The organism is Balneola vulgaris DSM 17893 (assembly GCF_000375465.1).
GTDB lineage: Bacteria > Bacteroidota > Rhodothermia > Balneolales > Balneolaceae > Balneola > Balneola vulgaris.
In genome coordinates this window covers 1,384,114-1,499,456 of the sequence record NZ_AQXH01000001.1, presented here as the reverse complement: position 1 = coordinate 1,499,456, position 115,343 = coordinate 1,384,114, and the positions used below count along the sequence as shown (strand labels likewise).

General features: G+C 39.6%; 104 protein-coding genes, 2 tRNA genes and 1 other RNA gene (2 of these 107 only partly in view). 54 read left to right on the top strand and 53 right to left on the bottom strand.

What is annotated here, in order from left to right:
• The 7 genes from sucB to B155_RS0106405 all read left to right on the top strand — a co-directional run.
• Positions 1 to 525 carry the final stretch of a 2-oxoglutarate dehydrogenase, E2 component, dihydrolipoamide succinyltransferase gene (sucB, locus tag B155_RS0106435; RefSeq protein ID WP_018127431.1) on the top strand. 1,236 nt of this gene lie to the left of the window's left edge, so the window shows 525 of its 1,761 coding nt (coding positions 1,237-1,761); its start codon lies beyond the left edge, outside the window; the stop codon is at positions 523 to 525.
• Positions 526 to 609: 84 nt separating this feature from the next.
• Positions 610 to 1,461: a pantoate--beta-alanine ligase gene (panC, locus tag B155_RS0106430; RefSeq protein WP_018127430.1), complete on the top strand. Its 852-nt coding sequence runs from the start codon at positions 610 to 612 to the stop codon at positions 1,459 to 1,461.
• A gap of 11 nt (positions 1,462 to 1,472) precedes the next feature.
• Entirely contained in the window at positions 1,473 to 1,895 is a 423-nt protein-coding gene (gene panD / locus B155_RS13055) for an aspartate 1-decarboxylase (protein WP_051069963.1), read from the top strand.
• 86 nt (positions 1,896 to 1,981) lie between these two features.
• On the top strand, positions 1,982 to 4,222 hold the full coding sequence (locus B155_RS0106420; RefSeq protein WP_018127428.1) for an APC family permease: 2,241 nt from the start codon (positions 1,982 to 1,984) through the stop codon (positions 4,220 to 4,222).
• Positions 4,223 to 4,329: 107 nt separating this feature from the next.
• The gene (locus tag B155_RS0106415; RefSeq protein WP_018127427.1) at positions 4,330 to 5,592 is read left to right on the top strand and encodes an efflux RND transporter periplasmic adaptor subunit; all 1,263 of its coding nucleotides are present in this window, start codon (positions 4,330 to 4,332) and stop codon (positions 5,590 to 5,592) included.
• Between the two features lie 10 nt (positions 5,593 to 5,602).
• Complete coding sequence (locus tag B155_RS0106410; protein WP_018127426.1) at positions 5,603 to 6,967, top strand: ABC transporter permease; 1,365 nt, start codon at positions 5,603 to 5,605, stop codon at positions 6,965 to 6,967.
• Positions 6,960 to 8,429: a TolC family protein gene (locus B155_RS0106405; protein ID WP_018127425.1), complete on the top strand. Its 1,470-nt coding sequence runs from the start codon at positions 6,960 to 6,962 to the stop codon at positions 8,427 to 8,429. Before B155_RS0106410 ends, B155_RS0106405 begins: the two co-directional genes overlap by 8 nt.
• Positions 8,430 to 8,514: 85 nt before the next feature.
• Here the strand turns inward: B155_RS0106405 and B155_RS0106400 are convergent, their stop codons facing one another.
• The 6 genes from B155_RS0106400 to B155_RS0106375 are packed head-to-tail and all read right to left on the bottom strand — an operon-like array spanning position 8,515 to position 14,309.
• Complete coding sequence (locus B155_RS0106400) at positions 8,515 to 9,882, bottom strand: dipeptidase (RefSeq protein ID WP_018127424.1); 1,368 nt, start codon at positions 9,880 to 9,882, stop codon at positions 8,515 to 8,517.
• A 12-nt stretch (positions 9,883 to 9,894) separates the two neighbouring features.
• Positions 9,895 to 10,656 (bottom strand): SH3-like domain-containing protein, encoded by a 762-nt coding sequence (locus tag B155_RS0106395; RefSeq protein WP_018127423.1) that lies wholly within the window; start codon positions 10,654 to 10,656, stop codon positions 9,895 to 9,897.
• On the bottom strand, positions 10,653 to 12,404 hold the full coding sequence (locus B155_RS0106390) for a BatD family protein (RefSeq protein ID WP_018127422.1): 1,752 nt from the start codon (positions 12,402 to 12,404) through the stop codon (positions 10,653 to 10,655). The genes B155_RS0106395 and B155_RS0106390 overlap by 4 nt, the downstream gene beginning before the upstream one ends.
• Entirely contained in the window at positions 12,388 to 12,906 is a 519-nt protein-coding gene (locus tag B155_RS13875; RefSeq protein ID WP_018127421.1) for a hypothetical protein, read from the bottom strand. The genes B155_RS0106390 and B155_RS13875 overlap by 17 nt, the downstream gene beginning before the upstream one ends.
• A gap of 3 nt (positions 12,907 to 12,909) precedes the next feature.
• Positions 12,910 to 13,551 carry a tetratricopeptide repeat protein gene (locus tag B155_RS0106380; protein ID WP_018127420.1) on the bottom strand — a complete coding sequence of 214 codons (642 nt, stop codon included), beginning with the start codon at positions 13,549 to 13,551 and terminating at the stop codon, positions 12,910 to 12,912.
• 2 nt (positions 13,552 to 13,553) lie between these two features.
• Entirely contained in the window at positions 13,554 to 14,309 is a 756-nt protein-coding gene (locus tag B155_RS0106375) for a YebC/PmpR family DNA-binding transcriptional regulator (protein ID WP_018127419.1), read from the bottom strand.
• A 167-nt stretch (positions 14,310 to 14,476) separates the two neighbouring features.
• On the opposite strand from B155_RS0106375, the gene bshA reads away from it, so the two are divergent.
• Positions 14,477 to 15,634: an N-acetyl-alpha-D-glucosaminyl L-malate synthase BshA gene (bshA, locus tag B155_RS0106370; RefSeq protein ID WP_018127418.1), complete on the top strand. Its 1,158-nt coding sequence runs from the start codon at positions 14,477 to 14,479 to the stop codon at positions 15,632 to 15,634.
• Here bshA and B155_RS0106365 read toward each other — a convergent pair.
• Together B155_RS0106365 and sucC are read right to left on the bottom strand one after the other, a co-directional pair.
• Positions 15,631 to 16,002, bottom strand: coding sequence for a hypothetical protein (locus tag B155_RS0106365; protein WP_018127417.1), 372 nt, complete (start codon positions 16,000 to 16,002; stop codon positions 15,631 to 15,633). The genes bshA and B155_RS0106365 overlap by 4 nt on opposite strands.
• Positions 16,003 to 16,153: 151 nt before the next feature.
• Positions 16,154 to 17,359: an ADP-forming succinate--CoA ligase subunit beta gene (gene sucC / locus B155_RS0106360; RefSeq protein ID WP_018127416.1), complete on the bottom strand. Its 1,206-nt coding sequence runs from the start codon at positions 17,357 to 17,359 to the stop codon at positions 16,154 to 16,156.
• A 360-nt stretch (positions 17,360 to 17,719) separates the two neighbouring features.
• Between sucC and B155_RS13050 the strand changes: the two genes are divergently transcribed.
• From B155_RS13050 to B155_RS0106330, 6 genes are all read left to right on the top strand, one after another.
• Positions 17,720 to 18,316: a class I SAM-dependent methyltransferase gene (locus tag B155_RS13050; RefSeq protein ID WP_018127415.1), complete on the top strand. Its 597-nt coding sequence runs from the start codon at positions 17,720 to 17,722 to the stop codon at positions 18,314 to 18,316.
• Positions 18,317 to 18,367: 51 nt separating this feature from the next.
• Positions 18,368 to 18,916, top strand: coding sequence for a bifunctional pyr operon transcriptional regulator/uracil phosphoribosyltransferase PyrR (pyrR, locus tag B155_RS0106350; RefSeq protein WP_026167235.1), 549 nt, complete (start codon positions 18,368 to 18,370; stop codon positions 18,914 to 18,916).
• Entirely contained in the window at positions 18,913 to 19,863 is a 951-nt protein-coding gene (locus tag B155_RS0106345; protein WP_018127413.1) for an aspartate carbamoyltransferase catalytic subunit, read from the top strand. The genes pyrR and B155_RS0106345 overlap by 4 nt, the downstream gene beginning before the upstream one ends.
• A 109-nt stretch (positions 19,864 to 19,972) precedes the next feature.
• Positions 19,973 to 21,067, top strand: coding sequence for a glycosyltransferase (locus tag B155_RS0106340; RefSeq protein WP_169331279.1), 1,095 nt, complete (start codon positions 19,973 to 19,975; stop codon positions 21,065 to 21,067).
• Between the two features lie 48 nt (positions 21,068 to 21,115).
• Positions 21,116 to 22,612, top strand: a complete 1,497-nt coding sequence (locus B155_RS0106335; RefSeq protein ID WP_018127411.1) for a flippase — start codon at positions 21,116 to 21,118, stop codon at positions 22,610 to 22,612.
• Positions 22,609 to 23,370, top strand: a complete 762-nt coding sequence (locus B155_RS0106330) for a hypothetical protein (protein ID WP_018127410.1) — start codon at positions 22,609 to 22,611, stop codon at positions 23,368 to 23,370. Before B155_RS0106335 ends, B155_RS0106330 begins: the two co-directional genes overlap by 4 nt.
• On the opposite strand, the gene B155_RS0106325 is transcribed toward B155_RS0106330, so the two are convergent.
• From B155_RS0106325 to B155_RS0106300, 6 genes are read right to left on the bottom strand one after another with little or no spacing between them, the layout of a single operon-like run.
• Complete coding sequence (locus tag B155_RS0106325) at positions 23,367 to 24,572, bottom strand: glycosyltransferase family 4 protein (RefSeq protein ID WP_018127409.1); 1,206 nt, start codon at positions 24,570 to 24,572, stop codon at positions 23,367 to 23,369. The genes B155_RS0106330 and B155_RS0106325 overlap by 4 nt on opposite strands.
• Positions 24,565 to 25,458, bottom strand: coding sequence for a glycosyltransferase family 2 protein (locus tag B155_RS0106320; protein ID WP_018127408.1), 894 nt, complete (start codon positions 25,456 to 25,458; stop codon positions 24,565 to 24,567). Before B155_RS0106320 ends, B155_RS0106325 begins: the two co-directional genes overlap by 8 nt.
• A complete protein-coding gene (locus tag B155_RS0106315; RefSeq protein ID WP_018127407.1) occupies positions 25,455 to 26,834 on the bottom strand; it encodes an O-antigen ligase family protein in 1,380 nt (459 codons plus the stop codon). The genes B155_RS0106320 and B155_RS0106315 overlap by 4 nt, the downstream gene beginning before the upstream one ends.
• Positions 26,835 to 27,980 carry a GumC family protein gene (locus tag B155_RS0106310; RefSeq protein WP_018127406.1) on the bottom strand — a complete coding sequence of 382 codons (1,146 nt, stop codon included), beginning with the start codon at positions 27,978 to 27,980 and terminating at the stop codon, positions 26,835 to 26,837. It abuts the gene before it with no gap.
• A complete protein-coding gene (locus B155_RS0106305; RefSeq protein ID WP_018127405.1) occupies positions 27,980 to 29,701 on the bottom strand; it encodes a polysaccharide biosynthesis/export family protein in 1,722 nt (573 codons plus the stop codon). The genes B155_RS0106310 and B155_RS0106305 overlap by 1 nt, the downstream gene beginning before the upstream one ends.
• 17 nt (positions 29,702 to 29,718) lie before the next feature.
• Complete coding sequence (locus B155_RS0106300) at positions 29,719 to 30,603, bottom strand: DMT family transporter (RefSeq protein ID WP_018127404.1); 885 nt, start codon at positions 30,601 to 30,603, stop codon at positions 29,719 to 29,721.
• Positions 30,604 to 30,752: 149 nt separating this feature from the next.
• On the opposite strand from B155_RS0106300, the gene B155_RS0106295 reads away from it, so the two are divergent.
• The 7 genes from B155_RS0106295 to B155_RS0106265 all read left to right on the top strand — a co-directional run bounded on the left by B155_RS0106295 (position 30,753) and on the right by B155_RS0106265 (position 40,736).
• On the top strand, positions 30,753 to 31,460 hold the full coding sequence (locus tag B155_RS0106295) for a TetR/AcrR family transcriptional regulator (protein WP_018127403.1): 708 nt from the start codon (positions 30,753 to 30,755) through the stop codon (positions 31,458 to 31,460).
• A gap of 36 nt (positions 31,461 to 31,496) precedes the next feature.
• Positions 31,497 to 32,942: a TolC family protein gene (locus B155_RS0106290; RefSeq protein ID WP_018127402.1), complete on the top strand. Its 1,446-nt coding sequence runs from the start codon at positions 31,497 to 31,499 to the stop codon at positions 32,940 to 32,942.
• 33 nt (positions 32,943 to 32,975) lie between these two features.
• Complete coding sequence (locus B155_RS0106285; protein WP_018127401.1) at positions 32,976 to 34,064, top strand: efflux RND transporter periplasmic adaptor subunit; 1,089 nt, start codon at positions 32,976 to 32,978, stop codon at positions 34,062 to 34,064.
• Positions 34,065 to 34,085: 21 nt separating this feature from the next.
• On the top strand, positions 34,086 to 37,580 hold the full coding sequence (locus B155_RS13045; RefSeq protein WP_018127400.1) for an efflux RND transporter permease subunit: 3,495 nt from the start codon (positions 34,086 to 34,088) through the stop codon (positions 37,578 to 37,580).
• Between the two features lie 132 nt (positions 37,581 to 37,712).
• Positions 37,713 to 38,120, top strand: coding sequence for a DUF4293 domain-containing protein (locus B155_RS0106275; RefSeq protein ID WP_018127399.1), 408 nt, complete (start codon positions 37,713 to 37,715; stop codon positions 38,118 to 38,120).
• Positions 38,117 to 39,040 (top strand): DMT family transporter, encoded by a 924-nt coding sequence (locus B155_RS0106270; RefSeq protein WP_018127398.1) that lies wholly within the window; start codon positions 38,117 to 38,119, stop codon positions 39,038 to 39,040. Before B155_RS0106275 ends, B155_RS0106270 begins: the two co-directional genes overlap by 4 nt.
• A gap of 187 nt (positions 39,041 to 39,227) precedes the next feature.
• Positions 39,228 to 40,736, top strand: coding sequence for an MltF family protein (locus B155_RS0106265; protein ID WP_018127397.1), 1,509 nt, complete (start codon positions 39,228 to 39,230; stop codon positions 40,734 to 40,736).
• 12 nt (positions 40,737 to 40,748) lie between these two features.
• On the opposite strand, the gene B155_RS0106260 is transcribed toward B155_RS0106265, so the two are convergent.
• The 4 genes from B155_RS0106260 to B155_RS0106245 all read right to left on the bottom strand — a co-directional run bounded on the left by B155_RS0106260 (position 40,749) and on the right by B155_RS0106245 (position 43,986).
• Positions 40,749 to 42,470 (bottom strand): SpoIIE family protein phosphatase, encoded by a 1,722-nt coding sequence (locus tag B155_RS0106260; RefSeq protein ID WP_240386256.1) that lies wholly within the window; start codon positions 42,468 to 42,470, stop codon positions 40,749 to 40,751.
• A gap of 2 nt (positions 42,471 to 42,472) precedes the next feature.
• The gene (locus tag B155_RS0106255; protein WP_018127395.1) at positions 42,473 to 42,895 is read right to left on the bottom strand and encodes an ATP-binding protein; all 423 of its coding nucleotides are present in this window, start codon (positions 42,893 to 42,895) and stop codon (positions 42,473 to 42,475) included.
• On the bottom strand, positions 42,892 to 43,242 hold the full coding sequence (locus tag B155_RS0106250; RefSeq protein ID WP_018127394.1) for an STAS domain-containing protein: 351 nt from the start codon (positions 43,240 to 43,242) through the stop codon (positions 42,892 to 42,894). The genes B155_RS0106255 and B155_RS0106250 overlap by 4 nt, the downstream gene beginning before the upstream one ends.
• Positions 43,243 to 43,482: 240 nt before the next feature.
• Positions 43,483 to 43,986: an SPOR domain-containing protein gene (locus B155_RS0106245; protein ID WP_018127393.1), complete on the bottom strand. Its 504-nt coding sequence runs from the start codon at positions 43,984 to 43,986 to the stop codon at positions 43,483 to 43,485.
• 161 nt (positions 43,987 to 44,147) lie between these two features.
• Between B155_RS0106245 and B155_RS0106240 the strand changes: the two genes are divergently transcribed.
• The 3 genes from B155_RS0106240 to B155_RS0106230 all read left to right on the top strand — a co-directional run bounded on the left by B155_RS0106240 (position 44,148) and on the right by B155_RS0106230 (position 48,042).
• The gene (locus B155_RS0106240; RefSeq protein WP_018127392.1) at positions 44,148 to 45,197 is read left to right on the top strand and encodes an ABC transporter ATP-binding protein; all 1,050 of its coding nucleotides are present in this window, start codon (positions 44,148 to 44,150) and stop codon (positions 45,195 to 45,197) included.
• Positions 45,198 to 45,201: 4 nt separating this feature from the next.
• Positions 45,202 to 45,489, top strand: a complete 288-nt coding sequence (locus tag B155_RS0106235; RefSeq protein ID WP_018127391.1) for a hypothetical protein — start codon at positions 45,202 to 45,204, stop codon at positions 45,487 to 45,489.
• 105 nt (positions 45,490 to 45,594) lie between these two features.
• Positions 45,595 to 48,042, top strand: a complete 2,448-nt coding sequence (locus B155_RS0106230) for a DUF5686 and carboxypeptidase-like regulatory domain-containing protein (RefSeq protein WP_157464791.1) — start codon at positions 45,595 to 45,597, stop codon at positions 48,040 to 48,042.
• A gap of 60 nt (positions 48,043 to 48,102) precedes the next feature.
• Here the strand turns inward: B155_RS0106230 and B155_RS0106225 are convergent, their stop codons facing one another.
• A complete protein-coding gene (locus B155_RS0106225) occupies positions 48,103 to 49,008 on the bottom strand; it encodes an OmpA family protein (protein WP_018127389.1) in 906 nt (301 codons plus the stop codon).
• Positions 49,009 to 49,152: 144 nt separating this feature from the next.
• Between B155_RS0106225 and B155_RS0106220 the strand changes: the two genes are divergently transcribed.
• The 6 genes from B155_RS0106220 (at position 49,153) to ffs (ending at position 56,427) form a co-directional block, all read left to right on the top strand.
• Positions 49,153 to 49,226 (top strand) — tRNA-Ala (locus tag B155_RS0106220).
• Between the two features lie 125 nt (positions 49,227 to 49,351).
• The gene (locus tag B155_RS0106215; RefSeq protein WP_157464746.1) at positions 49,352 to 50,539 is read left to right on the top strand and encodes a hypothetical protein; all 1,188 of its coding nucleotides are present in this window, start codon (positions 49,352 to 49,354) and stop codon (positions 50,537 to 50,539) included.
• Between the two features lies 1 nt (position 50,540).
• Positions 50,541 to 51,275, top strand: coding sequence for a FecR family protein (locus tag B155_RS0106210; RefSeq protein ID WP_157464745.1), 735 nt, complete (start codon positions 50,541 to 50,543; stop codon positions 51,273 to 51,275).
• Positions 51,276 to 51,304: 29 nt separating this feature from the next.
• Positions 51,305 to 54,043, top strand: coding sequence for a hypothetical protein (locus B155_RS0106205; protein ID WP_157464744.1), 2,739 nt, complete (start codon positions 51,305 to 51,307; stop codon positions 54,041 to 54,043).
• Positions 54,044 to 54,049: 6 nt separating this feature from the next.
• Positions 54,050 to 56,242 (top strand): CHASE2 domain-containing protein, encoded by a 2,193-nt coding sequence (locus B155_RS0106200; protein WP_018127385.1) that lies wholly within the window; start codon positions 54,050 to 54,052, stop codon positions 56,240 to 56,242.
• An 84-nt stretch (positions 56,243 to 56,326) separates the two neighbouring features.
• Positions 56,327 to 56,427: signal recognition particle sRNA small type (ffs, locus tag B155_RS13730), an RNA gene on the top strand.
• A gap of 48 nt (positions 56,428 to 56,475) precedes the next feature.
• Here the strand turns inward: ffs and B155_RS0106195 are convergent.
• Together B155_RS0106195 and B155_RS0106190 are read right to left on the bottom strand one after the other, a co-directional pair.
• Positions 56,476 to 57,429, bottom strand: coding sequence for a YpdA family putative bacillithiol disulfide reductase (locus B155_RS0106195; protein WP_018127384.1), 954 nt, complete (start codon positions 57,427 to 57,429; stop codon positions 56,476 to 56,478).
• Between the two features lie 90 nt (positions 57,430 to 57,519).
• Complete coding sequence (locus tag B155_RS0106190; protein ID WP_018127383.1) at positions 57,520 to 58,467, bottom strand: YheT family hydrolase; 948 nt, start codon at positions 58,465 to 58,467, stop codon at positions 57,520 to 57,522.
• 65 nt (positions 58,468 to 58,532) lie between these two features.
• Between B155_RS0106190 and B155_RS0106185 the strand changes: the two genes are divergently transcribed.
• Positions 58,533 to 60,122: a Ppx/GppA phosphatase family protein gene (locus tag B155_RS0106185; RefSeq protein ID WP_018127382.1), complete on the top strand. Its 1,590-nt coding sequence runs from the start codon at positions 58,533 to 58,535 to the stop codon at positions 60,120 to 60,122.
• A gap of 56 nt (positions 60,123 to 60,178) precedes the next feature.
• On the opposite strand, the gene B155_RS0106180 is transcribed toward B155_RS0106185, so the two are convergent.
• The 9 genes from B155_RS0106180 to B155_RS0106140 form a co-directional block, all read right to left on the bottom strand.
• A complete protein-coding gene (locus B155_RS0106180; protein WP_018127381.1) occupies positions 60,179 to 61,552 on the bottom strand; it encodes a M28 family metallopeptidase in 1,374 nt (457 codons plus the stop codon).
• Positions 61,553 to 61,561: 9 nt separating this feature from the next.
• Positions 61,562 to 62,029, bottom strand: coding sequence for a hypothetical protein (locus B155_RS0106175; protein ID WP_018127380.1), 468 nt, complete (start codon positions 62,027 to 62,029; stop codon positions 61,562 to 61,564).
• Between the two features lie 52 nt (positions 62,030 to 62,081).
• Positions 62,082 to 63,401 carry a murein hydrolase activator EnvC family protein gene (locus tag B155_RS0106170; protein WP_018127379.1) on the bottom strand — a complete coding sequence of 440 codons (1,320 nt, stop codon included), beginning with the start codon at positions 63,399 to 63,401 and terminating at the stop codon, positions 62,082 to 62,084.
• A complete protein-coding gene (locus tag B155_RS0106165; RefSeq protein WP_240386254.1) occupies positions 63,398 to 64,030 on the bottom strand; it encodes a DUF4292 domain-containing protein in 633 nt (210 codons plus the stop codon). The genes B155_RS0106170 and B155_RS0106165 overlap by 4 nt, the downstream gene beginning before the upstream one ends.
• A 129-nt stretch (positions 64,031 to 64,159) precedes the next feature.
• Positions 64,160 to 65,839: a tetratricopeptide repeat protein gene (locus B155_RS0106160; RefSeq protein WP_018127377.1), complete on the bottom strand. Its 1,680-nt coding sequence runs from the start codon at positions 65,837 to 65,839 to the stop codon at positions 64,160 to 64,162.
• 81 nt (positions 65,840 to 65,920) lie between these two features.
• Positions 65,921 to 66,295 carry a DUF1801 domain-containing protein gene (locus B155_RS0106155; RefSeq protein WP_018127376.1) on the bottom strand — a complete coding sequence of 125 codons (375 nt, stop codon included), beginning with the start codon at positions 66,293 to 66,295 and terminating at the stop codon, positions 65,921 to 65,923.
• 145 nt (positions 66,296 to 66,440) lie between these two features.
• On the bottom strand, positions 66,441 to 67,190 hold the full coding sequence (locus B155_RS0106150) for a helical backbone metal receptor (protein WP_018127375.1): 750 nt from the start codon (positions 67,188 to 67,190) through the stop codon (positions 66,441 to 66,443).
• Positions 67,180 to 68,034, bottom strand: a complete 855-nt coding sequence (locus B155_RS0106145) for a fructosamine kinase family protein (protein WP_018127374.1) — start codon at positions 68,032 to 68,034, stop codon at positions 67,180 to 67,182. Before B155_RS0106145 ends, B155_RS0106150 begins: the two co-directional genes overlap by 11 nt.
• Positions 68,027 to 68,542, bottom strand: coding sequence for a low molecular weight protein-tyrosine-phosphatase (locus B155_RS0106140; RefSeq protein WP_018127373.1), 516 nt, complete (start codon positions 68,540 to 68,542; stop codon positions 68,027 to 68,029). Before B155_RS0106140 ends, B155_RS0106145 begins: the two co-directional genes overlap by 8 nt.
• 181 nt (positions 68,543 to 68,723) lie before the next feature.
• On the opposite strand from B155_RS0106140, the gene ileS reads away from it, so the two are divergent.
• The 3 genes from ileS to B155_RS0106125 are packed head-to-tail and all read left to right on the top strand — an operon-like array spanning position 68,724 to position 72,881.
• Entirely contained in the window at positions 68,724 to 71,885 is a 3,162-nt protein-coding gene (gene ileS, locus B155_RS0106135) for an isoleucine--tRNA ligase (protein ID WP_018127372.1), read from the top strand.
• A 9-nt stretch (positions 71,886 to 71,894) separates the two neighbouring features.
• Positions 71,895 to 72,293 carry a TraR/DksA family transcriptional regulator gene (locus B155_RS0106130; RefSeq protein WP_018127371.1) on the top strand — a complete coding sequence of 133 codons (399 nt, stop codon included), beginning with the start codon at positions 71,895 to 71,897 and terminating at the stop codon, positions 72,291 to 72,293.
• A 9-nt stretch (positions 72,294 to 72,302) separates the two neighbouring features.
• Positions 72,303 to 72,881, top strand: coding sequence for a signal peptidase II (locus tag B155_RS0106125; RefSeq protein ID WP_157464743.1), 579 nt, complete (start codon positions 72,303 to 72,305; stop codon positions 72,879 to 72,881).
• A gap of 104 nt (positions 72,882 to 72,985) precedes the next feature.
• On the opposite strand, the gene B155_RS0106120 is transcribed toward B155_RS0106125, so the two are convergent.
• The 6 genes from B155_RS0106120 to B155_RS0106095 all read right to left on the bottom strand — a co-directional run bounded on the left by B155_RS0106120 (position 72,986) and on the right by B155_RS0106095 (position 80,217).
• Positions 72,986 to 74,023, bottom strand: a complete 1,038-nt coding sequence (locus B155_RS0106120) for an NHL repeat-containing protein (protein ID WP_018127369.1) — start codon at positions 74,021 to 74,023, stop codon at positions 72,986 to 72,988.
• A gap of 212 nt (positions 74,024 to 74,235) precedes the next feature.
• The gene (gene ribB / locus B155_RS0106115; protein WP_018127368.1) at positions 74,236 to 75,417 is read right to left on the bottom strand and encodes a 3,4-dihydroxy-2-butanone-4-phosphate synthase; all 1,182 of its coding nucleotides are present in this window, start codon (positions 75,415 to 75,417) and stop codon (positions 74,236 to 74,238) included.
• A 12-nt stretch (positions 75,418 to 75,429) separates the two neighbouring features.
• The gene (gene yajC / locus B155_RS0106110) at positions 75,430 to 75,762 is read right to left on the bottom strand and encodes a preprotein translocase subunit YajC (RefSeq protein WP_018127367.1); all 333 of its coding nucleotides are present in this window, start codon (positions 75,760 to 75,762) and stop codon (positions 75,430 to 75,432) included.
• Positions 75,763 to 75,932: 170 nt separating this feature from the next.
• Complete coding sequence (locus B155_RS13870) at positions 75,933 to 76,739, bottom strand: phosphatase PAP2-related protein (RefSeq protein WP_018127366.1); 807 nt, start codon at positions 76,737 to 76,739, stop codon at positions 75,933 to 75,935.
• A 74-nt stretch (positions 76,740 to 76,813) separates the two neighbouring features.
• Positions 76,814 to 78,925, bottom strand: coding sequence for a fatty acid oxidation complex subunit alpha FadJ (gene fadJ, locus B155_RS0106100; protein WP_018127365.1), 2,112 nt, complete (start codon positions 78,923 to 78,925; stop codon positions 76,814 to 76,816).
• Positions 78,922 to 80,217 (bottom strand): acetyl-CoA C-acyltransferase, encoded by a 1,296-nt coding sequence (locus B155_RS0106095; RefSeq protein WP_018127364.1) that lies wholly within the window; start codon positions 80,215 to 80,217, stop codon positions 78,922 to 78,924. Before B155_RS0106095 ends, fadJ begins: the two co-directional genes overlap by 4 nt.
• Before the next feature lie 117 nt (positions 80,218 to 80,334).
• On the opposite strand from B155_RS0106095, the gene B155_RS0106090 reads away from it, so the two are divergent.
• Positions 80,335 to 80,409: transfer RNA gene (locus tag B155_RS0106090), tRNA-Val, on the top strand.
• A gap of 153 nt (positions 80,410 to 80,562) precedes the next feature.
• On the opposite strand, the gene B155_RS0106085 is transcribed toward B155_RS0106090, so the two are convergent.
• The gene (locus B155_RS0106085) at positions 80,563 to 81,192 is read right to left on the bottom strand and encodes a hypothetical protein (protein WP_157464742.1); all 630 of its coding nucleotides are present in this window, start codon (positions 81,190 to 81,192) and stop codon (positions 80,563 to 80,565) included.
• Positions 81,193 to 81,493: 301 nt separating this feature from the next.
• Here B155_RS0106085 and B155_RS0106080 point away from each other — a divergent pair, with 301 nt between their 5' ends.
• The 3 genes from B155_RS0106080 to egtD all read left to right on the top strand — a co-directional run bounded on the left by B155_RS0106080 (position 81,494) and on the right by egtD (position 84,041).
• Positions 81,494 to 81,745: a hypothetical protein gene (locus B155_RS0106080; RefSeq protein WP_018127362.1), complete on the top strand. Its 252-nt coding sequence runs from the start codon at positions 81,494 to 81,496 to the stop codon at positions 81,743 to 81,745.
• A gap of 67 nt (positions 81,746 to 81,812) precedes the next feature.
• On the top strand, positions 81,813 to 83,096 hold the full coding sequence (gene egtB, locus B155_RS0106075) for an ergothioneine biosynthesis protein EgtB (protein WP_018127361.1): 1,284 nt from the start codon (positions 81,813 to 81,815) through the stop codon (positions 83,094 to 83,096).
• A 36-nt stretch (positions 83,097 to 83,132) separates the two neighbouring features.
• Complete coding sequence (egtD, locus tag B155_RS0106070; RefSeq protein ID WP_018127360.1) at positions 83,133 to 84,041, top strand: L-histidine N(alpha)-methyltransferase; 909 nt, start codon at positions 83,133 to 83,135, stop codon at positions 84,039 to 84,041.
• Positions 84,042 to 84,062: 21 nt separating this feature from the next.
• Here the strand turns inward: egtD and B155_RS0106065 are convergent, their stop codons facing one another.
• From B155_RS0106065 to B155_RS0106015, 11 genes are all read right to left on the bottom strand, one after another.
• Entirely contained in the window at positions 84,063 to 85,121 is a 1,059-nt protein-coding gene (locus B155_RS0106065; RefSeq protein WP_018127359.1) for a 6-bladed beta-propeller, read from the bottom strand.
• Between the two features lie 83 nt (positions 85,122 to 85,204).
• The gene (locus B155_RS0106060) at positions 85,205 to 85,951 is read right to left on the bottom strand and encodes a lysophospholipid acyltransferase family protein (RefSeq protein WP_018127358.1); all 747 of its coding nucleotides are present in this window, start codon (positions 85,949 to 85,951) and stop codon (positions 85,205 to 85,207) included.
• A gap of 8 nt (positions 85,952 to 85,959) precedes the next feature.
• On the bottom strand, positions 85,960 to 86,325 hold the full coding sequence (locus tag B155_RS0106055) for a YraN family protein (protein WP_018127357.1): 366 nt from the start codon (positions 86,323 to 86,325) through the stop codon (positions 85,960 to 85,962).
• Entirely contained in the window at positions 86,318 to 86,887 is a 570-nt protein-coding gene (locus B155_RS13040) for a GbsR/MarR family transcriptional regulator (RefSeq protein ID WP_018127356.1), read from the bottom strand. The genes B155_RS0106055 and B155_RS13040 overlap by 8 nt, the downstream gene beginning before the upstream one ends.
• Before the next feature lie 80 nt (positions 86,888 to 86,967).
• Complete coding sequence (locus B155_RS0106045) at positions 86,968 to 87,720, bottom strand: DUF1835 domain-containing protein (protein WP_018127355.1); 753 nt, start codon at positions 87,718 to 87,720, stop codon at positions 86,968 to 86,970.
• 2 nt (positions 87,721 to 87,722) lie between these two features.
• The gene (locus tag B155_RS0106040; protein ID WP_018127354.1) at positions 87,723 to 88,082 is read right to left on the bottom strand and encodes a DUF1304 domain-containing protein; all 360 of its coding nucleotides are present in this window, start codon (positions 88,080 to 88,082) and stop codon (positions 87,723 to 87,725) included.
• 77 nt (positions 88,083 to 88,159) lie between these two features.
• Positions 88,160 to 89,359 (bottom strand): pyridoxal phosphate-dependent aminotransferase, encoded by a 1,200-nt coding sequence (locus B155_RS0106035; protein ID WP_018127353.1) that lies wholly within the window; start codon positions 89,357 to 89,359, stop codon positions 88,160 to 88,162.
• A 90-nt stretch (positions 89,360 to 89,449) separates the two neighbouring features.
• A complete protein-coding gene (gene coaD, locus B155_RS0106030) occupies positions 89,450 to 89,968 on the bottom strand; it encodes a pantetheine-phosphate adenylyltransferase (protein ID WP_018127352.1) in 519 nt (172 codons plus the stop codon).
• The gene (rsmD, locus tag B155_RS0106025; protein WP_018127351.1) at positions 89,965 to 90,519 is read right to left on the bottom strand and encodes a 16S rRNA (guanine(966)-N(2))-methyltransferase RsmD; all 555 of its coding nucleotides are present in this window, start codon (positions 90,517 to 90,519) and stop codon (positions 89,965 to 89,967) included. The genes coaD and rsmD overlap by 4 nt, the downstream gene beginning before the upstream one ends.
• A 110-nt stretch (positions 90,520 to 90,629) precedes the next feature.
• Entirely contained in the window at positions 90,630 to 91,490 is an 861-nt protein-coding gene (locus tag B155_RS0106020; RefSeq protein WP_018127350.1) for a hypothetical protein, read from the bottom strand.
• Positions 91,490 to 91,948, bottom strand: coding sequence for a hypothetical protein (locus tag B155_RS0106015; RefSeq protein WP_018127349.1), 459 nt, complete (start codon positions 91,946 to 91,948; stop codon positions 91,490 to 91,492). Before B155_RS0106015 ends, B155_RS0106020 begins: the two co-directional genes overlap by 1 nt.
• Before the next feature lie 173 nt (positions 91,949 to 92,121).
• Here B155_RS0106015 and B155_RS0106010 point away from each other — a divergent pair, with 173 nt between their 5' ends.
• From B155_RS0106010 to B155_RS0105980, 7 genes are all read left to right on the top strand, one after another.
• Positions 92,122 to 93,435 carry an MATE family efflux transporter gene (locus tag B155_RS0106010; protein WP_018127348.1) on the top strand — a complete coding sequence of 438 codons (1,314 nt, stop codon included), beginning with the start codon at positions 92,122 to 92,124 and terminating at the stop codon, positions 93,433 to 93,435.
• Position 93,436: 1 nt separating this feature from the next.
• The gene (locus B155_RS0106005; RefSeq protein ID WP_018127347.1) at positions 93,437 to 93,952 is read left to right on the top strand and encodes a SixA phosphatase family protein; all 516 of its coding nucleotides are present in this window, start codon (positions 93,437 to 93,439) and stop codon (positions 93,950 to 93,952) included.
• A gap of 80 nt (positions 93,953 to 94,032) precedes the next feature.
• Complete coding sequence (locus B155_RS0106000; RefSeq protein ID WP_018127346.1) at positions 94,033 to 94,383, top strand: hypothetical protein; 351 nt, start codon at positions 94,033 to 94,035, stop codon at positions 94,381 to 94,383.
• Between the two features lie 83 nt (positions 94,384 to 94,466).
• The gene (locus B155_RS0105995; protein WP_018127345.1) at positions 94,467 to 94,652 is read left to right on the top strand and encodes a CsbD family protein; all 186 of its coding nucleotides are present in this window, start codon (positions 94,467 to 94,469) and stop codon (positions 94,650 to 94,652) included.
• Positions 94,653 to 94,787: 135 nt separating this feature from the next.
• Positions 94,788 to 95,609, top strand: coding sequence for a mechanosensitive ion channel family protein (locus B155_RS0105990; protein ID WP_018127344.1), 822 nt, complete (start codon positions 94,788 to 94,790; stop codon positions 95,607 to 95,609).
• Positions 95,610 to 95,776: 167 nt separating this feature from the next.
• On the top strand, positions 95,777 to 97,648 hold the full coding sequence (locus B155_RS0105985) for a DUF349 domain-containing protein (protein WP_157464741.1): 1,872 nt from the start codon (positions 95,777 to 95,779) through the stop codon (positions 97,646 to 97,648).
• A gap of 142 nt (positions 97,649 to 97,790) precedes the next feature.
• Positions 97,791 to 98,579 (top strand): MBL fold metallo-hydrolase, encoded by a 789-nt coding sequence (locus B155_RS0105980; RefSeq protein ID WP_018127342.1) that lies wholly within the window; start codon positions 97,791 to 97,793, stop codon positions 98,577 to 98,579.
• Between the two features lie 21 nt (positions 98,580 to 98,600).
• On the opposite strand, the gene B155_RS0105975 is transcribed toward B155_RS0105980, so the two are convergent.
• On the bottom strand, positions 98,601 to 98,999 hold the full coding sequence (locus B155_RS0105975; RefSeq protein WP_018127341.1) for a hypothetical protein: 399 nt from the start codon (positions 98,997 to 98,999) through the stop codon (positions 98,601 to 98,603).
• A 157-nt stretch (positions 99,000 to 99,156) separates the two neighbouring features.
• Between B155_RS0105975 and B155_RS0105970 the strand changes: the two genes are divergently transcribed.
• From B155_RS0105970 to cdaA, 7 genes are all read left to right on the top strand, one after another.
• On the top strand, positions 99,157 to 99,759 hold the full coding sequence (locus B155_RS0105970; protein WP_026167227.1) for a TIGR04282 family arsenosugar biosynthesis glycosyltransferase: 603 nt from the start codon (positions 99,157 to 99,159) through the stop codon (positions 99,757 to 99,759).
• Entirely contained in the window at positions 99,752 to 100,441 is a 690-nt protein-coding gene (locus B155_RS0105965; RefSeq protein ID WP_018127339.1) for a TIGR04283 family arsenosugar biosynthesis glycosyltransferase, read from the top strand. The genes B155_RS0105970 and B155_RS0105965 overlap by 8 nt, the downstream gene beginning before the upstream one ends.
• Before the next feature lie 220 nt (positions 100,442 to 100,661).
• Entirely contained in the window at positions 100,662 to 103,907 is a 3,246-nt protein-coding gene (locus B155_RS0105960; RefSeq protein WP_018127338.1) for a TonB-dependent receptor, read from the top strand.
• A 74-nt stretch (positions 103,908 to 103,981) separates the two neighbouring features.
• Positions 103,982 to 105,205, top strand: a complete 1,224-nt coding sequence (locus tag B155_RS0105955) for an alkaline phosphatase family protein (RefSeq protein WP_018127337.1) — start codon at positions 103,982 to 103,984, stop codon at positions 105,203 to 105,205.
• A 71-nt stretch (positions 105,206 to 105,276) separates the two neighbouring features.
• Complete coding sequence (fdxA, locus tag B155_RS0105950; RefSeq protein WP_018127336.1) at positions 105,277 to 105,612, top strand: ferredoxin FdxA; 336 nt, start codon at positions 105,277 to 105,279, stop codon at positions 105,610 to 105,612.
• Positions 105,613 to 105,664: 52 nt separating this feature from the next.
• On the top strand, positions 105,665 to 106,504 hold the full coding sequence (gene folP, locus B155_RS0105945; RefSeq protein ID WP_018127335.1) for a dihydropteroate synthase: 840 nt from the start codon (positions 105,665 to 105,667) through the stop codon (positions 106,502 to 106,504).
• Positions 106,505 to 106,516: 12 nt separating this feature from the next.
• Positions 106,517 to 107,332 carry a diadenylate cyclase CdaA gene (gene cdaA, locus B155_RS0105940; protein ID WP_018127334.1) on the top strand — a complete coding sequence of 272 codons (816 nt, stop codon included), beginning with the start codon at positions 106,517 to 106,519 and terminating at the stop codon, positions 107,330 to 107,332.
• Positions 107,333 to 107,338: 6 nt separating this feature from the next.
• Here the strand turns inward: cdaA and meaB are convergent, their stop codons facing one another.
• The 3 genes from meaB to B155_RS0105925 are packed head-to-tail and all read right to left on the bottom strand — an operon-like array spanning position 107,339 to position 111,900.
• Entirely contained in the window at positions 107,339 to 108,325 is a 987-nt protein-coding gene (gene meaB, locus B155_RS0105935; RefSeq protein ID WP_018127333.1) for a methylmalonyl Co-A mutase-associated GTPase MeaB, read from the bottom strand.
• A gap of 9 nt (positions 108,326 to 108,334) precedes the next feature.
• Positions 108,335 to 110,464: a methylmalonyl-CoA mutase gene (scpA, locus tag B155_RS0105930; protein WP_018127332.1), complete on the bottom strand. Its 2,130-nt coding sequence runs from the start codon at positions 110,462 to 110,464 to the stop codon at positions 108,335 to 108,337.
• Positions 110,464 to 111,900: a methylmalonyl-CoA mutase family protein gene (locus B155_RS0105925; protein WP_018127331.1), complete on the bottom strand. Its 1,437-nt coding sequence runs from the start codon at positions 111,898 to 111,900 to the stop codon at positions 110,464 to 110,466. Before B155_RS0105925 ends, scpA begins: the two co-directional genes overlap by 1 nt.
• 171 nt (positions 111,901 to 112,071) lie before the next feature.
• Between B155_RS0105925 and B155_RS0105920 the strand changes: the two genes are divergently transcribed.
• Positions 112,072 to 113,235: an acyl-CoA dehydrogenase gene (locus B155_RS0105920; RefSeq protein WP_018127330.1), complete on the top strand. Its 1,164-nt coding sequence runs from the start codon at positions 112,072 to 112,074 to the stop codon at positions 113,233 to 113,235.
• Between the two features lie 66 nt (positions 113,236 to 113,301).
• Here B155_RS0105920 and B155_RS0105915 read toward each other — a convergent pair whose 3' ends face one another.
• The gene (locus tag B155_RS0105915; protein ID WP_157464740.1) at positions 113,302 to 114,039 is read right to left on the bottom strand and encodes a formylglycine-generating enzyme family protein; all 738 of its coding nucleotides are present in this window, start codon (positions 114,037 to 114,039) and stop codon (positions 113,302 to 113,304) included.
• 131 nt (positions 114,040 to 114,170) lie between these two features.
• Between B155_RS0105915 and B155_RS0105910 the strand changes: the two genes are divergently transcribed.
• Positions 114,171 to 115,343 carry the 5' portion of a PAS domain-containing protein gene (locus tag B155_RS0105910; RefSeq protein ID WP_018127328.1) on the top strand. The gene runs 84 nt beyond the window's last position, so 1,173 of the gene's 1,257 nt are visible here — the first part of the coding sequence; the start codon lies at positions 114,171 to 114,173; its stop codon lies off the right edge, out of view.

The window sequence follows — 115,343 nt, the reverse complement described above, 5'->3', positions numbered from 1 at the left end:
GTTGAAGCGATTATCAAAGCGATGTTAGAGTTCCCATTAATCAATAGTTCTATTGATGGCGACAACATCTTAGTGAAGAAAGACATCAACTTTGGACTAGCCGTAGCACTTGGAACAGGTGGCGAAGGTGGACTTATCGTACCAGTTATCAAGAAAGCACAGCAAATGAATTTAGTTGGTCTTGCTGATCAAGTGAATGAAGTTGCTACCAAAGCTAGAAACAAAAAATTAAGCCCAGACGATTTAGTAGGTGGTACTATCACCTTAACGAACTACGGTAGTGTGGGTAACATCATGGGAACACCGATTATCAACCAGCCTCAAGTGGCTATTATTGGTACCGGTGCAATCGAGAAAAAACCAGTGGTATTGGAAACAGAAGCTGGTGATGTGATTGCGATTCGTCAAATGATGTACTTATCAATGAGTTATGACCACAGAATCATTGATGGTGCTCATGGTGGCGCGTTCCTAAACAGAATTAAAGAAATCCTTCAAGATTTCGATACTTCTAGATCAGTTTAAGCTAGGAGCTAATTAGCAATCATTATGATTGCCTGAAATTACCATTTATATATAGAGGCGCTTTTAGCGTCTCTTTTTTTGAACATGGAAATAGCAAAATCAATACAAGAAATACGTGCGCAAGTAGCTGCTTTAAAAGCTGAAGGTAAGCGTGTTGCCTTTGTTCCCACTATGGGCGCACTACATGAAGGGCATTTGTCGCTCATAAAGATGGCGCATAAGCATGCCGATGCCATCGTGGTTTCGATCTATGTGAACCCAGAGCAATTTGGGCCAAACGAAGACTTCAGTACCTATCCACGAACTACTGAATCAGATTTAGCTTTATGCGAAAAAGAAGATGTAGCCGTAGTATTTCTTCCCGATACTGAAACCATGTATGGCTCAGGTAAAAAGTTCTTCAGCATAGAAATTGAAGAGCTTAATACCTACTTAGATGGAGGAAGCCGCCCTGGTTATTTCCAAGGAATCGCTCTTGTAGTAAATAAGCTGTTTAACATTGTACAGCCTGATGTGGCGGTATTCGGCCAAAAAGATTACCAACAGTTCAGAATTATTGAACAGATGGTAATAGAGTTCAACCATGACATTGAGTTACTCATGGCTCCAATCGGAAGGGCAGAAGACGGATTGGCACTTAGTAGTAGGAATGTATACTTATCTGAGCAGGAGCGCGTTGTTGCTCCGAGTCTATATAGAGCGCTGAGTTATGTAGAGCAACAAATTAAGAATGGAGTGTTTCAGCCCCATTTATTGTTAAAACACCAACAAGATGAGCTAGAGGCAAAAGGCTTCAAAAATGATTATCTTTCCGTGTATTCGTTGGATACTTTGGCTCCGGTTCAAGAGTTAGAAAAAGGACAGCGCTATGTATTAGCTGGAGCAGCCTATTTAGGTAAAACAAGATTGATTGATAACTTAATATTTGAAATTTGAGGTTATAAGCAATGCAAATAACCATGTTTAAATCCAAACTCCACCAAATGGTGGTTACCGAAGCCAACTTAATGTATGAAGGCAGCATCACAATCGACCAAGATTTATTGGATGCAGCAGACCTACTACCATACGAAAAAGTGCAAGTGGTGAATATCACTAACGGTTCACGTTTGGAGACATACACTATTCCTGGAGAGAGAGGAAGTCGTATTTGTTGCCTAAACGGCGCAGCGGCTAGGCTTACCCAAGTGGGCGATCGCGTAATTATTATTAGTTATGCCGAGATGACCCCAGAAGAAGCAAAAAACCACAAACCTACTGTTGTAGTTGTGGATGAAAATAACGACCCTAAGCAGATTGTTGACGAGACTAAATACGCCACTGAGTATGACCTCAAAAGTGGCCTTTTAGAAAACGACTCGAATAACTAAAGCAACTGCTTGCTCTATTATCTTTACATACAGATGGCGTTAACGGATTCCTTCTTGCAAGGGGAAAACATCAATTTATCTAGTTGATGAGAATCCCTTTTACAAAAAAGGTGCCCGATGAAGCACACGTAATATCCTCTTCTGAGCATGGACTCGGTACCTTCGGAGGCGTGTTTACTCCATCCATACTTACCATTCTTGGGGTAATTATGTACCTGCGTTTTGGGTGGGTTGTAGGAAATGTAGGGCTTATTGGTACGCTATTAATTGTAACGCTGTCTACGGCGATTACATTTTTAACAGCCTTATCCATTGCTTCCATTGCCACCGATCAACGGGTTAGAACAGGCGGCGCTTATTATATGATTAGCCGTTCGTTAGGGATAGAATCTGGCGGCGCTATTGGTATACCACTTTATTTAGCTCAGGCCTTATCCGTTGCCTTATACACCGTTGGTTTTGCAGAAAGTGTAGTTGAGGTATTCCCTAGTTTGAACTTTAAAGTAGTAGGTCTCACTACTACCATTGCAGTTGCTGTACTTGCCATAGTATCCGCAAAAGCAGCTATACGTGCTCAATACTTTATCATGTTTGGGATAGTACTATCCCTACTTTCTTTGGTATTTGGTAAACCTATAGAACCTACTGAAATTGAAATGTGGGGAGCGGCAGAAAGAAACTCAGAACCATTTTGGACCGTGTTTGCGGTATTCTTTCCGGCTGTTACAGGTATCATGGCTGGGGTGAATATGAGTGGTGACCTGAAAGATCCCGGAAAGTCCATTCCTGTGGGTACTTTTGCGGCCGTGGGTGTGGGTTATCTAATTTATATGGGATTGCCTGTACTGCTTGCTATGCGTGCTGATTCATCAACCCTTATCGCTGATCCACTTGTGATGAGAAAGATGTCGTTGTGGGGTGATGCTATTTTAATTGGTGTTTGGGGCGCTACTTTATCGAGTGCTGTTGGAAGCATATTAGGAGCGCCACGAGTGCTACAAGCCCTTGCACGAGATCATGTATTGCCAAAATGGATGAGCATAGTTGGGCAGGGGTCAGGAGATGACGACTCTCCACGAATAGGAACGGTAGTTACCTTATTGGTGGCATTAGCTGCTGTTTATTTCGGAAATCTAAATATCATTGCTCCCGTTCTTACCATGTTTTTCTTAACAACCTATGGGATGTTAAATATTACGGCGGGAATTGAGCGACTTTTAGGTAGCCCGTCTTTCAGGCCCAAGTTTAAAGTGCATTGGGTGTTCTCGATTTTAGGAGCATTAGGGTGCTTAAGTGTGATGTTTTTGATCAACACCATTGCAACCATCGTCGCATTCTTATTTGTGTTGGCTATCTACTTCTGGTTAGAACGACGAGAAATGCAGTCGGCTTGGGGTGATGTACGCAGAGGTATCTGGATGGCCATTACGCGAGCTGGTTTACTACGGATTGATTCCGATCAAGTAGAAGCTAAAACATGGAGACCCAATCCTTTAGTGTTGTCGGGCGCCCCAACAAAGCGTTGGCATTTGATTGATCTCGCCTCATCGCTTACCCATAACAAAGGTTTGTTAACGGTATCAACCGTGTTAAAAAGCGATAAGCTCACGATGGAACATCAAGGTAAGATGGAGGAAAATATTCGTGAGTTTTTAGCTAAGCGAGGAATCCAGGGACTTCCAAGAGTTACTACTGCTGAAGACCCATTCGAAGGAGCGGAGCGACTGGTGGCTAATTATGGTCTTGGTGCGCTAGTACCAAACACGATAATCTTAGGGGATAGTGAAAACGAAGAAATTCGCGAAGACTATTGTAGAATGATTAACACCTTCCACACCCTAAAAAGAAATGTACTAGTTGTACACGACGACCGTGAAAAGGGGTTTGGCAATAAAAAGAGAATAGATATCTGGTGGGGTGGCCTTAAAGGGAATGGAGGCTTAATGATGATCTTGGGTTATCTACTTCAAAGTAGCCAAACTTGGTTCAATGCTGAGGTGTATTTAAAGATGGTTGTAGACTCGGAAAAGGGTGCCGAAGATGCACAAAAGAACATCTCAGAAATTAGTACAAGACTAAGAACTGGGGCTAAAACAGAGGTAATTGTGTCGAATGGTCGTTCATTTGAAGAAATTCTGCATGAATCCTCAGAGGGTACAGATTTGATTTTTATGGGGATGGCGGAGCCAAATAACGATTTCCTAAATTACTACACAAGTATTCAAAACCGCCTTAAAGGCCTGCCTACCACCATTTTGGTGCTTGCCGCTGAAGATATTTCTTTCGGAGAAGTGTTACTTCAGCAAGATGCTTTTCAAGAAGATTGATTTGTAAGAAGTTTTAAAAAAGAACTTTTTACTAAAACTATTTTTGGGTTGACTACGTCTTAAGCTAAATTATGACGTATTGAGGGTAATACAACAAAATTAAGTTCATGCAAAGAAAATATATCTTACCAATTGGGTTGGTTCTATCTGTAGTTATACTATGGTTTGCTTTTGGAGGCGACAAAGATGAAACCACTGAGTTATTCACCACACCACGAAAAGGGGAATTCATCGTTGAAGTAACTAGTACCGGTGAACTTCGCGCTAAAAACTCTACTGAAATTAAAGGTCCGCAAGGGGCACGAGAATTCAGGATTAACAACATAAAAATTCAGCGGATGATCCCAGAAGGAACTCTGGTTAAAGAGGGTGACTTTGTTGCTGAATTGGATCGTTCTCAGGTATTAGCAAAAATGCAGGATGCCCAACTTGAAGTAGATCAAGCCCAATCGCAGGTTACGCAAGCCCAATTAGATAGTACTCTAACACTATCACAAGCGAGAGATAACCTAATCAATTTAGAGTATGCCCTAGAAGAGCGTCAAATTGCAGTTGACCAATCGAGATATGAATCACCCGCTGTTCAAAGGCAAGCAGAAATAGAACTTGATAAGGCAAAACGAACGCTTAGCCAAGAAAAGAAGAATTACATCACCAAGGTAAAACAAGCTGAAGCTAAAATAAGTGAGATTGAAGCTGAGTTGACCAAAAAGAAAAATGAGCTCAATAAAATCCGTGCTTTAATGGGTGAGTTTACGGTATATGCCCCCGATCAAGGAATGTTGATTTACAAGCGGAACTGGAATGGCTCAAAAGTAACCGTTGGGGAAGAAATTAGTGCATGGAACCCAATTGTGGCTGAGCTACCAGATTTTACCGTAATGGAATCGCTTACCTATGTGAATGAAATTGATATTCAAAAGCTGAAAGAAGGCCAAGATGTAATCATCGGTTTAGATGCTGTTCAAGGTAAGATATTAGACGGTACAGTAACCAGCGTTGCCAATATTGGAGAACAACGTCCAAATTCTGATTCAAAAGTATATGAAGTAATCATTGAAGTAGCAGGAACCGATAGTTTATTACGTCCTGCAATGACCACCAGCAATCGTATTCAGGTTAGCAAACTCAATGATGTGCTTTCAGTACCACTCGAAACCATTCATGCAGTAGATTCACTGAGTTTCGTTTTTGTGAAAGATGGTTTAAGTGCAAAAATGCAGCAAGTTGAATTGGGTTTAATCAACGAAAATGAAGCCGTTATTCATCGTGGTATCACCATCGATGACAGACTTTATCTCTCAATGCCCGCCGACACCTCCGGCATTCAAAGGAGTTATTTGATAGAAGAGCTCAGCTCAAGTAACTAGAGGGTTAGCTGTGCTTCAAAAAATACTATACAATTTTGATATAGCTATCGAAGCTATTCGTAGGAACAAGCTACGAGCAATGTTGACTTCTCTTGGTATCATCTTCGGCGTAGCTTCGGTAATTGCCATGTTAGCCATTGGTACAGGCGCCCAGCAAGAGGTTCTGAAGCAAATGGAGTTATTGGGTACGAATAACGTGATTATTCAACCTGTGATTGAGCAAGAAGAAGGCAGCGTTGATGACGAACAAAATGTTGAAGATTCAAAGCGGTTTTCACCAGGTTTAACCCTTGAAGATCTTGCAAGTATTAAGGACGTAATCCCGGAAATCGAATATGTAAGTCCTGAAATTATATATGAGACGAATTTCATTCGAAATGCCAGAATGAGAACAGGAAAGTTAGTAGGTACAAACGACGACTACTTCGGAATTAATAACTTTGAGTTTGCAGCAGGAAGTAACTTTTCTGAAACACAGATTTCGAATTCAGCTCCAGTAGCTATTATCGGTTACGATGTTCGTTCTAAGTTTTTTGCAGGTGAAGATCCCATTGGTAAAAAAATTAAAGTGGGCCATTTATGGCTCACCGTGGTTGGCGTTTTAAAAAAGCGTGAACTTAGTACCGAGAGCATAGAAAACCTTGGAATACGTAATTACAACTTAGACATCTATGCACCTGCAACTACGGTTCTATTGCGTTTTAAAAACAGAGCACTATTAACCAAACAAGACGTTAGCGGTGGCGGCGGTAGTGTTCGCGTTTTTGGTGGAGGAATGATGATAAGTAGTAGCAGTTCTTCAAGCGGAGGTGGGGATGCTAATTACAATCAACTCGATAAACTGATTATTAGAGTAAGTGATACGAAATACAGTGTGATTGTAGCCGAAGTACTTTCCCGTATGCTAAAACGACGTCATAACGATGTGGTCGATTTCGAAATCATAGTTCCAGAGCAACTACTTCAGCAAGAACAACGAACCAAGAGAATATTCAATATTGTACTTTCCTCGATTGCGTCCATTTCACTGATTGTGGGAGGTATTGGTATCATGAATATTATGCTAGCCTCTGTTGTGGAACGTTATCGCGAAATTGGAGTCCGCATGGCGGTAGGGGCACAAAAGAAAGACATTGAACTACAGTTTTTAACCGAAGCACTTACCATAAGTATTTCTGGGGGCGTGGTTGGAATAATATTGGGGATGCTTTTTAGCTTCGCCATCGAAAGCACGGCTGACATCGCAACTATCGTAACTCCAATATCAATTTTTATATCATTTGGTGTAGCACTTTTAATCGGGGTCGTTTTCGGATTTTTCCCGGCTAAGCGCGCTGCTCAACAAGATCCAGTACACGCATTACGTCATGAATAAATTCATATTATCATTCGCCATACTGAGCCTAATATTAGGGAGTAGCTCAGCAGAGGCACAGCAGACTCAATCGTTAACACTCGACCAGAGTATCGAAATTGCTAAAAATAATAGCCCGCTTTCGAGAGCTGCTACTTACGCTTTGATTTCTTCAAAGTGGAGATATAAATCGTTTAAAGCAGATAAACTTCCTTCACTAGTAGCCAATGGGGATGTTCCGAACTACTTGTTAGGGAGTGAACCCATTTCAACAGAAAATGGAATTATATATAGAGATTTTAACCAGTCGGATGCGAGTTTAGACCTCTCTATCAACCAGAATATTTTTCCAACAGGGGGTACGGTATCCGTTTCTTCTGGGCTAGGAAGGCTGGGGATTTTTAAAGGCGAGGAGCGATATCAATGGCAAAGTACGCCGTTATTAATGACCCTGCGTCAACCACTCTTTCAGTTTAATGCTTTAAAATGGAGAGGACGCTTAGAACCCCTGCGTTATCGTATAGCTGAGAAGCAGTTCGTTGAAGACATGGAAGATTTGGCTTTCACCGTTACTCAGAATTTCTTTGATCTGTTGTTAGCCAAAATCAATATGGAAGTGTCAGAGTTTAACGTAACAGTAAACGACTCGATCTTTAATATTGCGAAAGGGCGATTTGAAGTAGGTAACTTAGCTGAAAACGAATTACTTGAAAGTGAATTGGCCTATAGAAATGCTGAAGCATCTCTAACAACGGCGCAATTGAACTATAAGCGAGCTGAAGAAGGCTTTAAAGCATTATTGGGTATCGATAATGATGTGGTTTTAGAGATTATCGCCCCTAATGATGTGCCAGATGTTAAAGTAGATGTAGATGAAGCGCTAGCTTATGCCATTGAAAATAACAGCCGTTCACTCCAATATGAGCTGAATGAACTGCAAGCCGATCAAGCATACGAGCAAGCCAAAAAGAGTAGTGGATTTTCAGCCACTATTCAGGCTACTTATGGTTTAAATAATACAGCTCAAGATTTTGATGAGTTGTACGACAATCCCGGCAACAGACAATTCTTTACCGTTGGTTTTCAAGTGCCCATCTTTAATTGGGGTAAGCAAGTAGCAGAAATTAAAGCTGCTAGAAACCAACAACAGGCCACAGCAAATAGCATTGCTTACCAAAGACTTCAATTCGAGCTCGACGTTCGAAGTACAGTTCGAGAGTTTGAATTGCTGAAAGATCAGTTAGAGTTGGCGGAAATCTCGGATGATATTGCGGAACGCCGATATGATGTTTCAAAAAACCGGTACCTGATTGGTAAGATTGATGTAACCAATTTATTTATTGCTCAACGCGAAAAGGATAGCGCTCGAAGAAGTTATGTGCAGGCACTTCGCACTTATTGGACAGGGTACTATAACCTTCGAAGGTTAACCTTATTCGATTTCGAAAAAGACGAACCAATTTATCATGAAGTTGAGCTATAACACGGAGCCAACAAAAATTCGTTAGTACAAAAAAAGCCTCTTCATAAGAGGCTTTTTTTATTTAATAACATTGGGAATGAGTGAATTAGCTCTCAGCAAGGAGTTCCATAAATCGAGCAGAAGTCTTGATGCCTCTGTGGAAATCTTTTAATGAAAACTTTTCATTAGGAGAATGAATAGCATCGCTGGTTAAACCAAAGCCCATTAGTATCGACTCAGCACCTAAAACGCGCTTGAAGTCGGCTACAATTGGAATAGAGCCACCTTCGCGTGCAAATAGTGGTTCTACCTCATAAACCTCTTCGAAGGCTTGAGCGGCCGCTTTTAAGCCGTAAAAGCTCAAGTCGGTTACGGATGGGTGTCCACCATGGTGTTCTGTTACTTTAACTTTCACAGTATCTGGTGCTAACGATTCGAAATACTCTTTAAATAATTGAGCGATTTCTTTGGGATGCTGACCTGGGACTAGTCTCATACTAATTTTAGCATTCGCTTTGGAAGGCAGTACCGTTTTAGCCCCTTCGCCTGTATAACCACCCCAAATACCATTTACATCTAAAGTAGGGCGAGCAGATGCTCGTTCTAAAGTGGTATATCCTTTTTCGCCATGAACGGCCTCAATACCGAGTGAAGCTTTATAAGCTTCTTCATCAAATGGAAGAGCTGCTGACGCCTCACGATCGGCTTTTGTAAGTGGAATTACTTTATCATAAAAACCAGGAACCTGAATTACACCGTCTTCGTCTTTAAGCTTGGCGATCATCTCGCAAAGTACGTTCAATGGATTTTCAACCGCACCGCCATATACTCCTGAGTGTAAATCACGGTTAGGACCAACTACTTCCACTTCCATGTATGCGAGTCCACGAAGACCATAAGTAATGGAAGGCATGTCTTTGCCAAACATAGAGGTATCGGATACCAGCACCATATCACAGCTAAGCATATCTTTGTGCTCTTCAAGGAAAGGAACCAAATTTGGAGACCCAATCTCTTCTTCACCTTCAAGAATAAACTTGATGTTAACAGGGATTTCCTGTCCTGTTTTCTTAAAAGACTCTAGGGCTTTAACATGCGTATAAGACTGCCCCTTATCATCGCTAGCTCCACGAGCATATACGTTTCCATCTTTAATTACGGGCTCAAAGGGTGGGGAAGTCCAAAGTTCATCAGGATCTGATGGTTGAACATCGTAATGTCCATACACTAATACCGTTGGTTTATCCTTGTGTGGGGTATGCTCGGCATAAACAATAGGGTTTCCTGGAGTCTCATATAACTTTACGGTGTCCAGATTCATCGACTGAAACTGCTTTAATAAAAAATTAGCAGCTTCATGTATAGCATCCTTTTTAGAGGAATCTGTACTTACAGAAGGGATGCGTAACAAATCAAATAGTTCTTCTATAAATTGATCTTTATTGTTGTCAATATATTCTTGTGATGCGCTCATAAAAGAGGTCTTTTATAATTTTAAAATTCCGGATTTTTTGATCCATCCATATTGGCCATTCCCTAATCGAACATAATACCAATCGCTATGGCCTTCGCTTACACTTTGATCGATGGTAAGTGGGTATCCCTCATAAGCCATACTTACTAAGGTTGACGTACTATCAGGTTTTTGAGTAACCGATGACTGCTCCGTAATTAATATAGCTTCGTCGTATCGTTGATCTACGTAATCAACATAAAATGCGAGTATTAAAACAACCATTCCAACTCCCGCAATCGACATTATTAAGGTCGGAAGTTTTTTAAAGGAAATAAAATTGAACCATTTGGCTAATAATAACAGAACAGCGATACATAAAATGATGTATCCAATCATGAAAACGCCAAATGTTCCGGGGCTTACCTTCAGAATATCTACGAGTTTATCCCAAGGTAATTTAGGAAGCGTTGCCGATTGCCGACTAAACTGAGAGTTTACAAAATCTAAAGCAGTGTTCGCTTCTTGCTCGGCTGTATCAAAGGCTAGTGCGCGAGTGAAGTAGTATTTAGCCAATCCTAAAGAGTCTAACTGAACCGCAGCTATACCCATATTGAGATAAAGTGCTCCAGATTCTTCACCATCAGCAATGATAATGCGATACTGTTGCAAGGCATTTTTATAGTCACCATTCTCTAGTTTAGTATTTGCTTCATCAAACTCATATTGAGATGAATTTTGAGCAAATAGAAAAGTGGGTGCCAACCACATCAAAATTAAGAGTGCTAATCTCATAATAACTTCCCTAATTCTTTTACTAAACTGCGTGCTTTTTCAATATCTGTTTTGAGTCCTTCTGGAGATACATTGGGTGCAAAAGCAATGGTTTCGCACTTGTCAAATAACTGACGAAGTGACTTGGCAGGAACTTCAGAGTTCTTTGCAAAAGCCTCATCAATCAGGCGCTTACTTGAAAGTCCTGCTTCTGGAAGGTTTAATTTATCGGCAATAAATATTGATAATGCCTTCTGAATTAAGTGATAGCCTGTTTTAATATCATCCGCTTTTTCGGCTTCATCTAAAGTGGAGAGTGCTTGCGTTTTAGCCTTTTGTGAGCGTGCAAAGCCCGTATCAGTTTGAAGGCGATCGGTATATTTTTTAGCACCATAAGCTCCTCCAACTATTAATAGCGGGATAAAAAGGAGCCCCCAAACTAATGTATTCGAACTAAGAGGGTCGTTTTTGATAGGGTGCCAGCTAACCAAGCCTATAACAGGGCTTACATCAAGGCGCATATCTTCAAGCGAAGCCACCGTTGCATTGGGGTCATTTACAGCGTTTAAAGTCAATGCTGGCAGTGTGGTGTACTCAAATCGCTTAGCTTCAGGGTTATAACTAGCTATTCTTTTTTCGGGAATAGTGAATACGCCTTCACCTCTAGCAATTACAATATCAGTAAATGTTTTTGAGCCGGCTATAAGTCGATTTGACCGTGATAAGTTCGAAGTCTCTTGAGGGTTATACTCTTCTAGAGCTTCTGGAAACTCGTATTCAGGTTTATTAAGTAAAGGCACATTGCCTGAACCTGAAATTCGAGTAACAATTTCTACACTTTCGCCAACAAAAGCATTGGTTGGATTAATGCTTCTCTCAATATTGAAATCACCAACAGCGCCTATGAATTCAGCATTAGATGGTTCGGGTAATCGCTCTACATTTACGGTAACAGGTAGAGTTTTTAATTCTTTTGTTTCTTGCCCGATACCAAAGTTAAATGGATCTCTGATACCTCGATTATTTTGGCGAACTCGAACAGTTATTGTAAATGGACTGAGTGTAAGTTCACCAGCTTTGGTTGGGAAAAGGGCATACTGCAATAACCTTGCTCTTTTATAGCGAACCCCACCAATAATGGTTGAAGTAGAACGTGCTTGTGATGGGTTGTCTAATTCTTCTTTCCAAAAGCCTTCTGCTTTCCAACCTGGTATAGCATTGTAGGAGGAGACATCAACCCCATCTTTGAAATAAAGAATGATGTCTGCAATAACTTGTTGCCCCACAACAGGATTGGTGACTGATGGTTCAAGCCTTAAATAAATATCAGGTGATCGAGCTGCTTGGCCATTATCTATCGTTTTGGGGTCGAGAACCTTAAATGATATGGGTTTAGTTTGGTAGGTATTCCCATTAACCGACACACTAATTGCGGGGAAAGTATACTGCCCATTGCTTTGAGCAATAAAGGTGTACCCAAATGTTTGGGTTACTTGTGGCTGCCCACCTGTGTAGGTATAGTTACTAGCTGTTGACGTGCGATTTGGTAGATATCGCAATCCATTCACGGACGGCATTTGTGGCCGATCTAATGAATTGATAGCAGTTCCAGATATACTTAATTGAAACTGAACCGATTCCCCTTCAAATATATTGGTTTCGGAGAGTGTAGCTTCTACCGTAACATCTTGTGCCGATGCTAGATGAGTAATACTTAAAAATAGGAGGAATAAAAGGGCAGAACTTAGCGATTTACCAGTCTTTGTCATGCTTAGCACTGTCTTTAGATTTCTTTTTCTTGAAGTCTTTTAGGAGTTCTTTCTCTTTTTGAGCTAAAGCTTTTAAGATCTTTTCAGCGTCTTCTTTGCTTATTTCTTTAGATTCGAGCTCTTCAGCATCTTGAGGTTGAGGCTCTTGCTGCTTTTTCTCTTCATTTTGTTGCTCTTGCTCCTGAGGTTCTTGCTGGTCTTGTTCCTCGTTTTGCTGCTCCTGCTGTTCTTGGTCCTGATCTTGTTCTTCTTGCTGCTGCTCTTGTTGTTGCTGCTGTTGCTGCTGCTGTTTCTCTTTTTCTTCTTCTAGCTTTCGTTTGAGTTCGTTGAGTTTCGCATCATTGGGATAACGACTTAAACCCTCATCTACAGTTTCAAGAGCTTGCTGTATTTGTGAGTTGATGTAAGAATTAGCAGACTGATGAAAGTATGTATCCGCATTTTGTGCTTGTACAACTACTGTAGCAAAGAGTGAAAGTAGTATGGTTCCTAGTAGTTTCATTTATCAGTTATCAATTTGGTTAACTGTATTAATGCGCTCAATAAAATCATTGAAGTTCTGTACGGTTTCATCAACGGATAGAGCTTGTTGCATAAGATCATATGCTTGTTGGTATCGCTGTTCGGCTACAAGTTGTTCTGCGCGTTTTTTCATGGCTTTAGCATACTCAGAAGGCTCTTTTTGCTCTTGGTCTTGCTGCTGTTGTTGATCCTGTTGTTGTTCCTCTTCTTCCTCTTGTGCTTTTAGGGAAGCAAGTTCAAAATTATGACGTGCTTCAGCATCCATTGGGTTCAACTTTAAAGACTCTTTAAAGTGATGAACAGCTGGTTTCCATTTATCGGTTTCAGCAAGTATAGCTCCGATATTGTATTGAGCTAAAGCCTGATCTTCAGGAGTATCGGCTAATTCCTGATATTGTAAATAAGACTCGATGGCCTCTTCAACCTTTCCTTGTTTGGCCAAAGCATTGCCTAAATTGAAATATATTTTGGCATTGTCTGGCTCAAGTTCAATTGCTGATCTATATAGCTGTTCTGCAGTTTCGAACTCACCTTTGTTAAAGGCTTCGTTGCCTTTTCGAGCTTCTTCAGAGGTAAAGCCTAATGCAAAAATGAACAGGAGTATGTAAATCAGGTTTAATTTCATGGTTAAAGTTGTTCAGCTACAGTCATGGTTTCATCGTCCATTAGCATATTAGTAAATACATTGGATACGTCATCATTTTCTTCAAATTTTTCCATCATTTTGAAGTTCGATAGTGCTGTATCTGCATCTACTTTTGTTTCGGTCATGGCCTCACGTATTAATTCCGCCGACTCGATTTCATGTCCAGCTTCTTCAAGTGCACTTCGTACTGCAAATAAATCCTCTCGAGCGGTGTATACAACGAAGAAATCACCTTCTGATTGTACATCTTCTGCACCAGCATCTATAGCTTCGAGCATAAACTCTTCTTCGTCCTTATCTGCATTAGGTACTTGAATCATGCCCTTTTGTTCAAATAAAAATGATACAGACCCGCTGGTACCCATATTACCACCATGCTTACTAAAAATGTGTCGCACTTCGGCTACAGTTCGGGTGTTGTTATCGGTAGTTGCTTCTACAAAATAAGCGATTCCACCAGGGCCATATCCCTCAAAAGTTACTTCTTCATAGGTAGCAGCATCGTCACCTTCACCAGTACCACGCTTAATAGCGCGTTCAATATTGTCTTTGGGAAGGTTTGCCGATTTGGCATTTTCTATCGCAAGGGCAAGACGTGGATTACCCGTTGGATCACCACCGCCTTCACGGGCTGCAATGGTTAACTCTTTGATGATTTTAGTAAATACTTTAGAACGCTTAGCGTCTTCTTTAGCTTTCTTGTGGCGAATGTTCGCCCATTTCGAATGTCCCGCCATATGGTAACGTATTTTTCAAATGTTGGCTTAGTATAAACCTTGAATATACAGAATACACATAACGATTGTAATAATTTGCGAAACCAATCTGTTAAACCTTGTGTTAGCTATTCTCATCACATCTAAAGAATGGCTACCTTTAGCTAAGAAATAAAAAAATTCTAGGTATGAATATTGGAATCGTTTGTTATCCTACCTTTGGTGGTAGTGGAGTAGTTGCTACAGAACTAGCAAAAGTGCTGGCTGCAAAAGGGCATAAAATACATGTGCTTAGTTACGCTAAACCCGCACGTTTAGAAACTCTAGATTCTAATATCTTTTACCACGAGGTTGCCATTAATGCATACCCTCTGTTTGAATACCCACCATATGCATTAGCGCTCGCAACGCAGATGGTGAACTTAATTGAGTATGAACAACTAGATCTTCTGCATGTTCATTACGCACTACCTCATGCTACAAGCGCCTATTTAGCCAAGCAAATAATGGCAGACAAAGGCATTAATGTGCCCGTTGTTACAACTCTACATGGAACAGATATCACATTAGTAGGTAGCGACCCTAGTTATAAGCACGTGGTAGAGTTTTCCATCAATAAAAGTGATGGGGTTACGGCTGTTTCAGAATATTTAAAACAAGAGACATTTGATCGGTTTGATATTAGCAGTGATATCAAAGTGATTCCAAACTTCATCGACTTAGACCGTTTTCAAAAATCGAACAAGAGTCATTTTAAAAAAGCTATTTGCCCTGAAGACGAAAAAGTGATTGTTCACGTATCCAACTTCAGAAAAGTAAAACGTGTACCTGAAGTGGTTTCTATCTTTAATCGCGTACTGAAACAGGGTATCAAGGCGAAGCTATTACTTGTGGGTGATGGACCAGATCGACAGAAAGCAGAGCAACAATGTCGCGATTTGGGAATCTGTGAACACGTTCGTTTCCTAGGTAAGTTAGAGCAAGTGGAAGAAGTGCTATCGATTGCAGATTTATTTCTGATACCATCAGGGTCAGAAACATTTGGGCTAGCAGCACTAGAAGCGATGAGTTGTTCGGTGCCAGTAATTAGTTCAGATATTGGTGGCCTACCGGAAGTGAACATTCAAGGCGAAACCGGTTTCCTCTGTGCTTTAGATGATATCGACTGTATGGCGAAGCATGCTGTTGAAATTCTAAGCAATGAAAAACTCCATGCTACCATGTCGAAAAATGCACGGGCACAAGCCGAGCGGTTTAACCAAGACGTGGTTGTAAATGAGTATGAGCAGTATTACAAAGAGGTGAGCGAGCAGCTACAAGAAAAAACGGCGGTAAGTAAAGCTTAAAAAATTCCCCACTTTTTAAGCGCTGTTGCATCTCCTATGGCTACATACTTAAGCTTTTTAAGGCTTAATAGATTGTCGTTAATGATACTGTCATCAATCACATAAGCTATGGCAATCTTCAGATCTTTCATGCCATTATCGATTTTCTGGCCTTTAAATTTCGAGCAAATCACCATATAGGAGATTTCGAGATTTATACCACGGGCTTTATCTACCCAAAGCACAGGGCTTTCTAGCTTAGCTAAAAAGTAATCTGGCCGGTCTTTTCCTGGAAGTTGTTTTACTACTTCAGCCTGTATAGGCAACTGAAGCATTAACTCCTTAGGACCCTTCTCTACGTTGGATATTTCGATATTAAAAGATTTCATGGCGTGATAATAAGTAAACCCGGTTCAATAGACGCTTAAAATAACGTAATAATTGTGAATTTAGATCAATAGCAGCTGCTATTATAATAAAAAAAGCCCAATTCATAGAATTGGGCTTTAAATCAGTTTAAACTGAAGACTGATTAAAGTATTAAGCTAATACTTTAGATACCTCTTCAGCTGCTTCTTTAAGAAGTACAGCAGAAATTACATTTAGACCTGAGTTGTCAATAATTTCTTTTGCTTCAGCAGCATTAGTTCCTTGTAAACGCACAATGATAGGTACGTTCTGAACTTTTTCAGCAATTTCTGGATCTTTAACAGCTTCGATTACACCATTTGCAACACGGTCGCAACGTACAATTCCACCAAAGATGTTAATTAAGATCGCTTTTACGTTAGGGTCATCAAGGATGATACGGAAACCATTTTTTACCGTCTCAACGTTAGCTCCACCACCAACATCTAAGAAGTTAGCAGGCTCACCACCTGATAGCTTAATGATATCCATAGTTGCCATCGCAAGTCCTGCACCGTTTACCATACAACCAACGTTACCGTCTAGTTTGATATAGTTTAGGTCGTACTTAGAAGCTTCAAGTTCAAATGGATCTTCTTCAGCTTCATCTTTTAATTCAGCGATATCGGCGTGACGATATAGTGCGTTGCCGTCAAAAGTTACTTTCGCATCAAGAGCAAAGATTTCGTCATCTGGAGTCACAATCAATGGATTGATTTCAAACATGTCAGAATCAGTTTCTTCGTATGCTTTGTAAAGCGCCATGATGAACTTGATGCACTTTTTCAAAGCAGCGCCTTCAAGACCTAAAGAGAATGCAATACGGCGAGCTTGGTTCACTTGAAGCGTCATGCCCGGCTCAACCCATTCCTTAATAATTTTCTCAGGAGTTTCTTCAGCAACCTTCTCAATCTCAACTCCACCTTCAGTAGATGCCATGATTACGTTCTTGCTAACAGCACGGTCTAACAAGATGCCTAAGTAGAATTCCTGCTTGATGTCAACACCATCAGTTACATACAATCTCTGAACTAGCTGTCCTTCTTCGCCAGTCTGGATGGTTACAAGTACATCGCCAAGTAGTGATTCTGCAGCTTCGCGTACTTCTTCAATAGTTTTGCAAAGAATAACACCTTTAGCATTGTTCTTTTTGGTGCGACCCTTACCACGGCCCCCTGCATGAATCTGAGCTTTTACAACAAAAAGAGTAGCTCCTTCTTCTTTCATTTTCTTAGCCGCATCAACAGCTTCTTCAACAGAAGTAGCTGCGATACCCGCTGGTACTGCTACTCCATATTGTTTTAAAATTTCTTTGGCTTGATACTCGTGGATTTTCATGGATCGATGATCTTTTAAATGTTCGTAAAAAAGCGAATTTTTCGGGTTGCAATAATACTGAGATTACACGCTAAAGGAAAGGCAACAGCGCATACCAATACTTGTTTTCACAAAACAATGTGTTTTTAACGCATCTATTGATAGTTTGAGAAGCCTAGATATATTCAAAAGAGGCTTAGAATTCACATTTTTTAAATAAAACGGGGAGCCAATCAGGATTTAAATGGAAGAGTTGAAACAAGAACGGTTAGAAAGAGAGAAAGAATTTCACAATAATGTGTTTATATCTGGTGCGCGCGCAGTTACCGATAAATACTATAAGTCGGTAACAGAAAGCAAAGAGTTCTATCATAAAAAATATTGGAGAATGTTAGCAATAAGACGGTTCTTGAATACGGTTGTGGTCCCGGAAGTTTAGCATTCACTCTTGCGGAGCAAGGCGTAAAGGTATACGGAATTGACATCTCTGATGTAGCCATTAATCTTGGTATGAAAGAAGCCGATGAGCGAGGTCTTGCAATTAACTTTAGTGTGATGAATGCTGAAAGCCTAGACTTCGAAGACAATACACTTGATGTGATATGTGGAACAGGAATCTTGCATCATTTAGATTTAGAAAAAGCATATAGTGAATTAAAAAGAGTATTAAAGCCAGGCGCAAGAGCAATATTTTTTGAACCTTTAGGCCATAATATTTTTATAAACGTGTATAGAGATATGACACCTAGTATGCGCACTGAAGATGAACATCCATTATTGATGAAGGATATAGAGTGCGCTCATGCATTTTTTAAAAAAACCGAGGTTAATTATTTCAATTTAACTTCAACATTGAGTTCATTTATACCCACATTGGATAATGTTTTAACGAAAGTAGACAAGGTCATATTCACATGGATGCCCTTTCTGAGAAAATACTCATGGATTGTAGTCATAGAGTTTTCGGATCCTAAATGAAGTTTTCATCTAAAAGCGTATATTTGAACAATTTTGAAAAAAGGAAAGCTATTGAATAGAACGCAGATAATGACCGAGGAAGAATTAAATCGCACGTACCTGCGATTTGCTCACCAATTCCTCGAGGCGTACGAAGACCCCACTAGAGTTGCTATTATTGGAATGCAGACTCGTGGCGTACACATTGGCAAAAGAATTGTAGCTGAAATTAAAGCTCAGCTGGGTTACGATATCGATTTCGGGGTATTAGATGTTACCTTCTACCGAGATGATTTTAGAAGTAAGCTTAAAATGCCGGAGGTTCAAGTAACTGAGATTCCTTTCGATTTATACGATCGTGATGTGGTACTTGTAGATGACGTGCTGTACACAGGCCGAACAGTTCGCTCTGCCATGGATGCTTTAATGGCTTATGGGCGCCCAAGAAAAATTCAGTTTTGCTGTATGGTTGATCGAGGACATAGAGAACTCCCAATATCAGCTGACTACACAGGGCTATACGTTCCTACTCATGAACAAGAAGAAATTAGGGTTAAAGTGAAAGATTTAGATGGTGAAGACGCAGTGTATCTTGTAAATATGGAGGGTGAAAAAGAATGAGTATAGACTTAGAGTCATACGATTTTAAACAAAAACACTTGCTTGGTTTAGCAGATTACTCACCAGAAGATATTTTGTATGTACTGGAACAGGCGAAATACTTTCGTGAAATCTTAGATCGCCCCGTTCCCAAAGTTCCTACACTGCGCGATAAAACTATTGTGAATCTCTTTTACGAGAATAGTACTAGGACTCGACTATCATTTGAGCTTGCACAAAAAAGAATGGGGGCAGATGTAGTTAACTTTTCAGCAAGTAACTCATCCACCAAAAAAGGGGAATCTCTCAAAGACACCATTCAGAACATCAGCTCGATGAAAATTGATATGGTAGTAGTTCGGCATGAAAGCCCTGGAGTGCCTCACTTCTTAACACAATGTGTGGATGCAGCTATACTAAATGCTGGCGATGGTGCTCATGAGCATCCAACCCAAGCGTTATTGGATATGTTCACCATGCAACAGCTCCACCCTGATTTGAAAGGGAAGAAAGTAGCCATTATCGGTGATATTGCTCACAGCCGTGTTGTTCGTTCAAACATCATTGGCTTAACAAAGCTAGGAGCTGAAGTTGTAATTTGTGGGCCTAAAACACTGATGCCTGTATTTGTTACAGATCTTGGGGTAACGGTTTCTCATAATTTGGAAGAGACCCTAGCTTGGTGTGATGTGGCTATGGCATTAAGGATTCAACTTGAGCGCCAAGGAAGGTCCACCGAGTTATTCCCATCACTGCGAGAATATCACGATCGTTTTGGGATTAAAATGGAACACCTAGAAAAGTACCCTGACTTCCACATTATGCACCCTGGCCCGATTAACCGAGGGGTTGAAATGGAAAGTGAAGTTGCAGATAGCGACCGCGCTGTTATCCTGAATCAGGTAACAAACGGGGTAGCAGTAAGAATGGCTGTTTTATACTTACTTAGTGGTGGAAATAGAGTTTAGGAACTATTCCTAAAGCATTATGAAACCCCAAATCCTTTTTATTTCTCCAAGATTTCCATTCCCTACTCTCAAAGGGGATCAGCTGGTGATATACCACCGGCTAAAATCGTTGAGTAAAAAGTATGATATCACGCTCTTAACATTTTACAGGCACCCAAAGCAGCTCGATGATCTTGAGGAATTAGGCAAATATTGTCATTCAATTCATCCCATTAAGTTGAGCAATGGCTTAATCTTAAAAAACTTATTTAAGGCACTGTTTGGGAGAAAGCCCTATCAAGTTCAATTTTTCCAGTCTAAATCTTTTGCAGGTACATTATCTGCATTGATCAAAGAGCATTCATTTCAGTTGATACATTGCTTCACACTTCGTTTGTATCCATATACTCAGAAGCATGAACTTCCAGTGGTGCTCGAGTTGATCGATTCCATGGTTCTAAATCTCAAAAGTTTAGTTAAAATCGTTTCGCCACTTCGGAGCTTCGTATTTAAGCAAGAGCTGAATCGCATGATGAGTTATGAACCGATGATTGCTAAAGAATCAGAGGCAGTAATTGTTGTCTCAGAATTCGACAAAAAAGAAATTGGTGAAGCGAATATCAAAGTGATTCCAAATGGAGTGGACACTAAGAAGTTTTATACATTAAATAAGTCGCCTGAAACGAAAGCACCTACAATTATCTTTACGGGAAATATGAAATATGCTCCCAATGTGGAAGCAGTTAAATGGTTCGCCAATAAGTGTTTCCCGAGTATATTAAGTGAAATCCCTGAAGCAAAATTTAGAATTGTAGGAGTTAATCCAGCTCCTGAAGTGCTCGCTTTAGAAAAAATAGAGCATGTTGAAGTAGTTGGTTTTGTAGAGGATTTAGCCTTAGAAATCAATGAGGCGAAAGTAGCTGTTGCCCCAATGCAAAGCGGTTCTGGAATTCAGAATAAAATCTTAGAAGCCATGGCTTGTAAAACACCTGTGGTGACCACCAAGAAGGGGTGCGAAGGCTTAATGGCAAAGTCGGGTGAAGCCATAGTGGTAGCTAATAAGGCAAACGAATTTGCTAAAGATGTAATTAGTTTATTAACGGATACAAAGCTAAACGAAGAAATTGGCGAGGGTGGTCATCAATATGTGCAGGAGCATCATAGTTGGGATAACGGGGCAAAGGAAGTTGATAAATTATATCAAGAGTTAAGTAATAGAGCTTAGCAAGCAGATGAATTAATGTGCTAACACTGCATTCAGAATGATTTAAAAGTGAGCAATACTGATAACTATATAAAGAATGATGACCTAGCTAAAAACACAGGATTTAGCCTAGCTTCAAGAGTGCTACCTATTTTAGTAGCAATCATTTCTATTCCGGTTATCATAAAATATATCGGAGCGGAAGGCTTCGGAATTTTAACCATCTGCTGGTTAGTGATAGGATACTTTTCATTATTTGATTTGGGTCTTTCGCGCGCAATAGTAAATCAACTATCTATAGATTTAAGAGAAAATGACGGGGCTAATAATCCTAAGATCTTAGCTACATTATCGCTATTGCTCTTTCTGTTGGGAGTTTTACTAGGGATAATTCTTTGGTTCAGTTCACCCCACCTCGTGCATCTTTTACTTGAAGAAGCACCAGAGCTCTCTGGCGATACCTTATTTGCATTTAAGATCGTAGCAATAGGTTTACCTGTTACTTTGTTCTCAAGTGGATTGAGAGGAGGATTTGAAGCAGCTCAAGATTTTAAGCGCATAGCATTTGCTGACACCTTGAGCGGAGTAGGTATTTATGGTGGGATGGCTGTATTAGCATATTTCGGTCAACCTATTCCAATGTTAATCGGCTATCTAGTTTTCGTTCGATTCGGTATAGCACTCTATTTCTATGCCTATAGTAAAGTCCAATTTGTTGGTGCGGATATCTCCATAGTTGAAAGTATTCGATACATATCGAAAGCTATAAATTTTGGGAAGTGGATTGCCGTTTCAAATATTATAAATCCTTTAATGGGTCAGATTGACCGCTATTTTATTGGGGTGTTGATTTCGATGTCGGCCGTTGCCTATTACTCGGCTCCTTTAGATATGATGGTGAAAATAAACCTCATTCCCGCTTCTTTTACAGCGGTGCTTTTCCCAACCTTTTCCTACTTCAATAAAAGAAGCGAACAATCCGATTCTATTTTTAAAGGATCATCCGAGTTAATCTCATTACTAAGCCTTTCTATAGTACTAACAATCATTCTGTTTGGGGGGCAAATTCTATCTATATGGATTAACCCTGAGTTCGCTCAAGAAAGTATATTGCCCCTACAAATATTAGCAGTTGCCGCCTTTTTTACTAGCATTTCACAAATACCAAGTACCTATCTACAAAGTATAGGTCGGCCAGATATTACCGCGAAACTGCACCTACTTGAGTTCACTTTGTATTTACCACTGCTCATTGTTTTAACCATACAATTCGGAATTGTTGGAGCTGCAGGGAGTAGACTAATTCGAATTTTAGCCGATTATATCTTCCTGACTAAATACTCAAATCGATACCACGGAATAGAACAGAATTACTCTCAATTGATTGTAAGTGCAACAATGCTTGTGTTCATTTTTATGTTGAGTAACTTCGACATAGACGTGATTCTTAAATCGCTGATAGGAGGCTTTTCTATATTGGTGGTAAGTGTTTACGGAATCAAATATTGGATCGACCCTCGAATCATCCAATTCATTCGAGATAAACTGACTAAAGTAAAGTTATGAGACTCCATGTAATTTATAGGTTAGCTCCAGGTGATGGGAAAAAAGCCTATAGACCTCCATACTTTAGCAAAGAAAATTGCCTGAAATCATTTCAGGTTGCCTATACCCAGTTAGATGACTCTTTTAAAGGAGATCTAGTCTACCTATTAGATGGGGAATTACCAGATCATTTTGCCACAATGTTTAAAAAGAATGATCATAAAATAGTGCAGTTGGGAGGGAAAGGGAATAGTGAGTCTTTAAGCTATGCTCATAAATTAGCATTGGAGAATTCTTGGAGTGAAACAGATGTCATTTATTTTGCCGAAGATGACTATCTGTATATGCCCGAATCATTTACAGAGTTGGTAGCAGCATTTGGTGCATTCGAAAGCGATTATATCACCCTTTACGATCACCCCGATCGGTATACCAGAGTGGATGATGACCCTATACCAAATCGTTTAGATGGGTATAATGAAAATAGATTTTGGCGGTCGGTTGAAAGTACATGCCAAACATTTGGCGTTCGGAAGTCGGTACTTAAAAAAGATAAATGGATTCACAAACTAGCACGAGTAGGTAATTATCCTAAAGGCCGTGAGATGTTTAGAGCTATTCAAGGGATAGGAAAGTATTCCCTTAAATACCCCAAGCGAAGCTTAATTGGACCTGTACCCACATTGTGTACACACATGGAAATGCAGTTTCTTGCCTATGGGGTAGATTGGGCTAAGGTATCGGAAGAAACCGAATCGGCGTGGCTTGAATTGACTTAATTTGCTTTTAGCGATTTTGTAAGCTCTACCAGTTTCTCCATTTGATGCTCCCAACGATGGTGTTGTTCAATGAATGCACGGCCATTGGTTGCCAACTGAACTCTGGTATGCTCGTCATTCACAATTTTAGAGATCGCTTGTAAGATTTCCTCAGGAGTGTTGGCTAGTACATATTCCTTACCATCAGTGATACTAATGCCTTCGGCGCCATACTTAGTTGTTATAACTGGGAGCCCACTGGCTAAGCATTCTAATACTTTAATCTTCATGCCTGAACCAGAAATTAGCGGGATAACTGTAAGCAGACTTTGTTGTCTGAATTGTTCAATATCCTCTACAAAGCCATGATAACGTACCTGTTCAGTTGACATGTTATCTAATATGGAGGTATCTAATTCCCCACCAACGATGTCTAATTTTAAGTCTGGAAATTGTTGATGAATCAATGGGTATACCTGATCGAAAAACCATTTTAATCCATCTTGGTTCGGGGCCCAACTCCACGTCCCAGATAATAGAATGTTGAAATGTTTTTCAGGCATTTGAGACAATGGGGGTAAGCTAGCTCCGGCTTCAACTACCGTATAGGTGATGTTAGGATGTAATTGACGAAAATGCTCACCGTCTTTAGCTGAAATCACTGAAACTGCATCAGCTTTTGTAAGTGCTGACTGCTCAAAGTTTTTCATCAAACTCGCTTGCCAAGTATAAATAGCTTTTTTCAGCGGATTAGAAATCAACTTAGCATTCCGCTCAAGTAACAGGTGCTCCACATTTACCTGCCGAAGAATTAAAGGGGTGTTCTTGAATTTGGAACGAAGTAATTCTTCAAAATGAAAACACTGTAGTCCTTCGATCAAAATGGCATCAAATGATTGATCAGGGATAGTATTTAGTATCTCTTCCATAATAGGAATATTCATTCTATCAGAAATTGGAATAGGGAGCTGTTCCTTCAATGAATGAACTAGTGAACGAAATCCATACGGCTTAAAATGCCCTGGTGCAGAGTATACTTTGGTAAATTCACTGAGCATAGTCTCATCTTGTTGATGCATCTCAGACTCAAAACAGGCTATAGATACAGTATGACCTAGATCAGCTAATGTTTTGGCCGATTGGTACATATAAATAGCTCCGCCATCATTTGGAGGGGCAGGAAGCCGAGAACAAATCATCAAAAAATTAAGTGCATCACTCATATTCAAATAGATACCATTTTAATAAGGTTGAATACTGAGCACACTTTAGTTCTTCTTTTTTAAACTTCTTGATAAACCACCGCCATGCATAAGAGATGATGCCACTAACTCGGTTCAGAAATACGAATTCTGCGTAATACCTTTTTATGAATGTTAACTGCGAGCGATGTTTATGCAATTCCATTTCTAAAAAATAAGGACTGGTAGAAGTGCCTTGTTTGTGAATAATCGAACATTCTTTTAAAAAGTAAAATGGGATGCCTGATTTCCGGGCTTTTTCAGCTAAATCGTTTTCTTCCCAATACATAAAAAAGTCATCACTCATACCACCAAGTTGTTGATAGATCGCTTTTCTGCAAAAAATGGCCGAACCGTTTAACACATCTACTTTTTGAGATGCATCGGGTGAATAAGGGATGAATTTTGGTGGACTAAAAAACCGATCGAAAAATGGAATTACCCAGCTTAAAAAGAAGCCAAGACTAAAGTGAGATTTTACAGTTGGCGATACATTCGAATCTTCATCAAGTGTTAAGGGCCCAACAACGCTATTGGGGTGTGTTTCAGTAAAAGCATGAAGTTTCCGGAGTGCATCTTCATTAAATCTAGTATCAGGATTCAATAAAAACACATGTGATCCTTTAGCAAACTCAACACCGTCATTACAAGCTTTAGCGAATCCAACATTATCGCTTTGTTGAACGCATTTACTATCAGAATGAATATCTAACAGTTGTGCTTCAAAAGAAGGGTCCAGAGGCGAATTAGAAACTACTATATACTCGAAGTTGGTATCTGTAGTATGAACCACAATAGACTGTAGTGAAGCTAAAATTTCAGCTTCAGAAAAATAATTGACCGTTATGATACTGATTAAATCTTTCAAGAGGGCTTCTGAGTATTCTTGAATGTAATAGAATATGCAGCAGCAATTGTGGTAATCAACACCCCATCAAAAGAAAGCGTTTGAGGACTGGTGATATTTACTAAAACCATTCCGCATAGGGCAGCAATGAAGGTGATTGGAATAATTGCGTTAGTAGTCTGAATCGCTTTAGCTTTTAATCCTTGTACATAATTACGAATTGTAAGAGCCCAAGTGGAAATGAAAAATAGGAGACCTAATAATCCAAGTTTATACCACACGGCTAAATACCCATTGTGAACATAGCTGTAGGAAGTAGTAAAACCTTCCATCAAAAAACGCCGGGGATAAGTGACTCCAAAGCCATAGCCCACTATCGGATTTGCACTTATGAGCTCCCAAACTTTCTTGGTTTCTAATACCCTCTCTCGTAGTGAAATATCTAATTGGGTGGACGTGATGGAGCTGAAGCGTTCAATAAGTGAATTGACGACAATCTCTAACAAATCGCTAAAAAAGAGATTCAGAAGTAAAACTCCAGTAATTAGTGAGGTGCCGCCAATAAGTAAAATCTGACGCTTTTGTGATTTATTCACTAAAAGGAAAATGATGCCCAAACCAAAGAGTGTGGCAATCCAATAGCCTCGGCTTTGAGTTAAAATTAAACCCATCAAAGAAATACAAAAGGCTAAAAAGGAAAGAGCCTTCATCGAAAGTTTTGAGTAAGAAATTGTTGAGGTGAAAAATAGTAACACACCAATCATGATGATGAGCTCATTCAACGCAACACGGGCATTTTCGGCCTGCCAAGGCATAAAAGCCTGAATGATTATTTGGCGATAATCAATGAAATTTCGAATCAATACAAACCCGATGGTAAGAAGCAGTAAGCCAGCCATTAACTTTTGAAAAGAGGCTTTGTTCAATAATTCTCTAAGGGGGAAATAAATAAGAACTCCTGAATAAAAAGTAATTTCACCAACGGCTGTATAGGTGTTAGCTCCATTTATCATTCCTAATATGATTGCAAAAGGTAAAAGCAAATGGAGCACTAAAAAGAGAGTGTCTTGGAAGGTATGAAGTGGAAGATTTCCAGTAATGAATTTAAAAGCTACGAATGCCGCTAAAAGGCTACTTAATACGAGAAATGGAATTTCAATAGGCTCGATTCCGGCGCTATTTTCTAGGAATAGTATGCAGCTAAGTAAATAGGCAAGCACGAACATCTGTTTCTTGGAAGCAGAAAGCCCAAAAACCATTATGGCTGTTGAAATAGCTAGGATTATTAGCCAACTAATCACTCCAAAATAAATCAGGCTCACCCCTAGTAAGCCACTGATTAAAATAGCAGCAGTTACGAGGTTTGATCGTTGAATATGTGGTTGGATAGCAAGCATCTACTTAAAGATGGTGTCGAAATAGGCCTCATTTTTTGTGTAGGTATATCGAGTGATGTAATACAGGCATAGTAGTATAAATGCAGAGATAGCACCCAAAACGACGATGATAGATCGACGTGGTTCGGCTTTTCTCTTGGGCACCTGTGGGGCATCAATAACCGTTACAATGGGCAATGCTTTTGCTTCTTCCATCTTGGCCTGTTCGTAAAGAGGTAACAGGAATTTCTGAATCTCAGCCTGAATTTCGATTTCAAACATAAGTCGGTAATAGTCGGATCCCACCGATGCAATATTGTCAAAGTTCAGCAATAAATTCCTTGGGTCCGTATCTCGATATAATTCATCTAGCTTCTCAGATAAGATATTATACTCAGCTAGTTTACTCTGATATACTTCACTTTCTTTATTAACAGAAGTAGAAAGTAATTTAAGTTCTAGTTCTTTTTGAATCTGCTGGGTGGTTACACTTCCAATAATGGTAAAGTATTCCTGAACTTGTTCAGGTAGCTCAAATACGCCGTACTCCTTTTGGAATGCAATGAATTCGCTTTGAAGGCTATCATTTTTTATTTCAAAGGTGGCATATCGTTGCTCCAAAAACTCACGATATTGACGGGCATCAGATGCTACAATACTTGTATTTAAATCGTTTAAGATCTCCACATAATAGTCCGCCATCTGTTTGGCACGCGTAGGGTCCTCGTCTAAAACTGCGATTACAAAGTTACCTTCTTCTCGATTTTCAAACGTGCTATGTTCTTTTAGTTCCTCAATCGCGTCAGAGATAGGGTCATCCGATTCATCGACCTCATACACGGTAGTTAAGTCGAATTTCCGAACTACTCGTTCAAGGGTACTGTAGCTGTTTAAAAGTACGAGGTATCGATCCGATTCATCATTTCCTTGACCGAGTACGTTACTCGCAATACTAGAAAGCCCTCCTGATTCTGAAAATAAATCTAACCCTAAAGACGGTCTCTGAGAAGGCAGTAAGTTGGCACTCGACTTATACTTATTTGGAAGGAGCAATGAAATTCCCGCAATAATTACAGCAATTACAAAAGTGGTAATTAAAAGGCTTTTCAGGTTTTTAAACAACAGCCTAAGAATCTCAGAAACAGTGGGGGCAGAATATGTACTCATTATCTTTTTATGACATCAAGGGCTATCAGCGTAGTGATAATACCCGTTACTGTTGTAATACCTGTCATGATCAATTGAGTTCTTTGGTTTCTCAATTGAGCTTTCTGGATTTCGTAAGTCCTTTTCGCATTTAAATCTTCAACAGGAACTCGATCTACAAAAATTCTATCGCCAGATGAAAGGGTGGTTTCTTCAGGTTTATACCAAGTTGCTGTACCAGCCTTTATTATAAACACACGTTCTTTATCAGCGGAAAGAGCAAAACCACCTGCCCGTTGGATGTAATCAAATATGCTGCTGTTTGAGTTGATAAAGGGGAAGTAACCAGGATTGTTAACCTGCCCAAATACAAAAACGGTTTGTTCATCACGTGGGATGTATAAGCGATCTCCATCAAACAATTTAAACAGAGCTAGTTCATCACGATTGGTTAAGTCGATGGAAACCCTATTGCGACTTAGCTTAGTTTCTAAGTCAAGATAGTCTAACCCTTGAGCTACTTGATTAGAAGTTCGCTTCATTAATTCGGCGTTAAACTTATTAGGAATCTCATTATCCAAGCCTGTCCCTCGATATAGATATGCCGCATTTGGGAGTGCTTGTTGAGTTATGCCACCACTTAAATCCAGTAATTCAAGCACGGTGGTTTCGCCATTATTGATGGGGTATTGCCCAGGTACTTCCACTTCACCTTCGATGGTAGCAGCAGCGGTGAGTTGGGCATTTTTTGATTCTGGAACGATGATACGATCATTCGCTTGTAGTTGAAATGAATCCCAATTCTCGAAAGGGACTACGATTTTTTCGAATCCTGAATTAGAAGCTCTGAATACAAACAGTTCATTGGATGAAGCTCTCTCAGTTAACCCACCACTTATTTCAAGTAAAATGCTTGGGGTATCACCAGATTTAAATTCAATGTCATAATTCGTTGAAACGGCACCTGAGATACTAATTTTAGGTGTGTTTCGATCAATCTGCTTCAGATGTATTTGATCACCATTTCTTAGAATGGGGTTGTTATCTAGATTGCCCCCTAAGAAATAATGGACAAGGTCGGCGCTAGTTTGTGAGCCATCTGCATGCTCAATAGTAATGTTTCGGTAACTATATTCTCTTTTTCCCAATAGCTGGCTGGTATAAGTTGGGAAGTAAATAGAGGATGCGGAACGTGCAGTTTGAACTTCTATTACCGACTGCAAAATTGCCAAGTCTAATCTAGACTGAGCAGGTAATACATACTTGCCAGGAAATGGGATGCTTCCAGTTATGAATACATTTATTGCTTTAGGAACTTCTAGAGAAATATTAACCGTGGGATTTTTATAAACGGTTGAGGCTGTTTGCTTTAAAATTTCTTCGGCTTCAGCTATAGTTTTGCCATCGAATTTAACGGCGCCAATTGCAGGTATGATAATCTCACCCGAGCTATTAATAAGTAAGCTTCGAAGTACAATATTCTGCGTAGCTTTTATTTCAACAGTAAGTAAATCATTAGCCCCTAGTTGGTAGGTAGCTTCATCTATACTGCCTTCATATGGCAAGCCTTCAATGGCTAACTGTAAGCCTGAGGCATCTTGAAAATAAAAGCCTCCTAGATCGGAGGAATAAGAAAGGTTAAACCCTCTATTCGAAGATGAGTTATCCTTTTGTTGAGCGCTAACATTCAGCCCAATTACACTAAACAATACAATGAAAAATGCTCTCTTCAATTTATCCATACATGGAGTTTAAGTGATTACCGTGTCTTATACCTCGCCATGACAATCCCTGTGATTACAAAAAGTGACCCAATATATTGAAATGGAGTGAGTTGTTCATCCAAAATAAGAACCCCGAACAGTAAACCAAGTACAGGCACTAAGTTTTGATAAGCGGCCGTTCTTACAGCCCCGATTTTTGAGATGCCATTATTCCAAATTAAGTAGGCTAAACCTACAGAGAATAAGCCCGAGTACACAATTCCACCATATGCCGGAACGGATACTGCCGACCAATCCATTTTAAATAAGAATGGGGTTCCAATAGTAAATAAACAGATAAAGCCGATTAACGACATGAATCCTGAAAATTGAGTGGAATTGTAGTGCTTTAAATACTTCTTACTTAGAATAGTATAGATGGCCCATACAACAGCAGATAAAATGGTAATGATGTCGCCAATGAAAGTATCTGACTCAAAGGAAATAGGATTTTTACCTCCAGTGATTATAAAGGCCACGCCGCCAAAGGCAAATAATATCCCCACAGTTTTGAGCACCGTGAGCTTCTCATCGGTAAAGAAATGAGAAAAAATAGCTACCCAAATTGGGATAGTACCTAACATTACAGCCGCATTAGCGGCTAAAGTTAAGTTGATACCAATAATGAATAACACCTGGTACACAAGATTACCTATGAGCCCAATTCCTACCATTGGCCAAAAGTGTACTTTACTAACTTTTATAGAAACACCCTTTTTATAAGCAGCTGCACAAAGCAACCCGCTAGCAAAAATGAATCGAATGGCGTTAAAGCTATAGGGGTCTATTTCTGAAAGCGAGACTTTAACAACGCTAAAATTAAGTGCCCATATAATAGCAACTACAACAAGGGTAATATCGGTGAAGTATTTTCTTATCAATCTGTAGAATTATTTAGGCAGAAAATACAATTATTGAACTCCCGAATTCTCTCTAGATAATATTTTTTTCTTAACAATAAATAATAGGAACTCTTTTGGAATAACCTTAGTTTTGTGACCTAAATTCAAAAAATGACTTAGAGTCAATTATGGGCGTAACAGAACGGAAAGAAAGAGAAAAAGAATTAAAGCGAGCCTCCATGCTTGAGGCCGCAGAGGCATTGATCCTAGAAAAAGGCCTTGATAGCCTCAATATGGATGAAGTAGCCGACAAAGCTGAAGTGAGTAAAGGTTCTCTTTACCAATACTTCAATAATAAAAACGATCTAGTGCTCGGGGTTTGTAATAAAGCTACCTCACTACTAAGTGAAGAAATTCAAAAAGTATTAACTCAAGATCTGCCCGGGCTAGAATTAGTGCGTGCTATTGGGGTTACTTTTATGAGCTTTGTAACCGATCATCCTGAATACTTTAGGGCTATGAGGTTCCATGACGACCTCAAGGAATCGAATATTAGTGACGAAAGTCAATTTATGGACTCTTGCAATGACAACATGAAGGCTGGATTTACTTGTATGGTTCGTGCCATCCAAATAGGGATGCAGGATGGAAGTATCAATCCAAGCTACGACGCTAAAGAATTGGCCATTATACTTTGGGCCACATCTTATGGAATGGTAAAGCTAGCGTATCAGCATTATAATGTTGACAATTTTACGAAGCTGGAAGTACTGGAAGTTGACCCTAGAAACGTGTTTGAGGGATATATGAAAGTAATTGGTTGTGGAATAGCAACCGAGACAGAACAATCAAAGTATGACTCAAAGTCATTTTTTGAAACAAATGAGGGTGGTTGATCGTAATTCGCCACGTTTTTCAACAGCAATATATAAATGAAGATTCAACCAGAAATGGGTAACAAATTTAGCTTATTAGCGATCCTATTTGTTTTGATGCTGAGTACCGCTCAAGCACAAACAGGTAATCAAGAAAGAACGCTAACATTAGAGCAAGCCATTGAGTTGGCTTTGGCCAATAATCCACAAGTAAATAGGGCGATACTAGCCGTTGAAGATGCAGATCAACTTGTGAAAATTGCGAATGGAGAAGTTTATCCGGATATCGTTTCCTCGATAAACTACACGCGTAACATTGAAATACCCGTGCAGTTTGTGCCCGGTGAGTTTTTCGGTGGAGCTCCAGGTACACTGGTGCCAATATCTTTTGGTACTGATAATAACTGGCAAGGTGGTTTTACAGTATCTCAAAACATTTTTAAAGGCGAGGCACTTGTAGCACTTAAAAGTTCGGCTGTTTTTAAAGAGGTTCAAAAAGAGAATCTTAGAGCAACCAGCCAGCAAATAATTACTCAAACCCGAATCGCTTATTATGGAGTGCTTGCAGCAAAAGAACAGCTTCGCTTACAGAATGCTCAAATCAGACGGTTAGAAACTAGTTTGAGAGAAACCGAAGCTCGTGCTAAAGCGGGAATCGTGGATGACTACAGCGTGCTTAGAATTCAAGTTCAACTGAATAACCAAAAGCCTCAACAAATTGAAGCAGAATATGCAGTTGCGGAAGCATACAGAAATCTAAATATCGCTATCGGGTTGCCAATTAACTTCCCGGTTGAGGTTCAAGGCAGTTTAAGTGCCTATGATATATTATCTGATTCAGCCACTGATCCATCGAATGCTCATCTTAAAAAAGTGGATCGAATGAATGAGTACAACTACAGTAGCTCAGTAATAGATTCAGCGGGTTTAACGGAACTACGTGGTGATATCAGAATCATCGATGCAAACTTGAACCTGAAAGAGAAAGAAATTCTAGCTGTTAAAAGTAGATTCCTACCTACCATCACGGCAAGCTACAACTTACAGTGGTCGGCAGCAGAACCTGAAGAGCCTACCTTCTTCGAGAATGCTAGTCGTTTTCAAACTTTAGGAGTGAATGTGAGCCTTCCACTATTCCAAGGTTTCAAAAGAGTAGCGAACCTAGATCGTGCCAAAATTCAATACAAAGATATTGAAGAGCAAAAAAGAATGGCCATAATGAATGCTCAAAACGAAGTGGCTAGTGCCGGTGAAGAACTAAACAAAATTTATGAAACCGCTTCAGCACGAAAACAAGCACTAGAGCAAGCTCAGGAAGGCTATACACGTGCTAAGAAAAGATTAGAAAATGGGCTCGGCTCTCAACTAGAACTAACGGAAGCGGAAGTTCAGGTAAGGGAAGCAGAAGTAAACTATGCATTAATGGTCTTCAATTACTTATCTGCAAAAGCGAATTACGACCTATCCATAGGTAAAGTGCCATTCATTGATACTACCGACTAATACAAGAATATTTACAATTACATTAAAAACGATATGAGAACTCTAAAATTAAATCACATTCTGCTCTTATCTGTAGCCACTTTATTTGCGGCTTGCTCAGGGGATACATCACAAACGGATGCTCCAGAAGAAGTAGTAAAAACAGTTAACGTAAGTACGATCCCTATTGAGCCAACTGATTTCGCAAGCTACCTGCGTGTTGTAGGTACCGTTGAGACTTCAAACGATATCATGATTTCAGCTGAGGTTACAGGTAAACTGCTTTCATATTCGGTAAACGAAGGCGATAAAGTTCGAAAAGGCCAAGTAATTGCCCGTATTGATGATGCAAAATTGAAGCAAGAAAAGGCAAGGCTAGAAGCGGTAACTGCACAATCATTAGATAATTACGAACGCCTAAAACAAGTATACGAGCAAGAAGGTATTGGCTCAGAAATGGAATACTTGAATGCGAAGTACGCATATGAGCAAAACAATTCAGCACTACAATCATTAAAGGTTGATTTAGCGAATACTGAAATCAAAGCCCCATTCAACGGTTCTGTTGAGACCATTATGATTGAAGAAGGTGAAATTGCGAGTCCAGGAATGCCCGTGGTGCGCTTAATTGGTTCAGATAATTATATCATTTCAGCAGGTGTGCCTGCTCGTTATGCAAGCGCTGTTTCATTAGGTGATAAAGTGGAAGTCTGGTTCGATTCAATGATGGATGAACGACTAGAAGGTACCATCACTTATGTTGGAAATAGTATCAATGCTAGCAATAGAACATTTCGTATTGAGGTAAAATTACCAGGCAATAGAAATGACCTAAAAGTAGATATGATTGGCAATATGGTGCTTAAAACATTATCGCTTGATAACGTGATTGTTGTAAGCGAAGAGTTTGTGTATTCAAAAGACGACGGATACACCATGTATGTAATTGCAGAAAATGAAGAAGGGAAAACGATTGCGGAAGAACGCATCGTAGACCTTGGCCCATCATACAAAACAAATGTTGTTGTTGAAGGAGGCCTTCAGGCTGGCGAAAAACTAATTACTATCGGTTCTGCTTTCCTAAACGATGGTATGAGAGTGAGTGTAATCAACAAAGAAAATAACGCTGTAGCAGCGCAATAATCATTTTATTCGGAAATCAATATGAGTACCGATTTTAATACATCAAATGGGGCACACTCGCCCAATGAAAAATCTGCTGAAGGAAATAGAAAAGAATTCTGGCTTTCTTCGTTCTCCATCAATAACAGGATTAGTGTTCTAGTACTAATTACGCTAATTGCCGTACTGGGTGTAGTTTCATACCTCACGATTCCAAAAGAGTCGTTCCCAAGTATAACCGTTCCAAACGTATTCGTAGTTACCATATACCCTGGGGTTTCACCTGAGGATATGGAAAACTTAGTCACACGAAAATTGGAAGATGAGTTATCGGATATCTCGGATGTGAAAACGATGACATCTACCTCTTCGGAAGGCTATTCAAATATAAACCTAGAATTTGATACCAACGTCGACATTGAAGATGCACTTCAGAAAGTGCGTGAGAAAGTGGATCTGGCGAAGCCTGAACTCCCTGAAGATGCGGAAGACCCGGTAGTTCAAGAAATCAATTTCTCTGAATTCCCAATTATGCAGGTGAATATTTCAGGGAATTACGATCTCGACATCTTGAAGGATATAGCCGAAGATTTACAGGACAAAATAGAAGCCGTACCTTCAGTGCTTGGTGTAGACCTAACGGGTGGATTAGAGCGTGAAGTTCATATCGATGTTGATCTACCAAAATTGAAATACTACAACATCAGCTTTGGCGACATTATCCAAGCTATTGCGAGTGAAAATGTGACCATTCCAGGGGGTGATATCTCTGTTGGTACAAAGAAATTCTTACTACGTGTTCCTGGACAGTTTGAAGAAACAGCACCACTAGAAGATGTAGTTATAAAGGGCGATGATAGAAATCCAATCTACATTCGTGATGTAGCTGAAGTAACCTTCGGCTATAAAGAACGAGAAACCTATTCAACCTTAGATGGTTCACCTGTAATCACACTTGGGGTGAAAAAGCGTTCAGGTGAGAATATTCTGGAAACAGCTGAGCAAGTAAAAGTAATTCTAGAAGAAGAACTTCCTAAGTTGCCACCAACTACGAACTACAAGATTACGAACGACCAGAGTAAAGACGTAGTAAGTATGGTGTCGAACCTTGAAAACAATATCATTTCGGGTTTGATACTGGTAGTAGGTGTTCTACTGTTCTTTTTAGGGGTACGTAACTCTTCTTTTGTTGGGGTTTCCATCCCAATGTCTATGTTCCTTTCATTCATCATTTTAGGGGCATTAGGCATCACCATGAACATGGTTGTGCTGTTCTCCCTTATCCTTTCATTGGGGATGTTGGTGGATAACGCCATTGTAGTTGTAGAAAATATCTATCGATACCTAGAGGAAGGTTATGATAATTTTGAAGCAGCTAAGAAAGGAACCGGTGAAGTAGCAGTGCCGATTATAGCAGGTACGTTAACAACGGTAGCTGCATTTGCTCCGATGGTATTCTGGCCAGGTATTACGGGTGAGTTCATGAGTTACCTGCCTAAAACGCTTATTGTAACACTTACCAGTTCCTTGATTGTAGGGCTTATCATTAACCCAGTTATCTGTGCATTATTTATGCGTGTTGATACTGAATCGGGTAAAGCTGTTATGACTGAAAAGGGAAAAAGAATCATGGCAGGTGTGCTTGGTTTCTTCGCAATTCTATTCATCATCTCTAGCCCAATAACTTGGATTACGTTAATTATTCTTGCAACGCTATTCTGGTTACTCAACAAATTTGTGCTGGTACCTATTGGTGATTGGTGGCAAAGAGATGGCTTAAATAAAGTAATTGACAAATATGAAGGCGGCCTTGTTTGGGCGTTAAGGCATAAACTGGCGGTATTATTAATCGCTGCAGGTACTTTCGTATTAAGTGTATTCGTATTTATAGCTTTTAATCCTGGAACGGAATTCTTTCCTGAAAATATCCCACCTAGAGATGTGTACGTTCAAATCGAAGCTCCAGTGGGCTCAGATGTGGAATTCACCAAATCTCTAATTGATGATGCTAGAGCTCAAATTCCAGAGATTTTACCTCATTTTGAAGATGTGAACTCTGTACTTGCAACTTCAGGAGCAAGTATCACAAGTGATCCAGCTTCAAGTGGCGGAAGTAATTCCACACATATGGGTACCGTAGCCTTGAACTTCAAAGATTTCCAAGAGCGAAATGGCGGTGTATTCGAAGCGATGGAGCTGATGAGGAATCAACTGAGCAATACCATTGTAGGTGCCAAGGTAACCGTTGAAAAACCAGCCGACGGCCCTCCAACAGGGAAGCCTATCAACCTGGAAATATCAGGTCCAAATATGGATCAGTTGTCAAGAATTTCAGAAGATATACTTCAGATCTTAGAAGCAGATTCTATTTATGTAAAAATGGATGGTTTAGAGTCTGATTTACCTGAAGCTCGACCAGAAGTTAGAGTGGAAGTGGATCGTGAAAAAGCGGCACTATATAAACTTTCTACCAATGCAATTGGAATGACTATACGTCAAGCGATTAACGGGGTAGAAGCTTCAAAATTCAGAGACGGTAAAAACGAATACGACATCATGGTTCGCTTGAGTGATGAGTATAGAGATGATCTAAGTACACTCGCTGATCTAACCATATTTCACGAAGGCAATCAGATACCATTATCAGAAGTTGCAACATGGAGTGTTAGCGATGGTCTTGGAGGTATTCGCCATAAAGAATCAGAACGTGTAATCACGATCAGTGCCGATGTTCGTGCCGCGTATCAAGCTAATGCAGTACTTGAAGAAACCAAAGTTGTACTAGCTGAATACCTAGATCAAATGCCGGATGAGTACACGCACAGTTGGACTGGGCAGCAGCAAGAACAAGATGAGTCGTTCGAGTTTTTAGGAAATGCCTTCTTAATTGCGGTATTCTTAATCTCATTCATTCTTGTATCTCAATTTAATTCGATAGCTAAACCAATAATCATCTTAAGCTCAGTAATTATGAGTATTGCAGGTGTATTATATGGATTGGTGTTCTTCCAGATGGCCTTCGGATTAATGGCATTCCTCGGGGTCATATCCTTAGCGGGGGTTGTGGTAAACAACGCTATCGTTCTTATCGATTATGTTGACATCCTGCGCGAACGTGACGGAATGGAATTACGTGAAGCTCTTATCCAAGCAGGTAAGGTTCGTTTCCGCCCTGTGATTCTTACAGCGGTTACAACCACACTTGGTTTAGTGCCATTAGCAATTGGGTTTAATTTCGATTTCATCGTGCTAGTTAGTGAGCCTCTTGAGTTCTTCTCGAACATCGGTTCGTATGTGTATATGGGGGGTGAACAAGCCGCGTGGTGGGGCCCAATGGCCATCTCAGTAATTGTAGGACTTCTGTTCTCTACTGCACTTACCCTGATTCTAGTACCGGTACTATATAGTGTTATTGAGCGTGGACGTAGAAGCCTCAACAAAACTATTTTTGGCAAAGAAGAGCCAGGTATTATTAAAGACCAAAGTTCTTTAAATGGAAACGGTACTTCACACAAAGAATTAGAACCAGCCCATTAAGTAAGTAATTACTAGAAATTAAAAAGGCGTCTTCGGGCGCCTTTTTTGTTAGTCAGAAAGAATAAATGATGCATTAAAAAGGATAAATCTCTTATCTTGAAAAGGTTCTTTTAAATATTAAGTATTGATATTGTGATACAACGAATTCAAACTGTTTTTTTAGCCCTAGCTGTAATTCTAAACTTTGCAGCTTTTTTTACACCCATATATGAGAAGGCGATGCAAGATCCACAAATGTGGATTGGTTATGGTTTAGCCATCAGCTTATTAATCTCTATTATGGTAACACTGTTTTCTATTTTTAGATATTCAAATAGACTCGATCAAATGAGTTGGGTTAAAAGAGCTATGTTTCCACAAGTAGTAGCATTTGGCTTTGCAGTAGGAGTTCTTTTCTCACTTGGGGGTATAGGAACATACCTTTGGGATGAAGCCCTTGGGACAGGGTTTATAGTGGTTGCCTTCATTTTTCAATTCTTTGGTCTGCGTTTTATCAAAAAAGATGAAGACAAAGTAAGATCTATGGATCGTATTAGATGACCACAGTACCTTTACAGGCAGATTTCTCCAAATGGAGAGTATATGGTGGGTTAATATTGGGTATGGCTACTTTCAGCTTTGCCCCCATTATTGTTCGCTTCGCTGCCGATTACTCTCCCATCGTTCTTACAACACTAAGAACGGTAATTGCCTGTATTATTCTTGTGCCATTTTATTTTTCTCAGAAGAAAAAAGACCTAGTATTAGGCACTATTGTTACAAAAAGAGAACATCTGCTTGTTGCGGTTGCAGGTATTTCGTTAGGACTTCATTTTACACTCTGGGTATCCTCAGTATACTACACATCTATAGCCTCAGCATCTGTGCTAGTAACTATTCACCCCATTATCCTGATTGTGGCGGAACGCACGTTGATGAAAATAAAATTCAGACCCATGGTATGGCTAGGGGTTTGTATCGCGTTCTTGGGTACACTAATGTTAGGCTATTTTGATATCGGATCAGAAGAATCATTTCCCAATCCGGCTTTGGGAAATACTTTAGCCTTTAGTGCAGCAGTAATTTTTGCGATCTACTTTTTGATAGGTAGAAAAGTACGCCAAAACCGATCTTGGTTGGGGTACACCTTTCCTGTTTATAGTTATGCCGCACTTACTTGTGTAGTAATTTTATTATTGACTCAAGACTTGGGCTCATTAAGTATAGATTCAAAACTATTGATGCTTGGACTGGCCCTTGCTGTAGGGCCTCAAATTATGGGGCATGGTTCATTGAATTACTCAGTGAAATACATTTCACCCACTATACTATCCACTCTGATATTATCTGAGCCCATATTTTCATCCATATTAGGGTATTTCATCTTTTCAGAATTACCATTACCAACATCCATCACTGCGATGTGTATCATTCTTGTTGGAATCGGGCTTACTTGGACACGAAAGCGAAAAAAGCCTTAATTAAGATTTGGAACCATATTAAGGTTTTCGAATGAAATAGCTTAGATCTCTGTTTTTTATGGAGATTAACAAATTTACAACTGTTAGATTGGGATAATCAACGAACTTTCTTGGTTTAATAAGCGTATTTTGTGAGTATCCAAGTGCATGGGCAAAAGCGTATGTACTGCCAAGTAATCAGTTACTTATGGAAATATGGAAAAAATCAGATAAGAGATGGTTTATCTTGTTGATGATTACAATATCATTAACAGGATGCTTCAAAAACTCAGGAGAGACAGATTCAGACGCTAAAGCCGAAACTGAGACACTTCTTGCTACAGTTACAGAACCAGTTTATAGAGACCTCGCTGAAATCAAGCGAAGTGGTGTCCTTCGGGTAATCACAAGCTATAGCTCTAGTACCTACTTTTTGCATAGAGGTATTCAGGCAGGTTTTGAATACGAGTTAATTCGAAAGTTTGCCAAAGAAAACGACTTAGCTTTGGAAGTGGTAATCATCGCTGAAAACGAAAACCCATATGATCTCCTCAACACTGGAGAGGGCGATTTAATTGCCGCTAGCTACACCGTTACCGAGGAAAGAAAAAAAGTAATCGATTTTACCAGACCCTATAATTTAGTAGATCAGATTATTGTGGTATCGGATGAATTAGGTATTGAACCTGAAAGCATTTCTGAATTAGCTGGAATTTCGATCTCCGTCCGCCGAAATAGCTCCTATTATGTGAAGTTGAAAGAGCTTCAAGAAGAAGGCTTCAATATAGAAATAGATTTAGTGAGTGATGACATGGACACAGAAGCCGTCTTATACCAAGTGGCGAGTGGAAACATTGCTGCAACAGTAGCCGATGACAACTTCTTTGAAGCTAGCAATAAGTATATGAAAGGCCTTGTTCGAGGTCCAATTATCGCAGAAAATGATACCATAGCTTGGGCCATTCGTCAAAATGCTCCAGATTTGCAAAATGAACTCAATAAGTATTTATATAAGCATTTCAGGTTTAATGAGGACGGAATCCCAAAGCGATCTGCTTTTTTAAATGTATTACGAAAAAAATATTACCAAGGAAGTAGACCTGTAGAAGAGTATTTCCAACCAGAAATTGAAGACCAACGATATGTGGGCATTTCCCCATACGATAGTTTATTACAAAGAGTAGCCGCTGAATTTGATTTGGATTGGGTAATGCTTACCTCCATCGCAGCCCAAGAATCAAAATTTGATCCCTATTCAGAAAGTTGGGCTGGAGCAGTTGGAATCATGCAGATTCTACCACGCTTCTCAAAGATATCGGTTGATTCACTTTTTATACCTGAAGTTAATGTGCGGGAAGGTGCTCGAATCCTAAAAGAGCAAATGGATCACTATTCGTACATGGATTCTACCCAACAATGGCAATTTGCCCTAGCAACATATAATGCGGGTCCAGGTCATGTTGCAGATGCAAGAAGACTAGCCATCGATCATAACGATGATCCAAACGAATGGGAAAGTGTATCAAAAGCTTTACTTCGCTTAATGCAGCGTAAGTATTATCAGAATGCTCGTTATGGGTTTTGTAGGGGAATTGAAACGGTTCGTTACGTGAACGAAATTATGAACAGAACCAATACCTATGAAGCTATTTTAGCATTATCGAGATCAGATAATGGATCGTTCCCTGGAGTGCTAGGCTTCAAAACAATGAACTAGTATTCGCGTGCTTTACTGCGTTTTCTTTAGTACGATCATCGTAATATCATCATACTGAATATTATTTGAATACTCATTTACATCGTCAATAACAGCCTTCATGATGCCTTCGGCAGATTCATGGCGATGTTTAAGAATACAGTCTTTTAACCGCTCTTCTTCGTACTCCTCATCCTGTGCTGGGTTCAGCGCTTCCGTTACACCATCCGTAAATAATACGATGGTATCGCCTTTTTCCAAGGGAATTTCACCCGTTTCATAAGGCATGAACGTTGGCATAGCACCTAGTAACACCCCGCCTTTTTCAAGGAGCTCTGGAGTGTCAGAGTTTTCTTTAAGTAAGAAAGGAGGATTGTGGCCCGCATTTACATACTTAAGAGCATTCCCATCAGCAGAAATCAATCCCCAAAAGAAGGTGATGAATTTATCCGAAGGGGTATTGGTGTGAATGATGTCATTCATGCTGCCTGTGGCTTCCCCTAAGGACACATCAATAGGGGCTAAGGCATGTAACATAGATTGTAAGTTAGCCATTAATAGAGAAGCCGGAATCCCTTTGCCGGTAACATCAGCAATGGCGAAAATATGGGCGTCTTCTGGCGTCTTTAGAAAATCAAAATAGTCACCTCCTACCTGACGCGATGAGATATTGATAGCCGCAATATCAAAACCAGGTATACTTGGTAGGGGATCAGGCAATAGGCCCCTTTGAATATTCTTAGCTAGATTAAGCTCTTCATCTAAACGTTGCTTTTCAAGACGTTCTTCAAGAAATAATGTCTTTTGGATAGTCAATAAGGCAAGGTTGCCCAACGACTGAAGAAAGGTAACTTCAGAATCGCCATAATGCTGTTTATTAGCTCGTAAACCAACACCTACAACTCCAATTTTTTCATTCTGGAATTTTAAGCCAATAACCAACTTGATATCATTCTCTTTTAAGAATTCACAATCGGTATCCGGTTGAACGTGCGACACATCCTCCATTTCGAAGAGATGTTCAAGTTCTTCTTCTGAAGGCTCTTGTTTAATTCCACTAATAGATATGATTGACTTCTTACCATCCACATCCAATGCAAAAAAGAATGTTCGAATCAACATTTGCCCAAGCATGGCAAACTTGAACACACGTGCAATTTCATCACGATCAACCATGAGGTTGAAATCTTTACTTAACTCAAGAAGGGTATTAAGATCATGAACTTTTCGGTCTAATCGGCGATTGATATGCCTCATTTCCTTGAACATCCGAGAGTTAGCAATGGCTACTGAGGATATAATGGTTAGGCTTTCAATAAACTCAGCCTCTTGTTCGGTAACTGGATGACTATTACCTTTCGGCCCTAAACATAAAAAGCCAATGTGATGGTTACTGGTTTGTAGATTGAATAAAATACTTTGTGGACTTACCCCAAGTTCTTCAAATATATGCTGGTACTCTGCACCTTTTAGTATAGAAGTGTGCATAGATTCGTCCGAAATACTTAATGCTATTTCATTGCCTTCGGCTAGCCATCCTCGTCCTTTAGATTTTGAAACGGAGTACGTGTTTTCGCCGGGTTTGAACATCAAAATCATACCCTTGGTTACCATAAGCTTCCCCATGGTAATAAGAAGTAAGTTGTTTAAAACGAAGTCAGGATCTTGTGATTCGATGAGCAGGCGGCTCGTCTCAAGTAGTGTTTTTAGTTCGAACCTACTTTTTCTTTCGTCTAAATTAGTGGAGGGACTCACAGCTAGAGGTATTTAACCATTCGGATTTCATTCATTCTACCAGAACGCTTGTACTGTACGTTATCCATCAACTTTTGGATAAGGTAAACGCCCATTCCACCGCGCTGCTTATTTTTAATGCGTTCTTTTAAGTCAGGCTCGTTGTAGGTACTTGGATCAAAACTTTCACCTTCATCTTTAATTGAAATCCAAAGTTGATCGCCTGTGCTTCCTAATTCAATACTTACTGGTTTTGAGGGAAGGTTTTTGTAAGCGTGCTTGATGATATTGGTATAAGCCTCATCAACGGCTAAGCGGATATTTCCAATTTCTTTGTCTGAAAGGCCTAGATCTTTCGCGTAGGCAGCAACAAAATCCCGTACTTTCGCCAACTGCGCAGTAGACGCTTCAACTGAAAGGGAATGTATGTTGTTTGTCTGCTTCAAGCCTTTTCGAAACCATTTAATGCTTCATTCTCGTCGTCAAGAATATCATACAGAGTAGGGAAGCCTAACAGATCAAAAACATTATAAACGCGTTCGTTCATGTTAGTAAGTTTGATATCGCCACCCATACCGCGAACGTCCTCGATATAAGCCATGAATACACCCAAACCTGCACTAGCTATGTAATCCAATCCTCGGCAGTTCACAATAATGTAAATCTGCTTGTCTTCAATCAACGACTTCAATGAATTTTCTAGTTGAGAAGCGGTGTGTGCGTCAAGTTCGCCACTAATATCGAGTACTCGAATGTTGTTAACCTCTCGTACCGAGATGCCAAAGTTCTTCATTCTGCTATTGTTAGAAGGTTTTGATCGTTTTGTACAGTAGTAATGATAGTGTAAACTTGAGAATATGAAAAATAAAACACGGTCGCTGTGCTACGACATTGAAAAAAATTAGTTACAAAAAAATAGGGCATCACATTGTTCATTTGTGATGCCCTGACTATTCATCAAGAGAGACGCTACTTGAGCGTTCCTATAATTACGTAAATGCTTGGGAGATATACAACTAAAATTCTAAATCTCTTATCTCACTTTAGAAACCCAATATCCTGAGTTCATTTCTTCAGCTAATACTGCGCCAAGTTCAGCTGCATCTTCTTTAGTACTAAAGAAGCCTACTCGCACTCTAAACCAAACATCGCCCGTAGCTTCCTCACCAATTTTTACAGTATATGCATTCGGGTATGAGCGGTCGGCCCATTTAGCTAAATATGCTTTTGCCTTTTCTTCTGAACGAAATGCTCCAACCTGAACTGCATACTGTCCGTCTTCGGCAAAGGTATACCCATCTGATGAAGTTGAAGTATTGTCTTCAGTCATCTCTGAAGCTTCTTCATCCATGGAATTGTTAGCACTGTCCGCTTCAAGAGCAGCCATGGCTTCAGCAATTTCTTGTTGCTGTACTTTTAACAGTGAATCCATTCTAGCTTGTTCACGAGCTCTTTTTTCTTCTTCAGTAGGCCCACAAGCTTGAATGAGTATTAGGGCAAATGCTCCAAGGAGGATTTTAGTAGCAAAATTTTTCATGTCGGTGTAGATAGATTTAATAGTACAAACACTAAATAAACATACGTTTTAACAATATGTTTCCCAAATATCACAAGAAAAAAACAGCCTCAAATCAATGTATAAAAAGCGTATCTTAATTAAGACTGAATCTATTTAGAGATATTATTGTTTGTCAAAACATGAATGTGAATTTACTAGAGACTAAAAATCTTACAAAATCCTTCGACCAATCTGGCCCGGTAGTAGATCAAGTGTCGTTTACGGTGAAGGAAGATGAAATTTTTGCTTTATTAGGGCCAAGTGGCTGTGGTAAAACAACAACTCTTAGGCTGGTAGCTGGCTTTGAGTTCTGTGATGATGGTGAAATAACCATTCAAAATACCTTAGTAGAATCTCCATCTACCCATATTGCCCCTCAAGAAAGAGGAATAGGCTTTGTGTTTCAGGATTATGCGCTTTTCCCACACATGTCAGCTATTGAGAATGTAGCCTTTGGCTTAAAAGACGTGCCTAAGAATAAACGCCATGTATATGCAGAAGAGGTATTGTGTAGAACAGGCATGGAGAAGTATAAAGATCGGAGCCCAGACGAACTTTCAGGAGGGCAACAGCAGCGAATAGCCTTAGCTAGAGCCATAGCTCCAAAGCCAAAATTAGTTTTAATGGATGAGCCCTTTTCAGGCTTAGATGCTATGCTGAGAGATACCACTAGAAAAGAGGTTCGGGCCATTCTAAAAAACTCGGGTATGAGTGCCATTTTAGTTACTCATGATCAAGAAGAAGCACTGTCGTTCGCAGATCGCGTAGCGGTGATGAACAATGGTAAAATAGAACAAATTGGTACCCCTGAAGAGGTGTACTACAAGCCAAAAACTCAATTTGTGGCTCAGTTTTTAGGAAGAACTAACCTATTCAGAGCGCATGCTAATAAAGCTGCCATTGTTGAAACAAGATTCGGACAGGTTAGTTTAGATAAGGAAGCAGATGGATTAGTGTTATGTTCTATACGCCCGGAACATTTGGGTATAACTAAAGCTAAGGAAGGGGAAGAGAGTGGTATTATAACGGGAAGAGAGTTTAGAGGTCACGATATCACTTATCATGTACTTTTTAGAGGCGACCGATATATTGTACATACTGATAATAGAAAGCTTTTTGAAATGAATGAACAGGTGATAGTGAAACCTTTAGAGCCTGCAGTCGTTTTGGAGCAAAAACAAACAATCTAGTATTATGGGATTATTCGATTTTCTGATTTACGTATTAATAGCCGCTATATGTGGTGGAATTGGCCAGAGTTTAGGTGGCTACAAAGTAGGTAGCGGTGGCTGTTTAATTTCAGCAGGTATAGGATTCGTGGGTGCCATATTAGGAAAATGGATTGCCGTTGAATTAGACTTGCCGTTATTCTGGACGATAGAAATTAGTGGGAAGCCTTTCCCCGTTGTATGGTCTGTTATTGGCGCGGCAATTTTGACGGGTATCCTTGGAGCCGTATTTAATAGCCGAAGAAAAGATTAATTCAATTCTACATAATATTTCGCCCCTCGTTTAATTCTTAACTAGTATGCAACATACTAGCCCTTTATGAGTAAAGGGATGAAATTTTTAAACAGAGAAATACAGATGGGGCGATTTATTGTTTTTATTTGGGTTCTTGGAAGCCTATCCACACTTACCCAAGCACAGATTACAATTACAGGGAAAATTACCGAAGCTAAAACAGGTGAAGGATTACCCGCAGTTCATGTAATTGAAAAAGGAACCTACAATGGTACCATCGCAAACGAAGATGGACTCTATAGCTTAAGCGTAAAACGCCTGCCAGCAACCATTGTGGTGCGATATATTGGTTTCGATTCTCAAGAGAAAACAGTAAATGTTGGAGATTCTAGAAGGCTCAATTTTAACATGGTAGAATCAGTGTTTGAATTGAGTGAAATCATGGTAACCTCCGAAGATCCCGCCGAAGATATTATGAGAGAGGTTATAGCCCGAAAAAAAATATGGAGAGAGAAACTTAAAACATACACATCTGAGGCGTATTCGAGACAGCAGCTAAAAAATGACACCACCATTGTCTCTATTTCTGAGAGTGTATCTGAATTATTCTGGGATAAAGAAATGGGTGTGCGCGAGATACTAAAATCTAGGAGACAAACAGCAAATATTGAGGGAGCTGATAACTTTGCGGGGGTTAGTTACTTGCCGAACTTTTATGATGATGAGTTAGAAATAGCAGGTTTTGATGTAGTGGGTATTACCGATGAACGTGCACTCAAGTACTATAACTTTAGCCTTATTGACTACACAAGTAGAGATGGCAAGGTAGTGTACGAGATTAAAGTAAGCCCAAGACGGAAACTTCAGCCCTTATTTGAAGGAACAATCTTTGTGCTTGATGAGGAATTTGCCCTTCTATCTGTTAAGTTGAAGCCTAATAAAGTGATTGTTTTCCCTCCACCCATCCAAGACTTCAATCTCTATTACGAACAACAATTCAGTAATTTTGGGGGCGATTTTTGGTTACCCGTAGATGTTCGTATTGATGGTTTAATAGAAGTGGGGATTGTAGGTCTGAGATTTCCACCAATAGGTTTCCATCAAGTATCTAAGTTGAATAACTATTTGGTAAATGTTGATCTGCCCGATTCTTTGTTCACCGATTATAATTGGATTTCAGTTGACTCCACATCAATAAATAAACCTGATTCAATATTTACTTCAACCATAGAGCCAGTACCACTTTCAGAAAAAGAGGTAAATGCCTATGAGAATCTAGATAGTACCGCTACGCTTGAAAAGGCATTCAAGCCTAAAGGATTTTTTACCCGATTCATCGATTTTGATGATGATGATAGCAATGATGGTGGTTCAGTGGAAGTTTCATCTAGCGGAGGGTCCTCGAGTAGCACAAAGCGTAAAAGTGGAAGTTCACAACGAAAAGAAAGAAGTGCCCTAGCAAAATTTGGGGATGATCTTTCGCCAGTAGGTCGATTTAATAGGGTGGATGTGTTTCATCTTGGCTTGGTTCATGATAAATCCTATGGCAAAACCAAGAAGTGGGCTTCGAAAGCAAAGTTAGCTTACAGCACAGGATATGAAGAACTGGCTTATGGTGGTTCTATAAGTTGGTGGCCCCTTAAGAAGAGTAAGCGATTAGTTATGACGGCGGCTTATAACGCAGATACTAAAACGAGTTATGAGTCTGATATCTATAACATGGTACTTACAAGTGGAATGTCTCTCTTGGGCTACAATGATTATTTCAACTACTATAGACATGAAGGGGTATCGCTATCAGCAGGATATATTCCTAAAGGGATGAGAGCGACACTAAGAGCTCGTTATAAATTAGAGAGACATGAAAGCATTAGCTTTAAGACGAGCTATGATATTTTAGGGCAAAAGAATGTACAAAGGTTAAATCCTGCTATCGATGACGGAACTCTAAGTGCATTAGTATTTGAGATGTCGGAAGGGGATTATAAAACCAATTTTGGGGCTGTAGGCTTGTCGGGGTATAAGATTGGTATTGAGCAATCTGTGGAATTGCTAGGAAGCGATTGGAATTACACGAAATTTAATTTTCATGCATTTAAGCGCTTCAACACGTTCTATAAGAAGAGGTTTTTCCCAAATACCTTAGATGTGAGAGTAAACGGGGGTACCTACCTAGGAGATTTGCCTCTGCAAAAATATGGTGCTCTTGACGCTTCATTCGGTTATTTCACTCCATTCGGAGCGTTTAAGTCAAAAAGGTACATTCCTTATGCAGGTGCAAGTTATTTCGCTGTAAATGCGGAACATAATTTTAGAAGTGTGCCTTTAGAAATGTTGGGTTGGAGAAATGCACCTAAAACGGGTTTGTCTATCATCGCGTTTGGAGGAGTGGGTAAAACATGGGTTCCTTCTCAACATGAAGGTAGGGTAGGCTACTTAGAAACCGGTGATCTACATTTAGAAGTAGGTGGATCGATAAGTAATATCTTTAATCTGTTCCGATTCGATCTAGCATTTAGAATCGATGATCCGGGTATATATCCTGGGGTTAGCATTGCTCGATTTTTCTAAGAGCAATAAAAAAGGCGAGATGGAAACCATCTCGCCTAATCAAATTTAGTTGCTTAAGAATTAGTAATTCTTAGGAGCATACTTTAGAGTGCTCACAGGATGAGACTCAGCACGACGGTTAGCTTCGCAACCACGGTCTGGAGTGTTATCCATACATGGTACAGGAGCTTTACCTAAACCACGAGACTCAATTCTGTCGGCAGAAATACCATTTTGAGTGTAGAAGTCTACTACAGATTTAGCTCTTCTTAAGCTCAAACGTTGGTTGTACTGATCGCCACCCACGTGATCGGTGTAAGCGTCAACACGTACTCTAAAAGCAGGTGCATTTTTTAGCATTTCAACATTGTCAGCTAAAGTTGCTGCTGCTGCATCACTGATGTTAGAACGATCGAATGCAAAGTTGATAGTTTTTAGAGCATCACTGCTGATAAATACAGGATCAGAACCGTTTAATGGATTCGTTCCCATGTCTAATTCTTGACCATCAGAGAATCCGTCGCCATCAGAGTCAGGATTGTTAGGGTCAGTATTGTGAGTCATGATTTCATCAACATCAGAAACGCCATCACGATCAGCATCGCCGTTAGCATCGGTTGGGTCAGTGTTGTACTTGTTAACTTCGTCGCCGTCGCTTAGTCCGTCGCCGTCAGTATCTACTTTAAGTGGGTCAGTGCCGTATGAATTAACTTCGTCACCGTCACTTAGGCCGTCACCGTCGGTATCAGCATTCTTAGGGTCAGTGTTATAAGTATTAATTTCATCGCCGTCGTTAAGACCGTCGTTGTCGAAATCAGGGCTGTTAGGATCTAATCCTAAAGCGATTTCTTGTTCGTCGGTAAGGCCATCACCGTCTGTATCTACTGGCTCTTCAACTACAGGCTCGCTAGACTTGCAACCGGCCTGGAATACTACACCACCGACTAGGAATAATGCAAGAACTAGAAAATGTAATGATCGTTTCATATTAGGAGAACTCCTATTGAGTTAGTTTGAATTGAGATTTTGATTATAAATTCGTTCTAAAATAATGATAGTAAGTTTATCAAACAAAAAACCTTATTTAACTAGGATTTATTTTTTACCGGCGCTATATTTGTGCCCGTTTAAGGGGCTATAGCTCAGCTGGCTAGAGCGTCGCGCTGGCAGCGCGAAGGTCCAGGGTTCGAATCCCTGTAGCTCCACTTTCCTCTCCTTATCCACCAAAAAGAACTGGCTTAATCCTATTTTAAAAGCAGGTAAACTGCAAGTAAATATGGAAAGAAAGTTCAGTTTTCTTATAATCTATATAATTAATGAGGGATGGATCATGAAAGATAAAAACAGACTCCTATCAATCGTTTTTGGGATTTCACTTCTTAGTATAGTTTTTGTTCCAAGAAATATTGTATTTGCACAGAATAGTAAAGTATCCGTTGAGATTGATGTTAGTGATGTACTTCAAAATGCACAATTAATCGGATTAACCAATCTTGGTTTAGACAGCGAAGGTAAGGGGGCAAATCTTATAACGGGATACCTTCAAAACCTTACCCCAGAGACGCTAGAGAATCTATTTTTTGAGGTATCGGTGACGGCTGGAAAAGTTGGCGAAATTGTAAAAGTTAATACACAGCCCGGTTTTCCGTTCTCACTTGCGCCCATGCAAGCTATCTATGTAACCAACAATACCCTCTCGGAAGATGGTGTGCCCGGTATAAAAGAAACAGTGAAATTTGAAGGGGGATTGACCGCTCAAGGAGATAATTTTATTGAAAACTTAGATGGCGCAACTACGCTACCTGCGGATGTTTATACCATTCAAGTAACCGTATTTCAGGTTACAAATAGCGAAGGGCGAGTAGATTTAGCGTCCACTTCGGCTGAAATTGGAGGCAGTGGCCCAATAGCTGAAGAGAAAGACATTTTCTTGAAAACACCTGGTGATGTGATCGATGCAAATATCGAGATTACGAACCCTTTCCCTCAGTTTAGCTGGGATGCAGAAGCAGGCTTAGATTATAGATTATTGGTTGTAAAAAGTAACGGTCAAGATAGTCCAGAGTCGTTAATTGAGAGCGCAAAGAGTTCAGCTGCCATCACAAAAGGTGGGTCATTGCTTCAATTTGAGAATTTAGATGTAATAGTAAATGGCGATACCTATCAATATCCTTCTTCAGGGGCACAACCCTTAGAGGCTGGCCAAACTTACTATTGGCAATTAAGTACCGACGTTCAAGCAGGTATAGATACTGAAACTCGAACTTCTGAGATTTGGAGTTTCAAGCTTTCTGAGCCAAGTAATAGTGAACCAGTTGTGGTAATCAGCGAAGAAATTAAGAATGTAATTACCCGACTAATTGGTAATGAAAAATTCCAAAACTTAGTAGCGTCAGGATTTACATTGCAATCAATCACCGTGGATGGTGTAACCTATACCGGCCCTCAAGCTTCGCTAATACTGGATGAATTGAAGCGAAAAATTGAAGCTGATGACATTGTGATTGGAGGAAATTGATATGAAAAAGCATCTATATTTTTTACCCCTACTTGGTGCCCTAATATTGCTTGGCAATGTAGATATCCAATCTTTAAAAAGTGAAGACCCTATCGCCATAGTTAGAAGGTTCAAGCCTACAGTAACCATCGATAATGAGAATTACGAGAAGGCGAAAGAGCTGAAATTAGGAGATGATGAAGCGGAACTGCTTTATAGTGGAGATTCACTTAGAACAGCTAAAGATGGGTATGCTTATGTCGTTTTTATGGATAAAAGCATCGCAAAAGTGAAGCCTAATTCATTGTTGGTTGTTCAAGGTGAGCGCCAAAGGAACTCTAAAAGGTCAAATTCTCGCATAGACTTAAAACTAGGTGAGATATTTTTAGAAGTTGAACCGCAAGGCACCAATGATTTCGAAGTAGCAACATCTCGTTCGTTAGCATCGGTAAAAGGAACAGAGTTTGGTAGTACTTCTGATGGGTATGTTTGGGTACGAGAAGGGCAAGTTGATGTGACCGCATTACAATCGGGAGAGACGGTATCGCTATTTGAAAAAATGTATGCCCAAGTGAATCAAAATGGTAATGAAATTGAATCAGGTACATTAACCGACGATGAATTAAATAACCTTGACGATGGCTATGAGGAAATGGAGAAGGATCTTGTTAAAAAAGAAATGAAGTTCCGCTTTATTGATGCAAATGGTCAGGTACAAGAAATAACGATTGAATACTACGAAAAGGGTGGTCAGTAAACTCTAGTTCGTGAGTTTGGAGGAGTAACATGTTTAAGAAAGGTTGGAGCTTTGGGGTCATAGCTATGCTAATGGGTGTACTTGCGCCTAATACATATGCTCAGTTTACTATTCAGCATCAGCAGCCCACATCTTTTGTTCGAGGGGAGGCAAACCCCTTAGAATTTATTGTATCGGGTATCAACCAGAATGAGATTCAAGAAGCCATTCTTTATTACAGATACGATGATGATATCAGTTACCAGCAGCAAGAAGTGTTTTATAGGCAGGGTACTTTTACTGCTAATTTTCAGGTCAATAATTCCTCAGCTAGTTCGGTAGAATACTACTTTAAAGTATTTTTGAATTCAGGTGCTGAAGTTACTTATCCAGAACGAGACCCTGAGGAAAGCCCAACTCGAATAGAAGTAGTAAACCAAACTGAGACCAAAGGGATAGCCACTGAACGTATTAAAAGCATAGACTATACGGTCCTATCCCCGAATCAAGGAGATGTAATTGCAAACAATGATGTAGTGATTGCAATAGCTATGTACTACGAAGAGGCAGATCTCGAAGAAGGGGTGTTTAGACTATACATTGATAGGCTAGATGTAACCGAAAAAGCTGATACAAGTAATTATTTCATTTCCTATGTGCCAAAGGGCTTAGCGAATGGCCCTCATTCCTTCACCTTAACCTATGAGACCGCCTCAAAAAAGTACCTTGTTGTAAGCCAAGAATTTCAAGTGGTGGATATTAGCAGAGCCGAGTTTGTTGGTTTTGAAGAAAGGAATAAACCGGTAGGGCGTTTGGAGCTTGGAGCAAGAAGCCAAACTATAGCTGGGAACCCTAATGATGCATACACCGCAAGAACCAATATCTCTGGACAGGCAGGTTTATTTCGCTATTCTTTAAACGGCTTTTTTACTTCACAAGAATCCAATCGCCTCCAGCCACAAAATAGATACGGTGCGGATTTACAGTTCGGGAAATGGGTTCGACTTCAAGCGGGTCATGTATACCCAAATATGGGCCGATTCACCATATCAGGACGAAGAGTATATGGTATAAACTCAGAGCTTCATTTATTGAATGAAAATTTCAATGTTCAATTCATTTATGGAGAGTTAAATAGGAAGATTAAGAATCTATATACGGGTGTGTTAATTGAAGAAGAAACCGTGGGTTCAGGTGCGGTCGTGGATACATCGTATACTTTGCAGTACGACAATTTGGGGAAGGGAACCTTTTCACGAAAAGTAATTGGGGGTAGAGTCGCTTTTGGGAAAAGTGAAAAAGTTCAGCTAGGTATCCAAGCCATGAAAGTGGAAGACGACACTACCTCTTTGTTTAATGTTCGTGATTATTTTGACTTACTCAATGGCCCATCGAGTTTGTATCAAAATGTTCAAAGCGACCCAAATCATGTAAATAAGCTACAAAGTAATCCTGATTTTCTTCAAATTCAGAGTGGTAGTGTGAACCCTAAAGGGAATTTTGTGAGTGGAGCGGATCTTAAAATAGGATTGGCTTCCAACCGAATTCAGCTTAAAAATGAAACGGTTATAAGTGCCCTCAATAATGATATTTATGGCGGACCACTTACTGTTGAGCGTGCTGATGAGCTCGGCTTCGAAATTGAAGAGGACATTGAAGACATTCTCGGTGCTATATCTAGATTCATTATCGTGAACGAGAACATGAACATTCTTCCACTGCGAATTAAAGACATCGATTCAGATAGTGCGGATGCAGAACCTTTTTTCCCAACAAGTGTAATCGCTTCAAGGAGTGAGTTCTCGATGAACTATCCTAGCAACAATTTTAAATTGCAGTATCGGTGGATAGGTCCAAATTTTAGTTCTTTGGCAAATTCAACCATTCGAAAAGATGTAGCTGGATATACCATTAGTGATCGTTTTAGAATGTTCCAGAATCGAGTGTATGTAACCTTAGGGTATGAATCGCTGGAAGACAACGTTACTAATGATAAGGCCGCAACAACTGAGTCTAATACTTATAGAACCAATGTGAGTTGGTATCCTGTTGACAAGAAACTACCAAGAATAAATTTAGGGCTTCGTTATCGTACCAGAGAAAATGGAGTCGTTCGTTTTAATCCTGAAGTGCCTTCACAGTTTGAAAAAGCAGCGGTTCAAAACTTCAGTATTGACGGTACCGACACTTTGTTAACTACGGTTCCAAAAGAAAGTATCACCCTGAATTTAACTTCTTCTATAACACAACAGTTTTTGCTTTGGGATATGATTCATGATGCCTCATTGAGTATCTCCAACTTAAAAACTACCGATGAAGTATTTGCTTACGGTGATGTTCGCAGTTCTGCGGTTTCATTTAACATCACGAGTAGATTCGAAAATATTAGATTAAGAACTCAGCTTGGGTTAACGGTAAATAATACTGAAACAGGAAGTGGACAAACGAATATCGATATATTCGGTATGTACGCAGGGGGTAGTTATTTCGTGTTAGATGGTAAGCTAAATTTAAATGCACGTTTGGCCATTACGAGTAATACTTCAAAAACCAGAGCCATTATTGTAGATCCAACCTCGGCAGCTGATGATGACACCAAGAACGATTATTTTGTGCTGTCGCCAACATCAACTACCTCTGATTTTGGGACTTTTGTACTTCAAACGGGTGCACAATATGAAATTAATGATTACCACTCGTTACGCTTTGATGCGAACTTTACCAATGTAAGTGGTGCAGGCAACGCAAATGATAGTATTGTTGCCCTACGATATCTATTCAATTTTTAGAATTTGATGCCTCAAAATAAACGCAGAAAACCCATAGGTGTTTACGTCCTGATTGCAGGAGTGGCCTTTCTATTAACTGTTTTACTTTCCAATATCCCTACCATCAGATCGGTTGAGCTTGATTTTAGAGATTTTCTGTTCGAATTAAGAGGTCCTTTAGAAATTGAAGATTCTCCCATTGTACTCGTGGCCATCAGTGAAGAAGCAGATTATGAGATCCCCGAGAAGTATCCTTGGCCTACCAATGTGTATGCTAAACTGATTGAGAATTTGAATAAAGCAGGCGCTCGAGTCATTGTATTTGATGTAATCTTCGATCAGCCCGATCAATATGATTTAAAGAATGATTCGTTATTTGCTCAAGCCATCGCTGATAATAAAAATGTAGTATTGGCCGGCGAGATCCTAGACGAAGAGGTGGCGAATAGTCGTCAGATTGAGCTTTTATTTCCACAAAATATATTGTTGGATAATGGATATGCATCTGTGGGAATGGTGGATGTGCAATCAGATGAAGATGGCGCCATTAGGAGTTATTCGTTTGGAAAAAATCACGACGGGAAATCCTATTACAAACTTGGACTCGAGGCCTTAGCTAAATTCAAAGATATTCCTCGCGATTCTATCGATGAATTAGCAGCTTCAGAAGATGCTTACTTCAAGTTGGGCAATTACTTAATCAAGAAAGACGCTGCAAATTCCTTCATCATTAATTACTACGGAGAAGAAGGATATTTCCCTATTTATGATCTCTCAAACATCATCGATGATCCCGAATACACTACAAGAATGGAAAGTGAAGCCGGTTTTGACATGAATACCTTTGATGATCCCGATTTTGGAGAAGGGTTGTTATATGATGGTGTATTCAAAGATAAGATTGTGATTGTAGGGGCAACCATGCAGGTGTTAAAAGATTTCTATAAAACGCCGCTACCTAAAATTGAAGTCTCTGCAAGTGGTTCTAAACGAGAACTGCCCCGACCAGGGTATGAGATTCATGCACATGCCATTCAAACAATTCTCGATGGCAATTATTTAAGTAGGCAGAGTGCATGGAGTGTGTTGCTATTTATGGGCATCGGAGCCGTTTTACTTGCGCTATTGAACTGGTTGTATGGCGCAAAATGGGGAGTAGCTATCATGCTAGTTTTAATGGGGGGCTATGTATTTATTAGCATTCACATGTTCTTAGGAATGAGCCTGTTTTTAAATGTAACCTCAATTCTTCTAGTGCTATTTTTAACCGAAACAGGGGCTGTTGGCTATCAGTATTTTGTTGAAGAGAAAGAGAAGAAACGCATTCAAGGGATGTTTAGCTCTTATGTTTCTCCTAAGCTGGTTCAACAAATGGTTGAGTCGGGCAAGGAGCCACAACTTGGTGGTGAAGACACCTATATGACGGCATTTTTTAGTGATATAGAATCGTTTTCAACTTTTTCAGAACAGTTAGAACCAAAGCAATTGGTACAGTTAATTAATGACTATCTGACTTCAATGACCAACATCTTAACCGATCAGGGCGGTACCTTAGATAAGTATATAGGGGATGCCATTGTAGCATTCTTTGGTGCCCCGGTTCCTATGGAAGATCACGCACTTAGGGCATGTATATCCTCACAGCTTATGCAGAAGGAGCTTGTTCTGTTAAGAGAAAAATGGGCGAGGGATGGCTGGCCTGAGATCGTTACCCAAATGAAAAATAGAATGGGTATGAATACAGGGGAAATGGTAACCGGGAATATGGGATCCAACCGTCGGTTTAACTATACCATGATGGGTGATAATGTGAATTTAGCGGCGCGTTGCGAGAGCGGAGCTAAAGCATTTGGTGTATACACAATGGTTACAGAGTCGACGAAAGTGGAGGCAGAGAAGCACGGTGATGATTGTGTGTTTAGATACCTTGATAACATCGTTGTGAAAGGGAGAACTCAACCCGTAAAGATGTACGAAATTGCGGACCTTCGAAGTGATGCTGATCAGGAACTCATGGATTGTATTGGATTATTTGAACAGGGTCTGGAAAAATACTTTAATCAAGAGTGGGACCTAGCAATTCAAACATTCGAGAAATCATCAACATTGGAGCGGCACCCGAACAATCCATCACTCATATTTTTGAATCGATGTAAGCAATTAAAGCTCGACCCCCCAGCTTCAGATTGGGACGGGGTGTATGTAATGAAATCCAAATAAATGGTTAGGCAAGAAGACTTCTAATTATCTTCGAATTAAAGTTGAACCTTGTCTATTATAAACCGTATCTTTGTGGCCCTTTTAGGGCAAGTCCTATACAGCCAGCTCCCTTTGAACTCCGTCAGGGCGGGAACGCAGCAGCGGTAATTTGGTCGTAGCGGCGTGATATAGATCGCTTGCCCTTTTTTTATTTCTCAATATTTACCTACCTCGAGAAATAATCCCAATCTCATTTATAGATTCTTTTCTATATGATCGGCAATTTGATCCGCGTGTACTCTCGAGTTTTCAATAAATAAACGACTCGTATCTAAGCCACCACAAACTACGCCAGCTACATATACCCCTTTACGCTTAGTCTCTAAACTGTCTTCGTTATATACTGGCATGCACTTTTCGTCTTCAGTAAGCTCAACCTGTAGCTTTTCCATAAGAGGATAGTTAGGGTGGTAACCCGTCATAGCGAGTACAAAATCGTTTTTAATGATTTTCTCACCATCTGGGGTGTCTAGTACTACTTCCTTTTCTCTTATCTCTTTTACCGTAGTATTGAAGTATCCTTTAACTTCCTCTTTTTTGATTCGGTTTTCGATATCAGGTTTTACCCAGTATTTCACACTTGGCTTAATGGTGTCATATTTGACAGCCATGCTCACTTCTGCACCTGCACGATAACATTCAAGTGCTGCATCAACAGCGGAATTACCCCCACCTACTACTAACACCTTTTGCCATGCATAAGGATGTGGTTCATCGTAGTAATGCTTCACTTTAGGAAGTTCCTCTCCCGGAACGTTCATCATATTAGCGCTACCATAAAAGCCTGTAGCAACTACAACTTTTGAAGCTTTGTAGATGTCTTTGTCTGTAGTAACAGTGAAGTCACCGTCTGTGCCTTCTAAAGCCTGAACAGCCTCATAGAGATGAATAGGTAGTTCATAGCTTTCAGCCACTCTACGGTAATACTCAAGGGCTTCACTCCGCGTTGGTTTAGGACCATGCGAAATGAATGGGACTCCACCAATTTCCAAGCGATCGGAAGTGGAGAAGAAGGTCATATTAGTAGGGTAATTAAAAAGAGAATTAACAAGGCATCCTTTCTCTATGATTTTAAAAGGAATGTTTCTCTGTTTAAGCTGAATACCTGTGGCCAATCCAATAGGACCAGCACCAATAATTATAACCATGAACTTTTTGTGTAAGAGTTAAATCAACGGCTTTAAGATAAGGTCATTTGAGTTGATATGTGATAAAACTCCTTGATGAGGTGGATAGATTTAGTGAAGCAACCATTTCAATATTACTCTATTCAACCATCCTTCCTTTTTACTAAGAAAACCCACATGACCACCTTGTTCAGTAAAAATTGGATGGATGTGAGCGTTCGAATGGATATCCTCTAATGGGGCAAAGTCGAAAGGGCAAACACTGTCTACTTTTGAGTGGATAAGTAAAAGAGGTGTTTTTATCTGTGCATAAAAGTTTGATGAAGAACATTGCTCATAATAGTCTTCAGCATTTTTGAAACCGTGTACAGGTGCAGTTACTTGATCATCAAAATCATATAAAGTAGAACCAGAAAAAGTTGGGAAGTCAGCAAATTGCTGTTTCTTTAATTGAGCTTTCTGAACCAATGTCCTCAAGAATTTATATTGATACACTCTATTTAAGCCTTGGTTCAACTTAATAGAACCGGCTTTTAAGCTATAGGGTGGTGATACAGCAACGGCTTTAGAAATGGCGTTATTTTGGTTGGTTTCTGCTAAATACTTCACAAGCGCATTAGCTCCCAATGAAAATCCAACGGTGTGAATTTTTAAATCCGGATACTTTTCCCGAACCCATTTAAATACGGTGTGGTAATCTTCTGTAGCTCCTGAATGGTACATTCGACGCTGAATATTTAGCGTATCACCACACCCTCTGAAATTAACGCCAATCGAAGAAATCCCATGCTTGCTAAGGGCGTGCATTAAATTGCGAATATAATGCCTACGACTTGATCCCTCTAAACCATGGAATAAAACTACAATAGCAGTGCTAGTGGGTTGAATGAGTACATCTAATTCGAGGAAGTCATCATCAGGAGTTTCAATTTGAATGCGTTCTGGCTGTAGGTCTGCAATGGTGCTAAATGAGGCGAAGATTGTTTGGCTATGAACTTCTGGAGCCCACCAGATTGGTGCAAATGGTTCAAATTGAATATCATCTTGGATTTTAATCATGTCTTAAATTACCAAAACTTTCAGCTTTTGTGTATCTATAGCTTGAAATAAGAATAAGCGAATTTTTGAATACAGACGTGCATACAACAGAAGCTCCCGTACCCATAAAAAGAATTGCTGCCATTGACTTAGGAACCAATTCATTCCATGCGATTATCGCCGATTTATACTCTGATGGAAGTTTTAGAAGCGTTGACGACCTCAAAGAAATGGTTCAGTTAGCTAAGGGTGGTTTAGGAAAAAGATTAGCTGAGCCTGCATTTAAAAGAGGGATGAAGGCTTTGAAAAATATCAAAGTGCTGTGTGATAGCTATAATGTTGAGGAGATATTAGCTTACGCAACCAGTGCTATTCGAGAGGCCGAGAATGGGGGAGAGTTTATTCAACGAAGTATTGATGAGTTAGATATAAAGATTAATGCAATTCCTGGATATGTGGAAGCAGAACTGATAGGGTATGCAGTTCAGCACGGAATAAAACTAGACCGAGACCCAGTACTGATGGTTGATATTGGAGGAGGGAGTGTTGAATTCATCTTGGGGAATGCTACAGAGTTTTATACCACCCTAAGTAGAAAAATAGGGGTGTCTCGAATGACCGATATCTACAAGCCATCCGACCCTATAACAACGGCCGATATTCTGGAATTAGAGAATCACTACGAAAAGCAGACCGAATCGATTAGAGAAGCAATTAAAGAGCATCCTACGGATGTGATAATTGGCTCATCTGGTACCATGCAAAATATTGCTACCATGATTGCCGCTCGTAAAGGCCTACCCATAGATGTCACTTTAAATGAGTTAGAGTATAGCGCAGAGGATTTTTTCGAATTTTATGCCGATTTCATAAAGCTTGATCGCGCAAAGCGAAGAAAGGTTAAAGGTCTGGATTTAAAGCGTCTAGATTTTATTAATACCGGGGTAGTCTTAGTCAAATTTTTACTTAAGAAGTTTGACATACAGAAAGTGAAGATCTCAACTCAAGCCTTACGAGAAGGGATTATCATTCGTTATTTGAGAAAGGATATGATCGGGATTCCTTGGAAAGGTGATTTAGCAGATCCAAGAAGACGAAGTGTATTTGAGTTGCTTAGAAAATGTAATTGGCATCAACAGCATTCAACTCATGTTGCAAATATGTCGTTACAACTTTTTGACGTTTTACAAGACGAACTCAGTTTGACAGATAATGATAGAGAACTGCTTGAGTATGCTTCATATATGCATGATATAGGGTATCATATTTCTCATTCAGCGCATCACAAGCATGCACTATATATCATTCGAAATGCTGAACTGAAAGGCTTCAAAGAAGATGAAATTGAGATTATGGCGAACGTAGCTCGTTACCATCGTCGGTCTACTCCTAAGAAAAGGCATTTAGAGTATTGGAAGCTCAAAGCTTCAACGCGAAAGAGAATCAAAAAGCTGTCTGGGATTTTGAGAGTAGCAGATGGTTTGGATAGAAGCCATTATCAAAACGTGCAAAACTTAGTAATTGAGAACCGAGCTGATGAAATAGAATTCAGAATTTGGGTGAAATCGGATCCTCAGTTAGAGATATGGGGAGCCACTCGAAAAGCCAATCTGTTGCGAGAAGTGACTGGGAAGAAAATAAAAATCACAGTTGAAGAAATTAACCCGGTTCGATAGCCATAAAAAAAGCAGAACCCTATAAGAGTTCTGCTCAATATGGTTGGGAATATATTTTATTCTCCGAAACTTCCTGCGGGTCCAGGGAATACAACAGGGCTCTCAAAGCCCGTTTTAGAAACAGATGCTACCCCAAAGTAGTAGTTGTCAATAACAACATTTTCAAGGGTATGTTGAGTAGTACCTGCAGGTACAAAAACACTTTTCTCCCACTGGTTAGAGTCCGTCAGTCTCCAGTAAATTTTGTAGCCCGCTAACTGTGGGTTTTGTTCGGCATTCAATGCATCCCATTTTAACGTGGTACTAGGACGAACAGCGCCTTGAATTTGCACATTAGCAGGTGGGTTAGGAGCCCAAGCCATGCTTGCCATAGTTACTGCATTTAGGCCAGTTAATTTTGCGGCATAATCAAAATCTACACCGTCAATTGTATCACCATACTTGATGCCGTTTTCAGTTCTTAAGTCCTGATGCTGCATTACATAGTTTTCGTTTGTTTCCATGATACGAACACCTGGAATACCTGCATCATTAAATGGTCTATGGTGCCCACCACGTCCAAAGCGATCAAGACGATAAATCATCATAACGTCTAAATTTGGGATATATAAATCCGCCATTTTATCCACGTAGCGTGCGATGTTTCTTGATGGGGAATCTACTTCACCACCTGTAAATCGGCGAGTATTTGCTTCTCTTTCTGTTTCAACTTTTCGAGTTCCTTCAGAAAATACACGTGCTGTAGTATTGTTGATGACACCGTTAATTCCTTTGATGTTACCGATCATGTCGTTATTAAGTACAGCCTTGATTCTCCAACCTTGCTTAAGTGCGTAGTCGGCTAAAATCTTACCACCAAATAAACCCTGCTCTTCCCCAGATAAACCTACATACATGATAGATCCTTCAAACTCGTATTGAGTAAGTACACGTGCTGATTCAATTACACCTGCCATGCCAGATGCATTGTCATTTGCTCCAGGTGAGTCTGATACACCGTCTAGTGGGTCTGAAACTCTAGAATCGATATCACCACTCATCATTACAAAGCGGTTTGGATCGGCAGTTCCACGCTGAATGGCAACAACATTCACAATATTAACGGGCTCAGGAATTCGTCGCTGACCTGATATAACATCGCTCACGTAAAAGACCTCTAAGCAACCTCCACAGGCTTCAGAAATTCTTTCAAATTCTGCCTTGATCCATCTGCGAGCAGCACCAATGCCGCGCGTATTTGAAACGGTGTCAGAAAGGGTGTGTCGTGTTCCAAAATCAACTAGGGTTTGGATGTCACGTTCTATACGCTCTGCGGAAGGAGCGACGCCAATTTTATGTAATTCATCAGGGGTGATTGTCTGAGAAAAGACCCCCGTTGTTCCTAATAATAGTGCGATAGCTGCACCAAAGATGTATCTAATAGATTTCATGGTATTAAGTTAGTTTTCAGTAGGTTTGTTATTGGTCTGTGGAGAGTCACTTCGCAATCGTTCTTCTTGTTCAAAATGCTTTTTTAAATCATCTTGAAACTGTATTTGGGCTTTTATCCCTAGTCTATGCCCAAAATATGCGCCCGTTCCACATGCTATTATAAGCATCATTACATACAACAGTGGAGAGGCATTAGCGCCACCTTGGTAAAGGTAAACCCATACAGAAGGTGGTAAAAAAGTAATGATAGCAAACAAATAAGGTGCTATCGTTGGGCCATCTAATCTTCGCATGAATCGACGTGAAGTAATCACCACGATATTCATGTAGATAAGCCCGAATACAAAAAATAAAATGGTTCCTAAGGCCGTGCCGTTGTTAATAAGAACCAACAGCTCGGAAGTAAATAAAGTGAAGGCAACGGTTACAATTAAGATGCCTGAGAGATAGAAAAAAAAGCGAGGTAAATTATCCACTAGTAGATATTAGTTAAGTTTAGGTAAAGGCAGAATATACTGAAGCTCGGGTTTATTTTTGTAACCAACCCATTGGGTCTTGGTAGTCTTTATGGCGAACCACGAATAATAGATTCTCACCCATAGGCGACACACCAACACCTGAAAGCCCAACAATGTCACCTGCTTTAAGAACTTGGTTCTTCGAAACGTTGATTTTACTCAAGTTTCCATAAGCGGTATAGTAACTACCATGCTTCACGAATACAACATCCCCAAAACCAGTAATAGGGGCGATTTGTGAAACGTAGCCATCAGAAACTACTTTAACAGGAGCTGCAGGATCGGTTACGATATTAACTCCTAAATATTCAGTTACTGTACCATATACAGGGTTTCTTGTTTTCCCGAATTTTTTAGAAATCGTTCTGCTTGAAACGGGCCATGGTAACTGTCCTTTTAAGGCAGCGAATTTTTGTTCATCCGCTAATAGCATTTCGGAAGTAACGGCTGCTTCTCGTACAATAGGTTTCGAATACTTAGCTACCTCGCGGTTTCGAACACTTTCATCCGCAATTTTTCGAGCGCGAGCTAACTTGATCAGTCGTTCATTTTCAAGCTTTTCAATCTCGTCTGCTTCAGCTATTAATTCATTGAAAGCATTTTGTAGCGCTTCTTTTTGTTGCCTGCTTTTGGTGAGTTCAGCAACGAGTGTGCTTTTTTGACTTCGTATAGTATCAACAGTTTTCTTTTGTTGGCTACGCTGTCCGTTAAGCGTCTGTTTTTCTTCAGTAATTTGCTGAAGCACAACTTTGTTTTTATTCAGACTCTGACGGAGGTCGATCTTAATTTGGTCAAGTTCTTCTTTGCGTTTTCGAATTTGTTGAGCTTGTTTTGCCTTTTGCTCTTCGAATTTCTTTAGATAGTAAGAACGTACCAACATTTCATTGAATGAGTCGGCTGTAAGTAAGAGCTCTAAATTTGTTGAACGCCCATTCTTGTAGGCAAAAAGAATGATTTTCTTATAGTTTTCAATCAACATGTCGAGTTCTTTTTCACGTTGATCAATCTCAGTTTGTGTTAACTCAATCTCTTCTTCAATTTGTTTTTGTTCTTTTGTGAGCGAACCGATTTTGTCGTCTTGTAAGGCAATTAGACTGTTTAAATTCTCAAACTGACGATAAGATTTATTGAATTTTGCTTCGGCTTCTGCAACCCTTTGTTGATAGGCTTTGATGCGTGCATCTAGAACATTAATCTCAGCACGGGTGCTTTCCTGTTCTTTTAGAATCTTTTCGCGTTTCTGGTCATAAGTTTGACCAAAACCAAGAGAGGAGCATACCCCAAGTATAAGTAAACACCCAATAAGCTTAATATGAAGTCTATTTGTCATCGTCTTTGGATCTTTATATCAGATGGGATGTCTAGTGTTAAATTAAGATTTGAAGGGTTTATTTCAAGGCTTCGAATCTGAAATACAACCTGTGAACTCTTATCTGCACTTAATATGGTGATTTTTCTAGGCAATTTGAACCCATCAATCTCACCATAGCTATCATAAATTAAAGTAGAGTAGGGTAACCCTGATATGGGTGATTGTTCAACCCGTTGAATGGTGCCATCTTTTTTTGATGAATACACACGTCCGCCATTGGTTAAGGCAATTATATAGGAATCATCGGTCTGGTAAATGGATGACATCTCGATAGGTTGAACCGTAAAATTCATCAAATAAATGAAATTGAGTGAAGCTAATTCATTCAGACTAGTAGCTCGCCCATCGGTAATGGATACTTTTTGAGCGTACTTATCTACTTTGTTGTACAATAGCAGCGAGTCCGAATCAACAAGCATGCTTCCGCCTTCAATACCGATTCTGTTTTTAATATCTAGCAAACTCAATTCACGATTGGCATTGAAATCAACGGTAATTCGATCATTATTGCCAGGTTCACTTACAATTGCGCGCCCTTTGCCTTTAACACTCATCAAGCTTTCGGTGTAGTTCGGAATTTGAGTCATGATAGAGTCATAACTACTTTTAGCAACGGGTTCAAAATCTTGATTTGTTGATAACCGACTGGCCGAAGAACACCCTATAAAAATTACAAAATATAAGAGGGATGATATTTTAATGGACTGAGAGAACATTTAGAGGGATTGAATCTTTTTTTGGATTTTTTCTAGCGAAGGGTCTTTTAGAAGGGCTTGCCGCCACCACTTTTTGGCTTCTGTTAAATTGTTTAGCTGCTCATAGGCGTTGCCTAAAATTTCAAAGGTATGAGCAGATGCTTCACCACCTTCAACTACATTCAATAAAGTTTCGACAGATTGCTCATAGTCATTTTTACTGAAGTACAATTCGCCTAACACCGTTTTGATGTCACTGTTGCCATCCAAACTAGTTAATGCTTCTTGCAATAATTGCTCTGCCTTTTGAAGATCAGACTGTTGGTGGATGAGGTATTTGGCATATCGAACTTTGCCGTTGTTGTTATTTGGATCATACCGGAGAGCCAACTCAAAGTTTCTTGAGGCTAGGTCATTATTGCCAAGACTGGCATGAACATCTCCCAAAGTGATGAATACAAGCGATTTGAAAGGCCGTTGAGCTGGAGCACGGGATGCACGTTCTAACCATTCAATAGCTGTATTTGAATTGTTTTGGAATAAAAAAGCTGAACCAACAAAAAATTGAATATAGGCGTCATCTGGAAGTGCTTTATTTGCGATTCTTCCTTGCTCTATAACTGCTTCAAAATCGTTTTGAGTACTTAAAATCTGCAGCTTTAACCTCCACGCAGCTTCATTAGTGGAAGAAAGTGCAATTGAAGTGTTTAATAACTCGAGTGCCTTATTGTACTGGAATATGGTTGCATAAAATTCACCACCCAAAGCATAAATTTGGCTGTTTTGTGGAGATTCATTGAATACCTCAGAATAAAATTCATGAGTAATTTCAGCTAACCTAGGTTTTTCAGAGTAGTTGTCTTGAAGACTTTTTAAATACTCTGCAATTCGAATACTGAATGAATAATCACTTTTGGTGCTAAGGCGAAACTGATTTAATAAGAAAGTTTTGGCAGAATCGTACTGTGATTCATTTAGTAGAGCCTGAGTTCGACTAATAACTTCTTGAGGGGTGTATTCTTTCTTCTCGCCTTGTGATGATATCGGCTCACTCCCATTAAGATTAGTAGAATATGCCTTTAATAATTCACTGGTTGTTAAATCATAAGGGTTTAAAGCATGTAGCTTTTGAAGGTGTAATAAAGCAGAATCTTTTTTATTAAGTGCTTCAAAGTTATTGAATAGGGCTAAGTGAACTTGAGAAGGATCAGCTCTAGTATTGAGTAATTGAAGGAGCATCTTATTTGCCGTCTGATAATTCCCAATTTGAGTGTAGGTGTCAATCAGCTTCCATTTAAGTGAGTCATCGTTAGGGTATAGATCTACTAATTTATCCAATTCATCTATCGACCGTTGGATTTGCCCATTTCGTTGATAAACCTCGATCAGCTTTAGGCTGTACCATTTATTTTTGGGGTCAATCTTTAACGCCTGATTTAAATAGAGAGATGCTTTTGCATAATTATTGAGGCTTAGATACAAATCGCCAAGCGCAAAATTTAGACCTTCGAGAGGACCTAGCTTTTCAAAAGCACCAAGTAAGTATTCTTCAGCCTGCTCCAGATTCCCTAATTGAAATGCCTCCATGCCTTGAATGTACATGGAAGTTCCATCCACTTCGTTCGCACTTTGTACTTGCCCAAAGGCATTGAATGCACTTAAGCTTACTAGAAGAAGGGATATGAAAACAGTTTTTGTCATGGTTTGAGTAACGGGCAATAAACTTTGTAAGTGTACAAGTAGTGTAGCTTGATGAAGAAGGTAATAGTATTACAGCACTTATTATATGGATTTTCCTTTAGGGTTATAAGGAATGACCTCATCTAAATAAAGTGCTTCTTTAATGGTGTCGTGAAGTAGCGCTTTTGGGATTTCGTCTATTGATTTGAAATCGATACTTAATACCTGTTTTCTGCCTTTACTTTCTAGAATGCCATGTTCATTAGACAGTTCATAGCCTCTCAAAAAACACAAAGAAATAGCTTCGTTTTTGATAGGGTTTAAATAGCACACCCATTTATTCTGATAATAGAATGGAATTTTATAACGAATTTTTGGAGATAGGGTGGGGTAGGAGCTAAGCAATTTATGTAAGTAGTGGAGCACGTCGTATTGATCTCCCTCAAATTGCTCGATATAGGCTTCTACTTCATGCATGAAAGAATATATAAATAAATAAAAAATGGCCTCCGAAAATTTTCGAAGGCCACTCTCTTAGTGAATAGTCTCTCTTAACTAAAGTCGATTGCTTGCCATTAAGACGATTAAAAAACTAGAATGTTACGACTTTATTGCTCAGAGCTTAGATTTTTATTTTTCGTCTCCAGGCATTTAACTCTTTAAAACCTTTGAGCATTCCTGACCCATACCAGCTGAACCATTCCCCATTAATCAACTCAATGTGGGCGTTAGGAACATATTCTTTGATTTCGCTTATGTGTTTTTCTTTGAAGGGATAGGGTTCACTGCTTAGGAGTACGAGCTCAGGTGATGCCTCTTTCAATTGCTGGAGTTCAATTTCAGGATATCTACTGTAGTCTGAAAAGCAATTCGTTAATTGGTAATGCCTTAGAACATCGTGGATGTAGGTATGGTTTGCTGCTACCATCCAAGGTTCTCTCCAAATAAAGTACGCGGTGTTGATTGGAGAAGTCGCTTCCGATTCAGACAATAGATATTGAATTTCAGAGACTAGGTTTTGCGCCGTTTTTTGAACATTTAATCTATCTCCCAAATTTTCAATTTCATGAAGAGCCTCCACAATGGTGTTGATGTGTGTTACATAAACCGGCACCTTTTTCATTAAGGCTTCAACATCTTCTTTTCTGTTTTCTTCATCGTTGGCAATAATCAGGTCCGGCTCAGCATCCAGTATTCGCTGAATGTTGGGATTCTTAGTGCCTCCCATAATGGGGATGTCTTGAACTTGATCTTCAGGATGAATGCAAAATCGAGTACGACCTACTAATTGATCTTTTAAGCCCAAATCTATGAGCAATTCTGTTAGGCTTGGTACTAATGAAACGATTCGAAGGTTATTTTTATCTGACATATTCAAAGATAATCTGCTTTGCTCTTTCAACATAATGTCCGCCAAAGATATTGGCATGTACTAGCATTGGGTACAAATTGTAAAGGTTTATTCGATCACTAAAGTTAGGCTGAATGGGCGATTTTGATGTATATCCTTCATAAAAACTCGAATCAAACCCACCAAATAATTTAGTCATTGCTAAGTCCACTTCTCGATGCCCATAATAGATAGCGGGGTCAAATATAGCAGGCCCTTGTTGAGTAAAGAAGTAGTTCCCACTCCATAAATCACCATGCAATAATGCAGGTGGCTCTCTGGGACAAATAGCATCCACACATTTATGGAGTTTTTGTAGGTGTGCAGGAGAAATGGATTCTAGATTTCCCTTCTTCTGAACAAGCCGAAGTTGTGGTTCAATTCTTTCAGAGATATAGAAATCAGCCCAGCTTGAGTGATGATTATTTTGCTGATGCAGCGAGCCAATATAATTGGAATGATCTAAACCAAAGGAAGTGAAGGTATTTGCATGCAGTTCTGCTAATCCGATCCCTAGATTATAGGAGTCTTCAAAGGATGGTGATTTATGCTCCTCTAAAAATTCTAAAATCAACAGTTCATGGTTATGGAATTTAACCCCTGGGATTATGAGTGAATGTGATGCGTCTCTGAGTATTTGAAGTCCTTTAGCTTCTACTTCAAACATGTTGTCAAAACGGTCATTAACCTTTATAAAGTAGACACTACTGTTTTGTAGTGTAACTCGATATGCGTCATTAATATCACCCCCATGAACGGGATGAACAGACGTAATTTCCGCATTAAACTCACCTTCAATTACATCTTGGATAGCGGACTTAATCATCTTCAATGAGTGGAGTAAGTTCGTCTAAAAGAGCATCACAACTTCGGTTTATGATCTGATATACATTCTCGAAGCCTTGAAGTCCACCATAATATGGATCAGGTACATTTCCATCTTCAGGGGTAGGGTCGAATTCTCTCATCATCTTCACTTTGTCTTCGAAACGGTTATTCCGGTCTAATGCTTTGATGTTTTTATAGTTTTCAGCATCCATAGCCAAAATGAGGTCGAATTCATTGAAATCGGCATATTCAAATTGCCTTGCTTTAGATGGGAGATGAACCCCATGGTTGTTGGCCGTAGCTTGGCTTTTACTATTCGCAGGTTCTCCTACATGATAAGCGGCTGTGCCTGCAGAATCGATGTAAAAATAAGATGCTAGGCCTTTCTCTTTTACTTTGTGCAACAATAACCCTTCGCCTGTTGGGCTTCTACAAATGTTCCCTAAGCACACAAAAACGATTGCAAATGGATTGTTTTTTGTAATTGGACGATGATAGTTAGGCATTGGAGAAAAAATTTAATGTTTGAAAAAGCCTCAATAGAGGTTCAAAGTGCGGTTATACAGGAAAGAACCCTGTCATATACCACAATCTCATACTAAAGTATTATACTGAACACAATATCAGCTTTAATGTAAGTTTTTGTATATTTGAGGCTTAAAATTATTTGCTGGACAACATATTTATATGTCGAAAAAGTTTAAAGAAATAAAACAGCTTAATTACTCAAAAGCTGAAGTAGAGATACAAAACTGGTGGAAGGACAACCAGATTTTCAAGAAAAGTTTAGATACTCGAGAGGATGGTATACCATTTACCTTCTTTGAGGGGCCTCCAACTGCAAACGGCAAGCCAGGTATTCATCATGTGATGGCTAGAACGGTAAAGGATATGTTTTGCCGTTACAAGACCTTGAAAGGGTTCCGTGTTGAAAGGAAAGCTGGTTGGGATACTCATGGGCTTCCTGTAGAAATCGAAGTTGAAAAAGCACTTGGACTGGAAGGTCGATCTCAAGTTGAAGACTACGGTGTAGCAGAATACAATGCACAGTGTAAAGAAAGTGTTCTGAAATACAAGCACCTGTGGGATGATCTAACTTCAAGAATGGCATATTGGGTAGATCAAGAAAACCCATATGTGACTTTTGAGAACAACTATATCGAATCGGTTTGGTGGGCTTTCAACAAGCTATTTGAAAAAGGATTCGTATATAAAGGATATAAGATCCAGTGGTATTCACCGGGTTCTGGTACCGTACTTTCGTCACATGAGGTTAGTTTAGGTTACAAAGAAACTCAGGATCCATCTATTTATGTGAAATTCCCTGTGGATGGCGATGAAAACACCTTCTTTTTAGCTTGGACAACCACTCCTTGGACTACCATTTCAAATATGGCATTAACAGTGAACCCAAAGCTCACTTATGCTAAAGTATCTTTTGAAGGGGAAAACTTCATTGTAGCAAAAGATTGTGCAGCGGATGTTTTCGGAGAAGGATTCGAGTTTATCGAAGAATATTCTGGGCAGGATTTACTAGGACGTACCTATCAGCCAATTTTTGACTACGCTTCTAAAGAAATTGATAAGTCTCAAGCTTGGAAAGTGATTGAGGCTGATTATGTGACTACTGATGAAGGTACTGGTGTAGTACATACAGCACCCGCATATGGTGCAGATGATTATGATTCGTGCCAAAAAGCGAATATCCCAATGTTCAATCCTATCGATAGAGATGGGAAGTTCACTGATGCCGTGCCTGAATTCGCTGGTCAGTGGTTCAAAGAAGCGGATAAAGACATCGCAAGAGCTATCAAAGAAAAGAATTTGATGTTCCGCCACGAGACTTGTGTGCACAACTATCCATTTGATTGGAGAAAAGGGACACCGTTGATGTCGTACCCTGTTGAATCTTGGTTCATTCGCACTACAAGTGTGAAAGACCGTATGGTTGAGTTGAATAACAAGATCAACTGGAAGCCTGAAAGTACAGGAACGGGTCGTTTTGGAACATGGCTCGAAAATAATGTGGATTGGGCTGTTTCAAGGCAGCGCTATTGGGGAACACCGATTCCTATTTGGGCGAGTGATAAAGACCCTGAATATGTTGAGTGCATTGGAAGCATGCGTGAACTGCGTGAAAAAGCAGGTTTAGCTGAGGATGCAGAGATTGACTTACACCGCCCATACATTGATGATATTACTTGGGATGCTCCTGATGGAGGCACTATGCGTAGAATCCCAGATCTTTTAGATGTTTGGTTCGATTCTGGTGCTATGCCGTTTGCACAATGGCACTACCCATTCGAAAACGATCATGAGTTCAGTTATAACTACCCAGCCGATTTTATCGCTGAAGGGGTAGACCAAACAAGAGGTTGGTTCTATACACTTCATGCATTAGGAACTATGCTTTTCAATGAAGAAGCATTCCGTAATGTAATCTCCAATGGTCTCGTATTGGATGCCAATGGCGAGAAAATGAGTAAGAGTAAAGGGAACACTGTAGAACCTTTCCAGCTTATCAATCAGTACGGTGCCGACACCGTTCGCTGGTATATGATGAGTAACTCAGCGCCATGGGAGAACCTAAAATTTAGTGAAGAAGGGTTGAAAGAAGTTCAGCGTAAGTTCTTTAATACCTTGGTAAACACGTATTCTTTCTTCGCTTTATATGCGAATATCGATGGCTTTACCTACTCTGGATCTCAAATTCCGGCAAATGAACGTCCAGAAATTGACCAGTGGGTAATCTCAAGATTGAACACCACCATCAAAAATGTGGAAGAATTCTTAGAAGATTATGAGCCTACAAAAGCCGCTAGAGAGATGGAAGCTTTTGTGGAAGAGCTAAGTAACTGGTACGTTCGCCGTAACCGTCGCCGTTTCTGGAAAGAAGGCAATACGCTAGATAAAACAGCGGCTTACCAGACATTGTATGAGTGTTTAAAGAGCTTAAGTAAGATGATAAGTCCTATTGCTCCATTTATTGGGGAGTGGCTCTATCAGAACTTAAACGACGTAACGGGACTTGAGGAAGAATCTGTACACGTTTCTTTCTTCCCAACCGTTGAAGAGACGGCAATATACAAGAGCCTAGAGCATAAAATGGATATGGCTCGATTGATTTCATCCATTGTATTGCGCATTCGTAACCAAATTGAAATGAATGTACGCCAACCATTAGCGCGTATTATTCTTCCAATTAAAGATGAAGCTGAACGCGCAGCCATTGAATCAATTAAGGATATTATCCTTGAAGAAGTGAATGTGAAAGACATTCAGTTCGTTGACGATGACTCTGGTATAGTTCATAAATCAGCTAAAGCGAATTTCCCAGTGTTGGGCAGAAGGTTAGGGCCAAAAATGAAAGCCGTTGCCTCAAAAATTTCGCAGTTATCGACAAATGAAATTACTGATTTCGAAAAAAACGGATATATTGACCTAACTCTTGAAGACGGGGAAACTGTTCGGATTGAGTCAGAGGGTTTAGATATAATTCGAACTGGGCTAGAAGGCTGGCAAGTTGAAACAGAAAGAGGATTAAGCGTAGCCGTAGACACGGAGCTATCTCATGAGTTGAAACTAGAAGGTATAGCTCGTGAATTTGTGAACAGAATACAGAACATGAGAAAGGAAGCAGATTTTGATGTTGTTGACCGGATTGTGATTGGTGTTCAAGGCTCTGAAGAAATTAAAGAAGCTGTGGTTTCTATGTCTGATTACATAAAGAAAGAAACCTTGGCTGAAGAAATAAAACTGGAACAATTGGAGGTCTCTGATTTCGATAAGAAATGGGAGATTGGCGAAACGGAATGTGAGATTTCAGTTCGCAGAAATTTAAATTCTTGAGGTGTAGAGATGTCTGAGAATACCAAAACCGAAGAAAGAGTATCACCTTATAGTGATGAAGAACTGGAATATTTCCGTGCTATCATCCAAAAAAAGTTGAAAGAATCAGAAGATGAACTAAACGTACTGCAGCGTACACTACGCGAAAGTATGGAGAACGCTTCTGATGAATCAGCCTATTCTTTCCATATGGCTGATGCCGGAACTGATGCACAGGAACGTGAGAAGACCTATGTACTGTTAAACCGTACGCGAAAATTCATCAAATACCTTGATGATGCCATGAAGCGTATCGATAACAAAACCTATGGAGTGTGCAAGGTAACAGGTAAGAAGATTGCTAAAGGGCGTCTTGAAGCCGTGCCACATACTCAGCTTAGTATCGATGCCAAACTAAAGCGTAGATAATCCTAAGGTTTGAGACAAAAAAAGATATTAGTCTTATCAGTGCCCGCTATAATTGTACTGGGCATTGATCAGCTTACAAAGTGGATCATTAGAACAACTCCTGAGCTTCAGTCGAAAACGTTAATCGACGGCTGGCTAGAGTTTTATTATACCCAAAATCCAGGCATGGCTATGGGTATCGACTGGTTGCCTACACCGGTAATCAGTGGTGTTGCGATTCTCGCAACTATGGGGATTCTCATATATCTGATTAGATCCCTAGATAAGGCATCCATAGGCTATTTAGCTTTTATGGGTTTAATTATTGGTGGTGCACTCGGTAATATCTCTGACCGAATCTTTATGGGTTATGTTTATGGAAATGGTGGAGTACTTGAAGGCCACGTAATCGACTTCATTTACTTCAGTCTTCGAATCAATGATTGGACCGTTTTTCCTTACATCTTTAATGTAGCTGATATCGCAATTTCAGTATCCATCATTAGTCTACTTGTGTTTAACAAGAGATTGCTTCAGCACGATGGAGTAGTGGAAAGTGAAGAATCAAACAACGCTACAGAAGTAGCGGATTCGCCATCACAAGCATAGCGTAATAAATGTTCGATTTTATTTAGAATAGAATTTTATTTAGTAAAGAATTGAATAGATAAAGGACTAGTAAACGCTAGTCCTTTTTTAGTTGGGGTGTATTCTTAATTATTCTCAAAGTGATTTAAGTTCACTCTATATATTCTTTTGTTGAAAGCATCGAAAAGGAAAAGGTAAGTACTCGTTTTCCCCGCATAATGGTAAATTGCTTTCTTTCCATTAGAATTAAATAGTTGATAGGATTTTGGATGTGTAAAATTACCTTCAGGTAAATAAGTAACATAGTTTTCATGGGCCACCAATATTCCATCCTTTACCCAGAAAATTTCTTTAATTAGATTTGAGACGCGGTTTGTGTTCTGGTTTTTAATCTCAGTTACCTTACTGTTAAAGTCGTAATCAGATTCTGAATCAACTAGATTAATTTGCCTAAAAATTTTACCTGACTTCCGTTCGAACAATGTAGGTATGGGCTTATAAGCATAGAAAAAAGTATTTGATGAAGAGTCAAAGTCATAAACGACATTATTGAGCATTACAGGGGTTTCGCCTGGTTTAACAAGGTTGTCTATAATTCCTTGACTAAAGTTTCCTAAAGAATCCCATTCTACTAAAGAAAATTCAGGATGAAGTATTTTCTTCCATAAAATTCTGTTTGAAGCGAGCACAGTTGGTTGATCAACCATCACAGAGGTTGAGATAGATTTTGTTGGCACTCTTCTTATCTCATTCCCTGAAGTATCTAATACTACATATGCCATCAATGCGCTGTCTAATACATAGATATCTCCATTGGGGCTTTTCCCCATTCCAATAGGTTTAAGTATTTCATTTGGGCCGCTGCCGGTTTCCAAAATAGTAGCTATGAAGTTGCCGCTATTATCAAGTTCAACGACTTGACCTAAAAAATCAGAAACCCAATACTTATTCTTTGAAACTTCTACAATTGAATTAGCTTGATTAATCAAGACATCATCACTGCTACCTACATCATAAAAGAGCTCTAAAAATAGAGTGTCTTTAGATAACTCTAATTGAATGTCTATTTCTGTAAAGTCCTCTGATAATTGATTTGAGAAATAATTATCTGCTGAGCTACAATTCAATAGACATATTCCGAAGAAAAGTAACAGAGTTCTCATTATTGATAATTCTAATTGTAGAATCATTATTGATGAAAAGTTATCAACTAGGTATGAAATATTATAGTTGTAAATGCTATAATATTATTAAGATATAGGGTCTAGAATAGTAAATTGCAGTAACATATCATAGGCTTGATATGTACATAGAAACTTTGTTTTGACTCAAATCAAAGTATACTAATGGGAAAGTGATTGGAGACTAGTAAACGCTAGTCCTTTTTTAGTTGGCCTTCTAAAAATTCGATATTGGTATCGATCGGCACTTGATCAACGATCTCAAGGCCAAAGCTCTTAATCCCAATTCGTTTTACGGGATTGTTAGATAGGATTCTGAGTTTGCTCACACCGAGGTTCTTCAGAATTTGAGCTCCGATTCCATAATCACGTGAATCACTTTTCTTAGGATTGTTATCCTCTTCTTCCACGTGACTTCCAAAAGACTCTTGCATCGCTTTTAGCGTGCGTAATTGATTCACTAGCACTGAGCCGCGTTGGTTACGGTTCATATACAGAACGATGCCCTTGCCTTCACGCTCTACCTGCAACATGGCCTGATGAAGTAATTCACTAGTGTCATTTAATCGACTGCCGAAGATATCGCCAATCAAGTCGGAAGAGTGAACTCTGGTTAGTACCGGTTCATCTATAGTCCATGAACCTTTTGTGAGCGCTAAATGGATGTCGCCTGTAAGGGTTTCTTTAAAAGCTCGAAGGGTAAAATCGCCATACATCGTTGGCATGTTGATGTCCATCACTTCATGAACTAACGACTCTGTTGCATTACGATAAGCAATAAGGTCTTTAATGGTGATGAGCTTCATGTTGTACTCTTTAGCCATCTCAATAAGATCAGGCACACGAGCCATTTCGCCATCATCCTTCATAATCTCACAGATGATGCCTACAGGCTTAAGCCCCGCAAGCTTAGCAAGATCGATAGCCGCTTCGGTATGGCCTGCACGGCGCAATACACCGCCTTGAACGGCAAGTAGAGGGAATACGTGGCCTGGGCGACGGAAGTCGCCTGGCTTGGCCTCATCGTTGGTCATTTCACGAATGGTATTAGCGCGGTCGGCCGCAGATATACCTGTTGTTGTTAATCGCTTATGATCAATCGAGATAGTAAAGTTGGCTTCATCAGGGTCAGCCCCATCTGTTACCATATGAGTGAGCTTGAGCTTGTCGGCGTGCTCTTTTGTTACGGGAGCACAAACTAAGCCTCTTCCATGTTTAACCATAAAGTTGATAGCCTCGGTGGTTACCAACTCAGCGGCCATTAGAAAATCGCCTTCATTTTCACGGTCTTCATCATCAACAACAATCACCATTTTGCCATTTTTTATGTCTTCAATGGCTTCCGGGATTGTGTTAAAAGAAAAGGCTTCACTCATCTTGAATAGCTCTTATTTTTCTTTCTTAGCTGGTTTATTTGGATTTACATCCGTAATGGCCGTCTTAAGAAATCTGATTTTTACATTGTTACCTACTTCAACAAGTACAGAATCATCTTCAATTGTATTCAGAATACCTATGATTCCAGAAGAAGTAACAACTTTGTCACCCTTTTTCATTTCAGAAACTTTCTGCTGAATTTCTTTTTGTCTTTTGCTTTGTGGGCGGATGATAAAGAAGTAGAAAACCACAAAGATTGCACCCATAAAAATAAGGCTAGTAAAACCGCTATCGGATCCGCCTTCTGCTGGAGGTGCCATGAATAAGAATGTCAATAAATTCATTTATTTAGATATCTATAGTTAATTGAAGCTCGAAAGATACGGCATTATTCATTGAAAGGCAGAATCTTAATGTTTGAAAAACTCTTGCAATGCTAAGTGATAGCTTTGAGCGAAAAGGCTAAAACCCTCTTTTAGAGGTTATAAAGCGGGGTAATGCCGGGTTGAAGGTGTTATTCTTCGTTATTTGTTGTCTTGATAAGGTTTTTCAAACTATAAGACTTCACACCATTTTCGGATTCTGTGCGAAGATCACCTTCCAAATATTTTATAAGCCATCCCGCTTTAACGGTGGCTTTCAGGGTGTACCATTTATAGAAGAGAATGCCAATAAGTGCAGCCGCAAATACATCGATAGTGTAGTGCCACTCAACGGTGATTAGCCCTAACATTCCCAATATTGCTAATGCCCAAATACCAATTCGTACCCCTGAGTTTTTGATTGCTGCGGTGAGTAACAAGCTTAACACCAGCAGCATGGCGGTATGCCCTGAAATAATACTGTCGCAACAAGTCATGCCAGGGATGCCAATCTCATACCATTCATATGGAATTCCAATAGCCCCAAAGGTAAGGGCAATGCTTCGTCCCAGAACTTCAGAAGAATCAATATAACGGTCGTAGCAGAGAGCAGTAGGACTTGGTAGAGTGGTAACCCAAATAAAGATTGCTCTAATTACCGACATGGTTGAATGCAGAATGAGAAATCTTCTAAAAAGTAGCTGACGTTGTGGGTGGAAGAATAGAACGACTATAAATGTTATAGTCAGGATTAAAATAATGGATGCATGATCGATACTCTGAAATGCCGAAAAAGGCCAAATTCCATGAGCTGCCCAATCATGAACGATATCATACAGTGGTTCACCCTTTATACAAGCCTCTCTAGTTTCGCCATTAGCAAGGAGGTAGGAATGCCCAAATATAATTAAGACATGAATGCCTAATAGTAAGAGTGTGCGCTTAATTGTAGACTTCAACAACCCAAATTAGATTAACTGTAGATATTCATAAACTTCAGAATATACTAATCTGATTATAGATTAAGCTAGAATTAATAAAATGTTTTATTCGAACGCGCATACTCTAGTAATAAGTCGGAAGGTTTAAATCGTGGCCCAAACTCTTCTTGGTATTGCGTTAATAGCTCAACAGCCTTTTGAATACCAAAAGTATCTAAGTAGCGAAATGGGCCACCAGTAAATGGAGGGAAACCAAGTCCAAGAATAGCACCTAAGTCACCGTCTTTAGCAGATAGCAAGATATTTTCTTGCAGGCAATAGGTTGCTTCATTTACCATGCATAATATCATTCTCATTTGAGCGGTTTGAGTATCCGGTTCTGTTCGATTTGAACCACCGAAAAAAGAATAGATTTCGGTATTAACCTGTTTCTTTTTCCCCTCTTCATAGAGGTATAAGCCTTTTTTATTCTTCCTTCCTAAGTAACCCGCTTCTTTTAATTCGGCCGCTTTGGTAGACGATTTAGCACCTCTGGCGTTAAACATGGGCGACATGGTCTCCCCAACATGAGCCCCTACATCTATACCTACTTCATCGAGAAGAGCCATCGGTCCAACTGGATAGCCGAAGTCTTTCATAATCTTATCAAGGAATGGGATAGACGCACCTTCCTCGAGTAGTAAAAGCGCCTCATTCATATATGGGGCAAGGATGCGGGTGGTATAAAACCCAGGGCCATCATTTACAACGATAACGGTTTTGCCTTGCTTAACACCAACGTCATAAGCAGTAGCTGTAACCCAGTCTGCAGTATGTTCCGTTTTTATGATTTCCAGTAAGGGCATTTTTTGAACAGGTGAAAAGTAATGCATTCCTATAACGAGCTCGGGGTTTTGAGCACCTTTTGCAATGTCGGATATTGGCAATGACGAGGTGTTACTTGCAAAGATAGTGTCGGGGTGGGTATGTGCCTCAACCTCTTTGCTGATGGTATGCTTTAGGTTTAGGTCTTCAAAAACCGCTTCGATAACTAAATCTGTTTTATGAAATCCTTCATAACTATCTGTACTTACCATTCGGCTCATCGTCTGATCACGATCGCTTGTAGTGATGATTCTCTTCTTTACTTTTTTCTGAAGATCATCATAAATCGTTTGCTCCCCTTTGGCAGCCGCTTCTAAATCACGGTCTTTTAAAATTACCTGAAAGTTCCCTTTGTTAATACTCACATCAGCAATGCCGGATCCCATAAGGCCTGCACCTAATACCCCAATGTTGTTAACAGGGCGAACTAATTCCTTCTGTGGATTATTTTTTGCGCCTGTCATTGCGAAAAAGAGCTCCACTAAAGCTCTAGATTCCGTGGTGGCTCCTAATTCACCGAATAATTTAGATTCGTTTTGAAGACCTTTTTCTACACCATGTTTAAAGCCATACTCAACGGCTTCAATAATTTTAAGTGGGGCAGGGTAATTGCCTCTTGTTTGTGCTAGGGTCTTTTTTCGAGCTTGAGAAAAAATGATAGATCGACCAATAGGGTTTCCTTCCAACACTTTTTCAGTGAATGAAAGCTTTGGCTTTCTAGTGAACTTTCCTGCTTTAATGTTCTCAACAGCTTTAATGCCTACATCAACTAAAATATCTTTGTGAACCAGCTCATCTACTAAACCAATTTTATGTGCGGAACGGGCAAATATATTTTTACCGGTAAGCATATAGCTAAGCGATTTTTGAATCCCTACAAGTCGAGGGAAGCGTTGGGTGCCACCAGTACCAGGAAGTAGTCCTAGTTTAACTTCAGGAAGTGATAACACCGTTTTCGAATGGTTGCTCGCAATTCTGTAATGGCAGGCAAGAGAGAGTTCCACACCGCCACCCATACAACTTCCATGTATGCCCACCACTATAGGCTTAGGAAAAGATTCTATTCTATTTAAGATGGTATGACCGTCTCTGCTGAGTTGCTCTATTTCTTCGGCAGTTTCTCGTGCTTTGAACATTTCAATATCAGCACCCGCAATGAAGTTGTGATCTTTGCCACTTACTAATACCGCCCCATGTATATCCTCCGATGACTCTATGTGGTCGAGGAGGCCTGCGAACTCTTCCATGAGTTCTTCATTCAAAGTGTTTACACTAGATGAAGGAGCATCTAAGGTTATAACGGCAACGTTTTTGATATTCGAAATAGATAAAATACTCATGATGGATACCTCTCTAGGATAATAGCATGACCTTGTCCACCAGCTGCACATGCTGTTACTAAGGCAAATTGATGATCTTCTTTGATAAGCCTATTCGCTGCTGACGTAACGAGTCGGGCGCCCGTAGCCCCAAATGGGTGACCTAGCGATAATGAGCCACCTCGAGTATTAATTTTTTCCATAGGGATTAAGCCAATTTTGTCTTCGCGGCCGAGTTTATTTTTTGCGAATTCAGTAGAATCGAGTGCGGCTAGTACGGCTAATACTTGCCCTGCAAATGCTTCATGGATTTCAAATACACCAATGTCATTCAATGTGAGATTCATGTCATCCAACACTTTTGGAGTAGCATAAGCAGGACCTAAAAGGAGCTCATCTTTGGGGTCTTGGGAAACAAAAGCATAACTGCGTAGATAGGCTTTAGGTTTCAAGCCTAATCGCAATGCTTCTTGTTCTTCCATAATCAATGTGGCTGAAGCCCCATCTGTTAAGAAGCTAGCATTACCTGCCGTAATGGTACCATGCGGCTTTATAAAAGCGGGTCTAAGCTTAGAAAGCCTTTCAAGGGTAGTGTCGGCTCTGAAGCCATTATCCTGTTCAACGATGTTAAATTTGGGAGGTACTTTAACTGGGAATAATTCTTCATCAAGGAGTCCCTGCTCGGTAGCTTTAGCGGCCATCAAATGGGAACGCATTGCATATTCATCTTGGTCATGCCGACTAATGTTAAAATGAGCAGCCATTCTATCAGCACTTTTACCCATGGTTTCACCTGTGCTAAATTCGGCGATAGCTGGTAACTCTGGTAAAAAATCTTTGATTCCGAGCCCTTTAAAAAACTTCAAGAAGTCTAAAGGTGATTTATATTTCCTAGCAGCTAATACTTTCTGGCGGAACTTCTTTTTGAACCGAACGGGAATATCCGACATAGTTTCGGTTCCCCCTGCAATTATCATTTTAGCCTGACCTGTTTTAATAAGATCAATTCCACTAGCGATAGCTTGGTTAGAAGAGATACAGGCAAGTGAAACAGTAAAAGCGGGAACAGAGTTAGGAATGCCAGCTCCAAGAGCACTTTCGCGAGCTATGTTACTGGTTTTCACTTCTTGGATTACGTTACCCATTATAACCCGATCAATCTGATCTAGAGGGATGTCATTTCGGGCTAGCAAACCTTGTATGGCATACCGGCCTAAGTCGTAAGCCATTAAATTATTATACTCGGTACCAGATTTTAAGAAGGGAGTTCTTATACCATCAACAATAACAGGGGTGTAGGAAGTGGTGCTCATAGGTATTCGGGATTTAATTGATGCTATAAGTTAACAGTGTTAACCAATAAATCAACAAATTAGAAAAATTTTCTTTGTCGGGATTTGAAATGTTCATATATTTGTCGCCCTTCAAGGGGGCGATTAGCTCAGTTGGTTTAGAGCACCTCGTTTACACCGAGGGGGTCGGGGGTTCGAGTCCCTCATCGCCCACATTACAAAAGCTATCCATTCGGATGGCTTTTTTTGTATGATAAAGGTAGTTTTATCAAAAATCTTGAACACTACCGTTTAATAGAGTTGGTTTCATATAGTAACCCTGAGCTTTTGCGTCGATTTGAACAAATACATTTCTAATCTCATCTACTAATCTTTCTTTTCTTCAAATCTATTGACAGTTTCTAATATGCTTTTGGTATTAGCTATTTCAACAAGGCACCATCGATTACCTAAGTCTCTGAACATTGTTTTTATTGATAGAGTAGTATCATATTCTGAGTCATAAAATTCAAAACCTACATAAGCTATTTTCCCATCATTTTCGATGTAAGATGGTTGACCAAATTCTAAATTGAATATGCCTTCATAATTCAAGTTTAGACCTTCGGTTATTTGAGTATCGTCTTCATGCGAACCTGTACCCCCGTTTTCAACATACCTAATAATTCTTTCTTTTATGAAATCTGTCATTCTTGGTTTCATTAATTGTGCCAGTCCAGTGCCAAATTCTTTAGCGATATTATTTTCTTCTCCAATAGATTCATATGATACTTCCAAAACATCATCAATGAACCTTGATATTAAAGTTTCAATATCAACGTATTCTTTGAAAGTGGTTACATCGCGATGTTCAATTGAACTCTTTATTTGACTAAGTGCGTAACTCAGTGTAGTTGTCCAGTACCAATAACTTGACAGCGAAATTAGTAGAAGAGTAATAACTACTATCGAAACCTTTTTCATTATTAAACCATTGTTTTTTAGTATTGTAATCAAATAACTTAAATCATTACAGAATTATCAATTAAATATCAGATTATGATCTTAGATTTTTTTTGTATCCGCCAGTCTCGATTGAGGTGCAACACATTTGATCTAAGTTTGCACAGTTAAATTATTTAACGCCCCACTAATTGCTCAGCCCAACTATCATTTATTAGATACATAATTGGAATGATACCCCCTTTATTATTGTAGGAATTGTTCGATTAATACGTGTATGATTTCTCAGAAAAATTATTTTTATTATTATCTTATATAATCTGATATATAAATTATTCTAAATAATCTTCTTGTTATGGATATAAAATTCGTTAAGCGCTCTACTATAAAATCTACCAAAAAAAGAACCTCAAAGTTTAAGCCTCTACTAGAAGCTATTGATAAATTGAAGCCTGGTGGGCAAGCAATTGAAGTTTCATATACGAGCGAAAAAAATATTAACTCGATGCGAACGGCTGTATATCAGTATTGTAAAAACAAAGATTTTAGTATTAAAAGTAGAAGAGACGCCGCTAATAAGAAGATTTTCTTTTTCAGAGATAAATAGAAAATTCAATTTTTGATTTAATATTCATTTTATACATTCTTTGATCATTAATAATTATCAAAGAGGTATGAGCTTAGAAAAAGCATCAAGTATACAGAATGATAAAAGATTCAGTAGAGAGCATCTGTTATCATTATATAATCAAGTAAGAGCATTTAGTCATCATTTAGTTGACCCCTTAGAAATTGAGGATTTCGTAATACAGCCCATGGAAAGTGCGAGTCCCACTAAGTGGCACTTGGCTCATACCAGTTGGTTTTTCGAGACCTTTGTTTTGGAGAAATTTGATGACTCTTTTCAAAGTTTACATCCACAGTACGCTTATTTTTTCAACTCATACTATCTACAAACAGGAGTGCCATTCACACGAGCCAAGCGTGGCTTGCTATCGCGCCCAACGGTAAAAGAAGTATTTACTTATAGGGAATATGTAGATGATCAAGTTCGAAATTTTATTGAGCAATGCGATGATTCAGTCTGGGAAAAAGCGTCGGAAGTTGTTGAAATTGGAATTAATCATGAGCAGCAGCATCAAGAGCTGATCTTAACCGACTTAAAATATCTATTAGCTCAGAATCCGTTATTGCCTACCTATAAAAAGACGGTTAACGTGGATGGAAGTACACCCTCCGATATAAACTGGATTTCATTTTCTAAAGGTATAGTTGAAATTGGGAATGAAGGAAATGAATTTACTTATGACAATGAGCATCCTAAGCACTCCACATTTGTTCAAGATTTCGAATTAGCCGACCGCTTAGTAACTGTTGGGGAATACCTTCAGTTTATGGAAGATGATGGGTATAAGCGGTCCGAGCTTTGGTTAGACGAAGGGTGGAGCGCGGTTCAGGCAGAAAGCTGGGAAGCCCCATTGTATTGGTTTATAAAGGAAGGGGTTTGGCACATGTTTACCTTATCAGGTGTGCAGCCTATCAACAAAAATGAGCCGGTTACCCATGTAAGCTATTATGAGGCAGATGCCTTTGCTCGATGGAAAGGCGTGCGTTTACCTACTGAACAAGAGTGGGAGCATGCTTGCGGAGCGCAACCTATAGAAGGGAATTTTGTGGATAATGATCTTATGCATCCCGTTGCAGCTTCGAATAAAGAGGGCTTAAAACAAATGTATGGAGATGCGTGGGAGTGGACCATGAGTAGCTACGCTCCCTATCCAGGATATAAACCTTTACCGGGTGCTCTTGGTGAATACAATGGGAAATTTATGGCCAACCAATATGTATTGAGAGGTGGTTCTTGTGCTACTTCGAAATCTCATATCCGAAAAACATACCGGAATTTTTTCCATGCTGATGCACGTTGGCAGTTCAGTGGAATCCGCCTAGCCAAATAACTTTTAAATATTGAACTGTTGACAAATAAGAATACCATGTTGAAAGAAGTCATTGCTGGTTTGACTTCTACTCCTAAAACACTACCAAGTAAATATTTTTACGATCAACGAGGGTCGGAGCTTTTTGATGATATTACTGAGCTAGAAGAATACTATCCCACTCGTACAGAGCGAGCTATACTTAAAAAATATGTGGATGAAATTGAATCACAACTTGGGCAAAATATTCTGTTGATAGAACCCGGAAGTGGAAGCAGTGAAAAAACTAAAATCCTATTAAAACGCATGAGTAACATAGGCTGCTATATGCCTATGGATATATCAGGAGATTATTTACTGAAAGTAGCTGAACAACTACAACAGGAGTTCCCCCACATTGAGATAAAACCTTTATCTATCGACTATACTCAGCCATTCAAGCTTCCAGATGATAGTCCGAATGCACGCCGTGTGGTGTTTTACCCTGGCTCAACCATTGGCAACTTCAAAAGAGATAAAGTAGACCAGTTTTTAAAGGTTATTTATCATCTTGTGAAAGACGGTGGCGCTTTTTTAATAGGTGTTGATTTGAAGAAAGATATATCGGTGTTAGAAGCAGCCTATAACGATAAAAAAGGGGTAACAGCGGCTTTTAATAAAAATATACTCTCGCATATAAACTCTGTGATTCACAGCAATTTTGATGCAACCCTTTTTGAACATAAATCCATTTGGAACGAGGATAAAGGTCGTATAGAAATGCATCTTTTTGCAAAAGAAAGCCATGAAGTACAAGTAAATGGAACCACGATCAGTTTTGAAGAAGGGGAGTCGGTTCACACTGAAAATTCACACAAATATACGCTAGAAGGCTTTGCCCAACTTGTAAGTAAATGGTTTGAGGTGAAGAAAGTTTGGACCGATGAAAACCAATATTTTAGTCTTCAGTATTTGGTGCCCAAATAGAAATTTCTGTAAAAAATTTACTTATTTAAGTTTGTACTGATTTACAACAAAACCAGAAGATTTACTGGCCACTAGAGCGTTTAATATATTATTTGTAGCATCATAATTGAGGTCAGTAATGCCTAATATGTCGCCATCAGTCGGGATTTCAATACGTTTAACAAATGATAGACTGTCATCTTTGATCTTGAATCTTCGAATAACTAAAGCATCATTTTTTTCGGCGTCGGTAAAAAAGAACACATGATTGTCAGTAATGCTTAACATTCCAGCAAAACTAATGAGGGGCTTTTTATTGCTAACAATTTCCTCTCGTGTTAGAGATACATCGGAATCACTAAAGGATTTTTGAAAGGTCTCAAATTCTGTAAGGTCAATAGATTTTATCAGCGAATAATCATTCAAGTCATAAATCTGATAAATAGGTAGGAATGCAAAAAGGACATGGAGTTTATTGTCAATGACTTCATAATAATTGCGATATACAAAAGCTGTGGCTTCATCTTCAATCACTGGAAATTCTCCAAATTGATGAATTACATTACCTTCAAAGTCGAGCACATGGAAGAGTTTTTCTTTTGATAAGTCGGTAGTAAATGCTTTAGTCTTTATTCCTGTAATTAATTTATTCCCATTTAAAAACAAAGTTGGTCCTCTGAAGTAATAGTCAACGGGATAGGTGGATATGAACTCTCCTTCATCAGAATGAAAGTTTAGTGTATAATTTGAAACGTCATAGGTTAATATAGTATCGTTTCTAGTGTCTATAAAAAAACCACCAGAAAACTCACCGGGTCCTCTTCCTTTTCTTCCATATGAACGCAAATAATTACCTGATGAATCATAAATTTTAATATTGGCGTTAGCCGCATCAGGTATAATAATTTCACCCTTTAAGTTTTGTTCAATACTTCGTGCTCTTCCAATCAGGCTCTCATAACTTCCTTCACCACCAAATTGATTGATAAAAGATAGCTGTTCACTTTCAAATGTTTGAGGTTTTGAACATGAAAATAAACAGAGTGCTAAAACAAGAATGATTGAATACAGGGATTTCACAAAGGTAATAGTTAGGCTCAAAAAGTTGATTTATAATAAATATTGATGAATTTAAAACCAATTCGTCAATCAATATTAGCCTATAGCTAGCGGTAAGAAGTATATCACTGTGTATTTACACCCGCCCAATCTAAATAGAGCTTTCTAACTTCAGCGATGTGATCTTCTAAGTTATCAGGCGACCACGATACTGTAGCAATAGGAGGATGAATGGTGGCTATAATCTCTCCCTTTTTCGACATAAGAGAAGCTCCTTTGCTTAGTTCATCATTACCATCGAAGTAGATAGGTACAATAGGGTAGCCTAAGTCCATAGCCATTCTAAAAGCTCCTTTTTTGAATGGGCCTATGCGTCCCTCATGCTTTCGTGAACCTTCTGGAGCAATAATCACACTGAGGTTGTTATTCTTAAGTCGATCATAGGTTTTTTTGAGGGTAGCAACAGCGTGTTCACGATTGCTTCGTTTAATGAACACTTGTCCAGTAAGCCGGCCAATGATGAAGAAGAAAGGGATGTACTGTAATTCCCATTTAACAATAATTCTAAAACGCTCGAGAGCGAGGGATAGAAAAGCGGGAATGTCTAAAGTTGAACTGTGATTAAAAATATACACTGCCGGACCTAAATCCTTCGGACGGAGATCAACTTTTGTGAATTTTATACCGAGTATGAATAAAACAGGTCGGCCAAGGTAAGCGGGAAAAGTGCGAACAATCCAATCGGTAGCTTTCCCAAAGCTTAGAAGAGTAAGGATGATGATAAGAACCGCAGCAATTGCTAATAAAAGCATGAATACAAACATACCAATGAAGCTGCGAATATATTCTGTAGGGCTAAGCTGGGTACTCATGGTATGTGTTATCGAAATGCGTCTTCAATATGATTAAAGGCAGGAGCTTTTCCTTTTTCATTTAAGATACCGATTACGTCGAATCGCATAGGAGAGCCTTCCATTTTCCGTTCATACATCCAGGCTTCAGCCGCTTTAAAAACATGCTCTACTTTCACTTCGCTCACGAATTCTTCTGGCTTACCGAATTTATCGCTGGATCTCATTTTGACCTCAATAAAAACGATGGCGGTATCATCATAAGCTACAATATCGACCTCCGATTTTTCGAAGAAATAGTTTCTTTCTAGGATTCTCCAACCCTTAGATTCTAAATATGCGCATGCGAGTTCTTCACCTTCATTGCCAATGTCGGTGGTGGTTTTCTTAGTCATTCTTTTTTGATCCAATCAGTGATTCTTTTACTTCAACAAGCTTAATGAGCTGTTTTAGGAATCCTAAGTTCTTTTTATTGATATAGGGCAGTAGTGCATCCGTAAAGCGTTCAAACATCTCCAAAAACTCATTGTAATTTTCAATGCGTTCTTTAAACTCACGGCTTTCCTCATCTTCTAAACCGCCAGCCTCAAGTGTTTTGATGCAATCCTGTAATTCTGCTCGAATGGGGGCGATTTCCCTTTGTTGCCGCTCACGAATTATCGTAGATACAATATTCCAAACGTCAGTTTCGGCGCTATAATAATCTTTTCTATCTCCGAGTTTTTGCTCCTTATGAATCAGCTCCCACTCGAGTAAACGATGCAAATTCATATTAGCATTACCTCGACTTATACCCAGCTTTTCCATGATGGAATCCGTATCAAGGGCCTGAGATTCCGCATAAAGAAGGGCATGGATTTGCGCCATCGTTTTATTGATTCCCCATGCCGATGCCATATCTCCCCAGAGCTTAACAAACTTATCTAAGGCTTCAGTGTATGCTTCGTTTCTTTCCATGAGTTTAATAAACGGTTATATCGCTATTCAAGCAAAATAATGAGCGTTGAATATACGATGCTAAGAAGTTAAGGAGGAAGTTACTTTTGAAGTTCTTTAAGCATTCTCATTACTTGTAAATCGCCAAAGCCTAATTCGGGGTAGAAGCGGGTGAATTCCTGAAAGATCAGTCCAAAATTTTCAGCTCCATGTAAATCGAGCATTATTTTCAGTGTTTGTGTAGGGCTTTTTGAATGCTCATCGGGATTATGCAATACGATATTGGCTTTGGTTGCCTTAAGTAGAAAAGGAAATTTCTCTTCAACTTGTGTAGCCAATGTGTGAAGTAGATAGTAATTCCCTTTTGCATACTCTAGCCAAAAATTAGCAAGTAGGTGAAGGTCGTCTAATTCCAACCTCAGTTTGTTTGAATAAGCATTCAATAGTTCCTCTGTTTGCATTGATGCAAAACTGTAGGGGTGCTCTTTGGAGGGTAATACTAGATAGACACTAGATCCTTGTAAATCTGTTTTCGAAAGCAAGTAGCAGGCGAACCAAAGATTCACTTGGCAAAATAAATCCTCTTCAAACCACAAGTGAATGTTACTATTCGGAGGTATGCTTGATATTTTTTTGAATTCAGATACAGAACTGGCCTGATAATCCATGGTTGAGTCGCCATAGGCTGTAGCCAAAAACTGTGCTCTCTTTTCAAAAAGGTCTTCAATACTTTCATGTTGAACAGGGCCGTCCACTAAGCATTCACGCAAAACAATAAATTCGCCTTTAACTAGGTGATGTTCATTTATGTATTGAAGAAGAGAATCGCCATTCAGAATATGGTATGTGCTCATGTTTAAAGATGTAGTAGAATCAGAGCTACTAAGGCGGGTAGTGCTTGAATAAAGAATATTTTTTTATTGGCTGTAATAGCTCCAACAACGCCTGCTATCACAATACAGGTCAAAAAGAAAATGGAGATATAAAAGTTCCACTGGTGATCAGAAATAAAGAAGGTCCAAATCAGGCCAGCAGCCAAAAAGCCATTATAAAGACCTTGATTCTTGGCAAGAGAAGCGGTTGTGGCAAAATATTCTTTTGAAAATCCTTTAAATACTTTGGGTGCTCTTGTTTGCCACGCAAAAGATTCGAGCCAAAAAAAGTATAGGTGCAAGAAAGCAACAAGGCCAATAAGAATTTGAGTAAAAGTATGCATGGCAATCCGATTAGTTTATGCAATCTAGAAAGCACAGCCTTTATATCAAAGTATTGCCACAGTAATGAGGCCCGCCGTTAGTGTACGGTGAGCGTAGCTAATCCTTCTTGAAATCTATTCATTGCGTCTTCAAGGTCACTCATCGCTGCGGCATAGCTCATGCGAAGGCCATCGGGTTCACCAAAAGCATCTCCAGGAACAACCGCTAAGCCAAACTCATCCAGTAAGTAAAGGCATAATTCCGTAGAATTTTGAATCGTATCGCCGTTCGGCTTTTTAGCACCTAAATAATGTGAAATATCTGGGAATACATAGAATGCCCCGCCCGGAGTGAAACAGCTTACGCCTTCAATTTCATTGAGAGAAGCAACCATGAAGTCACGTCGTTTTTTGAACTCTTCTCTCATTGCTAGAACTTCGTCCAAAGGACCATTGTACGCAGCTTCAGCCGCTTTTTGAGAAATGGATGAAGGAGCAGAAGTTTCCTGGCTTTGAATTTTAGATACGGCTGTTACCACATCAGGGTGAGCCGCTAAATACCCTAGGCGCCAGCCCGTCATTGCAAATCCTTTAGAGAAACCATTTATCAGTACAACACGATCTTTAAGGTCGGGAGCAGCATTTAGTATACTTACATGATCGCCTTCGAATACGATGTACTCATAAATTTCATCCGATATGATATAGATATTCGGGTGCTTGCGTAATACATCTGCTAGAGCTGCTAGTTCATCTTTAGAATAGCACGAACCCGTTGGGTTACTTGGAGAGCATAAAATAATCGCTTTCGTTTTCTCAGTAATCGACTCTTCTAATTGGCTCGGTGTAAGCTTAAAATTGTTCTCAAAGGATGTTCGAACAATTACAGACTCTCCCTCAGCTAAGCGAACCATTTCAGGATAAGAAACCCAGTAAGGAGCAGGTATTATAACTTCATCTCCTTTATCGATGAGTGCTAGAAGACTAAAGCCCACCGACTGTTTTGCTCCATTCGAGCACACAATTTGAGCGGCATCAAATTCGAGATTGTTATCACGTTTAAGCTTTTCAACAATAGCCGCGCGTAACTCAGGGGTACCTGTATTCATCGTATATCCATGGAAACCATTCTGAATAGCTTCGATAGCAGCGTCACAAATAAACTGTGGTGTTTTGAAATCAGGTTCGCCTGCACTTAGCGATACAATGGATTTACCTTGACGCTTCAGCTCTTTTGCTCGTCCTGTTACTTTTAAAGTAGCAGAGGGTTGTAGTTGCTGAGCTCGTTTTGAAATCATGAATACGGTTGTTAAAAAGTTTTTTGTGGGGGCACTGAAAATCCCAAATAACTAGATAAAAGGGAATAGGGTGTTCGTAGATAAATGAATCTATTTCTCGGCTCTATTTTGCTGCTGTTTTTTTTCTAAGGCTTCAGCAACTAATGGGGGTAAAAATGAAGTCATATCTCCGCCCCAGTACGCCACTTCTTTAACTAAAGAGGCCGAAATAAACGTGAAGTGCTCATCAGGCATTAGAAATACGGTATCCACTTCAGGAGCGAGGCGTTTATTAGTTAAAGCCATTCTAAATTCATATTCGAAATCAGAAATCTGGCGAACACCTCTAATCAAAGTATTGGCTTTCATTTTTTGTGCATGATTCACTAACAAACCTGTAAACTGATTTACTTCGATATTAGCACCCCAGTCTTTGTCTTTGATGCACTGCTTAATCAGTTCTACTCTTTCATCACCGGTGAATACAGCCTTTTTACTGTTGTTCACGGCAACTGTAACAATCACTTTGTCGAATAGGTTAGTAGCTCGTTCCAGAATATCTAAATGACCGTATGTAATTGGATCGAACGACCCTGGGTATAAGGCTATATGCTTCATGGTTTCACTCATTCTTGGTCAGGGTTTTCTTTTGAAAATATACTTACCGTAGTACGTCCATAGGCTTTGCTGAAAAAGCATAATGGGTGGTCATCGTAATTATGATATTTATCATGCTCGAGAATTAACCAGCCAGAAGGTTCTAACCAGTTTTCTTCAAGGATTAGCTCAATCATTTCCTCCATCCATTCGTAGTCGTAGGGTGGGTCACAGAAAATGAAGTCGAAGGGCATTGCCATACCAGCTAAGAAGCGTTGTACATCAGATACTTGAGTACTGATCTGCTTGGCTATACCAAATTGTTCAGCTGTTTTTTCAATAAGGGCTACATTCTTCGGGTCTTTTTCAATAAAGAGTACCGATTTAGCTCCTCGCGATATAGCTTCAAAACCCAGATTACCTGATCCACCAAAAAGATCCAGCACTTTCGCATTATCTAAGTACTTGTACACTTCAATTTTATTGAAAATACTTTCTTTAGTGCGATCAGTTGTTGGCCGAACTTCTAATCCTTTTGGAATCGTAATTCTTCGTCCTTTTAATTTTCCGGTAATAATTCTCATAGCTAGAAATCGATCTTCGAGAGGGCTTGAATTGTAAATATCACTTTATTGACATTCTCTGAACAGAGAATTTAACATTAATTAATGAGCATTTTTAGTGCTCACACAGATTAAAAATCTAAGGCTAATAATATAGCAGGAAATGCAGCGGCTAAATCGAAGCCATAAGTTTCTTCTTCGGCAATAACTCCGATTTGAGAAAGAGAGTTTAGATGCACGATTTCAGAACTACTGTCCCAGTAACTTCGAAGTGTTTGTTCGGTCTCGTGGGTATGGTGCCCAAACAAAAATATATTCTCGTGTAGTCCTCTCATCCATTTAGAATGCTGAGCTTGTTGGAGCCAATGATAGGGCACGTCTTCAATTTGATCGAACTGAATGTACGTGGCAGCTCTAAATTTGCCCAGTAGATAAGAAGTGATGGTGAGTACATTTTTATGGCACCCAATCATGAGGTAGGAACCACCTGGCTTAGAAAAGCTCGACCACTTTTGGGCGATTTCAAAATCGCTAGTGAATTCCGTAGTGGCAATTTTACTAGTCAGTTCATCAAAGCCGTGCATGATAGCCCTACGGCGTAAGCACAGAAATTTATATTCTGGTTTACTAAGTGCATGCCAAGTAGGCTCAATATCTTTTCGTTCAACGCCTTTCATTAATATTGAAAGATGATCTTCACGCTCATCGGCGTTATCGTACACTACTTTAGGTAAAACAGTCCAGCATTCATCACCGGGATGAGTTAAAGCTCGAACAGATTGGATTTTGTGTTGCTGGAAAATATTCTCAAAACTTTTTTGAAGGAGAGGAAAGTGTTCTGAGTGAAGGGTTGTAATGGCTTCGTTAACATCAAAGTTGAAATCATACGAGCCAATACGAAAAAGGTGTTTGCTGTTCTGCGGATCATTTAATGCATAGAAAAGCCGATCCGCAAAAAAACAAACACCTAGATTTGAGGTGGATTCGCTCATTAATTCCAGCTAGGAGCGTTTCTCATGGTAGTTCTTTCAAGACTACCAATAGTGTCGTCTGTTCCTGGATCTTCCAATAAGTATAACGGAGGGCGAATAGTGTCGTTTACGGTATAAACGAATTTGGCGCCATCACGAGGTGAGTATACGATTTGGTTGATATCGTCTACTTGGAACATGCTATCGCTTCTCATTGATAACATAGAATCTGTTTGAACAAACTGTACTACTGAATCAAGACCACCTTCAGTTGGCGGGAATTTTCCGAAAGTATTTTCATACTGAACGAGAACATCTTTAATCGCTAACATTCTGGTGCGCACGCGCTCAGTCATTTCTTGTTTCTCTATTACTTCTTGGTAAGGAGTAATGATAGAATCGTAAAGAACATAGGTTAACCCTATGATTATAATGCCCAAAACGATGCTCAGTACTTTATTGCGCGTATCAATATTCATGTGAGGTAAATGTCAGTTAATTGTAAATGGTTTCAGAACTTGAAGAGCTAAAAATACATTGGCACCTCTATAGATGCAACCATCCCAAAAGTTTGCGCTACAGATGAACAATAATTTAATATGCCTTCTTCAAATAGTAACGTATTATTGAGGCTTAAAAAAAGCCAAAGATTTTGAATAAACGAGTACTCGCACTTGCTATTCCAAATATAATAAGTAACATCTCTGTTCCACTGCTTGGAGCCGTTGATACCGCTGTTATAGGGCATTTAGAGCACGTTTATTATCTAGGGGCGATTGCTGTAGGGAGTATCATTTTTGATTTTATTTTCTGGGGATTTGGCTTTTTGCGCATGGGTACAACCGGCCTGGTTGCGCAAGCATATGGAGAAAATAATGCACACAAAACTAGAGTAATATTATACAGAGTTTTACTTGTGGCAGGGGTAGGAGCAACCGCAATCATGCTTTTACAATATCCCATTATTGAACTGGCGCTAAAAATAATAGATGCTTCACCCGAAGTAGAACAGTTTACAAGAGTCTATTATCAGATCAGGATTTTCTCAGCGCCCGCAACGCTCGGTTTGTTTGCAATTAATGGGTGGTTTCTGGGAATGCAAAATGCACGCTATCCAATGGTGATTACCATCTTTCTAAACATATTGAATGTTGCCGCCAATCTAATATTCGTGTTTAAATTCAATATGACTGTAGACGGTGTGGCTTGGGGAAGTTTAATTTCAAGTTATATCGCACTAGCCCTCGCTTTTACTCTTTATAAGTTCAAATATGATAAGGTTAAAATACAGATAGCATGGAATGACCTTATTGAATTGAGCGAGCTCAAGAAATTCTTCACCGTTAACAGAGATATTTTTATTCGCACGCTGTGCCTCATTTTCTCCTATGCCTTTTTTACGGCTACTTCCGCCAAATTAGGCGATACTTGGTTGGCGGCAAATACCATATTGCTTCAGTTGTGGTATATCAGTTCGTATGCTGTTGATGGCTTTGCTTATGCCGCCGAAAGTTTAGTAGGTAGATATTTAGGTGCACAAGATTTCAAACAAATGAGGAAAGCCATTTGGGTGTGTATGTTTTGGGGTTTGGCTTTTGGAGCCTTTGGAACAATGATGTACGGTATTTTTGATCGCGAACTAATTGCGATTTTCACGGATAAGCCCAAGGTAATTGAAGCGGCTATGGTGGTAGCTATTTGGCTAATTGTAGCTCCGATAATAAATAGCATCTGTTTTATATGGGATGGGGTGTATATAGGTGCAACGGCAACATCGGCTATGAGAAACTCCATGCTCATTGCTACGATTCTGTTTTTCGCTCCGGTTTATTATATCGTTGAGCCGTATACAGGGTATCACGCGCTATGGATTGCTATGACATCATTTATGGTTGTACGGGGTGTGACATTAACTTTATTTGCAAAGAAAGAGTTATTCGATGCTTTTAATTTGAAAGGAGCTTGATATGAAACAGATTCTGATACTTCGCCATGCAAAGTCTAGCTGGGAGCAAGAAAACCTGAAAGACTTTGATCGACCCTTGGCACCTCGTGGGATTCATGATGCGCCCATGATGGGCGAATTTCTTCGAGATATAGGGGAAAAGCCACAGCAGGTTATTTCGTCAACAGCTCAGAGAGCAAAAGAAACATCACAATATGTAGTAGATGCTTTTGGCGGCGCTGTGAATGAAGTTCAATGGGACGAAGATTTGTATTACGGGAATGCGGAATCATATTTGGAAGCCATACAACGCCAAGACGATCGAGTTGATCGAATTATGTTAGTAGGCCATAACCCAATGGTTGAAGCCATTACCAGTGGTTTAGTGGGTTCGCAAAATCAAGCGTCGGTTCGAATGCCTACCGCGGCACTAGTTTGTGTTCAAACCTTTGCAATAAGGTGGGAGCAAATAAATTGGGGCACCTCGCAATTGAAATGGATGATGATTCCTAAAGTTCTGAAGCAGTTAAAAGATTAGCGAACTAACCACTATAACTTTATATGGCATTCTTTATATTCAGTTTTAATTGACTTCAAAAAACTCAAAGCACATTTCATATGAACTTTCAGCAAAACTATTTTTTCCTATGCAAAACTCCACTAAGCGCAGAGGGGCCAGAAGATGTAGAGGTGATTACTAAAGCGGAAGATAGTGCTGATTTCCCACGCGTATTTAGCGAGTTCGAATCTCTTCGTTCTCATGCCTTTAACAGTGAGAATATTTACAGTGTAGTTCGTGCCGACGACATTTACGACTTAATAAGAACAGCTTCAGAAAAAGATGCTAAAGAAGAAGCGTATGAGCGGGCTACTCCAGAAATTATCACTAACCTTCAGCACCGTGCTATGCAGGGCAAAGACGCCAATGCAAAAGCTATCTTGAAAGAGATTCACGACATCGAAGCCTAAATAACGGTAAAGTCTTAATTTTCGGAACTTATTGAGTGGTGTACTATATGAACTAATGAACTATTCATTAAACATATATTATCATGAACGACTTAATAATTGAAGGAAATTGGAATCAAGTAAAAGGTAAACTAAAGCAGAAGTATTCAGACTTAACCGACGATGATCTCACTTATGTAGATGGGAAAGAAGATGAGTTGTTAGGTCGACTGCAAGAAAAGCTCGGTAAGAGCAAAGATGAGGTTAAAGATGAAATCAACAATCTTTGATTCATAGACTATTTCAAAGGGGAAACTATTTAGTTTCCCCTTTTTTTATATGAACTCTTTAAGTATAAAAAATGCTAATTAGAGGGCGTATACATATCTATTATATTCATTTAGAACTTTAATAAACATTATAGCATGGAGAATTTCGAATTTGATAGCAGATTTTTTACTGGACTTGTGATGGAGTACGGGCCGAATCTGGTAAAAGCAATACTGGTACTAGTAGTAGGTTTATGGGCCGTTGGTTTGGCTGGCCGTGTAGTTAAAAAGATGTTGAATAAGAGTAATGTTGATCCCTCGCTACAAGGGTTTTTACGATCAATGGTTTCGATCCTGCTGAAGATTATGGTGTACATTACAGCATTAGGAATGCTGGGAATTGAAATGACATCATTCATTGCCATTTTAGGTGCTGCAGGTTTAGCAATAGGTATGGCTTTATCTGGTACTCTACAGAATTTTGCAGGCGGTGTAATGATCCTGCTATTTAAATATTTCAAAGTGGGCGATTTTATTGAGGCACAAGGCCACTCTGGAACAGTTAAAGAAATTCAGATTTTTGTAACCATACTAACTACTCCGGATAACAAAACGATTATTCTACCGAACGGTCCCTTAGCTACAAATTCACTCATTAATTTTTCTACCCAACCAACACGTCGTGTGGATTGGGTATTTGGAATAGGCTATGGAGATGATGTAGACAAAGCTTATGAAGTACTTCGAAAATTGTTGAAAGAAGATGATCGCATCCATACCGATCCAGAACCATTTATAGCTGTTAAAGAGCTTGCTGATAGCTCAGTAAATTTTGTAGTTCGTGCATGGGTTGATGCATCAAATTACTGGCCGGTACATTTTAGGATGAACGAAGAAGTGTATAAGACATTTGATAAAGAAGGTTTAAGCATTCCATATCCACAAAGAGATATTTATGTGCATCAAATAAAAGACTAAGAAGAGCTTTTTTAGAAGCTTTATAGCCGATACTTGAGGAAGTGTCGGCTTTTTTTATTCATGGGCATATCTATTATAAAAAAAAGATTAGAAATACTATCTTAGTAGCTTGACTATAGCAGGCATCAGCCGAAATAACGAACCAAGTGGAAAAGAAGGTTAATACCATGAACCTGGAGCAAGAAAAAAATACCGAAGAAGAAATGAATGTAGATGCAACAAATGCAGAAACTGAAACAACAGAAGCAGAAGAAAAAGTAGAAGCTGAGGTTGATGAGGAAGTAGAAACTACAGAAGAGTCTTCGGAAGTTGAAACTGTTGCAGAAAGCGAAAGTGAAGTTGAAGAATCAGAGGAAAATTCAGCAGCAGATTTTTATAATGAGATTTTAGCCAAAGCAAAAGAATTTGTGAAGTCGAACGACTGGGCTTTGGTATCTAACGAATTTGCGAATCAAGGGCTTCATATAAGTGATGGCCCTGCTCCAAACGATGAGGAGTCGAAAGCAGCCTTTAAGGAGTACGAAGAACTAAAGGCAGATTTTGAAGAGCGTAAAAAAGCACACTACGAAGAGCTAAATAAAAAGCGCGAAGAAAACCTCGTAAAGAAAAAAGACCTTCTGAAAGAATTTGCAGCCATTGTTAATGAAGAAAAATGGTCGGCAACCAAAGAAGTAGCTCAAATCAAGAACAAATGGGAGCACATTAAGCAAGTGCCTCATAATGAAATTGAGGCTCTGAACGAGCGATTTGAAGCTCTAATGAAGGAATTTGAAAGTCATAAAGTTGACCGACTCGTTAAAAAGCTTCAAAAGGAAGAAGAGAACCTAACATTGAAGTTGCTCATCCTAGATAAAATGGATGCGTTAAATCAGAAGAGTAATACGGAAGAAGCCGACTTCAATGCACTCAATGAAGAATTTGAAGACCTACTTTCGCAGTGGCGCAAAATTGGTCGTGTTCCTGTTGAAAAAAATGAAGGAGTTTGGGATCGATTCAATGCGGCTCAAGATGTATTTAACGAACTGCGCTTCAAGCACGACAAAGAGTATAGAAAGCGAATTGAAGCTGCTCTAAAGAAAAAGAAAAAATTAATCGCTGAAGCAGAGTCATTAATTGATGACAAGAATATTGCGGAAGCAGCCCGCCGAGTTAATAAGCTCCATAAAGCTTGGAAGAAGACAGCGAATCTTCCACAAAAAGACGAAAATGAATTATGGGATCAGTTTAAAGCAGCTACCGATTCATTTAACGAAAAGAAGTCGGACAATTTAGAAGTACTGCGTGAGCAAGAGCAAAAAAATCTTGATCACAAAGAAGCTCTTATCGAAAAAGCTCAAAAGGTGAAAGACACCGACAACTATGAGGAAGGGCACCGTATGATGCAAGACCTCATGAAAGAGTGGAAAGCGATTGGGCCAGTTCCTCGTAAAAAGTCTTCTAAGATCTGGAAGAAATTTAAAGGAGCGATGGATGACTTCTATGAAAGCCGTAGAGATCATTTCAAAGAACGCAGAGGCGAGCAAAAAGATAACCTCGCGGTTAAAAAAGAAATTATTGATAAACTTATCGCTTTAGGTGAACACGAAGATCCAGCAAAAGCAGTAGAAGAAGCCAAAAAACTACAGGCTGACTTTAAAGATGCTGGGCACGTACCTATTAAAGCAAAGAATAAAATTTGGAAGCAGTATCGCGAAGCATGCGATGTAATTTACGATCGCTTCAGAGCAATGGGCTCTGATTTAGGTGCCGAGCGTGAATTGGCTTCTCAGGGGTATGAGCCAGAAGAAAGAAAGCAGATCATAAAACTGCAAAAAGAGCAAAGTGCACTCAAAAAAGATATCTCTAAGCTGGAAGCTGAAGTGATACAGTACAAAGAAGCACAAACTTATTTTAAGCCTACAAATAAAGGCAATAAATTAAAAGATGAACTACAGGAAAAGATAACAAAGGCGGAAGGCCGAATTACAGAAAAGCAACATAGACTAGTCGAAATAGATAAGGAAATAAATACCTTTTCTGATTCGGATGAAGAAGAGTAAATTTAAATTCTTCTAATATTGTAAGTACTTAAGAGAGAACTTGTTATCATAACCATCCATAAAGTATGTGTTATTGAAAAACGGTATTAAAATAAAATATTGGGGCGTAAGGGGTTCTACGCCATGTGCAAATCCAAACAATATGAAGTACGGGGGTAATACCTCTTGCATTCAAATTGAATTGGATGGTACAGATGAATTGATAGTAGCTGATTGCGGAACAGGTTTTAGAAACCTCGGCAATGAGCTTACTAGCAATGGGCACCACTTGCAGGGTAAAATTTTTATTACCCACCCACATTGGGATCACCTCCAAGGCTTCCCATTTTTTAAGCCGTTTTATAACAGTAATAATGCCTTCAAAGTATTCATGCCTCCACAAGATGAGGCTGGCTGTAAGGAGATTTTACAAGGCCATCTCTCCAATACTTTTTTCCCGGTTTCTATAGATATGCTGGAGTCGGAATTAGACTGCATGACTTTCGAGAAAGGAACCTTAAACTTCGATAGTTATTCCGTCGAATATATGTGGGCCAATCACACCGTCCCTACTGCCATTTATAAATTTAATATCGGTTCACATGTGGTAATATTTGCCCCAGATAATGAGCTGCCTATTGATAACGAAGATCATTCTGCCTTTTTAAATGAATTCAAAGCATTCGTTAAAGGTGCAGACGTTTTAATCCATGATGCACAATTTACAAGAGAGCAGCATAAGGATCGATTAGGATGGGGACACAGCGACTGGGAAACGGTTATCGATGTAACCAAAGATCTAGGTATTTCACATTTAGTGCTTACACATCACGATCCCGATCATTGTGATGAGGTGTTAGATCGAATAAATTTAGAGGTAGCTGAATATGCTTCAGATAGCTACCAAACGGTTGGGTTAGTAAAAGAAGGACAGGAATTAAACCTGTCCTAATTTGTAATTCAATTCGGGATATTAGAAGTAATATCTAATTCCAATCCCACCATTTGCGTCACCGTCAGTATCTGGTAAGAAGTCGACGATAGGTGCCACTTCAAAAAAGAGCCCAACAGGGGAGTCTTCAATAAGATAGTTCAGGCCAAATGGAATACGTGCACCAAAATAAGTGTCGTCAGAAAAAACGGCGCGGGCACCAATACCGTAGTAAAAGGCTAGATTTCCATTTTCAACATCTAACCACTTGTGCCATAGATGATCACCATGAATATGAACAGCATCTTTACCCGAAAGCGACCAAGCTAAGCCAAGGTCAAAAGCTGTACGGCTGTTATTCCAAGATTTTAAAGAAATTCCCGTAGGCTCACCAAGCATTACCCCTAATCCAGTGCGGCCACCATCTGTATTTTGTGCCATCACGTTAGAGGAAAGGATCGCGGTGAAAACAAAAACGATTGAGCAAATTGTAAATTTTTTAATGGATTTCATTTGATATTAATTTATTAGTATTCGAATTATTTAAGCATAGAAATTAGTTTTAAGTTCCAATCTATAATCGAAAAGAGGAGAATTGGTGAGTAAAAACCGCATAATTATTTTTGTAAAGAACACCATCAAAGGAAAGGTAAAAACGAGATTAGCTAAAACCTTAGGCGATGACGAGGCCCTGGCGGTTTATAAAGAGTTATTAGCGATAACAAAGGCTAATGTAGAGCCACTAGAAGTGGAAAAAGAAGTTTGGTATGCATGGCACACCGAGGAGGGTGATGTTTGGGATGAGGATCTTTTCAACAAAAAAGTACAAGTGGAAGGAGATTTAGGGCAGAAAATGAGTCAAGCTTTCGCTAGTAGTTTTAAAGAGAGCTGTGAAAAAGTAGTTCTAATTGGGAGCGATTGTCCTACAATTACTACTTCTATTTTTGAAGAGGCATTTAATGCTTTGAACGAAAATGACGTTGTGATTGGGCCATCATTAGATGGGGGGTATTACTTAATTGGAATGAACCAATTCATCCCAGAGCTTTTTGAAGGGATAACCTGGAGTACGGAAAAAGTATTTGGTGAAAGTAAGAAAGTGTTAGAAGGCCTTGGGAAAACACTGTATGCCCTTCAGCCACTCAACGATATTGATAATGAAACCGATTGGAATGCTTATTTGAGTGAAATTCGTGCTTAGTATCATAATTCCAGTATATAACGAAGAGGAGACCTTACCGAGTTTGTTGGAGACTCTTTCTGTGTTGTTGAATGATGGGAGTTGTGAAGTGCTGGTAGTTGATGGTGGTGCATCTCAACAAATAAGGAATGTATGTGGGCAGTACTCGGTGGAGTATATCTCCTCGAATGTTGGGCGAGCCGTTCAGATGAATGCAGGTGCCGCTCAGGCAAAAAGTGAGGTGTTATACTTTCTTCATGCCGACAGTGAGCTGCCTTCAGGGTTTTTGGAATCTATTCTTCGAGCTAAACAGAAAGGGATAGATGCTGGATGTTTTAGATTAAGATTTTACCCTGCTCATCCTATACTAGATTTTTATGCATGGTTCACTAGGTTTGATATAAATCTATTCAGATTTGGGGATCAGAGCCTATTTATTAAGAAAGAAGTATTTCAAGAAATAGGTGGTTTCGATGAGAGTTTACAAGTTATGGAAGACCAAGAAATCATACACCGCATTAAAAAAGTAGCCACTTTTAAGGTATTAGAAGATAGTATTGGAACCTCAGCGCGTAAATATGAACAAGTAGGAAGGTTGAGGCTGCAATGGATATTTATAGGGGTAGTTGTTCTTTATTATTTAGGGATTTCTCAATCTATTATTAAAGATTTCTATTTGAAACAATTGCAATTATATAGGTGAAAAGTGGTCATCTTTGTGAAGTTTTACTTACATTTAGCGGCGAGTTATAAATATATTTGAAACCTTAAGAGGTCAAATAATAAACGATCAGTACACCTGTCCTTATATGGATGGGCTACAAAATTTGGGGGGAATTTTGGCTTTGTTAACAGTCTGCTAACATTGGCATCGTATCTTCCCATACATGTTATCTTTAACTAACTATCAATCCTTATCAAACATGAAAAAAGTATTATTACTTCCAATTTTTGTGATGCTATTTTCAGTAATGGCTTTGGCACAAGGGGTTACTACTTCATCAATCAGCGGAAAAGTTGTTGATGAAAACGGTGAGCCTTTAGCTGGCGCTACTATTGTTGCATTACATAACCCTTCAGGGGCTACATTTGGAACTTCAGCACAAGTAAACGGTAATTTCAACTTACCTGCTGTACGTGTTGGTGGTCCATACACTATTCGAGTTACTTTCATAGGTTTCACAACCTGGGAAAAAGAAAACGTAAACCTAGAATTAGGTGCAAACCTTGAGTTAAGCGTTATTCTTCGTGAAGGTGCTTATGAGCTTGAAGGTGTTGAAGTTCTTGCACAAGTAGGATCAGGTGGTGAGAACTCTGGTACTAAAACTCAGATTTCTTCTGCTCAAATCGACGCACTTCCAAACACGGATCGCGATCTAAACGACTTCCTACGTTTAACTCCACAATCAAGCAGCTTTGGTGGTGGTATTACTTTCGCAGGTGTTAACAACCGCTTTAACGCACTTTATATTGACGGTGCGGTAAACAATGACGTTTTCGGTCTTTCTTCTTCTGGTACTAATGGTGGCCAAACTGGTATTACTCCATTCAGTATCGATATTATCGACCAGTTACAAGTTGTATTATCTCCATACGATGTTACTTACGGTGGTTTCGCTGGTGGTGGTATCAACGCGGTAACTAAGTCTGGTACAAACACATACAAAGGTTCTGTTTATACTTACTTACAGAACGAAAACTTCATTGGTAAAACCAACGGTACTCTTGCTGATCGTTTTGATATCGAAAGAGAAAAAGTTGATGAGTTTACTGAGAAAGTATACGGTTTCACAGTTGGCGGCCCTGTAATTGAAGATAAATTATTCTTCTTCGCTAACGTTGAGCTTCAAAGAGACGAAACTCCTTCTACTTTCGAAGTAGAGCGTTACACTTCTGAAGCAGGTCGTGCACAGGTTGCAGACTTAACAAACCTACGTAACTACCTAATCAGTAATTACGATTACGATCCAGGTACTTTCGGTAGTGTTACTGATAACTTAGACGGTGAGAAAGTTTTCTTTAAGCTTGATTACAACATCAACAGCAGTAACTACCTTACTCTACGTCACCAGTATACTAAAGCAGAAGAGTTTAACAGAAACACTGGCGGTAGCCGTGATATCCGTTTTGCAAACACGGGTGTTTACTTCCCATCTGTAACTAACTCTACAGCTCTTGAATTAAACTCTTTGTTTGGTACTGATTACTCAAACAACTTAATCATCAGTTATGTTACTGTACGTGATGACCGTGACCCAATCGGTGGCGACTTCCCATACGTTATTATCGAAGATGGTAGCAATGGTGAAATCGAATTCGGTTCTGAGCAGTTCTCTACTGGTAACCAGTTAGATCAAGATATCTTCTCGATCACTAACAACTTCAGAATTTTCAAAGGCGACCATACTATTACTTTAGGTACGCACAACGAATTCTACAGCATTTATAACTTATTCATCCGTCAGAACTACGGTGTTTACAGATTTGATAGTTTAGCTGACTTCTTAAATGATAACCCAGCATCAGAATACAACCGTTCTTACTCTTTAGTAGATAACGTATCTGGTGATGGTTCTGCTGCCGGTGCCGACTTCGACGCTATGCAGTTAGGTTTCTACGCACAGGATGAGTGGAATGTAAACTCTCAGTTAACGTTAACAGCTGGTTTAAGACTTGATATCCCAGTTATCGGAACGGATCCTGAAGAAGATACTTACTTCAACAACACAGCTCTTCCAAAAATGCAAGCTTTCTACCCAGAAGCTGAAGATGCAAGAGCAGGTGAAGCACCAGACGGACAAATCATGTTCTCTCCACGTTTTGGTTTTAACTACGATGTGAACGACGACAACAGAACCATTATTCGTGGTGGTTTAGGTATCTTCACTAGCCGTATTCCTTTTGTATGGCCAGGTGCTATGTATAGCAACAACGGTTTAACAATCGGTAGTGTTGACGAAGATGATATTACTGGACCAATTAACTTCCGTTCAGATATCCAGAACCAGTACACTAACCCGAACTTCACTACTCCGTCGGGTCAAATGGATCTATTTTCTAAAGACTTCAAGTACCCACAGATCTTCAGAACTAACTTAGGTCTTGATGCAGTTCTTCCTTACGGAATTACTTCAACTTTCGAAGCGATGTTCACTAAAACATTGAATAATGTTGTGTACACGAACATAAACAGTGATCCTACTGTAGACTTCGCTTGGACTGGTACTCCTGATAGCCGTAACGTATACAACCGTGATGACATCGATGATGCATACAGCGCTGTATACCTAGCTACTAACACTTCTCAGGGTTACACTTACAACTTGTCTGCTTCTTTTGCTAAGCAGTGGGATAACGGACTTTCTGCAACCTTTGCATACTCTTACGGAGATTCTTATGCATTGAACGAAGGTACTTCTTCTCAGAACTCTTCTCAGTGGAGAGGCCAAGTAAGTATTGATGGTAGAAACAATCCAGTTTACGGTAGATCTGATTTCGCTGTAGGCCACAGATATGTTTCTTCATTAACGTACAAGTTTAGCTGGGGTCCAGATAAGGCACAAACTACTAGCGTTTCATTATTCGCTAATGGCCAGTCTGGAACACCTTACTCTTACGTAATTGCTGGTAGCCGTGCTCGTAACTTAAACAACGAAACTGGTAGCACTAGCCGTAACAGATCTCTAGCTTACATCCCAAGAAATGCTAGCGAAATCAACTTAGTTGACTACACTTCTGGTGGACAAACTGTTACAGCTGCAGAGCAGTGGAACAAGCTAAACAACTTGATTGAAAGCGATAGCTACCTAGACAGCCGTCGTGGTAAGTACGCTGAGAAGAATGGCGACTGGTCTCCATTCGTATCTATCTTCGACTTAGGTATTCGTCAGGATGTTGGTATTAGAGCAGGTGGACAACTACACCGTCTACAATTATCTCTCGATATCAGCAACATCGCTAACATGTTGAACAAAGACTGGGGTGTTGTTTACAACGTACCAGGTAGCTTTAACAACTACTACCTATACCAATTTGAAGGTTACGAAGGTGACGGAACTACTCCTCAGTTCACATTCAGAGATGGTGAAACTGGTGATGAGCGTTTCAACATTAGTGGCTTCTCTTCTCGTTGGAGAATGCGTGTAGGTGTACGTTACCTATTTAACTAAGAGTTAATTTTTTATTGACGCTAACAAAAGGCTCCTATGTAGGAGCCTTTTGTCTTTTAAAAACACATACGACTATGAGACATTTATTTATACTATTTATTGGGATTGTATCACTTAACTGTGTGAGTAGTGACAGTACTACAGAACTAGATGGTCCACAGTTATTATTGATTTCGTTTGACGGTTTTAGAGCCGATTATCTATCAAAAACAGACACACCGAATTTTGATAGTTTAGTGGAAGAAGGGGTAGTTTCAGATGGTTTGATTCCCATTTTCCCAACAAAGACATTTCCAAATCACTATACCATTGTAACAGGACTGTATCCTGAGAATAGTGGCTTAGTGGGTAACAACATGTATGATCCTGAAATGGATGCATACTATAGAATAAGCGATCGCGAAGCTGTTGAAAATCCAGATTGGTATTGGGGAGAGCCTATTTGGAATACCGTAGAAAAAGCAGGTAAAAGAGCAGGTACTATGTTTTGGGTTGGATCTGAAGCTCCTGTTCAAGGAATGCGCCCTACGTACTGGGAGTATTATGATGGAAGTATGAGCGAAGAGCTTCGTATCGATCGTGTTTTAGGCTGGATGACAGACTCGAGCAAAGCCGTAAATTTAGGTACTTTATACTTTAGCTTCTTAGATGATGCAGGTCATGGGTATGGTCCTGATTCAGAAGAAGTAGTAGAGGCCATCAAGCGAGCTGATTCATTAGTAGGTTATTTACTGCATAAATTAAAAGCAGTAGACCCAGGGCGAAAAATCAACATGATGATCGTTTCTGATCATGGTATGACGGCACTTTCACGTGAACGAATCGTTGTACTTGATGATTACGTGGATGTGAATGATTTAGAGCTAATATCTTATTCGCCGGTATTAAAGTTCAATGTATCAGAAGGAAAAGAAGAAGCTGTATACCAAGCATTGAAAGCCAATGAACAAGACGGGTTTAAAATCTATAAGAAAGAAGATATACCGGAACGTTATCACTTAAAGAATAACCGACGAGTTCAAGATTTCTTGATGGAAGCGGCTGAAGGCTATACCATCAACACAAAGGAATATTTTGATCGTCGCCCTGATTATCCAAGTGGCGGTACGCACGGATTCGATAATGCGAACACAGAAATGCATGCAGTGTTTATTGCTCATGGCCCTGCTTTTAAGAATGGTTTAAGAATTGAGCCGATCGAAAACATTCATCTTTATGAGCTTATGGCAAAAATTCTAGAAGTAGAACCAGCTCCGAATGATGGAAGTCTGGAAGCCGTTGAATCTGTACTCAAATAATTTGGATTGCATCTGTCGTACAATGCTTAGATATTCCATTTTTAATAAAAAGAACATTTAAAAAATTACAAATGCCTTACGTTGTAACTGAACCTTGTATTCAATGTAAATATACCAACTGTGCTGCTGTTTGCCCGGTTGACGCTTTCCGAGAAGGACCTAACTTTTTAGCAATTGACCCCAACGAATGTATCGATTGTGATGCGTGTGTTTCGGAATGTCCAGTGGAAGCTATATTCCCAGACGACGAAGTACCTGAGAAGTGGGAAGGTTACATCGAGTTAAACGAACGTCTTGCTGAACAATGGGAAGATCGTGTTATTAACGAAACTCAAGACGCATTGGAAAATGCTGATGAGTGGGCAACTAAAGAAGACAAATTAAGCGAGTTGCAAGAGGAATGGTAGTAAGTTATTATTGGTTAAGTAATTACAACCAATTTTAACAAGCACAACCGTTTTGTCTTTTACAGTTAAAAATCCTCTTCAGGATTTAGATTTATCACAGCCTCAGATCATGGGGATTCTTAATGCCACTCCCGATTCATTTAGTGATGGAGGGAGGTATTTAGATGTGCATAGAGCTTTAGATCGTATTCATATAATGCGTACCGAAGGAGCTAGCATCATCGATATAGGTGGAGAATCAACAAGACCTGGGGCTGATTCTATTTCTGTAAAGGAAGAAGTAAAGCGAGTGCTTCCCATTATACAAGCCTCAGTCGATACTTTCCCAGATACCATCTTATCTATTGATACCACGAAGTATGAAGTTGCAGAAGTAGCGCTTCGTGCTGGGGTACGCATCATTAACGATGTAAGTGGCATTCAAAAAGACCCACAGATGGCTGAATTAGCCGGAAAGTATGGAGCATCGTATGTTATTATGCATTCCGTGGGTGATCCCAAAAACATGCAAGACAACCCAAGCTATACCAATGTAGTGGAAGAGGTTTATGCATTTTTTGAAAAGCAGATTAAAGTGGCTCAGAGTTATGGGGTAGAAACCATTATTCTAGACCCGGGTATTGGCTTTGGGAAAACAACCGAGCATAATTTAAAGTTGCTTGCACACCTTGATAAATTCAAGAAAATTGGGTTTCCTATATTGGTTGGAGCATCACGCAAATCTATGATAGGTAACCTCCTTGATGAGCGCCCAGTTGAAGATCGTTTAATTGGAACCATCGCTGTTCATTACGACGCATTAACACGAGGAGCGAATATACTTCGTGTTCATGATGTTAAGGAAGCCTCAGATTCATTGCGTATATTCCAAGCCATTCAATCACAACGCTAGACGGCAACTACTTTGATCCCAATTGGTTTTCTTGAGTTTGGTCTCAAGGATTTCATCGAAACACTTATTATTGCAGGTGTACTGGTATATTTATATCGGTGGATTAGAGGTACGTTCGCAATTCAAGCAACCATCGGTATTTTCTTTGTAATACTGATCAACTTTATCATTCGATTACTTGGGTTTGAAACCATCAATTTCATTCTCAAGAGTATACTTGATGTGGGGATTCTCGCCGTATTCATCCTATTCCAACCTGAGATTAGAAAGCTACTTTATCGCATTGGTAACAATACCAGTTTCGATCGTTTCTTCTCACGTACAGGCTCCTCGGATATGATTGATGAAATCATTGAAGCCACCAAAAAGATGGCGAAACATAGAACAGGGGCATTAATTGTATTTGCTCGTTCTTCATCGCTTCAAGATTTAGTGGATGCTGGGGTGAAAATAGACTCTGCTGTAAAATCTGAATTGATAACTACGATCTTTCAGAAGGACACACCACTACATGATGGTGCCGTTGTAATTCGAAATAACCGTATAGTTGCAGCCAGTTGTTACTTGCCCATATCTCAAAACCCAAACATAGCCCAATCGTTTGGTACACGTCACCGCGCAGCGGTAGGTATTAGTGAAACCAATAACGTGTTAGTGTTGGTAGTTTCAGAAGAAACAGGAAGAGTTTCTTTAGCAAGAAATGGTACTCTAACAAGTGGTTTAACTATTCAGAAGTTAAGAGCTGAAATGGAAGAAGCATTTGGTAAATCCGACTTTGAAGCGGATCTGAGTTTCGGCGCTGCACAATCCGAAATGAATCTCAAGTAACGACTTCTATTTAGAATGAAAGAGCTTCATGAGTTCTTTAGCCGCTGTGTATGAAGTGATTTCCCCATTTAAAATTTTGTCTTTGTTAGACTGAAGAGCCGCGTTAAGGTCATCGTCGCCATAAAAAGCACTGTGCAGTTCTTGCTGAATATGCTCATTCAACCAATAGATAGCTTGTTCCTTTCTCTTTTGATCGAAGTATCCATTAGAGGTGGTATGGCGAATATATTCATCTATAATCGACCACACTTCGTCAATTCCTTTAGACTTTAAGGCTGAACACTTCGTAACTCTAGGAATCCAACCAGAATCGGTAGGTGGGAATAAGTGAAGGGCATTTTTGTATTCCAACATAGCTCGCTGTGAGGCGTCTTCATTTCCGGAATCGGCTTTATTAATAACAATGGTGTCGGCCATTTCCATGATCCCTCGCTTAATGCCTTGTAATTCGTCTCCAGCGCCTGCAAGCATTAGAAGCAGGAAGAAGTCGACCATAGAGTGAACGGCTGTCTCTGACTGACCTACCCCCACTGTTTCGATAATAATGGTATCAAAGCCTGCCGCTTCACATAATAAAATCGTTTCTCTGGTATTTCGAGCAACGCCTCCTAGGGAACCAGATGAAGCAGTAGGACGGATGTATGCATTCGGATTATTAGAAAGAGTTTCCATCCGAGTTTTATCCCCAAGTATACTGCCACGCGAACGGGTACTACTAGGGTCGATGGCCAACACTGCAATCTTGCGATTTAGCTCTTCCGTTACATAAGTACCAAACGATTCGATGAAAGTACTTTTCCCCACACCTGGAACCCCGGTGATCCCAATACGGATAGAATTACCCGAGAATGGCAAACAACCTTCGATGATGGCTTGAGCCAATTCACGGTGATCGGCTCTTGTGCTTTCAACCCGAGTTATAGCTCGACTTAAAAGGGCTCTATTACCCGATTTTATGCCATCAATATATTCTGCCGGGGAAAGGTCTTTCAAAGGAACTCCTTAGGCGGTATGATTTTGAATGAGTATTTCAAGTATCTGCTTTGCGGCTTTAGGGATCACTGTTCCAGGGCCGAATACAGCGGTTACACCTGCATCATACAAGAAATCATAATCTTGCTGAGGAATTACCCCGCCAGCTATTACCATGATATCTTCACGGCCATGCTTTTTCAGTTCTGCGATTACTTCAGGAACTAAGGTTTTATGGCCTGCGGCTAAACTCGACACCCCAAGAATATGAACATCATTTTCTACGGCTTGGCGAGCGGCTTCTTTTGGGGTTTGAAAGAGTGGACCAATATCCACATCAAAACCAAGATCAGCGAAGGATGTTGAAATAACTTTAGCACCACGGTCGTGCCCATCTTGGCCCATTTTTGCGACCATGATTCTAGGGCGACGGCCATCAAGTTTTGAGAACTCATCGGCTAAGCTTTGTGCCGCTTTAAATTCTTGGTTGTTTGAAGATTCTGAAGAATACACGCCTGAAATTGATTTAATGGTTGCCTTGTATCGGCCAAATACCTTTTCCATAGCATAGGAAATCTCACCCAAACTTGCTCTCTTTCGTGCAGCATCCACTGCTAATGCTAAGAGATTGCCTTCACCACTATTAGCGGATTTGGTAATAGCTTCAAGTGCAGCTTGGGTTTCTTCTTCATTGCGCTCAGCTTTCATCTTGTTTAAGCGCTCAATCTGAGACTTACGCACTTTGGCATTATCAACTTCAAGAATGTCGATGATCTCTTCTTCATCCGTCTGATATTTATTGACTCCAACAATGGTGTCTTTACCCGAATCAATACGAGCTTGCTTACGTGCAGCCGCTTCTTCGATTCTCATCTTCGGCACACCCGTTTCAATCGCCTTTGCCATTCCGCCAAGCTCTTCAACTTCAGTGATGAGTTCCCAAGCTCTACGGGCAATTTTATCGGTTAAATACTCTACATAGTGTGAGCCCGCCCAAGGATCAACCGCCTTTGTAATGTTGGTTTCATTTTGAAGGTAAAGCTGTGTGTTTCGAGCAATACGAGCTGAGAAATCCGTAGGTAGAGCAATGGCTTCATCTAAAGCGTTAGTGTGTAACGACTGTGTATGGCCAAGTGCCGCTGCCATTGCTTCAATACAGGTTCGAGCCACATTATTAAACGGATCTTGTTCCGTTAAACTCCATCCCGAAGTTTGGCAATGGGTTCTCAGAGAAAGAGACTTTGGGTTCTTTGGGTTGAATGACTTAACAATTTTTGCCCATAAGAGTCGACCCGCTCTCATTTTGGCTATTTCCATAAACTGGTTCATCCCAATGGCCCAGAAGAATGATAAACGAGGTGCAAATTCATCTACGTCCATTCCTGCTTCAATACCCGTACGGATGTACTCTAGTCCATCGGCAAGAGTGTATGCAAGCTCAATATCAGCTGTGGCGCCCGCTTCCTGCATATGATAGCCACTGATACTAATAGAATTGAAACGCGGCATATTTTGCGAAGTGTATTCGAAAATATCACCGATAATTTTCATAGATGGTGCAGGTGGGTATATGTAGGTATTCCGCACCATAAACTCTTTTAGAATATCATTCTGAATAGTACCACTTAACTTTTCAGGACTAACCCCTTGTTCTTCAGCCGCAACAATGTAGAAAGCCATTACCGGGATAACGGCACCATTCATCGTCATAGAAACCGACATTTTATCTAATGGAATTTGATCGAATAGGATCTTCATGTCTTCCACAGAATCTATGGCCACCCCTGCTTTACCTACATCACCGGTAACACGTTCGTGATCGGAATCATATCCACGGTGTGTGGCAAGGTCGAATGCAACAGAAAGTCCTTTTTGACCAGCAGCTAAGTTTCGACGATATAAAGCATTAGACTCTTCCGCCGTTGAGAAACCCGCATATTGGCGAATAGTCCACGGCCGAACCGCATACATGGTTGAATAAGGACCACGTAAATAGGGTGGGATACCCGCTGCATATTCTAAGTGCTCTAGTTCCTGAATGTCAGATGTATCAAAAGCTGGTTTAACAGGAATTTTTTCCGGTGTTTCCCAGACAGGTTCATCGCTAATTTTAGTTTGAGAACTAGGTGTAAAGTCTATATTTGAAAAATCTTTTCTCATCAGTTTTGCTCCTTTTCAAAAGGTTCGGCAAGTCTTAATAGTTGTATGGCCTCGATGTCATCACATTCAAAATGAGACTCAAGTGAGAAATTTGGCAGGCTCAATTGCGCTTTCGCCATCGCTCCACCTGCCGGCTCAAATTTATTCACACCAATCATCACGATGTCGCCATTTTGGATAGCCGCTTTACGCTTTGATGCGGTTTCGTTTATTAGTGCTTGAATTGTGCCAGCTTTGATAGAAGCGTGAAGTCCACCTTCCTTTTCAAACGTTTTAAATAACTCCCACGCTTGTTCTGCAAATTTATGAGTAAGTGTTTCCACATAATACGAGCCTGATGCGGGATCACTTACTTTATCTAAATAAGCTTCTTCTTTAAGAATGAGCTGAATATTACGTGCCATACGATCCGAGAAATTGTTGGCCTCTTTATAAGCCGCATCAAAGGCACGCACTGTAATTGAATTCACTCCACCAATTGCGGCAGCCATCGCTTCCGTAGTTCCTCGTAACAAATTATTGTGAGGGTCTTGGGTAGATTTGTTCATCTCTAAAGTAATAGCGCGTAAGTATGGAGCGCTTGCTTCCAGTTCATACACTTCAAGCACTTTATTCCAAAGCAATCGAAGGGCTCTGAACTTGGCTATCTCTAAAAAGTAATCGGAACCAATTCCCAATGTGATATGAGTTTTGTCGATCACTTGTTGAAGGTCTAGCTTCTGAGCTTTTGCAAGTTCAAGTTGCTCAACTAAGCTTGAGATAATAAAGGCAATCTGTTGAGTGATAGAAGCACCTGCATCGGCTATCCAAAATCCATCTACATGAAGATGCTTAAAAGGAGAATTTAGTCGAGAGCTTACATCGTTTTGAAGCTCTGAATAGGTAGGTAATTTCGAACTCAATAGAGCTTTTGAAAACACATCTGATGAAAACGTGATGGTTAATTCATCAACACTCAAATCGTTTGCCGAAACATATTGCTGTAACCATTCCTCGAGTTGAGAATAATTAGTAAGGCCTTCGAAGTGTACACCAATTAAGTTGATGTAAATATCTTTTAACAATACCTCCAGGTCATCATAAGATGAAATAGTGAGCGTGTTGAGATCAAAAACTAAACCTGAAGCACCATTAACAAGAGCTTCTTGTGCTTTTTTGTTGGCGTCGCTAATCGTTTGATGGCGAATATGCTGGGAGACTTCCCACTCATTCTGCCCTGTTTTCAATGGGGCAATTTCGTGATTTACATCTTTTAGATGTTCTTGGCGATAGAAGGGGAGATAGTTAATTCCCTCAATCGATTGCCAATTAAACTTAGTTTTGTAGTCTTCGCCTTTAAGATCTTTTTCAATGACAGCATCCCAATGGCCCGTTTCAATTGCAGGGAACTCATTGAAGTGAAGTTGCTTAGAGAATGTCGTTTTTTTGTCTTTCATGTCGTAGGATTTAGTGGGGCTAAAATAAGAAACTGACAGGCTTATCCGAAAAGGAAATAATAGAAGTGTAGAAAGTGCACGATTCAGGAGAGAGCCGATTTTTATTAGCAGAAAAGCGCTTTCAATTTGTATATTAAGTGAAATAGAAATTTGAATAAGACTAGATATTCGATGGAACAACTTGAGCAAATGATGGCCCCTTTAACCCAGCTCACTGAAGACGAACAAATGCTGAAAGAAGCCGCTGCTGATTTTGCAGAAGCTTCAATTAAACCACTTGTATCAGAGATGGATGAACAAGCAAAATTAAATCCTGATTTGATCAAGCAATTTTTTGAAATGGGTTTAATGGGTATTGATATCCCAGAACAATACGGAGGTGGAGGTGGTACCTTCATGATGTCGGTTGTAGCCATTGAGCAAATCTCGCGTGTAGATGCTTCAGCGGGTGTGTTCATGGATGTTCAGAATACACTAGTGAACAACGCATTTGTAAACTACGCATCAGAGTTTCTGAAAGAAAAATATCTACCACAGCTAGCAAACGAAAAAGTAGGTGCGTACTGCTTGTCGGAAGCTGGTTCAGGTAGTGATGCTTTTGCCTTAAAGTGTAAAGCTGTAGAAGATGGCGATGACTATGTACTAAACGGCGCCAAGCTTTGGATTACCAACGCAAATGAAGCAGATATCTTTATCGTGCTTGCCAATGTAAACCCAGAGCTAGGATATAAAGGCATCACTGCTTTTGTTGTAGAGCGTGGTTTTGAAGGCTTCTCAGTATCAAAGAAAGAAGATAAGCTTGGAATCAGAGCGAGTTCAACGTGTGAGATTTTATTAGAAGATTGCCGCGTACCAAAAGAGAATATCTTAGGCGAAGTAGGAAAAGGTTATAAAGTAGCTATCGAAACGCTGAATGAAGGTAGAATTGGAATCGGTGCTCAAATGATCGGTATCGCACAAGGCGCGTTTGATGCCGCTTTAGCATACGTACAAGAGCGTAAGCAATTCGGTAAAGCAATTGGTGAATTCCAAGGCGTTCAATTCCAGTTGGCTCGTATGGCAACGGATATTGAAACAGCTCGTCTTTTAGTGTACAACGCAGCAAGAATTAAAGAAACAGGGCAGAACTTCTTAAAAGAAGCAGCCATGGCTAAATTCTATGCTAGTGAAGTTGCTGAGCGTGTAGCCTCAATGGCCGTTGATCTTTATGGTGGAAATGGATTCGTGAAAGAATACCCAGTGGAGAAGTTCTACCGCGATGCTAAAATTGGTAAGATCTATGAAGGTACTACGAATATGCAGCTCATGACTATTGCGAAGTTATTAATGCGCTAAGCAAGTAGTAAAGCAGTTAAAATTTAAAAAGGAGACCCAATGGTCTCCTTTTTTTATATCCATACTTTATAAATCGGCAGCACAGCGAAAACCAATATCCTCTGAAGTTACATCTCTTAAAGTACCTACTCTCCAGTAAGTACGTGCAGTAATTCGCCGTTCGTAATAACTGCCCCCTCTAATAATTCGCACAGCATCTTTATCCATATCATGAGTATTGAAAGGGTTCGCATAGAATTGATAGTAATCCCCAATCCATTCAAAAACATTTCCGCTCATATCGTACAAGCCTAGACCATTGGGCTTCCGTAAACCCACAGGTTGGGAAGCGGTAACCCGTTCATCTTTCGTTAAAGCCACGGTGTATACTTTTTCCTTCTCTAAAACACCCGCAAAAAGCTCATTTTTACCTCCAGATCTCGCTGCATACTCCCATTCAGTTTCAGTTGGAAGTCTAAACCCATAATACTGGCAAAAGGCTAAAGCATCATCCCAAGTTATATAAGAAACAGCCCGTTGCCCACGATCTTTTCGCTTTGATTTTGGGAGCTTACGACCTGTTTTTTCAGCAAAATGATCAAATTGTTGGTAGGTTACTTCATATTTGCCCATCTTAAAGGACTCTACTTTAACAGTATGTATAGGGATTGCATCTGTATTAGTGCCATCATAAAAATCACCAAAAATGAATTTGCCACCTTTTATGGTAACCATTTCAGGTTTATATGGATTCGGGGCTGAACGATTTATCTTACAGCTTGTTAGGGAAATAAGTAGAACGGGTAGTAGAATGAATTTTTTCAATATATTTAAGATGATTTTCAACCTACTATCAAGATAGTATTAGATTTTGTTATAATCTATTTTAAAATGGAATGATGACAGGATCGGATGAGTTATAGGCTGAATAAATAATCAAGAACCACTGGAGTTTAATGGCTAGGTTAGATCAACAGATTTTAGAACAACTAAAGAAATGCAGTAAAGACGAAGCCTCGTTATCAAAGCTAGAAGAAATCTACTCAGAAATTATGAGTAGGTACGAAAAAGCAAATAAGCATTTAAATTTACTAGAGAGAGCAATTATTGATGATTACGATTCTATTCTAATCACCGAGCTAGAGTTGGAAAAGCCAGGACCCCGTATTGTATATGTAAACGATGGTTTCACGAAAATGACAGGATATGAGCGAGAAGAGGTATTAGGTAAAACCCCTCGAATTCTTCAAGGTGAGAAAACCGATCGCCATGTATTAGATCGCTTAAAGCAACGATTGATTGAAGGCCAAGCATTTTTTGGCCACACAGTGAACTACAAGAAAGATGGATCTGAATTTGTAAACCAGTGGGATATCCATCCATTAACGAATGCACAAGGCGAGATCACTCATTGGGTTTCGTACCAAAGAGATATCACTGATCGCCAAGAATCGAGCAAGATGCTATTTGATGCTAACATCGATTTCGAACAGTTAATTGAAGAGTCGAAAAGAACTTTTGTTGATTTAGATGTGCAAGGCAATATCATTGCGAGTAATAAGTCGTTTAGAGAGATGCTTGGTCACGAAACTGACGAACTGAAGAGTCTTAAGATTTGGGATTTAGTGGGCAAAGACGACCAACAACAAGTGAAAAGCTTGCTCGAAGATTTTAGTACTGAGCAAACCATGGAAGATACCTACAATTGGGTATTCAAAAAGAATAATGGGGAAGAGTTATTGCTTGAGGCAGGAGTTCGGTGGTTTGTAAGTAGCGACGATACGGTTATCCGCATTCACTTTGATAATATCTCACTACGGAATAAAGTAATCGATACCCTTCGGGAAAAGACAAAAAGCTTAGAAAGCTTACTCTCAACCAAAGAAGAGTTTACGCTGAAATTTAAAAAACATGATAACGGCAGTATATTTGTAGCCTATGCTTCCGATTCATTTCAAGATATTGTGGGCCACCCCGTAGAAAAAGTGCTGGATCAAGGTTTACACGATGTATTAACATCCGATGCTTCAGCAATCACTAAGGCTGGTTTAGATAAAGCTTTTTTAGGCACTATGAGCTCAGAAAAAATTCAATATCTAGATGCTGATGGTAATGAGATATCGATAGTC

Coding starts and splice junctions, on each gene's coding strand:
- panC (WP_018127430.1), top strand. CDS start 610: ATGGAAATAGCAAAATCAATACAAGAAATACGTGCGCAAGTAGCTGCT.
- panD (WP_051069963.1), top strand. CDS start 1,473: ATGCAAATAACCATGTTTAAATCCAAACTCCACCAAATGGTGGTTACC.
- B155_RS0106420 (WP_018127428.1), top strand. CDS start 1,982: ATGAGAATCCCTTTTACAAAAAAGGTGCCCGATGAAGCACACGTAATA.
- B155_RS0106415 (WP_018127427.1), top strand. CDS start 4,330: ATGCAAAGAAAATATATCTTACCAATTGGGTTGGTTCTATCTGTAGTT.
- B155_RS0106405 (WP_018127425.1), top strand. CDS start 6,960: ATGAATAAATTCATATTATCATTCGCCATACTGAGCCTAATATTAGGG.
- B155_RS0106400 (WP_018127424.1), bottom strand. CDS start 9,882: ATGAGCGCATCACAAGAATATATTGACAACAATAAAGATCAATTTATA.
- B155_RS0106395 (WP_018127423.1), bottom strand. CDS start 10,656: ATGAGATTAGCACTCTTAATTTTGATGTGGTTGGCACCCACTTTTCTA.
- B155_RS0106390 (WP_018127422.1), bottom strand. CDS start 12,404: ATGACAAAGACTGGTAAATCGCTAAGTTCTGCCCTTTTATTCCTCCTA.
- B155_RS13875 (WP_018127421.1), bottom strand. CDS start 12,906: ATGAAACTACTAGGAACCATACTACTTTCACTCTTTGCTACAGTAGTT.
- B155_RS0106380 (WP_018127420.1), bottom strand. CDS start 13,551: ATGAAATTAAACCTGATTTACATACTCCTGTTCATTTTTGCATTAGGC.
- B155_RS0106375 (WP_018127419.1), bottom strand. CDS start 14,309: ATGGCGGGACATTCGAAATGGGCGAACATTCGCCACAAGAAAGCTAAA.
- bshA (WP_018127418.1), top strand. CDS start 14,477: ATGAATATTGGAATCGTTTGTTATCCTACCTTTGGTGGTAGTGGAGTA.
- B155_RS0106365 (WP_018127417.1), bottom strand. CDS start 16,002: ATGAAATCTTTTAATATCGAAATATCCAACGTAGAGAAGGGTCCTAAG.
- sucC (WP_018127416.1), bottom strand. CDS start 17,359: ATGAAAATCCACGAGTATCAAGCCAAAGAAATTTTAAAACAATATGGA.
- B155_RS0106345 (WP_018127413.1), top strand. CDS start 18,913: ATGAGTATAGACTTAGAGTCATACGATTTTAAACAAAAACACTTGCTT.
- B155_RS0106330 (WP_018127410.1), top strand. CDS start 22,609: ATGAGACTCCATGTAATTTATAGGTTAGCTCCAGGTGATGGGAAAAAA.
- B155_RS0106325 (WP_018127409.1), bottom strand. CDS start 24,572: ATGAGTGATGCACTTAATTTTTTGATGATTTGTTCTCGGCTTCCTGCC.
- B155_RS0106315 (WP_018127407.1), bottom strand. CDS start 26,834: ATGCTTGCTATCCAACCACATATTCAACGATCAAACCTCGTAACTGCT.
- B155_RS0106310 (WP_018127406.1), bottom strand. CDS start 27,980: ATGAGTACATATTCTGCCCCCACTGTTTCTGAGATTCTTAGGCTGTTG.
- B155_RS0106305 (WP_018127405.1), bottom strand. CDS start 29,701: ATGGATAAATTGAAGAGAGCATTTTTCATTGTATTGTTTAGTGTAATT.
- B155_RS0106295 (WP_018127403.1), top strand. CDS start 30,753: ATGGGCGTAACAGAACGGAAAGAAAGAGAAAAAGAATTAAAGCGAGCC.
- B155_RS0106290 (WP_018127402.1), top strand. CDS start 31,497: ATGAAGATTCAACCAGAAATGGGTAACAAATTTAGCTTATTAGCGATC.
- B155_RS0106285 (WP_018127401.1), top strand. CDS start 32,976: ATGAGAACTCTAAAATTAAATCACATTCTGCTCTTATCTGTAGCCACT.
- B155_RS13045 (WP_018127400.1), top strand. CDS start 34,086: ATGAGTACCGATTTTAATACATCAAATGGGGCACACTCGCCCAATGAA.
- B155_RS0106270 (WP_018127398.1), top strand. CDS start 38,117: ATGACCACAGTACCTTTACAGGCAGATTTCTCCAAATGGAGAGTATAT.
- B155_RS0106265 (WP_018127397.1), top strand. CDS start 39,228: ATGGAAATATGGAAAAAATCAGATAAGAGATGGTTTATCTTGTTGATG.
- B155_RS0106250 (WP_018127394.1), bottom strand. CDS start 43,242: ATGAAGAACTTTGGCATCTCGGTACGAGAGGTTAACAACATTCGAGTA.
- B155_RS0106245 (WP_018127393.1), bottom strand. CDS start 43,986: ATGAAAAATTTTGCTACTAAAATCCTCCTTGGAGCATTTGCCCTAATA.
- B155_RS0106240 (WP_018127392.1), top strand. CDS start 44,148: ATGAATGTGAATTTACTAGAGACTAAAAATCTTACAAAATCCTTCGAC.
- B155_RS0106235 (WP_018127391.1), top strand. CDS start 45,202: ATGGGATTATTCGATTTTCTGATTTACGTATTAATAGCCGCTATATGT.
- B155_RS0106230 (WP_157464791.1), top strand. CDS start 45,595: ATGGGGCGATTTATTGTTTTTATTTGGGTTCTTGGAAGCCTATCCACA.
- B155_RS0106225 (WP_018127389.1), bottom strand. CDS start 49,008: ATGAAACGATCATTACATTTTCTAGTTCTTGCATTATTCCTAGTCGGT.
- B155_RS0106215 (WP_157464746.1), top strand. CDS start 49,352: ATGAAAGATAAAAACAGACTCCTATCAATCGTTTTTGGGATTTCACTT.
- B155_RS0106210 (WP_157464745.1), top strand. CDS start 50,541: ATGAAAAAGCATCTATATTTTTTACCCCTACTTGGTGCCCTAATATTG.
- B155_RS0106205 (WP_157464744.1), top strand. CDS start 51,305: ATGTTTAAGAAAGGTTGGAGCTTTGGGGTCATAGCTATGCTAATGGGT.
- B155_RS0106200 (WP_018127385.1), top strand. CDS start 54,050: ATGCCTCAAAATAAACGCAGAAAACCCATAGGTGTTTACGTCCTGATT.
- B155_RS0106195 (WP_018127384.1), bottom strand. CDS start 57,429: ATGGTTATAATTATTGGTGCTGGTCCTATTGGATTGGCCACAGGTATT.
- B155_RS0106190 (WP_018127383.1), bottom strand. CDS start 58,467: ATGATTAAAATCCAAGATGATATTCAATTTGAACCATTTGCACCAATC.
- B155_RS0106180 (WP_018127381.1), bottom strand. CDS start 61,552: ATGAAATCTATTAGATACATCTTTGGTGCAGCTATCGCACTATTATTA.
- B155_RS0106170 (WP_018127379.1), bottom strand. CDS start 63,401: ATGACAAATAGACTTCATATTAAGCTTATTGGGTGTTTACTTATACTT.
- B155_RS0106165 (WP_240386254.1), bottom strand. CDS start 64,030: ATGACTCAAATTCCGAACTACACCGAAAGCTTGATGAGTGTTAAAGGC.
- B155_RS0106160 (WP_018127377.1), bottom strand. CDS start 65,839: ATGACAAAAACTGTTTTCATATCCCTTCTTCTAGTAAGCTTAAGTGCA.
- B155_RS0106155 (WP_018127376.1), bottom strand. CDS start 66,295: ATGCATGAAGTAGAAGCCTATATCGAGCAATTTGAGGGAGATCAATAC.
- B155_RS0106150 (WP_018127375.1), bottom strand. CDS start 67,190: ATGTCAGATAAAAATAACCTTCGAATCGTTTCATTAGTACCAAGCCTA.
- B155_RS0106145 (WP_018127374.1), bottom strand. CDS start 68,034: ATGATTAAGTCCGCTATCCAAGATGTAATTGAAGGTGAGTTTAATGCG.
- B155_RS0106140 (WP_018127373.1), bottom strand. CDS start 68,542: ATGCCTAACTATCATCGTCCAATTACAAAAAACAATCCATTTGCAATC.
- ileS (WP_018127372.1), top strand. CDS start 68,724: ATGTCGAAAAAGTTTAAAGAAATAAAACAGCTTAATTACTCAAAAGCT.
- B155_RS0106130 (WP_018127371.1), top strand. CDS start 71,895: ATGTCTGAGAATACCAAAACCGAAGAAAGAGTATCACCTTATAGTGAT.
- B155_RS0106120 (WP_018127369.1), bottom strand. CDS start 74,023: ATGAGAACTCTGTTACTTTTCTTCGGAATATGTCTATTGAATTGTAGC.
- ribB (WP_018127368.1), bottom strand. CDS start 75,417: ATGAGTGAAGCCTTTTCTTTTAACACAATCCCGGAAGCCATTGAAGAC.
- yajC (WP_018127367.1), bottom strand. CDS start 75,762: ATGAATTTATTGACATTCTTATTCATGGCACCTCCAGCAGAAGGCGGA.
- fadJ (WP_018127365.1), bottom strand. CDS start 78,925: ATGAGTATTTTATCTATTTCGAATATCAAAAACGTTGCCGTTATAACC.
- B155_RS0106095 (WP_018127364.1), bottom strand. CDS start 80,217: ATGAGCACCACTTCCTACACCCCTGTTATTGTTGATGGTATAAGAACT.
- B155_RS0106080 (WP_018127362.1), top strand. CDS start 81,494: ATGGATATAAAATTCGTTAAGCGCTCTACTATAAAATCTACCAAAAAA.
- egtB (WP_018127361.1), top strand. CDS start 81,813: ATGAGCTTAGAAAAAGCATCAAGTATACAGAATGATAAAAGATTCAGT.
- egtD (WP_018127360.1), top strand. CDS start 83,133: ATGTTGAAAGAAGTCATTGCTGGTTTGACTTCTACTCCTAAAACACTA.
- B155_RS0106060 (WP_018127358.1), bottom strand. CDS start 85,951: ATGAGTACCCAGCTTAGCCCTACAGAATATATTCGCAGCTTCATTGGT.
- B155_RS0106055 (WP_018127357.1), bottom strand. CDS start 86,325: ATGACTAAGAAAACCACCACCGACATTGGCAATGAAGGTGAAGAACTC.
- B155_RS13040 (WP_018127356.1), bottom strand. CDS start 86,887: ATGGAAAGAAACGAAGCATACACTGAAGCCTTAGATAAGTTTGTTAAG.
- B155_RS0106045 (WP_018127355.1), bottom strand. CDS start 87,720: ATGAGCACATACCATATTCTGAATGGCGATTCTCTTCTTCAATACATA.
- B155_RS0106040 (WP_018127354.1), bottom strand. CDS start 88,082: ATGCATACTTTTACTCAAATTCTTATTGGCCTTGTTGCTTTCTTGCAC.
- B155_RS0106035 (WP_018127353.1), bottom strand. CDS start 89,359: ATGATTTCAAAACGAGCTCAGCAACTACAACCCTCTGCTACTTTAAAA.
- coaD (WP_018127352.1), bottom strand. CDS start 89,968: ATGAGTGAAACCATGAAGCATATAGCCTTATACCCAGGGTCGTTCGAT.
- rsmD (WP_018127351.1), bottom strand. CDS start 90,519: ATGAGAATTATTACCGGAAAATTAAAAGGACGAAGAATTACGATTCCA.
- B155_RS0106020 (WP_018127350.1), bottom strand. CDS start 91,490: ATGAGCGAATCCACCTCAAATCTAGGTGTTTGTTTTTTTGCGGATCGG.
- B155_RS0106015 (WP_018127349.1), bottom strand. CDS start 91,948: ATGAATATTGATACGCGCAATAAAGTACTGAGCATCGTTTTGGGCATT.
- B155_RS0106005 (WP_018127347.1), top strand. CDS start 93,437: ATGAAACAGATTCTGATACTTCGCCATGCAAAGTCTAGCTGGGAGCAA.
- B155_RS0106000 (WP_018127346.1), top strand. CDS start 94,033: ATGAACTTTCAGCAAAACTATTTTTTCCTATGCAAAACTCCACTAAGC.
- B155_RS0105995 (WP_018127345.1), top strand. CDS start 94,467: ATGAACGACTTAATAATTGAAGGAAATTGGAATCAAGTAAAAGGTAAA.
- B155_RS0105990 (WP_018127344.1), top strand. CDS start 94,788: ATGGAGAATTTCGAATTTGATAGCAGATTTTTTACTGGACTTGTGATG.
- B155_RS0105985 (WP_157464741.1), top strand. CDS start 95,777: ATGAACCTGGAGCAAGAAAAAAATACCGAAGAAGAAATGAATGTAGAT.
- B155_RS0105980 (WP_018127342.1), top strand. CDS start 97,791: ATGAAGTACGGGGGTAATACCTCTTGCATTCAAATTGAATTGGATGGT.
- B155_RS0105975 (WP_018127341.1), bottom strand. CDS start 98,999: ATGGCACAAAATACAGATGGTGGCCGCACTGGATTAGGGGTAATGCTT.
- B155_RS0105960 (WP_018127338.1), top strand. CDS start 100,662: ATGAAAAAAGTATTATTACTTCCAATTTTTGTGATGCTATTTTCAGTA.
- B155_RS0105955 (WP_018127337.1), top strand. CDS start 103,982: ATGAGACATTTATTTATACTATTTATTGGGATTGTATCACTTAACTGT.
- fdxA (WP_018127336.1), top strand. CDS start 105,277: ATGCCTTACGTTGTAACTGAACCTTGTATTCAATGTAAATATACCAAC.
- scpA (WP_018127332.1), bottom strand. CDS start 110,464: ATGAGAAAAGATTTTTCAAATATAGACTTTACACCTAGTTCTCAAACT.
- B155_RS0105925 (WP_018127331.1), bottom strand. CDS start 111,900: ATGAAAGACAAAAAAACGACATTCTCTAAGCAACTTCACTTCAATGAG.
- B155_RS0105920 (WP_018127330.1), top strand. CDS start 112,072: ATGGAACAACTTGAGCAAATGATGGCCCCTTTAACCCAGCTCACTGAA.